This is a genomic window from Gammaproteobacteria bacterium (genome assembly GCA_016705365.1).
Taxonomy (GTDB): domain Bacteria; phylum Pseudomonadota; class Gammaproteobacteria; order Pseudomonadales; family UBA5518; genus UBA5518.
This window is the reverse complement of record JADIYI010000008.1, coordinates 739,900-855,242: the sequence shown is the minus strand read 5'-3', so window position 1 is coordinate 855,242 and position 115,343 is coordinate 739,900. Positions and strand designations below refer to the sequence as shown.

Annotated in this window: 99 protein-coding genes and 1 pseudogene (2 of these 100 only partly in view); 42 read left to right on the top strand and 58 right to left on the bottom strand. The window is 63.8% G+C overall.

Translation table 11 applies throughout. From position 1 onward, the window contains the following. The 3 genes in view from IPF49_11480 to IPF49_11470 are tightly spaced (at most 31 nt apart) and all read right to left on the bottom strand, a layout consistent with a single transcriptional unit that may run on beyond the window. Positions 1 to 1,203, bottom strand: the 5' portion of a protein-coding gene (locus IPF49_11480) for an FAD-dependent oxidoreductase (protein MBK6288236.1). The gene continues 924 nt to the left of window position 1, outside the view; the window shows 1,203 of its 2,127 coding nt (coding positions 1-1,203); the start codon lies at positions 1,201 to 1,203; the stop codon falls past the left edge of the window. Between the two features lie 31 nt (positions 1,204 to 1,234). Then, positions 1,235 to 1,984 carry an SDR family oxidoreductase gene (locus IPF49_11475; protein ID MBK6288235.1) on the bottom strand — a complete coding sequence of 250 codons (750 nt, stop codon included), beginning with the start codon at positions 1,982 to 1,984 and terminating at the stop codon, positions 1,235 to 1,237. Between the two features lie 31 nt (positions 1,985 to 2,015). Further along, positions 2,016 to 2,774: an SDR family oxidoreductase gene (locus tag IPF49_11470; protein MBK6288234.1), complete on the bottom strand. Its 759-nt coding sequence runs from the start codon at positions 2,772 to 2,774 to the stop codon at positions 2,016 to 2,018. A gap of 224 nt (positions 2,775 to 2,998) precedes the next feature. On the opposite strand from IPF49_11470, the gene IPF49_11465 reads away from it, so the two are divergent. Both IPF49_11465 and IPF49_11460 read left to right on the top strand, forming a co-directional pair. Continuing rightward, on the top strand, positions 2,999 to 4,030 hold the full coding sequence (locus IPF49_11465) for a zinc-binding dehydrogenase (GenBank protein ID MBK6288233.1): 1,032 nt from the start codon (positions 2,999 to 3,001) through the stop codon (positions 4,028 to 4,030). Further along, positions 4,027 to 5,268 carry an MFS transporter gene (locus tag IPF49_11460; protein ID MBK6288232.1) on the top strand — a complete coding sequence of 414 codons (1,242 nt, stop codon included), beginning with the start codon at positions 4,027 to 4,029 and terminating at the stop codon, positions 5,266 to 5,268. Before IPF49_11465 ends, IPF49_11460 begins: the two co-directional genes overlap by 4 nt. A gap of 49 nt (positions 5,269 to 5,317) precedes the next feature. On the opposite strand, the gene IPF49_11455 is transcribed toward IPF49_11460, so the two are convergent. From IPF49_11455 to IPF49_11445, 3 genes are read right to left on the bottom strand one after another with little or no spacing between them, the layout of a single operon-like run. Then, positions 5,318 to 6,604: a 2-oxo acid dehydrogenase subunit E2 gene (locus IPF49_11455; protein MBK6288231.1), complete on the bottom strand. Its 1,287-nt coding sequence runs from the start codon at positions 6,602 to 6,604 to the stop codon at positions 5,318 to 5,320. A gap of 10 nt (positions 6,605 to 6,614) precedes the next feature. Continuing rightward, entirely contained in the window at positions 6,615 to 7,607 is a 993-nt protein-coding gene (locus tag IPF49_11450; GenBank protein MBK6288230.1) for an alpha-ketoacid dehydrogenase subunit beta, read from the bottom strand. Beyond that, positions 7,600 to 8,574 (bottom strand): thiamine pyrophosphate-dependent dehydrogenase E1 component subunit alpha, encoded by a 975-nt coding sequence (locus IPF49_11445; protein ID MBK6288229.1) that lies wholly within the window; start codon positions 8,572 to 8,574, stop codon positions 7,600 to 7,602. Before IPF49_11445 ends, IPF49_11450 begins: the two co-directional genes overlap by 8 nt. 271 nt (positions 8,575 to 8,845) lie before the next feature. On the opposite strand from IPF49_11445, the gene IPF49_11440 reads away from it, so the two are divergent. Beyond that, positions 8,846 to 9,322 carry a nuclear transport factor 2 family protein gene (locus IPF49_11440; protein ID MBK6288228.1) on the top strand — a complete coding sequence of 159 codons (477 nt, stop codon included), beginning with the start codon at positions 8,846 to 8,848 and terminating at the stop codon, positions 9,320 to 9,322. Positions 9,323 to 9,332: 10 nt separating this feature from the next. Here the strand turns inward: IPF49_11440 and IPF49_11435 are convergent, their stop codons facing one another. Continuing rightward, positions 9,333 to 10,469, bottom strand: a complete 1,137-nt coding sequence (locus tag IPF49_11435; protein ID MBK6288227.1) for a helix-turn-helix transcriptional regulator — start codon at positions 10,467 to 10,469, stop codon at positions 9,333 to 9,335. A 221-nt stretch (positions 10,470 to 10,690) separates the two neighbouring features. On the opposite strand from IPF49_11435, the gene IPF49_11430 reads away from it, so the two are divergent. The 7 genes from IPF49_11430 to IPF49_11400 all read left to right on the top strand — a co-directional run bounded on the left by IPF49_11430 (position 10,691) and on the right by IPF49_11400 (position 18,672). After that, entirely contained in the window at positions 10,691 to 11,146 is a 456-nt protein-coding gene (locus IPF49_11430; GenBank protein ID MBK6288226.1) for a nuclear transport factor 2 family protein, read from the top strand. A 1-nt stretch (position 11,147) separates the two neighbouring features. After that, positions 11,148 to 12,242 carry a DUF1214 domain-containing protein gene (locus IPF49_11425; protein ID MBK6288225.1) on the top strand — a complete coding sequence of 365 codons (1,095 nt, stop codon included), beginning with the start codon at positions 11,148 to 11,150 and terminating at the stop codon, positions 12,240 to 12,242. Next, the gene (locus IPF49_11420) at positions 12,239 to 13,399 is read left to right on the top strand and encodes a sulfotransferase (protein ID MBK6288224.1); all 1,161 of its coding nucleotides are present in this window, start codon (positions 12,239 to 12,241) and stop codon (positions 13,397 to 13,399) included. Before IPF49_11425 ends, IPF49_11420 begins: the two co-directional genes overlap by 4 nt. 213 nt (positions 13,400 to 13,612) lie before the next feature. Further along, positions 13,613 to 16,612: a molybdopterin-dependent oxidoreductase gene (locus IPF49_11415; GenBank protein MBK6288223.1), complete on the top strand. Its 3,000-nt coding sequence runs from the start codon at positions 13,613 to 13,615 to the stop codon at positions 16,610 to 16,612. Next, positions 16,602 to 17,633, top strand: coding sequence for a respiratory nitrate reductase subunit beta (locus tag IPF49_11410; GenBank protein ID MBK6288222.1), 1,032 nt, complete (start codon positions 16,602 to 16,604; stop codon positions 17,631 to 17,633). The genes IPF49_11415 and IPF49_11410 overlap by 11 nt, the downstream gene beginning before the upstream one ends. Before the next feature lie 2 nt (positions 17,634 to 17,635). Further along, the gene (locus IPF49_11405) at positions 17,636 to 18,184 is read left to right on the top strand and encodes a hypothetical protein (protein ID MBK6288221.1); all 549 of its coding nucleotides are present in this window, start codon (positions 17,636 to 17,638) and stop codon (positions 18,182 to 18,184) included. 8 nt (positions 18,185 to 18,192) lie between these two features. Continuing rightward, entirely contained in the window at positions 18,193 to 18,672 is a 480-nt protein-coding gene (locus tag IPF49_11400; GenBank protein ID MBK6288220.1) for a hypothetical protein, read from the top strand. Between the two features lie 39 nt (positions 18,673 to 18,711). On the opposite strand, the gene IPF49_11395 is transcribed toward IPF49_11400, so the two are convergent. Then, on the bottom strand, positions 18,712 to 21,087 hold the full coding sequence (locus IPF49_11395; GenBank protein ID MBK6288219.1) for a CoA transferase: 2,376 nt from the start codon (positions 21,085 to 21,087) through the stop codon (positions 18,712 to 18,714). Between the two features lie 492 nt (positions 21,088 to 21,579). On the opposite strand from IPF49_11395, the gene IPF49_11390 reads away from it, so the two are divergent. Then, positions 21,580 to 23,031, top strand: coding sequence for an MmgE/PrpD family protein (locus tag IPF49_11390; protein MBK6288218.1), 1,452 nt, complete (start codon positions 21,580 to 21,582; stop codon positions 23,029 to 23,031). Continuing rightward, positions 23,028 to 23,573: a nitroreductase family deazaflavin-dependent oxidoreductase gene (locus IPF49_11385; GenBank protein ID MBK6288217.1), complete on the top strand. Its 546-nt coding sequence runs from the start codon at positions 23,028 to 23,030 to the stop codon at positions 23,571 to 23,573. The genes IPF49_11390 and IPF49_11385 overlap by 4 nt, the downstream gene beginning before the upstream one ends. A 43-nt stretch (positions 23,574 to 23,616) precedes the next feature. Here IPF49_11385 and IPF49_11380 read toward each other — a convergent pair whose 3' ends face one another. Continuing rightward, positions 23,617 to 25,029, bottom strand: coding sequence for a hypothetical protein (locus IPF49_11380; GenBank protein MBK6288216.1), 1,413 nt, complete (start codon positions 25,027 to 25,029; stop codon positions 23,617 to 23,619). A 28-nt stretch (positions 25,030 to 25,057) separates the two neighbouring features. After that, positions 25,058 to 26,221: a sulfotransferase gene (locus tag IPF49_11375; GenBank protein ID MBK6288215.1), complete on the bottom strand. Its 1,164-nt coding sequence runs from the start codon at positions 26,219 to 26,221 to the stop codon at positions 25,058 to 25,060. Positions 26,222 to 26,696: 475 nt separating this feature from the next. Here IPF49_11375 and IPF49_11370 point away from each other — a divergent pair, with 475 nt between their 5' ends. Together IPF49_11370 and IPF49_11365 are read left to right on the top strand one after the other, a co-directional pair. After that, positions 26,697 to 27,575 (top strand): hypothetical protein, encoded by an 879-nt coding sequence (locus IPF49_11370; protein MBK6288214.1) that lies wholly within the window; start codon positions 26,697 to 26,699, stop codon positions 27,573 to 27,575. Continuing rightward, entirely contained in the window at positions 27,572 to 29,584 is a 2,013-nt protein-coding gene (locus IPF49_11365) for a non-ribosomal peptide synthetase (GenBank protein ID MBK6288213.1), read from the top strand. The genes IPF49_11370 and IPF49_11365 overlap by 4 nt, the downstream gene beginning before the upstream one ends. Positions 29,585 to 29,753: 169 nt before the next feature. Here the strand turns inward: IPF49_11365 and IPF49_11360 are convergent, their stop codons facing one another. From IPF49_11360 to IPF49_11340, 5 genes are all read right to left on the bottom strand, one after another. Continuing rightward, complete coding sequence (locus IPF49_11360; GenBank protein ID MBK6288212.1) at positions 29,754 to 33,821, bottom strand: AMP-binding protein; 4,068 nt, start codon at positions 33,819 to 33,821, stop codon at positions 29,754 to 29,756. A 223-nt stretch (positions 33,822 to 34,044) separates the two neighbouring features. After that, the gene (locus IPF49_11355) at positions 34,045 to 37,104 is read right to left on the bottom strand and encodes an efflux RND transporter permease subunit (protein ID MBK6288211.1); all 3,060 of its coding nucleotides are present in this window, start codon (positions 37,102 to 37,104) and stop codon (positions 34,045 to 34,047) included. Between the two features lie 9 nt (positions 37,105 to 37,113). Next, on the bottom strand, positions 37,114 to 38,184 hold the full coding sequence (locus IPF49_11350) for an efflux RND transporter periplasmic adaptor subunit (GenBank protein ID MBK6288210.1): 1,071 nt from the start codon (positions 38,182 to 38,184) through the stop codon (positions 37,114 to 37,116). Between the two features lie 102 nt (positions 38,185 to 38,286). Continuing rightward, a complete protein-coding gene (locus IPF49_11345) occupies positions 38,287 to 39,894 on the bottom strand; it encodes an AMP-binding protein (protein ID MBK6288209.1) in 1,608 nt (535 codons plus the stop codon). Between the two features lie 15 nt (positions 39,895 to 39,909). Then, a complete protein-coding gene (locus tag IPF49_11340; protein MBK6288208.1) occupies positions 39,910 to 40,677 on the bottom strand; it encodes a glucose 1-dehydrogenase in 768 nt (255 codons plus the stop codon). A gap of 334 nt (positions 40,678 to 41,011) precedes the next feature. Between IPF49_11340 and IPF49_11335 the strand changes: the two genes are divergently transcribed. Then, on the top strand, positions 41,012 to 42,283 hold the full coding sequence (locus tag IPF49_11335; protein ID MBK6288207.1) for a GGDEF domain-containing protein: 1,272 nt from the start codon (positions 41,012 to 41,014) through the stop codon (positions 42,281 to 42,283). Positions 42,284 to 42,446: 163 nt separating this feature from the next. Here the strand turns inward: IPF49_11335 and IPF49_11330 are convergent, their stop codons facing one another. Then, on the bottom strand, positions 42,447 to 43,646 hold the full coding sequence (locus IPF49_11330) for a cytochrome C peroxidase (protein ID MBK6288206.1): 1,200 nt from the start codon (positions 43,644 to 43,646) through the stop codon (positions 42,447 to 42,449). Between the two features lie 88 nt (positions 43,647 to 43,734). Here IPF49_11330 and IPF49_11325 point away from each other — a divergent pair, with 88 nt between their 5' ends. Next, positions 43,735 to 45,060 (top strand): selenium-binding protein, encoded by a 1,326-nt coding sequence (locus IPF49_11325; protein ID MBK6288205.1) that lies wholly within the window; start codon positions 43,735 to 43,737, stop codon positions 45,058 to 45,060. A gap of 165 nt (positions 45,061 to 45,225) precedes the next feature. After that, positions 45,226 to 45,759 (top strand): SCO family protein, encoded by a 534-nt coding sequence (locus IPF49_11320; protein MBK6288204.1) that lies wholly within the window; start codon positions 45,226 to 45,228, stop codon positions 45,757 to 45,759. Between the two features lie 21 nt (positions 45,760 to 45,780). Here IPF49_11320 and IPF49_11315 read toward each other — a convergent pair whose 3' ends face one another. The 5 genes from IPF49_11315 to IPF49_11295 all read right to left on the bottom strand — a co-directional run bounded on the left by IPF49_11315 (position 45,781) and on the right by IPF49_11295 (position 50,595). Next, positions 45,781 to 46,581: a sterol desaturase family protein gene (locus IPF49_11315; GenBank protein MBK6288203.1), complete on the bottom strand. Its 801-nt coding sequence runs from the start codon at positions 46,579 to 46,581 to the stop codon at positions 45,781 to 45,783. A 259-nt stretch (positions 46,582 to 46,840) separates the two neighbouring features. Next, positions 46,841 to 47,251 (bottom strand): hypothetical protein, encoded by a 411-nt coding sequence (locus IPF49_11310; protein MBK6288202.1) that lies wholly within the window; start codon positions 47,249 to 47,251, stop codon positions 46,841 to 46,843. 265 nt (positions 47,252 to 47,516) lie between these two features. Then, entirely contained in the window at positions 47,517 to 49,013 is a 1,497-nt protein-coding gene (locus IPF49_11305) for an amidohydrolase family protein (protein ID MBK6288201.1), read from the bottom strand. A gap of 7 nt (positions 49,014 to 49,020) precedes the next feature. Beyond that, positions 49,021 to 50,328 (bottom strand): CoA transferase, encoded by a 1,308-nt coding sequence (locus IPF49_11300; GenBank protein MBK6288200.1) that lies wholly within the window; start codon positions 50,326 to 50,328, stop codon positions 49,021 to 49,023. A gap of 24 nt (positions 50,329 to 50,352) precedes the next feature. Beyond that, a complete protein-coding gene (locus IPF49_11295) occupies positions 50,353 to 50,595 on the bottom strand; it encodes a DUF3297 family protein (protein ID MBK6288199.1) in 243 nt (80 codons plus the stop codon). Positions 50,596 to 50,801: 206 nt separating this feature from the next. On the opposite strand from IPF49_11295, the gene IPF49_11290 reads away from it, so the two are divergent. From IPF49_11290 to IPF49_11275, 4 genes are all read left to right on the top strand, one after another. Continuing rightward, positions 50,802 to 51,656 carry a serine protein kinase RIO gene (locus IPF49_11290; protein MBK6288198.1) on the top strand — a complete coding sequence of 285 codons (855 nt, stop codon included), beginning with the start codon at positions 50,802 to 50,804 and terminating at the stop codon, positions 51,654 to 51,656. A 202-nt stretch (positions 51,657 to 51,858) separates the two neighbouring features. Beyond that, entirely contained in the window at positions 51,859 to 52,737 is an 879-nt protein-coding gene (locus tag IPF49_11285) for a phytanoyl-CoA dioxygenase family protein (GenBank protein ID MBK6288197.1), read from the top strand. A gap of 51 nt (positions 52,738 to 52,788) precedes the next feature. Beyond that, complete coding sequence (locus IPF49_11280; protein ID MBK6288196.1) at positions 52,789 to 53,061, top strand: DUF2164 domain-containing protein; 273 nt, start codon at positions 52,789 to 52,791, stop codon at positions 53,059 to 53,061. 18 nt (positions 53,062 to 53,079) lie between these two features. Further along, the gene (locus IPF49_11275; protein MBK6288195.1) at positions 53,080 to 54,240 is read left to right on the top strand and encodes an NnrS family protein; all 1,161 of its coding nucleotides are present in this window, start codon (positions 53,080 to 53,082) and stop codon (positions 54,238 to 54,240) included. Positions 54,241 to 54,249: 9 nt separating this feature from the next. On the opposite strand, the gene IPF49_11270 is transcribed toward IPF49_11275, so the two are convergent. From IPF49_11270 to IPF49_11215, 12 genes are all read right to left on the bottom strand, one after another. After that, entirely contained in the window at positions 54,250 to 55,122 is an 873-nt protein-coding gene (locus IPF49_11270; protein ID MBK6288194.1) for a F0F1 ATP synthase subunit gamma, read from the bottom strand. Beyond that, on the bottom strand, positions 55,095 to 56,594 hold the full coding sequence (locus IPF49_11265) for a F0F1 ATP synthase subunit alpha (GenBank protein MBK6288193.1): 1,500 nt from the start codon (positions 56,592 to 56,594) through the stop codon (positions 55,095 to 55,097). The genes IPF49_11270 and IPF49_11265 overlap by 28 nt, the downstream gene beginning before the upstream one ends. Continuing rightward, positions 56,584 to 57,330, bottom strand: coding sequence for a F0F1 ATP synthase subunit delta (locus IPF49_11260; GenBank protein ID MBK6288192.1), 747 nt, complete (start codon positions 57,328 to 57,330; stop codon positions 56,584 to 56,586). The genes IPF49_11265 and IPF49_11260 overlap by 11 nt, the downstream gene beginning before the upstream one ends. A gap of 28 nt (positions 57,331 to 57,358) precedes the next feature. After that, positions 57,359 to 57,637 (bottom strand): ATP synthase F0 subunit C, encoded by a 279-nt coding sequence (atpE, locus tag IPF49_11255; protein ID MBK6288191.1) that lies wholly within the window; start codon positions 57,635 to 57,637, stop codon positions 57,359 to 57,361. Next, the gene (locus IPF49_11250; GenBank protein ID MBK6288190.1) at positions 57,630 to 58,328 is read right to left on the bottom strand and encodes a F0F1 ATP synthase subunit A; all 699 of its coding nucleotides are present in this window, start codon (positions 58,326 to 58,328) and stop codon (positions 57,630 to 57,632) included. Before IPF49_11250 ends, atpE begins: the two co-directional genes overlap by 8 nt. Positions 58,329 to 58,332: 4 nt before the next feature. Beyond that, positions 58,333 to 58,620: an AtpZ/AtpI family protein gene (locus IPF49_11245; GenBank protein ID MBK6288189.1), complete on the bottom strand. Its 288-nt coding sequence runs from the start codon at positions 58,618 to 58,620 to the stop codon at positions 58,333 to 58,335. After that, positions 58,617 to 59,033 carry a F0F1 ATP synthase subunit epsilon gene (locus IPF49_11240; GenBank protein ID MBK6288188.1) on the bottom strand — a complete coding sequence of 139 codons (417 nt, stop codon included), beginning with the start codon at positions 59,031 to 59,033 and terminating at the stop codon, positions 58,617 to 58,619. The genes IPF49_11245 and IPF49_11240 overlap by 4 nt, the downstream gene beginning before the upstream one ends. A 1-nt stretch (position 59,034) precedes the next feature. After that, on the bottom strand, positions 59,035 to 60,444 hold the full coding sequence (locus IPF49_11235) for a F0F1 ATP synthase subunit beta (GenBank protein MBK6288187.1): 1,410 nt from the start codon (positions 60,442 to 60,444) through the stop codon (positions 59,035 to 59,037). A 64-nt stretch (positions 60,445 to 60,508) separates the two neighbouring features. Continuing rightward, complete coding sequence (locus tag IPF49_11230; protein ID MBK6288186.1) at positions 60,509 to 61,306, bottom strand: TIGR03084 family protein; 798 nt, start codon at positions 61,304 to 61,306, stop codon at positions 60,509 to 60,511. 38 nt (positions 61,307 to 61,344) lie between these two features. Beyond that, positions 61,345 to 63,339 carry an acetyl-CoA carboxylase biotin carboxylase subunit gene (locus IPF49_11225; protein MBK6288185.1) on the bottom strand — a complete coding sequence of 665 codons (1,995 nt, stop codon included), beginning with the start codon at positions 63,337 to 63,339 and terminating at the stop codon, positions 61,345 to 61,347. Positions 63,340 to 63,365: 26 nt separating this feature from the next. Further along, positions 63,366 to 64,988: an acyl-CoA carboxylase subunit beta gene (locus IPF49_11220; protein ID MBK6288184.1), complete on the bottom strand. Its 1,623-nt coding sequence runs from the start codon at positions 64,986 to 64,988 to the stop codon at positions 63,366 to 63,368. Then, positions 64,988 to 66,778, bottom strand: a complete 1,791-nt coding sequence (locus IPF49_11215; GenBank protein ID MBK6288183.1) for a DUF1446 domain-containing protein — start codon at positions 66,776 to 66,778, stop codon at positions 64,988 to 64,990. Before IPF49_11215 ends, IPF49_11220 begins: the two co-directional genes overlap by 1 nt. A gap of 138 nt (positions 66,779 to 66,916) precedes the next feature. On the opposite strand from IPF49_11215, the gene IPF49_11210 reads away from it, so the two are divergent. Beyond that, entirely contained in the window at positions 66,917 to 67,567 is a 651-nt protein-coding gene (locus IPF49_11210; protein ID MBK6288182.1) for a TetR/AcrR family transcriptional regulator, read from the top strand. A 13-nt stretch (positions 67,568 to 67,580) separates the two neighbouring features. Here IPF49_11210 and IPF49_11205 read toward each other — a convergent pair whose 3' ends face one another. Next, positions 67,581 to 68,240, bottom strand: coding sequence for a sel1 repeat family protein (locus tag IPF49_11205; GenBank protein ID MBK6288181.1), 660 nt, complete (start codon positions 68,238 to 68,240; stop codon positions 67,581 to 67,583). 167 nt (positions 68,241 to 68,407) lie between these two features. Continuing rightward, on the bottom strand, positions 68,408 to 68,728 hold the full coding sequence (locus IPF49_11200; protein MBK6288180.1) for a hypothetical protein: 321 nt from the start codon (positions 68,726 to 68,728) through the stop codon (positions 68,408 to 68,410). 490 nt (positions 68,729 to 69,218) lie between these two features. On the opposite strand from IPF49_11200, the gene xrtE reads away from it, so the two are divergent. Beyond that, positions 69,219 to 70,844: an exosortase E/protease, VPEID-CTERM system gene (gene xrtE, locus IPF49_11195; protein ID MBK6288179.1), complete on the top strand. Its 1,626-nt coding sequence runs from the start codon at positions 69,219 to 69,221 to the stop codon at positions 70,842 to 70,844. A 32-nt stretch (positions 70,845 to 70,876) separates the two neighbouring features. On the opposite strand, the gene IPF49_11190 is transcribed toward xrtE, so the two are convergent. Further along, positions 70,877 to 72,196, bottom strand: coding sequence for a mechanosensitive ion channel (locus IPF49_11190; protein MBK6288178.1), 1,320 nt, complete (start codon positions 72,194 to 72,196; stop codon positions 70,877 to 70,879). Positions 72,197 to 72,419: 223 nt separating this feature from the next. On the opposite strand from IPF49_11190, the gene IPF49_11185 reads away from it, so the two are divergent. Together IPF49_11185 and IPF49_11180 are read left to right on the top strand one after the other, a co-directional pair. After that, complete coding sequence (locus IPF49_11185; GenBank protein MBK6288177.1) at positions 72,420 to 73,052, top strand: PEP-CTERM sorting domain-containing protein; 633 nt, start codon at positions 72,420 to 72,422, stop codon at positions 73,050 to 73,052. A 64-nt stretch (positions 73,053 to 73,116) separates the two neighbouring features. Further along, on the top strand, positions 73,117 to 73,524 hold the full coding sequence (locus tag IPF49_11180) for a TIGR01244 family phosphatase (protein MBK6288176.1): 408 nt from the start codon (positions 73,117 to 73,119) through the stop codon (positions 73,522 to 73,524). Positions 73,525 to 73,527: 3 nt separating this feature from the next. Here IPF49_11180 and ggt read toward each other — a convergent pair whose 3' ends face one another. Beyond that, positions 73,528 to 75,255: a gamma-glutamyltransferase gene (gene ggt, locus IPF49_11175; protein ID MBK6288175.1), complete on the bottom strand. Its 1,728-nt coding sequence runs from the start codon at positions 75,253 to 75,255 to the stop codon at positions 73,528 to 73,530. Positions 75,256 to 75,394: 139 nt separating this feature from the next. On the opposite strand from ggt, the gene bfr reads away from it, so the two are divergent. The 3 genes from bfr to IPF49_11160 all read left to right on the top strand — a co-directional run bounded on the left by bfr (position 75,395) and on the right by IPF49_11160 (position 76,825). After that, entirely contained in the window at positions 75,395 to 75,859 is a 465-nt protein-coding gene (gene bfr, locus IPF49_11170; protein ID MBK6288174.1) for a bacterioferritin, read from the top strand. 136 nt (positions 75,860 to 75,995) lie between these two features. Beyond that, positions 75,996 to 76,190, top strand: a complete 195-nt coding sequence (locus IPF49_11165; protein ID MBK6288173.1) for a (2Fe-2S)-binding protein — start codon at positions 75,996 to 75,998, stop codon at positions 76,188 to 76,190. Beyond that, positions 76,136 to 76,825 carry a CoA pyrophosphatase gene (locus IPF49_11160; protein MBK6288172.1) on the top strand — a complete coding sequence of 230 codons (690 nt, stop codon included), beginning with the start codon at positions 76,136 to 76,138 and terminating at the stop codon, positions 76,823 to 76,825. Before IPF49_11165 ends, IPF49_11160 begins: the two co-directional genes overlap by 55 nt. 31 nt (positions 76,826 to 76,856) lie before the next feature. On the opposite strand, the gene gfa is transcribed toward IPF49_11160, so the two are convergent. Further along, positions 76,857 to 77,435: an S-(hydroxymethyl)glutathione synthase gene (gene gfa / locus IPF49_11155; GenBank protein ID MBK6288171.1), complete on the bottom strand. Its 579-nt coding sequence runs from the start codon at positions 77,433 to 77,435 to the stop codon at positions 76,857 to 76,859. A gap of 163 nt (positions 77,436 to 77,598) precedes the next feature. On the opposite strand from gfa, the gene IPF49_11150 reads away from it, so the two are divergent. Next, positions 77,599 to 78,699: an enterochelin esterase gene (locus IPF49_11150; GenBank protein MBK6288170.1), complete on the top strand. Its 1,101-nt coding sequence runs from the start codon at positions 77,599 to 77,601 to the stop codon at positions 78,697 to 78,699. Here the strand turns inward: IPF49_11150 and IPF49_11145 are convergent. Together IPF49_11145 and IPF49_11140 are read right to left on the bottom strand one after the other, a co-directional pair. Further along, a complete protein-coding gene (locus tag IPF49_11145) occupies positions 78,648 to 79,478 on the bottom strand; it encodes a class II glutamine amidotransferase (protein ID MBK6288169.1) in 831 nt (276 codons plus the stop codon). The two genes, IPF49_11150 and IPF49_11145, sit on opposite strands and share 52 nt — an antisense overlap. A gap of 5 nt (positions 79,479 to 79,483) precedes the next feature. Then, the gene (locus tag IPF49_11140) at positions 79,484 to 80,581 is read right to left on the bottom strand and encodes a PLP-dependent cysteine synthase family protein (protein ID MBK6288168.1); all 1,098 of its coding nucleotides are present in this window, start codon (positions 80,579 to 80,581) and stop codon (positions 79,484 to 79,486) included. A 155-nt stretch (positions 80,582 to 80,736) separates the two neighbouring features. On the opposite strand from IPF49_11140, the gene IPF49_11135 reads away from it, so the two are divergent. The 3 genes from IPF49_11135 (at position 80,737) to IPF49_11125 (ending at position 84,490) form a co-directional block, all read left to right on the top strand. Continuing rightward, positions 80,737 to 82,107, top strand: a complete 1,371-nt coding sequence (locus IPF49_11135; protein MBK6288167.1) for a DUF1800 domain-containing protein — start codon at positions 80,737 to 80,739, stop codon at positions 82,105 to 82,107. A 2-nt stretch (positions 82,108 to 82,109) separates the two neighbouring features. After that, positions 82,110 to 83,249, top strand: coding sequence for a DUF1501 domain-containing protein (locus IPF49_11130; GenBank protein MBK6288166.1), 1,140 nt, complete (start codon positions 82,110 to 82,112; stop codon positions 83,247 to 83,249). 281 nt (positions 83,250 to 83,530) lie between these two features. Further along, positions 83,531 to 84,490, top strand: a complete 960-nt coding sequence (locus tag IPF49_11125) for an aldo/keto reductase (GenBank protein ID MBK6288165.1) — start codon at positions 83,531 to 83,533, stop codon at positions 84,488 to 84,490. 176 nt (positions 84,491 to 84,666) lie between these two features. Here IPF49_11125 and IPF49_11120 read toward each other — a convergent pair whose 3' ends face one another. The 3 genes from IPF49_11120 to IPF49_11110 form a co-directional block, all read right to left on the bottom strand. After that, positions 84,667 to 86,088 carry an alkaline phosphatase gene (locus IPF49_11120; protein ID MBK6288164.1) on the bottom strand — a complete coding sequence of 474 codons (1,422 nt, stop codon included), beginning with the start codon at positions 86,086 to 86,088 and terminating at the stop codon, positions 84,667 to 84,669. Continuing rightward, positions 86,085 to 87,566, bottom strand: a complete 1,482-nt coding sequence (locus tag IPF49_11115; protein MBK6288163.1) for a wax ester/triacylglycerol synthase family O-acyltransferase — start codon at positions 87,564 to 87,566, stop codon at positions 86,085 to 86,087. Before IPF49_11115 ends, IPF49_11120 begins: the two co-directional genes overlap by 4 nt. 77 nt (positions 87,567 to 87,643) lie before the next feature. Then, a complete protein-coding gene (locus tag IPF49_11110; GenBank protein MBK6288162.1) occupies positions 87,644 to 88,903 on the bottom strand; it encodes a cysteine desulfurase-like protein in 1,260 nt (419 codons plus the stop codon). Positions 88,904 to 89,080: 177 nt separating this feature from the next. Between IPF49_11110 and IPF49_11105 the strand changes: the two genes are divergently transcribed. The 8 genes from IPF49_11105 (at position 89,081) to IPF49_11070 (ending at position 97,072) form a co-directional block, all read left to right on the top strand. Further along, positions 89,081 to 89,788 (top strand): corrinoid protein, encoded by a 708-nt coding sequence (locus tag IPF49_11105; protein MBK6288161.1) that lies wholly within the window; start codon positions 89,081 to 89,083, stop codon positions 89,786 to 89,788. An 11-nt stretch (positions 89,789 to 89,799) separates the two neighbouring features. Continuing rightward, positions 89,800 to 90,402 (top strand): DUF1638 domain-containing protein, encoded by a 603-nt coding sequence (locus IPF49_11100; protein MBK6288160.1) that lies wholly within the window; start codon positions 89,800 to 89,802, stop codon positions 90,400 to 90,402. Beyond that, positions 90,390 to 90,746 carry a virulence factor gene (locus IPF49_11095; protein ID MBK6288159.1) on the top strand — a complete coding sequence of 119 codons (357 nt, stop codon included), beginning with the start codon at positions 90,390 to 90,392 and terminating at the stop codon, positions 90,744 to 90,746. The genes IPF49_11100 and IPF49_11095 overlap by 13 nt, the downstream gene beginning before the upstream one ends. Next, positions 90,739 to 91,668 carry a dihydropteroate synthase gene (locus IPF49_11090; protein ID MBK6288158.1) on the top strand — a complete coding sequence of 310 codons (930 nt, stop codon included), beginning with the start codon at positions 90,739 to 90,741 and terminating at the stop codon, positions 91,666 to 91,668. Before IPF49_11095 ends, IPF49_11090 begins: the two co-directional genes overlap by 8 nt. Next, complete coding sequence (locus tag IPF49_11085; protein ID MBK6288157.1) at positions 91,665 to 93,671, top strand: DUF4445 domain-containing protein; 2,007 nt, start codon at positions 91,665 to 91,667, stop codon at positions 93,669 to 93,671. The genes IPF49_11090 and IPF49_11085 overlap by 4 nt, the downstream gene beginning before the upstream one ends. Further along, on the top strand, positions 93,668 to 93,826 hold the full coding sequence (locus IPF49_11080) for a hypothetical protein (protein MBK6288156.1): 159 nt from the start codon (positions 93,668 to 93,670) through the stop codon (positions 93,824 to 93,826). The genes IPF49_11085 and IPF49_11080 overlap by 4 nt, the downstream gene beginning before the upstream one ends. Beyond that, positions 93,813 to 95,324 (top strand): trimethylamine methyltransferase family protein, encoded by a 1,512-nt coding sequence (locus tag IPF49_11075; GenBank protein ID MBK6288155.1) that lies wholly within the window; start codon positions 93,813 to 93,815, stop codon positions 95,322 to 95,324. The genes IPF49_11080 and IPF49_11075 overlap by 14 nt, the downstream gene beginning before the upstream one ends. Positions 95,325 to 95,548: 224 nt before the next feature. Continuing rightward, complete coding sequence (locus IPF49_11070; protein MBK6288154.1) at positions 95,549 to 97,072, top strand: trimethylamine methyltransferase family protein; 1,524 nt, start codon at positions 95,549 to 95,551, stop codon at positions 97,070 to 97,072. Between the two features lie 12 nt (positions 97,073 to 97,084). On the opposite strand, the gene mmuM is transcribed toward IPF49_11070, so the two are convergent. The 4 genes from mmuM to IPF49_11050 all read right to left on the bottom strand — a co-directional run bounded on the left by mmuM (position 97,085) and on the right by IPF49_11050 (position 101,804). Beyond that, on the bottom strand, positions 97,085 to 98,002 hold the full coding sequence (mmuM, locus tag IPF49_11065) for a homocysteine S-methyltransferase (protein ID MBK6288153.1): 918 nt from the start codon (positions 98,000 to 98,002) through the stop codon (positions 97,085 to 97,087). Further along, a complete protein-coding gene (locus tag IPF49_11060; GenBank protein MBK6288152.1) occupies positions 98,002 to 99,582 on the bottom strand; it encodes an FMN-binding glutamate synthase family protein in 1,581 nt (526 codons plus the stop codon). The genes mmuM and IPF49_11060 overlap by 1 nt, the downstream gene beginning before the upstream one ends. Before the next feature lie 150 nt (positions 99,583 to 99,732). Next, positions 99,733 to 100,659, bottom strand: a complete 927-nt coding sequence (locus IPF49_11055; GenBank protein ID MBK6288151.1) for a hypothetical protein — start codon at positions 100,657 to 100,659, stop codon at positions 99,733 to 99,735. Then, the gene (locus IPF49_11050) at positions 100,656 to 101,804 is read right to left on the bottom strand and encodes an adenylyl-sulfate kinase (GenBank protein ID MBK6288150.1); all 1,149 of its coding nucleotides are present in this window, start codon (positions 101,802 to 101,804) and stop codon (positions 100,656 to 100,658) included. Before IPF49_11050 ends, IPF49_11055 begins: the two co-directional genes overlap by 4 nt. Positions 101,805 to 101,884: 80 nt before the next feature. On the opposite strand from IPF49_11050, the pseudogene IPF49_11045 reads away from it, so the two are divergent. Beyond that, a pseudogene (locus tag IPF49_11045) lies at positions 101,885 to 102,490 on the top strand (hypothetical protein). 90 nt (positions 102,491 to 102,580) lie between these two features. Here IPF49_11045 and IPF49_11040 read toward each other — a convergent pair. Both IPF49_11040 and IPF49_11035 read right to left on the bottom strand, forming a co-directional pair. Continuing rightward, positions 102,581 to 105,601 carry a calcium-binding protein gene (locus IPF49_11040; GenBank protein ID MBK6288149.1) on the bottom strand — a complete coding sequence of 1,007 codons (3,021 nt, stop codon included), beginning with the start codon at positions 105,599 to 105,601 and terminating at the stop codon, positions 102,581 to 102,583. A 116-nt stretch (positions 105,602 to 105,717) separates the two neighbouring features. Then, entirely contained in the window at positions 105,718 to 106,476 is a 759-nt protein-coding gene (locus IPF49_11035; protein MBK6288148.1) for an SDR family oxidoreductase, read from the bottom strand. A 141-nt stretch (positions 106,477 to 106,617) separates the two neighbouring features. Here IPF49_11035 and IPF49_11030 point away from each other — a divergent pair, with 141 nt between their 5' ends. Beyond that, on the top strand, positions 106,618 to 107,205 hold the full coding sequence (locus IPF49_11030; protein ID MBK6288147.1) for a DUF1993 domain-containing protein: 588 nt from the start codon (positions 106,618 to 106,620) through the stop codon (positions 107,203 to 107,205). A 9-nt stretch (positions 107,206 to 107,214) separates the two neighbouring features. On the opposite strand, the gene IPF49_11025 is transcribed toward IPF49_11030, so the two are convergent. The 9 genes from IPF49_11025 to IPF49_10985 form a co-directional block, all read right to left on the bottom strand. Then, a complete protein-coding gene (locus tag IPF49_11025; GenBank protein ID MBK6288146.1) occupies positions 107,215 to 108,270 on the bottom strand; it encodes a zinc-dependent alcohol dehydrogenase family protein in 1,056 nt (351 codons plus the stop codon). 3 nt (positions 108,271 to 108,273) lie between these two features. Next, on the bottom strand, positions 108,274 to 109,992 hold the full coding sequence (locus tag IPF49_11020) for a wax ester/triacylglycerol synthase family O-acyltransferase (GenBank protein ID MBK6288145.1): 1,719 nt from the start codon (positions 109,990 to 109,992) through the stop codon (positions 108,274 to 108,276). 47 nt (positions 109,993 to 110,039) lie between these two features. Beyond that, positions 110,040 to 111,842, bottom strand: coding sequence for a long-chain-acyl-CoA synthetase (locus tag IPF49_11015; protein MBK6288144.1), 1,803 nt, complete (start codon positions 111,840 to 111,842; stop codon positions 110,040 to 110,042). A 75-nt stretch (positions 111,843 to 111,917) separates the two neighbouring features. Then, entirely contained in the window at positions 111,918 to 112,988 is a 1,071-nt protein-coding gene (locus IPF49_11010) for a sensor domain-containing diguanylate cyclase (protein ID MBK6288143.1), read from the bottom strand. Between the two features lie 43 nt (positions 112,989 to 113,031). Further along, the gene (locus IPF49_11005; protein MBK6288142.1) at positions 113,032 to 113,619 is read right to left on the bottom strand and encodes a GNAT family N-acetyltransferase; all 588 of its coding nucleotides are present in this window, start codon (positions 113,617 to 113,619) and stop codon (positions 113,032 to 113,034) included. Positions 113,620 to 113,700: 81 nt separating this feature from the next. Next, entirely contained in the window at positions 113,701 to 114,063 is a 363-nt protein-coding gene (locus IPF49_11000; GenBank protein ID MBK6288141.1) for a cupin domain-containing protein, read from the bottom strand. Positions 114,064 to 114,128: 65 nt separating this feature from the next. Further along, positions 114,129 to 114,314, bottom strand: a complete 186-nt coding sequence (locus IPF49_10995; protein ID MBK6288140.1) for a hypothetical protein — start codon at positions 114,312 to 114,314, stop codon at positions 114,129 to 114,131. Positions 114,315 to 114,471: 157 nt separating this feature from the next. Continuing rightward, positions 114,472 to 114,693 carry a DUF1161 domain-containing protein gene (locus IPF49_10990; protein ID MBK6288139.1) on the bottom strand — a complete coding sequence of 74 codons (222 nt, stop codon included), beginning with the start codon at positions 114,691 to 114,693 and terminating at the stop codon, positions 114,472 to 114,474. A 166-nt stretch (positions 114,694 to 114,859) separates the two neighbouring features. After that, positions 114,860 to 115,343, bottom strand: the 3' portion of a protein-coding gene (locus IPF49_10985; protein MBK6288138.1) for an isoprenylcysteine carboxylmethyltransferase family protein. Its footprint extends 101 nt past the window's final position; only the last 484 of its 585 coding nucleotides appear in the window; its start codon lies beyond the right edge, outside the window — the gene reads right to left on this strand; the stop codon is at positions 114,860 to 114,862.

Below are 115,343 nucleotides of genomic sequence, written 5' to 3'. Positions count from 1 at the left end.
GATCACCGTTTCGTTCTCGCGTCCGGTGCGCGCATTCACCGCGCACTTGGTCGCCTCGTTGACGAAGATCTGGCTGATGCAGGTGTAACAGTAGATGCAGGGCCGGATCTCGGCGGCACGCCCCTCGCCGAGCTTTCTCGGCAATTCGGGGTCGGCAAGGAGCTTTCGTGCCATGGTGACGAAATCGAAGCTGCCGCGGCGGATGAAATCGTTCGCGGCCGCGGGCTCGATACGCCCCGCCGTTATCACCGGTATCTTCACGACCGATTTGATCCCTGCGGCAAAGGGGACGAAACCCGCCGGTTTGTGCACCGTATGGGCCAGCGTGAAGCTCTCGCCTTTCGATGCATCCGCATAGGCGCTGACATGAATCGCATCGGCGCCCGCGGCTTCGGCGAGACGCGCCGTCGCACAGGCATCCTCGTGCGTGATGCCACCCTCGGTCAGGAACTCGATGCCGTCGAGGCGACACCACACCGGGTAGTCGGCGCCGCAGCGGTCCTTGATCGCCCGGATCACCTCGACCAGCAGCCGCGCGCGGTTCTCCAGCGAGCCACCCCAGCGGTCCTCACGCGTGTTTACCGCCGGGTTGAGAAAACTGTGCACCAGGTAACCGTGACCGGCGTGTATTTCGACCGCGTCGATACCGGCCTCGCGCGCACGCGCGGCGGCAGTGGCGAACTCCGCCACGACCCACGCGAGATCTTCCTCGCTGGCCACGCGGTAATGCAGCTTCGCGGTGGGCGCACTGTAGGGCGTGGACATCCGCTGTGCCTCGTCCGGGAAGAGGTACGGCCCCATGTCGCCGTCCTTCATCACCGGAATCGACGGTGTGAGCAGCGGACGGCCATCGCGGATATCGTTCATCGCGGTGAGGCCGGCATGCTGCAGTTGCACCGCGAGCTTGGCACCGTGAACGTGCACCTCGTCCGCGACCGCTGCAAGACCGGGGATGAAGCGGTCATCGGAGATCGCGACCTGGCGGAAATTGGCCGAACCCACCGGCCAGCTGATCGCGACGGAACCCATGATCAGCAGCGCAGCGCCCCCCTCGGCCCGTGCCGCGTAGTACTTGCGCAGCCGTTCGCCACAGTATCCCTCCGGGTCTGCAGTGTTCGAGCCCATGGGACTCATGAATATCCGGTTGCGCAGTTCCAGCCGGCCTATGCAGCCCGGGGACAGCAGATGCTCGTAACTCGCCATTCCCTTTGATTCCCTTGCGTTTCGCGGCGACTCAGAGCAGCTGGCCGCCGTCAATGGAAAAGCTGATACCGGTCACGTAGCGTGCTTCGTCGGAAGCGAGGTAGGCAACCGCCGCCGCGATCTCCTCCGGTTCCGCGGCCGGGTGCAGCGGGAACAGCCGTTGCACCAGCGACTGGTCGAGATCGGCGGGAACGCTGTAGGTCGAAGCGAGCCCCGTATTCACGCCTCCTGGACAGATCGCATTGGCGCGGATTCCGGCGGAGGCGAACTCCACCGCCAGCGAGCGCATCAGTGAGGCCACCGCCGCCTTCGAGGCACCGTAGGCACTCCAGTACGCGGCGCCGGCAATCGCCGATGCGGACGAGATGCTGACAATGTTGCCGCGGCTCTCGCGCAGGTGCGGGATCGCCGCCTGGCAGAGCACGACGAGGCTGCTTACATTGATGCGGAACATCCGCTCCCAGTCCGCAAGACGAATCTCCAGGAAGTGATCGGCGCGACAGGCGCCGGCGATATTGCAGAGCGCGTCGATGCGCCCGCAGCGCTCTGCTGCGGCGGCAACCAACCCGCGACAGGAGGCTTCATCCATGGCGTCGAAACCGATCACCTCGCAGACGCCCCCGCTGGAGCGGATGGCGGCCGCCGTTTCCGCGAGGCCCGCCTCGTTTATGTCCGCTGCCGCAACCACGGCACCTTCCCCGGCAAGCCGCAGTGCACTCGCGCGGCCTATGCCCGCCGCCGCTCCCGTCACCACGCACACCTTGCCGTCGAAGCGCTTCATCCCGAAATCTCCTGTCAGCGCCCGATGCGCATCATTTGACGATCGAATACCCACCATCCACCACCAGTGTATGGCCCGAAACAAAACTCGCCGCCGGACTGGCGAGGAACAACACCGCGCTGGCGATCTCTTCCGGCTTGCCCCAGCGCGCGAGCGGCGTAGCGTCGCATACCAACCGGTGCACGGCAGGATCATCCGCGAACGCATTCGTCATCGGCGTGGGCACCGAGCCCGGCAGCACCGCGTTGACGCGAATACCCTTCGGCGCAAGCGCTACGCAGAAGCTCTTGGTCAGCTGCACGATGCCCGCCTTGGCCGCGCCATAGCCGAAAAAGTAGGGGCTGGCGAACAGTGACATCTCCGATGCGAGGTTGACCACCGCGGCACCGCCTTCCAGCGTGCTGCTTTCGAGCGCAGCGGAAAGTGCCGTGGTGAGGTGATAGACCGCGCCCAGGTTGACGTCCAGTGACGTGTCGAAGTCATGCGGCGTGACAGCACCACCGGTGCCACCCGCGTTGTTGACCAGCACATCGAGATGCCCGATCGAGCTGACCAGCGAACGGATGTCCGCGCGTTCGGCAAGCCGCAACTGAAGATAGCGGGTCGTTGGCGGCAGATCAGCATAAGCCGATGCATCGGCGGCACTGCCGGTTATCAGCACCTCGGCGCCTGCAGCCGCAAAAGCCTGCGAGATCGCGCGGCCGATACCGCGGGTGCCACCCGTCACCAGGACCCGGGCACCACTGAAGTCGAAGTTCACCCTGCTCCCGGGAATTGTCGGCTCGCCCATGCGCCCCGCCCTGCCTCAGCACCTGAATTCAGTAGCAGCGTAGCCGCAGCAGTGAGCTCAAATCCTCATCCGAACGGATGAAGGTGCCGCGCTCACCGGACAATCTCGCGCCTGAAAATCAAACCGCGCTGGCGGACCGGCAAGGTTCATCCTGGCGCATGATGCGATCGTCGGCAATCGGTGTCATGCTGCGCAGCAGGCAATCGGCGCGGAGAGTGTGAAGCATGTACGCAGCGAACTACATCGGAGCCGGCAAGATCGAGGCGCGCACCGATGCCACCCGCCCGCGGCCCGGGGCCGGCGAGGTGCTGGTGGCCGTGCATGCCTGCGGGATCTGCGGCTCGGACCTGCACATGTATCGCAACGACTCCTACCGCGGACAGCTGGTGCGCAAAACCCCGGAGGGATACGAAGTACCCGGGCATGAATTTGCCGGCACCATCGTCGAACTCGGCGAGGGCGTGACGGGCTGGAGCACAGGCGAGCGGGTGGTCGGTGTCACGGGGTTTGGCGGAGGCATGGCCGAGTATGTGACCGTGCCGGTGAACCCGTTCCAGCTGGTACGCATTCCAGCGGGCGTGAGTTTCGCGGAGGCAGCCACCACCGAGCCGATGGCCGATGCGCTGCAGATGGTACGCAAGGCCAATATCACCGCCGGCGAGAACGTGGTGGTGTTCGGGGTCGGCATCATCGGGCTTGGCGTGATCCAGGCCATCCGTGCGCGGGAGGTGCCGGTCGGGCAGATCATCGCGATCGACGTGCAGGACGCGCGCCTGGCGAAGGCCCGGGAAGTCGGCGCCACCGCGACCGTGAATCCGCGCGCTGGCGAGATATACAGCGCAGTGGCGGCAATCTGCGGGCGCGAGGATGATTATCGCGGCGAATCCGCGAATATCGCCGTGGTGTTCGACTGCGCCGGCTACATCAAGCACATGAGCGGGCCGCCGCCGCTCGAGACCGCACTGCACCTGGTCGCGAACCGGAACGGACGCATCGTGTGCTTCGGCGGCTTCGAGGACCGCATGCTGATCGACATGGGCTACATCATCCGCAAGGAGCCTCTGATCATGGGCTCCAACGGTTATGCGCCAGAAGAACTGGCCGAGGCGCTCGAACTGATGCAAGCGCGCCGCATCGATCGCGCCGGGCTGATTTCCCACCGCTTTGCACTTGCGGAGGTAGCTCGCGCTTTCACGACCCAGTGCCAGCCCGAGGCAGTGAAAGTCCTGCTCGAGTGCGCGAGCCCCGGCGCGTGAACAGGCAGCCAGCCAATCATCCCGATCAGGGGAGCCGTGATTTTCTCGGCTGGCGCATGGTGGCGCTCGGCTTTCTCGCGGTGAATCTTGCGATCGGCAGCACGTTCGGCAGCTTCGGCGTGCTGATCAAGCCGGTCGCCGCGGATTTCGGTGCGAGTCGGGGTCTTGCCTCGCTCGGCATTGCGATCATCCTCCTGCTGATGGGTCTGTCAGGACCCCTGCTGGGCGTCGCGCTGCGCCATTTGCGCATCCGCACCGTGATGATCGCGGGCGCGCTGCTGATGGCCGCGGGTTTCCTGCTCGCGTCGCGCGCGCCGGACTTTCCGACCTATCTGTTCGCCTACAGCCTGGTGGCAGGCTCGGGCTGCGCCCTGCTCGGGATCATCCCGTCGTCGACACTCGTTACAAACTGGTTCGTTGCGCGGCGCGGACTCGCCATGGGGCTGATCAGCGTGCCACTGATCGTGGCGCTGGCACCGCCGGCGGTCGCGTGGCTGATCGAATGGCGCGACTGGCGATTTGCCCTGGTCATGCAGGCGGTGGCGGTGCTGCTGTTGCTGCCTTTTCTGCTGCTGGTCGTGGACCGACCGGAAGACATCGGGCAGCGATCATTGGGTGCGCTACCCGCGAGCGCCGGCACCGAGTCATCCGCTCCCCTGAGCGGATCGCAAGCTCGGCTGCTGCGCGACCGCTTTTTCTGGGGAATCCTGCTCGGTGCCGGACTCATTACCTGCGGTGGTATCGTGATAGTGAGCCACCTGGTCCCTTACGCCACCGACCTCGGGATAGAGCCAACGGCCGCTGCAATGCTGATGAGCGTGAACGGCACTGCGTCCATGGTCGGTGCCCTGTTCTGCGGCTGGGTTGCGGATCGCATCGGCGCGCGCCTGACGGTGGGCCTGCTCGGCGTGGTCCTCGCGGTTCTGTGGAGCCTGCTGCTGATGTTCCCGGTATTCCCGGTCATCGCCACCCTGCTGCTGGGCATCGGTCTGTGCGCCGGCGGATTGCACCCGGCTTTTGCCGCGCTCCTGGGCAACGCATTCGGGCGGGAAGCGTTCGCGAGCGCGTTGGGGCTGGCGACGCTGCTGATGCTGCCCTTCACCTTTGCGGCTGCCCCTCTCGCCGGCGCGATCTTCGATGCGACAGGCTCCTACAACGTCGCGTTCACGCTGCAGATCGCGTGCTTTGTGGTAGCCGCAGCGATCCTGCTCGGTATCTTTCGTGCCCGACCGCACTGAGAACGGCGCATGCCCCTCCTGGCAACGCCGCAGCCCGGGAAATCGAAGCTCACCCCGGCCGGCATTCGAGTTCCTCTTTCAACGCATTCAGGAATCGGATCACCTGGCCTCCGTCCAGCGCGCGGTGATCGAAGGTGAGCGACGGGCACAGCAGCGGTCGCACCTCGACGCAGTAACCACCGGAACCGTCGTCGATCGCAACAGGGGCGCGGCGCATGCCCGGCAAGCCGAGCAACGCGACCTGGGGCGGGTTGAGAATCGCTTGCGCGCGCAGCACCGGCCCGAGCGAGCCGGGGTTCGAAATCGTGAACGTACCGCCCTCCAGTTCCTCCGCCCGCAGCTCGCCTGCCCGGGCACGCGAGGCGAGCGCGGTAATCGCCGCATTCAGTTCCGGCAGTGACAATCGGCCCGCATCGCGCAGCACCGGAACCACCAGACCCTCGGGCGTATCCACGGCCACGCCGAGATTGACCACCCGCCACAGCAGCATGTGCGTGTCCGCATAGGTCGCGTTGAGCTCCGCGTGTTGCGGCAGCAGCCTGCACACCGCGGCCGCAACGAAACTCAGCACCGATACCGATGCGCGACCGGCCGCCTGCTCCGCCGCATTGAGGCGCGAGCGCGCCGCCAGGAGATTGCCGAGATCGACCTGCATGTCCGCAGTGAGCTGGGGCATCGTGCGCGCGGATTCAGCGAGACGCCGCGCGATGGTGCGCCGGCGCAGGCTGTTGGGGCGTGCCTCGCATGGCAAGGTCTCGTAACCGGCCGGGCGCGCGGGTTCGCCACTCGCCGCGGACACCGGCGTCGCGCGGTGTTGCGCGGCCGCCTGCAGCACGTCCTCGCCGGTGATGCGTCCTCCGGGGCCGCTCCCGCGCAGCGTCGTCAGCTCAACGCCGTTCTCGCGCGCCAGTTGCCGCACGCGCGGAGAAAGCCCGGCACCGGGCTTACCGTCTGGCATCTCCTGGCCGTCCCTCGACTCCAGCCCCAGGTGCGGCTTTGACCCGGCACCGGACTGCTCCCGGACCGATGCTCGTGCTGCGGAAGATGGCTCTGCGATCAGGGTCAATGCGGCCGCAATTGCTTCCTGGCCCGTTCCCGGCTGCACCCACCAGCCGACCAGGTCACCGACTTTGAGTTCCTCACCCTCGCCCGCCGCGCGACGCACCAGCACGCCAGCATCGATTGCAGAGACATCGGTGAGCGTCTTGTCGGTCTCCACCTCGTAGAGCAGCTGGCCAACCGCAAACTCCGCACCCTCATCCACATGCCATGCGACCAGGCGCGCATTCTCGACCGATCCCATGTGCGGAATGCGCAGCTCCTGCAGATCAGACATCGTGCAGCCCTCAGATTGCGCAAAGGTGGCGTGCGGCCGCGGCGATCTCGTCGACTGACGGAATGCACAACTGCTCCAGCTCGCCGTGCTGCGGCAGTGGCACGTCCTTCGCGGCAACCCGCAGGATCGGTGCCTCCAGTTCGAAGAAGACGCGCTCCTGGATCTGTGCCGCGATCTCGGCTCCGGGGCCGGCGGTCTTTGCGGCTTCATGCACGATCAGCGCGCGGTGGGTGCGCCGTACCGAGTCGAGCACGAGCTCCCAGTCCAGCGGCACCAGCGAGCGCAGGTCGATCACCTCGGCCTCGATGCCTTGCGCGGCGAGGCGCTCCGCGGCCGCGAGCGAGCGCTCGACCATGGAGCCATAGGTGACGAGCGTGAACGCCGAACCCGTGCGGCGCACCACGCCCTTGCCGATCGGCACCACGAAGTCGGGATCGAGCGGTACCTCCCCGCGCTGGAATCCGAGGCTGTTGACGCTGTGGAACAGCACCGGGTTCGGCTCGCGCAGGGCTGCGCTCATCAGACCCTTGGCATCGGCCGCGGTCGCGGGCACCACGACCTTGAGCCCGGGAAAATGCATGCCGAGCACCTCCGGACAACTGGAGTGCTCCGGACCCGCACCGCCCATCACGCCGATCGGGAAGATGATGACCGCGCTCATCGGCACATCGAGCCCGTGCATGTAGCGCCACTTGCCGAGTTTCTGGAAAATCTCGTCACCGGCGATCAGCGCGAAATCGCCAAACCCCATGTTGATGACCGGCTTCATCCCGGCAATGGCGGCACCCGCGGCAAGACCCGCCTCGAAGGCCTCGGCGATATTGCTGTCGATCACCCGTTCGTGGCCGAACTCATCGGCGAGCCCTTTCTCGGCGCCGAACCAGCCACCGGTCGCGACCCCCTGCCCGAGCACGAAGATCCGTTCGTCGCGGTGCATCTCCTCGATCAACGCGAGGCCCATGGCCGCGTTGTAGGCCATCGTCACGGTGCCTTGCTCAGCCATGGTAGAGGTCCCGGTAAATGACAGAGGGGTCTGGATCCGCGGCGGCCATGGCGGCCTCGTACGCGGTCTGTACCTGCGCTTCGGCCGCGGCCCGCAGCCTGGCCGCGGCCTGTGGTGCAAGGCGGGCCCCGAGCAGTTCCAGCGGATCGCGATAATCTTGCGCATAGTCACCAGGGCGGTACTTTTGCGGGTCACCCGCATAGTGTCCACGGCGCCGGAACACCTTGGCCTCGATCAGCGTCGGACCCTCTCCGGCGCGAGCGCGTGCGATCGCGACCGCCGTTGCCTCGTACACCGCCACCGCATCCTGGCCATCGACGATCACGCCGGGGATGCCATAGCCGGACGCGTAATCGGCAATGTTCTCGGTAGGACTCACGCTGCGCAAAGTGGTACCGACAAGCAGGCCGTTGTTCTCGCAGAAATAGATCAGTGGCAACTTCCACGCCGCCGCGTGGACGAGTGTCTCGTGGAAGGTGCCACGCGCGGCCGTGCCATCGCCGAAATTCGCCAGTGCGACCTGGCCGGTACGGCGCAGCTTCGCCGCGAGCGCCGCACCGGCAGCCAGCGGGTACACGCTGCCGAGTGTCGCACCCTCGCCCATCACGCCGATCGAGTAATCCGCCCAATGCGGCACGCCGCCACCCTTGCCGCGAGTGGCGCCCGTGACCTTGCCGAGCAGGTCGCCGAAAATCGGGTCCGGTGCCATGCCCTTGCCGATCGCCCAGGCCGTGCCACGGCCCTGGTAGAACAGGTAATCGTCGCGACGCATCGCGGCGCTGGCACCGATGCCCGCTGCCTCCTGCCCCTCGCCCGGGTGCCACCAGCCGGAAAAGCGCTGTTCGCGGGTGTGGCGCTCCATACGTATCTCGATGGCGCGCGCCACGGCCATGCGATGAAACAGCGCATCGAGAAAATCGGCATCGGCCGGTGACCGGGGTCCCGGGCCGGGGATCGGAAGTTCCATTTACACTTTCTCAAGCGGGCTTGCGATAGGTGGCACCATCGCGCGAATCACGCGCCCTGTCCTCATCCGATCAGACGAAGACCTCGATCGTCGATGGAGCCCGAGAGGAGTGCCGACGCGACCGCCACCGGGTGTGTGTTCCGATCGAGGACGGTGGCAACGCCATTGTGCGCACACCGTTGCCCGTCTCATTCCGGCAGATGAATCGAACGGGGGCGGGTGACTTGATAATCGTGGCGGCCTGCAAACCCACTGCTGAAGGACCTCCGTGATGACCGACTCCGAAGCGATTGCCCGCCTCCTGGACCTGGAAGCCATCAAGACCCTCAAGCACCGCTATATCCGCTACATGACGCAATCGCGATGGGACGAGTTGGAGGGCCTGATGACCGAGGACGTGAGCACCTCGTACTCGGACGGCAAGTACGCTTTTTCCAACCGCGCGGACCTGCTGCGCTTCCTGCGCGATTCGCACGATGCGGCGCAGACACACATCCTCGGCTACTGGCATGTCACGATGCCCGAAATCGAGTTCAGCACCCGGGACGAGGCAACCGGCATCTGGGCGATGTACCACTTCTTCCTCGACAAGCACTCGCAGCAGCAACTCGAGATGTTCGCGTATTACGAGGACGGCTACCGCCGGACGAACGGCCGCTGGCTCATCGCGCGCACCGGTTACCGCAGGGTCATGGAGCAGAGCTTCAACCGTCGCGAATTGCCGGGCCTCGAACTGCTGGTGGGCTGAGGCGCAGGCCCTACAGCAAGCGCGCGCTGGAATGGTTCAGGCGGGCGACGATCTGTGCCTGCTTGTTGGTGCCAAGTTTTTCGTAGATGCCGCGCAGGTGGGTCTTGACGGTATTGATGCTGACCTTGAGACGCATCGACGCTTCGTCGAGACTGATGCCCTTGGCAAGCAGTGCGCTCAACTGGCTCTCGCAGGGGGTGAGTCCGTACATGCCGGCCAGTACCGCGGGATCGAGTTCGATGCCGGGGTGACGGCAATCGTTGAGGTAGACGACCACGGCGGGCGTATCGCGCGCCTCCAGCAACGGATCGCAGATCAGGGGTTTCACCACCACGTCGAGAAGTGCCATGCCCGGCCTCGCTTCGAGACGCAGGCCCACCCCGCGCTGGCAGCGCAAGTTGTTGTGGTGCGCTGCCAGCGCCAGGTCGATCGCCTTGTTGAGCGCCCGTCCGTCCACGCTGTCGATCGCGCGCAGACGGCCGTTGCGCATCACCAGCACCTCGTTCTGTTCGATCAACTGCCGCGCCCAGGCGTTCATCGACAGCACGCGCCCGCGCGCATCCAGCATCAGGCTGCCGATGGCGAGCTTGGCCATCGCCTCCTCGAAGAAATAGCGCATGTGGGCGCCGTTGGCGTGTTGCTCCCGCAGGTGGATCGCGCGCTGCAGGTGCGGCGCAATCAGATCGATCAACTCGCGCTCGCGCAGGCTGAACGGCGGCTGATCCGCGGTGCGCTCGACCGAGAGCTTCACGTGCAGTATGTCATCGCGCATCACGTCGAGTCCGAGCAGGTAGCGGATGTTGGCCGGCTTGAGGAAGTTCTGGTACAGGGGCGTGCGCAGGAACGCCCCTTCGGACATGAGTTCGTCGGGAGTGCTCGCTGCGGGCTGCGGCAAGTCGAGCAACACGTTCACCGACATCACGCCGTTGACGTGCTCGCTGCCGGTCAACTTCGGATCGTCATTATCGGTAATCAGGCAATAGATTCCCGGCGCGGAGGCCGAGCAAATGACCATCGAGGCATCGTGCGATGCGGTAAGCTCGCTCAACTGACTCATCAGGGTCTTCCAGGACGCCGAATCCTCAACGCCCTGGTAGGCAAGACCCACGAGATCGCTGAACCCGCGCAGCCTGGTTGCCGCTCCCATAGCCGTTCCTCCCGCAGCATATCGATTTTTGTTTATATGCCTGATCGCACGCCCGCCCGGTGCATACTACCCCTCGCCCGGGGTCGTGGCGAGGGTCTCGCGGTTGCCGGCGAATTGGCCTTGCGTCGACATCGACCCGGCCTCACCCTTTCGGATGAAGCCACGCTATGCCGGACGCCGGCAGACTCCTTTCCATGGACCAGGCCCGAGGATCCGCAGCGATGAACCAGGAAATGCCGAGGGAGCAAAACAAGGCGCTGTTCCTGCGCATGATGGGCGCGCTGGGTCGCAAGGACTGGAATACGGCCTTCGCCTGCATGACCGAGGATGTCTGCTGCGACTGGCCCTACCTGCCCATACCGGACATGCCGCACCGCATGGTAGGTCGGGATGCAGTGCGGCACTTCTTCGATGCCGGACAGGCCCCGTTCGCTGGTCTGAACTACCAGATCGACCAGGTCTTCGAGCTGCTCGACCCGCAGACACTGATCGCGGAGTACCGCTCCGATTCCCGCCACCTCGCCAGCGGATTGCCATATCGCAACAGCTATCTCGGCATTCTGCGCTTCCGGGACGGGCAAGTATGCTACTGGCGGGAGTACATCAACCCGCAGACCATCACGGAGCTGCAGAAGGCCGTAGAGGCCAGCACAAGTCACGAGCACGATGAGGCATGAACTGATGGACGAAGCGGACACACGACTGCTCGATGGCTCGGCCTGGCGCGGATTCTGCGAGCGGCTCGGAGAGGCTGGCGCCCTGATCCTGAGCGAAAAGGCGCCCAGGGATGAACTGACTGTCGCGGAGGGCTATCGTTACCTCAGCCGCCTGCTGCGCGGCGGACTGGAAAGTTTCATCGAATTCGGCGATCCGCTCTTTCCCCGGTTTCGCTGCCCGGCGCACGAAACCATCAAGCTCGGGGCGGACAACCCTGACAACCGCTACGAGAGCTGCACGGTCGATCCCGCACACGATTACCTGATCACGGGGACCCGCGGGACCGTCGACTATCTCGGCTTTGGCGCGGTGATCAACCGCTATGCCTCCGGCGGCACCATGGAGACGACCGGCTACATCGATGCACGTGACATGAGCATCGGCTCCGACGGACGTTTCGAGCTCGTCGTGAGTCAGCATGAGCATGCAGGGAACTGGCTGCGCATGAACCCCGAAACCAATTCGATCAATGTACGCCAGACATTTCAGGACCGGCGCAACGAACGAGCTGCCGAGTTGAGCATCGAGCGACTCGGGGCAGCAGGAGAATACCCGCAGCCTCTCGGCCTCGAGCAGCTGCGCCGGGCACTGCAGGGCGCGAGCAATTTCGTATCCGGCAGCGCGGCCCTGTTCGAGAACTGGGCCGAGAGCTTCCTGCCGGCACTGAACCAGCTCCCGCCGGCCGACCAGGCCTATTGCCGCGCCATTGGCGGCGACCCGAACATCTTCTACTTTCACGGCGCGTGGCGCCTGGCCGATGACGAAATGCTGGTGATCACCGCGCCGACCATTCCGCGGTGCCAGAGCTGGAACGTCCAGTTGAACAACTGGTGGATGGAGTCGCTCGATTACCGCTATCACAGAATCCACGTCAACAGGCACACGGCCCACTACGAGCCCGACGGCAGTGTACGGATTCACGTGGCGCATCGCGATCCGGGTCGGCCGAACTGGATCCAGACCGCGGGACATCGCACCGGCACCATGTGCTGGCGCTGGATCGGGGCGCAGGAACACCCGCTGCTCGAGACCGAGGTACGGCGCTGGGGAGCATGATGATGACGCTGCAAGCGGAAGCACTGTTGCGCGAGGCCAGCGCAGCGAGCGGACTCGAAGACTTCGGCCCGGACACGTTTCGCGAACCACTGAGGCGCCTGGTCCATGCCCTGAACACCGAGGCACGGCTGAGCGCTGACGGCCTGCGGGCGCAGCATGCCCGGCTGGTCGGACTGCTGGTCAACCGGCTGCGTGTCGAGGAGGTCTATCGGCTGCACCCCGAAATCGACTCCGAGGAGATCGCGGTCGCGGTGTGCATCGTGGGTCTTCCGCGGACCGGCACCACGATGCTGCACAAGGTGCTGTCCAGCGACACCCGTTTTCTGTTTCCGCGCTTCCACGAGGTCCGCCACCCGGTCGCGCCCGACAGCCTGCGGGCCGGCGCCCCCGATGATCGCATCGCGCAGGTGGAGGCGGAGCTGAAATGGATCGTCGCGACGAGCCCGGAGCTGGCCGCGATCCACCCGCTGAGTTCCACCGGTGCCGAGGAGGAGATAGGGCTGATCGAGCACAGCTTCTACAGCACCTCCCCGGAGGCATTCAATTACGTGCCGGAATTCGGACGCTGGCTCGGGGCGCAGGACAATCGCCCGGGTTACAGCTACCTGCTGCGCCTGCTGCGCCTGCTGCAGTGGCAGAAACGCCGGGCGGGCGAGCAGGTGGGTCCGTGGCTGCTGAAATCACCCCATCACCTGCATTACCTGGATCTGCTGCTCGAGTGCTTCCGCGACGCACGCATCGTTCTCACCCACCGCGATCCGGTACAGACCCTGCCATCGTACGCCAGCATGATCGTTGCACTGAACCACCTGGGCTGCGAGACGGTCGACCCGGTGGCGGTCGGTGCGTATGTCCTGGAGCGCTTCGCCGCTTCGCTCGAGCGCGCCACGGCGATCCGGGACCAATTCCCGGAGCGCTTCATGGACGTGGCCTATCGCGATTGCGTCAACCAGCCGCTGGAGGTGCTGCGCCGGCTGTACGCCGCCATCGGCATGCCGTTCACCGCGGCGGTCGAGGTGGCGATGGAGAGCTGGCTGGAGGAGAACCGGCGCGACAAGCGTGCGGCACATCACTACGCGGCCGCCGACTATGGCTATACGGACGCCGGGCTGGCGCAAAGCTTTGCCGCCTACAGGCAGCGGTTTCTCCAGAACTGAGCCAGGATCATCCGCCCTGCCGCCACATGGAATGCGAACCGCCGCAGCCATGTGGTTTCATCGCTTCGATATATACAGGATCGTAATATTGCCGGCGACAAACACGGACCCGGCCTTGTCCCATGTCATGAAAAGCGCGCGATTCACACGCAATAATGACCGCGCCCTGTCCGCCGTGCGGGTAGCTTTCAGGCTCGTCGAGGAGGTCCGCGAATGCCGGTATCCGAGAATGCTCCGCGCGTGAACCGCAGGCGCTTCCTGCAGTTCTCCGCAATGGCCGCGACGGCGCTCGTTGGCCAGTCCCTGCCACTGTTCCACCTGCGCGCGAATGCCGCCACACACCAGGCCCGGCGCACGGTACCGAAAATCGGCAACTGGGAGGATCTCTACCGCGAGCGCTGGACCTGGGACCGCGTTGCCAAGGGCTCTCACGGGTGGGCCAACTGCCGCAGCGCCTGCGAGTGGAATCTCTACGTCAAGAACGGCGTGGTGATGCGCGAAGAGCAAACCGCGATGTACACGCAGTCCGAACCCGGGGTGCCGGATTTCAATCCGCGCGGCTGCCAGAAAGGCGCCAGTTATTCGGAAGTGATGTACGGTCCGAGCCGCCTGACGGTGCCGCTGAAACGCGTCGGGCCGCGTGGTTCCGGCAAATGGGAGAAGGTGTCCTGGGAACAGGCAATCGACGAGATAGCCGTGAAGTGCATCGAAGCGGCGCAAAAGTACGGCCCCGAATCGATGATGCAGGACCTGGGTCCCAATTTCGACCAGGGCGCCTCCACTGCAGGCCGATTCAAGTTCCTGATGAAGTCCGGCGGCACTTTTTCCGACATGTGGGCGGAGATCGGCGACCTGAACCTGGGGCTCGCGCTCACGCTCGGATTCGCGCACGCCGGTGGCTCTTCCGACGAATGGTTCCTGTCGGACTATCTCGTGGTGTGGATGCACAACCCCGCCGTCACGCAGATGCCGGACGTGCACTTTCTCTACGAGGCACGATACAACGGTGCCGAGCTCGTGGTGATCGATCCGCAATACACCGCCACCGCCATGCGCGCCGACCAGTGGCTGCCGATCGGCACGGGTGCCGATGCGGCGCTCGGCATGTACACCGCGCGCCATATCATTGAAAGCGGCAAGGCCGACTGGGCCTATGTGAAGGAACAGACCGATCTGCCGCTGCTGGTGCGGATCGACACCGGCCAGTTTCTGCGCGAATCGGACCTGGTCGATGACGGCAATCACAAGCTGATGTATTTCTGGGACGCGCACACCGGACAGCCGGTACTGGCGCCGGGAACCGAGGGGCATCCCACTCCGACATTGTCGCTGGGCGAGCTGGACCCGGTGCTCGAGGGCAGTTTCGCCGTGCAGCTGCAAGGTGGGCAGGAAGTGCGTGTCGCACCGGTGATGGCACTGCTCAGGGAACAGCTCGATACCTGGACGATCGAACGCACCGCGGAAGTCACCGGCTTGCATCCCGAGCAGATACGCGTATTCGCCGCCGGTTTTGCCGCGGCCGAGCGGCCTTTGATCCTCTCGAGCTGGGGCTCGAACCGCTTCGTTCATTCCGACCTGATGAACCGTACCAAGCTGCTGTGTCTCGCGCTCAAAGGTGCCATCGGCAAGAAGGGTGCGGGCATCCATTCCACCGGCTGGTTCGACCTGGCCGGCTTCGGCTCGGCATTGCAGCTCGAGCACGAGGGCTTGCGCGGCAAGATCGCGATGATGGCGGGCGTGCTGTCGCCAACTGATCTCTACAATCTGACCGTCGACCTGGTGACCAAACGCAAGTCGCCGCACCTGATTCCGTTCGAGATGGCGCGCGCAGGTGAAGGGAAAATCCTTTGCCGCACCACGATCACCTCCCAGATGTACGACCGCCAGGGCATCGCGGACGACCTGGAAAGGGAGGCGCAGCGTTACTACGACCGTTCACTGGCGGATTATCACCGCGAAGCGCGCGAGAAGGGGTGGGAGCCGGTCACGGCGCCGCAAAGCGGCCCCAAGATGATGTTCACCGGCGGAGCCAACCTGCTGCGCCGAACCAATCGCGGCGGCAAGATGCTGGAGGATTTCTGGCCCGGGCTCGATCTCGTGGTCTGCACCGATGTGAAATGGTGCTTCACCGCGATGCACTCCGACTATGTACTGCCCGCCGCAGGCTGGTACGAGAAGGTCGGCATCAAGTACACGATTTCCTATATACCCTACCTGCATTACTGCGATGCGGCCGTGCCGCCGGTCGGGGAGTCGAAGGATGAGTGGGAAATCTTTTGGCTGCTCTCGAAACGCATCGAGGAAATCTGCCGCGAGCGCGACATCCCGGCCTTCGACTCCTGTGGCAAGCGCACGGTGGACTGGAAGGAACTGCACCAGGCCTACTCGAACCACGGTGCCTACGGTCCCAAGGACGCGAAAAAAGTGACGCAGGCGATCCTCGACGACAGCCCGAGCGCGGGAGGAGTGCAGATCAGCGAGCTGGAAAAGAACGGCACGAGCAAGTTCGTCAGCACCGGTGACAACACGCTGCCGACGGCAACCTTCAACCCCGACTGGAAAGGCGAGGGGGTACTGAACACGCTGACGCTGTTCACCGAACACAAGTCGCGCTGGCCCACCTACACCGGACGCATCCAGTTCTATATCGATCACCCCTGGTTCGTCGACGCGGGCGAAGCGCTGCCCACCCACAAGCCGAGCCCGAAGGCGGGCGGCGACCACCCATTCCAGATGGTGTCCTGTCACGCACGCTGGTCGATTCACGCGCAATGGCGCGACAACCCGATGCTGCTGCGTCTGCAGCGTGGCGAGCCGTGCATGCTGCTCAACCCGCGTGACTGCGTCGATCTCGGTATTGCCGACGGTGATTTCGCGCTGCTGTACAACGATTACGGCCATGTATTCATGCGTATCAAGTACAGCACGATGGTGCGCCCGAAGGTTGCTTATTACTTCCATGCCTGGGAGCCGCACCAGTTCCCGCGCCACGAGAGTTTCAAGTGGATCATTCCCGGCATCCAGAATCCGCTGCACATGGCGGGCGGTGACTCGCAACTGCGTTTCGGGATAAACCATCTGCAGGTGGGAACTTTCGTGCAGGACACGCGGATCGGAATTCGTGCGCTGACGCCGCAGGAGCTGCAGGAGCTCGAGGCCGGTTCGGCGCAAACAGACGCAGTGGCGATAACGGGAGCCGGTCATGAAGTATGAAGTGCCGACACCGCAGGTGCAGGTCGCGATGGTGCTGGATCTGAACAAGTGTCTGGGTTGCCACACCTGCACCATCGCCTGCAAGAAGCTGTGGAACAGCGACCAGGGTACGGATTACGCGTACTGGAACAACGTGGAAACCCTGCCCGGCAAGGGCTATCCGGCGAATTACCCCGACAGCGGCGGGCGCACGGAAACAGGCGAGGTGAAGCGCGGACGCATTCCGAACCTGGATGCCGAATATGGCCGCGCGTGGACATTCAATCACCGCGATGTGTTGGCGACCGACGCCGCGTCGCCAAACAAGGAATGGTTGCGACCCGCCGGAAAGCCCGCATGGGGACCGAACTGGGACGAGGACGAAGGCAAGGGCGCTTACCCGCAGGAAAACCACCATTTCTACCTGCCGCGCCTGTGCAACCACTGCACCCATCCGGCGTGCCTCGACGCCTGTCCGCGCCGCTCGATCTACAAGCGTCCGCAGGACGGCATCGTGCTGGTGGACCAGGACCGCTGCCACGGCTACCGTTTTTGCGTCGAGGCCTGCCCGTACAAGAAGGTCTATTTCGATTACCAGCGCCAGGTTGCGGCGAAATGCATTTTCTGTCTGCCACGTGTCGAGGAGGGTGTCGCCCCGGCGTGCGCACGCCAGTGCCCCGGACGGCTGCGCTACGTCGGTTTCCGTCACGACCGCAACGGTCCGATCTGGAAGCTGGTGGACGAATGGAAAGTCGCCTTGCCGCTGCATCCCGAATACGGCCTGGGCCCGAACGTATTCTACGTGCCGCCGATCAGTCCGCCGAAGCTCGCGCCAGACGGCAGCCCCACGACCGAGATGCGCATTCCGCTGGAATATCTGCGCGGGTTGTTCGGGCCCGGTGTGGATGCGGCAATGGCGACGCTGGTCGCCGAGCGCGAGAAGCGCAAGCGCGGCGAGCCCAGCGAATTGATGGATACGCTGATCGCCTACGTGTGGGAAGACAACTTCAAACTCGACGCGAATGCGCGCCAGGTGTTCTGAACATGATCCGGAAAAAACTTGCGCTCATCGTGGCACCTCCGGCGATGCAGCCGGGCGGCTACATCATGAAGGCCTATGCGGACCGCACCGAACCACGGGTGCCCGAGCTCAATGTCAGCGTAGTGCGCAGTGCGCGCGGCTTCCTGATCGAGGTGGACTGGGCCTGCGAGGTCGCGCACCGGCTGACGGCCGGCGAGACGGACCTGTTCACCGATGCCTGCGCCCTGATGGCACCCGAGACCGGCGAGGCCCAGTGGCTCACCATGGGCGCGCCGGGCCACGCGGTCGAGGCGGCTTACTGGCGCGCCGACCGCGAACGGCCATGGCGCATGCGTGCCGAAGGCCTGGGCACGATGCAGCGCAGCGAGGCTCCCGCGGCCTGGAGTGCCCGCGGCGAGTGGGCCGGGGGACGCTGGCAGGTGCGCTTCGAGCTGGACGACTGGGCGCCGCTGGTCACACAGAAAAAACTGGCGATCGCGGTCTGGAGCGGACAGGCTGGCGAGCGCGCCGGGCTGAAGTCGGTCACCGCGGACTGGCTGGCGCTCGAATAGGGCGGCGCATGGAACACGAACACGCGCTCGCACTGCTGGCCTGGGCACGCATCTGGAGCCCCCTGGCGGAGGCCGCAGCACGCGAGGAGGCGTGGGCTGCGCTCGGCCTGCCAGACACGTTCAGTGCGGTGAGCGTGGAATACTGGACCGGCTGTCATGGCCCGCAAGCGCCCCTGTCCCTGCTGCTGCACGCGGCGCTCGGGCTCGATGGCAGCGCCACGCGCGAAGACTGGCTGCGTGTCATGGATCATCTGGACCTGGCCTGGGACGGTGTGCACCTGCCCCCCGATCAGCTGGGTGTCGCCTGCGAAGTGTTCGCCTGCGCGATCGATGCCGCGGAGCCGGTGCTGGTGCGCGAATTATGCGCGCGCTACCTGTTGCCCTGGTGCGATACCGCGCTCGCGCGCTTGCCGGCGGGGTCCGCGATGGGGCCGGTGCTCGATCAATTTCGTGCCGATGTGACATTGGCGTCGGCGCACCCGCATTGATTATTCGTCGATTCGCAAGGGAGGAAGGCCGCGTCTGCGCTAGCAAAACGACGGACGCTCTCCAATCACGCCGTCGCTGCGAAGCTGCGCGATCTCATCATCGCTCAGCCCAAGCACACCACCCAGAATTTCCTGGTTATGTTCGCCGAGACAGGGAGCCGCCCTCGAGACAGGCAGATACTCGCCGTTGAACTTGAAGGGGAAACTCGGGTAATGAATCGGGCCTACAGCCCGGTGCCCCAGCTTGGCAAAAAAGCTCCGGCGGGCCAATCGTGGATGAAAAAGCAGTTCCCGGGCATTGTAAAGCAGTGCCACTGCAAACTGATTTTCCTGCAGGACCGTCAGGACGGTTTCTGCCTCGCAATTCGCAAAGTACTCCTGCAGCATGGCGACGATATCGGACTCATGCTGCAGCCAATCGGCTGCGCGATAGCGCCTGAATGAGCGCGGTTGCGCAATGGCCAACAGTTCCATGAGCCGGATCAACTGCGGGTGATCCTCGATTGCGAGCGCGATCAATCGACCATCGTTACAGGCCAGGATCGCCTGCAGGCTGTTGGCAGCCCTGTTGCCCATTCGACCCAGACGCGCACCATAGGCACTGTATTCAACGATGGGTTCGGCCGCGACGCCCAAGCCAGTCTCCAGTAGCGGTACTTCGATCAGCTGACCTTTCCCGGACTCCTGTCGAGCGTGCAAGGCACACAGTGTCGCAAAGGCTGCCTGCATCCCTCCCAAAGGGTCCACGCAGCCGCGCGGAACCAGCGGAGCCCTGTCGGCATAACCCGTGAATGCCGCCATGCCTGACACCTGCTCGATATTCATCGCAAAACCCGTTCGGTCCCGCCAGGGACCGTCGAGACCGAAGGCCGGCATGCGCACCATGATCGCCCTGGAATTCAAGGCCTGAACCTGTTCCCAGCCCAAACCGTACTTGTCCATCACGCGGGGAGAGAAATTTTCGATAACGATGTCAGCCGTCTTGATCAGTTCCTTCAGCAAATCCAGTCCTGCGGCGGTGCTCATATCCAGGGTCAGCCCGTACTTGCCACTGTTGGCGCCATGCACAACGCCTGAGGACTCCCACAGGGGCGTATCTTTCGGAAAAAAGCCGCTGGCAAAGCGCATGCCATCAGGCCGCGCGACGGATTCAACCTTGATGACTTCTGCCCCGAGGCCGGCGAGGTAAGCGGTGACAATCGGCCCCGCCCAGAACGCGGTCAGATCCACCACTCGAACAGCGTCGAAGCGCAGTGGTTCGCCGTTGTTTTCCCGGGTTTTCCGCGGCTCGAAATCCGCACCGCCGCACTGTCCGAGCTTGGGCGCCGCACCCGCTGACCGGGTCAGCGAATCACTGAAGTGATACGGAACCCGCGGTTGCTGAAAGCCGGCGGGGTTGGTTTCAAAAACCTGGCGCTGCTGCAAGTGAGACATGCCAAACACCGACTCCCCGTCGCCGACTGGCACAGCGGGGACCCGATATTGTTCCGCGACCTGGAGAATTTCTTCCGTCGTTCTCTCCCGAGTCCAGCGATGAACCGCCTCGAGTACCCGGTCAATTTGTTCGAATCGCTGCTTTTGGCTGCTCAGCCCGGCGAGTTCGGGACTCTCTATCATTGCCGAAAGGGCTTGCCACTGCTGCGCTGTAATCGTGCAGAAACCGACCCAGCCATCTTTGCTGGGCTCCACCGAGGGCACCTCGACCTCGCGGGGAAAGGGTACGCCAGGCTCCAGTTGCTGGTGAACGTACTGGTAGGTCTGGAAGCTCAGCAGTATCGACTCGAACATGGAAAGATCAACATCCTGGCCTTTATCCTGTTCGCGCGCTCGCAGCCATGCGGTCAAGGCAGCCACGGCCGTGAAACTGGCAACGAGATACTCGCCCAGCTGCCCCCCCGCGGCGACCGGCAATCGATCGGCATAACCACGAGAATCAGTACTGCCGACCTCGGCCTGAAGGGTGAACTCCGTGGCAACTCCCGGCTCATCGCGCCCGTAAGCGCTTATTTCGACAATCGACAGCCTCGGGTTATTGGCTCTTAATCGCTCGCTATCCAAATGGTATGAGGCCAGCAGCCCGGAGCGTGAATCGCAGATAACCAGGTCGGCGCCAGCACACAAATCCGCCAGACGCTGTTGGTCAATTTCACTGCTCTTGTCGATCACGACGCTTTTCTTGTTGCCATGCAAGTAGTGAAACAGCGCGCCATCTTCCCCGGGTGACAGCGGGTCGGACAAACCCAGCAAGGCGGATTTTTTCCAATGTCGCAAGTGATCGCCCCCGGGGGGCTCCACGATAATCACTTCGCCACCCACATCACTGAGCATCTTGCTTGCATAGGCGCCGGCCAGCGTCTGGCTCAAATCAAGCACGCACAGACCTTGCACCGGATACTGCTTTTCAGACGAACTCACATTCGTTTACCTGCTATTGCCACGATCATTTCACCACAACGGCCTGGGAGCGATCCGGATGCCGGATCGCGGGCAGCAGCAGGAGTGACATCGCCAGCAGGACCATAAACAGCAAGAACGCGGAGTTGTAGCTCCCGGTCTGGTCGCGAATGGCGCCCGCCAGGGGAACGCCTGCCCCCACCGGCCACGAAACGAAGGTATGCCATTGGCGGTACACATAAAGCGGCAATGACCCTATTGGCTCGATACCTGACTTTTGCCAACGCTATCATGATGACGATGTTCGCGTCGTGCTTATCACGGACAGCGGTCGGGGCTTTGGTTCAGGCGCGCACACGGAATTGCGCATTGCTCTCGCACGGGGGAAACAGGAACAGGCAATCGCCATCCTCGAAAGGTCACGATTGATTCCTGGAATCATGCAAGAAAAGCAAGTGTGCCGCGGCAATCTCGGGGATACTTGCTCCACAATTGACGAGGAGCAGCGAGGCCATGGGACAGCTGGAGAAATTTGCCGAATACGCTTTGGCCATCAGGCTTGCCGACCTGCCTGTCGAGGTTCTCGACTACGCGAAAATCGTGTTTCTGGACACCTTGGTCTGCGGGCTCGCGGCATGCCGCCTGGAGCGGAGCGCGATCACCCGGCGCGTCGCCGCCCGACTTGCGGGACCGGCTGATGCCACCGTTTTCGGTTTGGAACAGAAGGTGGCATCGGCGAATGCAGCCTATGCAAACGCGGAGATGATGAATGCGCTCGATGCCGATGAAACATTCTACAACGCAGCCCACTTTGCCGCGATTGTGCTCGCCGCCTCGCTGGCGGAAGCGGAAAGACTGTGCAGTTCGGGAGCCGATATTCTCAAGGCGTTTATCGCGGGCTTCGAGATCAATGCCCGCTTGAATCTGGCATCAAAACTGATGGAGTACGATGGTGAACAGTTTCGCTGGTCGCCCCTGGTGGGAACTGGCACTGACGCATTTGGTGCCGCCGTGGCGGCGAGCAGTCTCGCCGGGCAAAGCCGTGAGCAAATGGTGAATGCGATGGGATTGGCAGGATGGACGGCCCCTACGCCAAAGGCGGCGAACATGTCCAGTCGCTCGGAGTTCAATTCTTTCAAGTATGCGCCGTATGGCAGTGTGGCCCAAGCTGGCCTGATGGCCTCACTGCTGGCGCAGGAAGGATACATCGGTGAACACGAGGTACTGGATTCAATTCCGGGCTTCTTCGAAGCCCAGGGGTACATGGGTGCCTACCGTGAATTGCTCGATTGCGCATCGGAGAAGTGGTGGATCATGGATACGGCGCTCAAGCCCTATCCATCATGCCGGTTTACCCATGCGGCGATAGACGCGGTGCTGGATTTCCAGAAAAAACATGAAGTGAGCATCGAGGACATCGACAGCATCGTCATCAGACTCAATCCGATTGCCTACTCCACCCGTTTTTTCAGGGAACCCGCTACTTCGATCGCGCAGGATCATCGCGCTCCGCTGCACGGTGCCTTCAATATTCCCTATATCACGGCACTGGCGTTGCTGGGACATCGGCGGGGACCGGACTGGTATGACCCCTCGGTGTTGAACGATGCGTCCGTGTGGGCGCTCGCTCTGCGCATCAGTACCCTGCCGGATGAAGGCCTGGCAAGGCGATGGCGTGAGGATGTGTTGCATAGTCCGATTCATCGTCCCAGATTCAACAGGGTGGTCATGGCCATTACCGTGCGCGGGGAATGCCACGAAATCACATCCGATCACAACCAGGGGGATCCGTGGAGCAAGGAAACGCGGGCCGACTGGAGATGGGTGAAATGCAAAATGGCGGATTTCCTCGACGGCATCCTCTCGGAGCAGCAACAGGAAAAGTTGTATTCCCTGGTCAGAAACCTGGAATGCGTTGGCAATATCAAAACACAGCTTTCCCCGCTGCTGGAGGTGTCGGCATGAGCAACCCGGATCACCCGGAAGCCAGCACGGAAACCGTTGAAGACAAAATCCGGTTTGCATCTTATTTCAAGCCCTGGATGATCCTTCTGCGCGGCAAACGCGGCCTGGCCATCGATCTGTGGCTGGTTGAGAAGACAGGTTGGTCGTTGATGTCCTATCAGTACTCAAAAGCCGGGGGCAACCCCTATACGCCAGTGATGTCGATCACGATGATAGGTGCGAAGAGCGGCGATCTCAGAAAGGTTGCATTACCGTATGTCGAACATGGAGGAGACTACCTGGTGATCGGCTCCAATGCAGGTGGTCCCACGGATCCGAAATGGGTGAGTAATTTCAGAAAGGAGCCACGTTGCTGGCTGATGGTGAACCGCAAGCCTGTAACCGCAACGGCCCATATTGCCGGCGGAGAAGAACGGGAGCGTTTGTTCAAAATTGTTGTTGAACGAAAGCCGAATGTGGCACGTTATCAGGAGCGGGCCAGTACTTTTGGTCGAGACATTCCGATCGTGGTGATCCGGCCTCGATCCCAAGCCAGTGAGTGACACAAATTGCCGGAAAGCGGCCGGGAGGCCCAGCAAATAAAAATCAATGATGACGATAGCGACGCTGCACGTGTTCCTGACGGATCGCGATCGCGTGCCGGCGCTCTTGCGGCGTGACCATACGGGTGTCGGCCGGCAGGTGTTGCATCACCTCATTGAACGGCACTTTCTTGACCACGCTCCACGGCAGGTTCTCGGTGGGCATTTTCGAATAGGCCCAGCGTACGCCGATATAGCCTTCCGGTTGCCCGGTGGTGTCGACCCAGTTGTGCACGCCGGGGTCACGGTGAGCGATCACGTAGCGGATCACGTTATCGGCATCCCGGTGTGCCTGCACGCCGTTCAGGCTGCTCTGGTAGTTGCTGAAATCGAGCGATTCGCCCCACATATTGCCGAGACAGAAGCCGATATAGTCCGGCTCGATCGGCTGGTGCAGCTCGATGATCATCGTCTCATCTTCAGTCAGCTCGAAGATGCCGCCACCGTAGATATTGGTGCCCATGCCGCCGCCCGTCGCGAGTGACGCGGCATTGGGCTTGTTCAGCGCATTGCGCGGCATGAAGCACTCGCCGTCGCCGTTGACGTCGCCATAGGCCTCCAGCGTGATCCCGTAGAACTTGTTCCAGAAGTGCACCTGGTTGCGGGTGAAGCGCCCGGCCTGGCGCAGTTGGCGCGCGGCTTCCTCGGGCGTGTACACGGGCATCGGCTGACCGAGAAGGTCATTGCGGTAGATGAACAAATCCATCGCTTCCTCGTGCTCCCAGTCGCCAAACAGTTCGCGCAGCCCGACCATCTCGGCCACGTATTCGCGCGTGACTTCCACGCCCTCGGCGTTGCGCCGTATTTTCGTCTTGCGGGTGCTCATGAAATTCCCGCTGTAACCGGCAGGACATTCCGGAGCGAGCAGAATCTCGAAGCTGCCGTCGGCACTCACTTGCAATTGGCTGGAATCCAGTACCGCACAATTGGCGCGCGAGCCAGGCTTCATCTCGTCGAGTTCGCCGCTGTCGCCCGAATGACCGCTTGCGGTCTGGAGGAACACGTAGTGCGGCGCCTTGCGCCCGTTCGTGATGGCTGGTTCGCCGCGCCAGTGGCGCGTGTCGGCGGTGCGGCCCTTGATCGTGTAACTGTAGTTGCCGTCGATCGGGGCGTACAGGTAGATCGCATCGCTGTTGTCGATCGTCGAACGGTTGAGCGGCTGGATCATGCGGACGAAATACGGGAACTCCGCTGTCGGCCCGAAGCTGCGCGCGATCGAGCCGTACAGGAAGCCGGTCACATAGCGGTAGCCTTCCGCGAGGTTGCGCCGACTCGGATCCGGTGGCCACAGCGTCGGGTCGTCGATCGCGTTGCGGGCTTCGCCCACCATCACGAGCATCTCGTCCCAGGCGCGGCGCAGTTCGCTCGCGGCGGCCTGTGTTGCGGGATCGGCGGGGGGGAGTTTGCGTTGCGGCATGTTCGTTCTCCTGGTGATGGGCAAGGTGTTATCGGGGGTCGGCGTCGGACGCTGCGGTGTCTGCGTCCCAGCCGAAGCGTTCGAACAGCGGCGCCAGCCGGCGCCGGATTTCCTGGTCCTCGAGGCCGAACTCCGCGAGGCTGTATTGATGGCTGGTCTCGTGCTTGCGGGCACGCGCATCCTCGGCCGCCAGATACGCACTCATCCGGGGCGTCATATCGATACCGAGCGCCGCATAGGCTTTCTCGATCGTCGCGCGCGGCTGTGCGGTCAGTTCGCGATAGTCGATCTCGGCAACGCGCGTTGCGGGATGTCGCGCCAGGACCTGTTGCGGCAACAGGTAGTGTTCGTAGGCGAGATCCGTCATCACGCGCGTCGATTCACGGATCCGCGACTCCTCCATGCTGCCGCGGCGTTTCCAGCCCGTGTGCAGCAGCTTCAGCAGGCTGGGGATGGTCTCGTGGGGATTGCGATACAGCACCACGAATCGCGCGTCGGGGAAGACTTCGATCAATGTCTGCACGCGTCCGCACCAGGCCGGGTTCTTGCTGAGATGGATGCGCTCGCTGCCGTTCAGGTACAGCTGACGGCGGACGCAGTTGCGGTAGAAGCGCATCAGCCGCTGGCGGCTCCGCGCCGGGCGCTGGTCGATGTGGAAGAAATCGAGCTCACCCATATAAGGTAACTGGGTCATCCAGAAGCCCGAGGCACAGGAAGCCTGCAGGATCAGATCGTCTTCTTCGGGAATACTCAGGCCCATCTTGTGGATGTGCTGGGTGGGGCCGAATTTGCGCTTCTCCCACGCCTGCAGGCGCTGCTCGATCCGGCGGCCCAGCAGTGTCCTGTCCAGCCAGGCAACGGCGTGCACCAGCTTCTTCTCGGTCAGCGCGGGCAGCAGCAGCTCGTAATACTTGAATACCGAGAAGCGCTCATCGCCGCTCAGCAGGCGATGAGCCAGCGTGGTACCGCTGCGCGCGTGGCCGATCACGAACACGGGCGCGCGCACCTTCACCCGCCAAAGGCCGGGGAAGAGAATGCCATCGAGAAAGAAGAAAACCGTGTGCGTCAGCGCGCGCAGCGGCACGATCAGCAGCAGCAGCTTCATGAGCCCGCGGCGCTGGCGCACGTTGGACTCCCTGGACGCCAGGCGGATGAGCTTGAACCAGATGAGGAAGTCGAAATAGAAAATCATGCGGCAGCGACCTCGACGTGTGCCCGGGGATGCGGGGATTTCAGCTAACCGAGGACCAGCGCGCGCCGGCGACCTCGACGATGCGGTTGCTCGTCAGCCGCCTCGGGCCTTCGTCGCGCAGGATACGCAGGCTCGCCTCTCGAATTGCCCTGCGCGTGGCCTCGGCACGGGACTGGACCGCCCTGCGGCGTCGAGCGGGAGACTGGTTGCTCATGGACTCATTTGAACCCATCCGCAGGTGGCTTGACTACCCGGTTTCGCGCATTTCGAGGCGGATCGCCGCGCTCAGGAAACGGGAATAAAGTCATTGGGATAGCTCAATGTGACGCCAACGCCCACGGAGAACTCCGCTAAAGCTCGGTTTTTGCGAATGCGGTCCGGCCAAAACAAGGCTGCTGCCCGGGCGCTTGCGAACTCACGCAGTCAAAATTGTTGACTATGCTTGGGGCTGCGCCAATTCACCCGAGGTCAGTGCTTGATGGATTACATTGCTTGTGTGTTTCTCAAGGAAGGCATTGCCGACAAGCAGCCGTCGCCTTTGGCAGCCGTCAATTATCATTGCCTCGAGTCGGGGATCGAGTACCTGGCAACGCACCTCGATAAAGGCATAAGCAACTTCCTTGTTTTTGGATCAACCGATAACAAATCAATCGATTTCGCCTGCGAGCGCGGTTTGATCCGGAATTTCATCGAGACGGCAAAGAAGAACTTCCGCCAGGATCTGACGCTTCATGCCGACGTCGGGCTCTCGCCCTACGCCAGCGACGGGCACAGCACCATCATCGAGAATGGCGAAGTCAATTATGAGAAAAGCTATGCACACGCCGCGAAGCTCGCCTTGGCTTTTGCAGCGGCCGGCGCGGATTATGTGGCGCCCTGCCTCTCGTTGCACGAGCAGGTGCGCGTACTGAGATCCGCCCTGGATGGCGCCGGTCACACCGGGACCAGGATCCATGCGTACAGCTCGAAGTTTTCTTCCGCGCTGTATGGCCCTTACCGCAGTACCATCCAGTCCCCCCTGAAAGCCCAGCGCAAAGCGTACCAGTCGGACTATTCCGATCCTTCCGAAGCCCTGAACCAGATTGCGGCTGATGAATCACAGGGTGCATCGATCGTCATGGTGAAGCCTGCGATGATCTATCTCGACATCGTGTTCAGGGCGCGGCAGATGACCACGCTGCCGCTGTCTGTTTACCACGTGAGTGGCGAGTACATGATGATCAAACAGGCCGCCAAAGCCGGGATGGTCGATGAAAACGATTGCTTCGATGAAATCCATTCCGGATTTCGTCGCTGCGGTGCCGATTATGTGATCGGCTATGCACCCGATCATTTCCTGCGATGGAACTCATGAGTCAGCAATTGAAAATCGCGGATTCGCTGCGCGAGGAGCTTCTGCCCGGCCTGGCCTCCGAGGCATTGCAGCTGTTGCCCGAGACCACCCCGGGCGAGCAATCCGTTGCACAATGTTTCGAGGCAATCGCCGAGGCCTTCCCGGATCGACCCGCGATAAGAACCCTGGACGACTGTATCAGCTACCGCGTGCTGAACCGGCGGGCAAATCGCATTGCGCACGCGCTGGCGCGCGCTTCCGCCAATGCGCACCGTCCGGTCGCCACCCTGATCAGCGTTTCTCCCGCATATATTTCCGCGCTTGTCGGCGCACTCAAGGCGGGACGACTCTATGCGTCGCTCGCGCCGGATTTTCCGCTCGAGTCGAACCGCAAGGTACTCACGGTGGCCGAGCCCGATGTACTGCTAACGGACACGGAAAATCTGCATCTGGCGGAGGAGTTGAGCGGCGGTAGTTGCACGATCCTCAATATCGACGAGCTCGACGATTCGCTCGCGGACACCAATCCAGGACCGGGAGTCACGCCCGATTCGTTTGCCTACCTGGTGTTTACCAGCGGCTCCACCGGCGTGCCCAAGGGCGTGTACCAGAACCAGCGCAACCTGTTGCGCTATTGCCGCTCACAAGCCGAACTGATGCAGATCAGCGCAACGGACTGTATCAGCTGCTGTTCTGCACCCCCGGTTTTCGGCACGGTCACCAGTATCTTCGTCCCACTCCTGGCCGGCGCCGCGGTGTTTACCATCGATGTCACGAAGCGCGGTTTTCCCGGACTTCGGGATAGCCTCGAACAGGGACACGTCACCGTATTCACCCTGTACGTGACCTTGTTCCGCCGTTTTGCCGGAACCCTGTCCGGAAAGGAGAACTTCGCCGCGCTACGTTTGATCCGGCTGGTCGGAGAGGCCACGACCAGTCTCGACTTCCAGCACTTTCGCACACGTTTCCCGTCCGCCCGCCGCCTGCTGATCAGTTACGGCTCATCGGAAGCGATGAGCGTCTGTGCGCGATTCTATGATCGGGACACGCAGATCGAAGACGGCAGCCTGTCGCCCGGGCGACCGCTGCCTGATGTCGAGTTGGCGATTCTCGATGAACAAGGCAAAGCCTGCGCACCGGGCGAATCGGGTGAGATCGTGGTTTCCAGCCCGTTCCTGTCGCTCGGTTACTGGAAGCGCGAGGATCTGTCCCAAGGCATATTTGTCGGCGGTTCGGACGATAGCGGCAATCGCAGCTTCATGACCGGCGACCTCGGTTGCCTGCTGCCCGATGGATCGCTGATTCACCAGGGCCGCCGCGACTTTCAGGTGAAGATCCGTGGATTTCGGGTCGAACTTCCGGCCGTGGAGTTGGCGCTGAGCCGGATCGAGGGTATAGAGGAAGCGAGCGTGGTCGGAATCGACAACGCAATGAACGAAAAGGAGCTTCTGGCATTCTACGTACCGGCAAACAAGCAGCCCATACCGAACCTGCGCACGCTGCTCGGCGCCTCGCTGCCCGACCATATGGTGCCCTCACGTATCGTGGCACTTCGCGGTTTGCCGCTTACCGACAGCGGCAAAGTGAACACGGCATTGCTGAGCGACCGCGATTTTCTGCAATCCGCGGTGCTGCACGATCTGCGCCTGGAGGAGGCCGGGTCCCTCCGATCAGCCGGCGACATCGGCACTGTGCAGTTCACGGGAATGGACAGACGGGAACAGGCACTGGCCGATATCTGGACGCGAATCCTCAAGGAGGCGTCACTCGACCCCGACAGCCGTTTCTTCCAGGTTGGCGGTAGTTCCCTGGATGCGATGGAGATGCAGTCGCAGGTCGAGCAGGTTTTTGGCGTACCGGTATCGCTCGACTGCATTTTCGATGACCCGACACTCGCCGAGTTTGCCGCACAGCTGCCACCTCCGGCGATAGCCACCGCAGCGTCTGACGAGGCGCCCGCGGCCACGCACCAGGATGCGGCACCAAGTTCGCGTAATCCATGGTGGCGGCTGCGCTGGCGCGACGCGTGACGCGTGACGCGCATGCGTTCGATTCATCGCGCACCGACGTCGATGGAGCCGGGCGCGATTCCTGTGTCCCCGAGCCGGCCAGTTCCTGCGCGAATAGGACTTGATGGCTGGCAAGCAGCCGCAAGCGGCCGTATTTCAGGGCTGCGGAGCGAACCTGAACGGCCATCGCCTACACGGCTTCGATCCCTAACGGCTCGTCACGCTGCTTGCGCCAGATGTTCCCCAGGCGGCGCAGCTGATTCCAGCCAAACCAGGCAGCAACACCACCGGCCACGCTGAGCAGCGTCTCCAGGCCGTGGCTACCGAGGTCGATCCCGACCATATGCAGTGCCTTGACCCAGATGAACTGCGTCAGGTAGATGAACAGGGAAGCGGCCGCCAGCATGTAGGCCACGCGCTTTATCCAGTCGACCGTGGGGATCTCCCTGAAGAAAACCAGGATGCCGCCAAACAGCAGCATGATGGTCACCGGCGCGCCGAGGAAATGTTCCGACAGCAGCCAGTAGCCGAGCAGCAATCCGAGGGTCAGGACTTTGCGGGGAGTGGTATTGCTGAAATACATGCACATGCCGAGCGCCAGCGTGGCGAAATGGGTTGTCGGCAGGCGGTGCACGGGATGCCCCTGCGTTATCGACGCGGGATCCTGCAGCCACGCAAAAAAGAGCGGTGAACCGAGACGGACCGCCGTCGCGACCACAAAGACCAGCACGCAGAAGCGGAAAGCATCCTTTTCGAGCCAACTTCGCACCGCTGCAAATGAAAACAGCAGTGCATATATCAGCAGCATCTGCAGCAGCGCGTGCACGAACCAGATATGCGGCTCGATACCCCGCGCGGGCATCGCAAACAGGTTCGCCACCATCAGGAAATTGGAATAATGCGGCAGTGCGCCGACGCAGCTTGTCGCCGCGGTGTAGGCCATTACCGGCAGCACGATTTTGCCCACCAGGGACAGCAGCGGCCTGGCGCTGTCACGCTGCAGGACCTGCGGCAACTGCAGTTTTGCCAGCAGGAAGCCGGTCACCAGGAACAGTGCGCCGGTCGATCCCCGGGCAACGCTGAAGAAGTCGGCGTGCCCGGCAACGATGATCAGGATGGCAGCCGCCCGGATCGCGATGCAGGTGTCGAGCATGCGCACCTTGCTCGTGCTGACACCGCGGCCGGCGAGTTCGCGGACGCTCAGTTCACCCCAATCCTGCGGCAGCGCCCCGAGACGGCGCTCGAGTGACATCTGCATGCTGACGTAGGAAAGCGAGTCGCCACCGAGCGCGACAAAACTGTCCTCCGCTCCGATGCCGTTCAGTTGCAGCACCTCTTCGAGGTCCGCGATCAGCTCGCGTTCGAGTTGGGTCTTCGGCGCAATATAGCGCCGCTCGGCCACCAGGTCGCTTTTCTGCGGGGCCCGCAGCTGCTTGCGATCAACCTTGCCATTCGGCAGCATCGGCAGCTCATCCAGCACCACGTAATAATCGGGGACCATGTAGCGCGGCAGCGTCGCGCGCAGATGCCTCACCAGTTCGGCACGCTCGGGCATATGACCCGGCGCGCGCTCGATGTAGGCGACCAGCCGGGCTTCCTCGTGCGCTTCTCCAACGCCGAGCGCGACCGCGCGCGCCACCGGCTCCAGATCCTCGAGCGCCCGCGATATCTCCGCGAGCTCGACCCGGAAGCCGCGCACCTTGAGCTGGTCGTCACGGCGGCCCAGACAAACGATGTTGCCGTCGGGCAGCGTGTAGCCATAGTCCCCGAAATAGTAGGCGTCACCGGAAAATCCGCTCGCCTTGCGCTCGCGAGTCTGAATCATTTCACCGGTATCGAGATAACCCTTTGAAAGATACGGCGATCGCGCCACGATCTGGCCATACTCTCCGTACGCCGCTCGCTCCCCGAAACCGTTCTCGATATACAGCTCTACGCCCGGTATTGCCTGCCCGATGGGTACCAGGCGCCACGGCAGATCCTGTTCGATGGCAAAGTACGCAAAGGCCTGCGGCGTTTCCGTCGCGCCAAAGAAGTTCACCGACCGCGCCGCGGTCGCGGCTGCGGCAAACTGGGCCACGTGATGCCCGGTAAGGATGTCACCGCCCCAGAACAGATAACGCAACGTCGGCAGCGTTTGCTGCTTGCGCATGCCACCGAGAATCAGGTGACCGATCTGGGGAGTCAGGTGGCAGAGCGTCGGTCGCGACGCCGCCATCCAGTCAAACAGGGCCTTGGCATCACGATCGGCGGCGGGATCCGGCAACAGCAACGTCGCCCCGATCGAGAGCGGGAGAAAAATATCCCGCAGCACCGGGTCGTGACCGAGACCGGACAGCACCGTGACCCGGTCGTTGCGGTCCAGCTCGAAGCGCTCGGCCTGCCAGTGCAGGAAATGAACCAGCGGCCGATGGCTTACCGACACGCATTTGGGCACACCGGTGGTGCCCGAGGTGAACAGGTGATAGGCAACATCATCCGCGGTGGCGGCGCCGGCCGGAACGCCGGCGCTGGCGGCCCGCAATCCGTCCTGGTCCAGGTGCAGCAGGAAGCACTCGCTTTCTTGCGCAGCGCAGACCAGTTCGTCCGGGACCTCCTGCTCCTCGCAGACGATGATCCCGCCGGGGCGCAGCATATCGACGCACTGGCGCAGGCGCCGCGGCGGGTAGGCGGAATCCAGGATCGCGAATGCGCAACCCATGCGCAGCACCGCCAGCAGCGCGGCAACCAGCCCGGGTGTTCGCCGCGCCAGCACCGCCAGCGTCGCGCCCGGGGCGATACCGCGATCGTGAAGACCGGCCATGATCGTGTCACTGGCGCGCTCCAGTTCGCGATAGGACCAGCGTTGCTCCGCGCATTCGATCGCCGTTGCCTGCGGGTGCAGGCGAGCCTGGCGCAGAAACAGCTCATGGACGAGTTCCGCGGCGCTCTCCCGAACAGGCGGCAATACGGCCGGCGGCACCCGTCTGCTCCTCTGCGTGACGCCGAGAGCGGCAATCGCGCACTGGGGGTCGGTACAGGCATCGCCCAGCAGGGCCACGAACTGGTGCGCGAATTCCTCCACCCTGGAACGCAGGAACTGGCTGCGATTGAAAGCCAGGTACAGCAGCACGCCCTGCGCATCATCGACGATGCGGAAATTCAGGTCGTGATCGGACTGGGCAAAGACGAAATACTGGCGTGTGACCTGGCAGCCCTGGAGGTCGAAGTCCTGCCTGCCCGGCAGCCAGTTGATGCCAAAGCGGGCCTTGATCCCGCTGTCACTGACCACCTCCTGGTAAGGCACGGCCTCGTTCTGCAGACACAGGCCGATATTCTTGCGGGTGGCGCGCGCCAGCTCCGCAAATGGCATCTCCTCGCTCCAGCGGGTGATCAGAACCAGTGCCTTGGAAAACAGCCCGCAGGTCTGCTCCGAACCCGCGTAGCCACGCCGACCCGCGCTCTGTATCAGGGATATCACGCTGCTGGCGCCGGTATGCCGTCCCAGCAGCACGCTGTAGACCGTCGAATACAACGCAAAGGGCGAAACCCCAAGCTGCCTGGCAGCCTCTCGCGCGCGCGCGCTCAGCGAAGCATCCAGGCGAAACTCGAGGAAATCCATCTCGGACGACGGTTGTTCGGGCCTGAAATCGGCGGGCAGGCTTCCCTCGCCATCGAAATCCGCCAGGTAGTCCTGCCAGAACGCCTCGGCCTGGCGCCGATCGGCTGGCGGCTCCCGATTGCCCGCGAAGAAATCGCGATACGCCACCGGTGTCGTGTCCGGCTCCCTGCCCTCATAGAACATCGACAGCTCGCGCCGGAATATCCCGCCGGACAGGGCATCGGTCAGCGCGTGATGGAACAGGGTGGTGAACACGTGGCGCTGCGTGCCGATCCGGATCAGCTGGAAGCGTGCCAGCTCCGACTCAAGAAAATTGTGCGGCCGGTACGCGCAGGCCTCGATGGCCTTGCGAACGGCCACGGGGTCCCACTCCGGCAGCGCGAGCTGCTCGATCTCGATCCGCGGCGATTCGTGCACCCGGTTGAGATAACCTTGTCCGCGCTTCCTGACCAGCGAAACGCGCAACATCTCGTGACGTGCGACCACCTTGCCGATCGCGGCCTCGAACCTGGCGACATCCAGCGGCCCGTCGATCACCCAGGACGCGGGCTGCATATAGTTTGCCTGCGTGAGCGTTTCCGCCAGGATGTAGCGGAGCTGGTCCGGTGTCACCGGAAACTCGCTGGCCGAGGTCTCTGGTTGGCGCATGAGTCGCAACTGCAATTACTCCTGAAGACTGGCGGCGCACGAACACGGGTTCATGGCACGATTCGGCATCCCGGCGAAATGCGCCCTTGTCCGGGACGCTGTCGAAGCCGCCGATGACTGGCTGAGCATTGAGAAGATAGCCTACCGGGCGAAAGCCGTCATATCACCCGGGCTTCCCTGCGGGTCGAGCGCACCGCAAGCAGCACCGACCGGAGCTTCGAACCGGCTCACATCACTGCGTTGCGGGTTTCAGCTTCGGTAGTGCCGCGCCTGATCCCGCGGCCAAGCGGCGGGTGAACGGCAGATAGAACGTCGGCAGCACGAACAGCGTGAACAAGGTACCCACCAGCATGCCGGATGTGATCACCAGGCCGATCGCGAAACGGCTGTTGGCACCGGCACCGAAGGCCAGCAGCAGCGGCAATACACCGAGCACGGTAGCGAAGGTCGTCATCAGGATCGGGCGCAGCCGCAGCGCGGCAGCCTCGATCACCGCGCCCCGGCGATCCATGCCCTCGGCCAGCTGGCGGTTGGCGAAGTCCACGATCAGGATGCCGTGCTTGCTGATCAGCCCGATCAGCGTCAGCAGGCCGACCTGGGTGTAGATGTTCAATGTTCCCCAGCCGAGCGCAAGCGGCACGGTCGCGCCGAATATCGACAGCGGTACCGCTACCAGCACCACCAGCGGATCGCGAAAGCTGTTGAACTGCGCGGCCAGTACCAGGAAGATGAACGTCAGCGACACCGCGAACAGTGCCCCGAAACCAGTGGTCTCCTGCACAAAGCGACGTGATTCGCCCTCGTACCCGACCTGAAAACCCACCGGCGCCACTTCTTTCAGCGTGCGGTCGAGGAACTCGAGCCCCGTGCCAAGCGTGTTGGGCGGCATCATCATGCCCTGGATGGTGGTGCTGTTGAGCTGCTGGTACTGGCTGAGCGTGTTCGGCTCGACCCGCGAATCGAGCCGGATCACGGTCGCCAGCGGTACCAGGTCGCCACCGTCGGTGCGCACGTAGTAACGCTCCAGCGCCTCGCGCGTCAGGCGGAATCCGCGATGCGCCTGCGGGATCACCTTGTAGCTGCGCCCCTCCATGCTGAAGCGATTGACCTCCGACTCGCCAAGCATGGTCTGCAGCGTCTCGCCGATGGCTTCCATCGAAATGCCGAGACGCGCCGCGAGATCGCGCTCGATGGCCACCGTCACCTCGGGGCGCGAGTAACGCAGGGTCTTGTTGACGAACGCGAACAAGCCCGACTCGCGCGCCTTCGCGAGCACTTCATCCGAGACCCGGTCGAGTTCCTTGTAGTCCGCGGTGGAGGCAATCACGAAGTTCACGGGCAGTCCGGAATCCGCACCGGGCAGCGAGATCAGGCTGAAAGTGAAGATTTCCAGGCCGCTGATACGCGCGAAACCCGCCTGCAGATCGGTCTGTATTTCTTTCTGGCTGCGCTCGCGTTCGCTCCACGGCTTGAGTTCGATGCCGCCGAACACTGTCCCGGGGTTGTTCACCTGCCACGAGTGGCTGACTTCGGGTATCTGCTTCCAGGTACTGACCATCTGGTCGAGGAAATAATTCACGTAATCGACGCTGCTGTAATCGGGCGGTGTCGCGACGACAAACAGGCTGCCGTTGTCCTCCTCGGGTGCCAGTTCCCGTTGCGCCATCTGGAACAGCAGCGGCAAGCTGGCAAGAATCACGGCGGCGAACAACAGTACCGCGCCGCGGTTGTCCAGGCAGTGCCCGAGCAGACGCCGGTAGGCGTTGTGCAGCGCTTCGAAGCGCGCATCGAGCCAATGCGCCAGTGCCCCCTGGTGCGCCGTGTCCGTCAGCAGGTAGGCACACATCATCGGACTCAGCGTCAGTGCGATGATGCCCGATACCACCACCGCACCGGCGAGCGTCAGCGCGAATTCGCTGAACAGCACACCGGTCAGCCCGCCCAGAAAGGTGATCGGTGCGTAGACCGCCGCAAGAGTGAGCGTCATCGCAATCACCGGCAAGGCCACCTCGCGCGCACCACGGATCGCGGCGTCCACGGGTTGCATGCCGTTCTCGATATGGCGGTGCACGTTTTCCACCACCACGATCGCGTCGTCCACCACCAGTCCGATCGCGATCACCATCGCCAGCAGCGTGAGCAGATTGATGGAAAAGCCCGCCGCCCAGACCAGGAACAGCACCCCGACCAACGACAGCGGGATCGTGACCAGCGGGATCAGCACCACGCGCAGCGAGCCGAGGAACAGCAGGATCACCAGCATCACGATGAGCGATGCCTCCACCAGGGTCCGTACCACCTGCACCAGCGCTTCCTTGATGAATACGGAAGAGTCCGAGTCATAGAAAACCTTGAGATCCGCGGGCATCTGTGCGGTCAGGCGCGGCACGACTTCCTTGACCCGCCCGGCAACCTCCAGCGGATTGGCGCCGGGCGCCGGCGTCACCGCCAGAAACACCGTATCCCTGCCACTGGAGTAGTCTGCGGAATCGTAATCCGCGCTGGCCAGCTCCAGATCGGCCACATCACCGAGACGCACCCGCTGGTCACCGTCCTGGCGGACCACGATGCCGGCAAATTGATCCGGACTCTGGATGTCGGTCTCGGCATCGATGCTGGCACGCACCAGCATGCCGCGGGTGCTGCCTGCGGCGCTGATGTAATTCTGCTCACGGATCGCCCTGTTCACATCGGTGGCGGTTACTGCAAAGGCCGCCATTTTCGCCGGGTCCAGCCAGACCCGCATCGCAAAGCTGCGGCTGCTGTATATCTTGGCGTCACCGACACCTTCGAGGGTGCTCAGCTCGGGTTGTATATTGCGCGCCACGTAGTCGTATACCTGCTGTATCGACATCTGTTCGCTGAGGAACGCCATGTAGATCATCGCGTCATCACCAAGAGAGCTGGTAATGACCGGATCCTCCACCTCGCGCGGCAATTCGAACCTCGCCTCGCCAACCTTGGCGATGATCGCGGTCATGACTTTCTCGGTGTCCTCGCCGAGACGCACATGGACATCGATTTCGGACACACCAGGATCACTGCGGGACGTCATGTACTCGACGCCTTCGGCCGCCGCGATACGCCGCTGCAGGGGTTCGGTCACGAAACCCTGCACCGTGCGGGCGCTGGCGCCCGCGTAGACGGTACTCACCCTGACCAGGCTTTTTTCCACATCGGGAAACTGGCGGACCGAGAGCTGGCCGGCACCCTGCAGGCCCAGCATCAACAACAGGCAGCTCACCACGATCGCAAGCACCGGGCGCCTGATGAAGAGATCGGTGAACTTCATCGGTGAACCTCAGATATCGACCGTGTCATCGATCAGCACTTTCACGCCGCGATAGAGCTTGTTCTGCCCGACGGTCGCGACCCGCTCGCCCTCCTGCAACCCCGCCAGCAGCTCGGTGCGCCCGTTCCGGGTCTCTCCTGCCTTGACGATGCGCGAGACCGCGGCGAGACCTCCATCCGGGTGGTTCTCGATCACGAACACCGTGTCGCCCTGCAGCGAATAGGTGACCGCGGTTTCGGGCACGGTGACCACGCTCGTCTGCGCGCCGAGATCGAGCTGCAGCGTGGCGAACATGCCGGGCAACAACTCCCCGGGTTCGAGCACGCGCGCACGCAGCAGCAGGTTGCGCGTGCCCGGGTCGACACTGGTATCGAGCGCCTGGAGTTCGGCGGCGAACACGCGGTCCGGAAACGCATCCACCTGCAACGCGATCGCAAGACCGGGATGGAGCTGCGACGCATAGCGTGCGGGCAACGTGAAATCCACATCGAGCCGCGACAGATCCTGCAACGAGGCGATCATTGTGCCGGGGGCTATGTAATCACCGAGATCGACGCGGCGAATACCGATGCGGCCGGCAAACGGGGCAAAGATCCGCTTGTTGCGGATACGCGCCTCGGTTTCCGCAAGCTGCGCCCGCGCGCGCTCGAGGTCGGCCCGGCTGCGATCGAACTGGGTCTGGGCAATGGATTTCTGCGCAATGAGCTTGAGATCGCGCTCGTAGAGGATTTTCGCCAGGTTCAGCGTGGCAATCTCGTTCTGGCGGCTGGCCTGCTCCACATCGTCGTTGAGCACCAGCAACAGCTTGCCGGCCTCGACCGTGTCACCGGAATCGAAATTCAGCGCGGTAATCTGGCCGCTGGTTTCCGCACCAAGATTGACCCCGCGCACGGCCTTGATGGTGCCGACCGCATCCAGGTGATGGCCCCAGGTTTCGCGGGTTGCGAGCGCCGCCGCGATGGTCACCGGCGGCGGCGAAAAATCCGCATTGGCCAGCTTGCTGAAACGCACATACTGATAGCCCCCAATGGACCCGAATATCGCAAGCAGCAGAACAATGACGATCAAGTAGGCGCGCACGCTCGATATCCGGTTGCTCAACGGGATGGCAGTGTATTGCTTTCAGGCGGAATTTTCAGCGACGTGGCGCGGAAAATGCGGTTCGCGGCGGCCATCGATGACTCAGCGCTCGCTCTTGAACCCCGCCCTGCGCGCGTCCCAGGTGTTCGGACCGATGCCTGCTTCACGCAGCCGGTACTTCTGGATCTTCTGATTGGGCGTGTACGGCAGTTCCTCGACGAATTCGATATAGCGCGGCACGAAGAAATAAGGGGCGTTATCGTTGATGTACTGCGCGATATCGCGCGCCTCGACCACGGCATCGGGCCGCAGCACCACGTTCAGCTTGATCTCGTCCTCGTGCTGGAGTTCCTCCGAAGGTATGCCGAAAGCCGCGCAATCGGCAATTGCGGGGTGGCGGCGCGCAACCAGCTCGACTTCGTAGCTCGAGATGTTGCGGCCCTTGTAGCGTACCGCGTCTTTCTTGCGATCGACAAAGAAATAATTGTCCTCGGCATCCCGGCGCAGCATGTCACCGGTGTGATACCACGCGCCGGAGAATGCATTCGCGGTCGCCTCGGCGTCATCGAAATAGCCGTTGAAGATCATGAAAGGGCGCTGCGGCCTCACCCACAACTCGCCGGGATTGCCGACGCCGACCTCCTGGCCCGCCTCGTCGACCAGCTTCATGTCCATCCCCTCCACCGGGTTGCCGCAACTGCCGGGCGGCCAGGAGGAACGCAGCCGCTGATCCTGGCGCAGCATGATCATTGCTTCGCTCTGTGACATGCCCTGCCCGAGCACCCGCACCCCGAATCGCTTGCTGAACGGCTCCTTGATATCGGTCGGCATCGGCACCGCCTGCAGTTCGCGCAGGGGATTGTCGGCATCGTCAGCCCGTGGCGGGGCGTTCCACAAAAACATGTGCATGGCGCCGATCGTGAAAGATTGCGTCGCGCCGTAGAAGCGCACCCGATCCCAGAAGCTCGTTACCGAGAACGCCGGATCCACCGCCAGCGTGACGCCACAAAAAAGACTGCGGAACAGCGAGGTGGCCCAGGCGCCGGAGTTGTACATCGGCATCACGTTGTAGACCACGTCACCGGCGCGGGTGTGGTACATCACATCACCGTCGAGGGCGGCCTGAAACCACACATTGTGGCTCTGCATCACGCCCTTCGAGCGCCCGGTGGTGCCGGATGTCCACAACACCGCGCAGGTATCGCCATAGTCGAACCCACTCAGATCCGGCTCGCCCGGCGACGGCGCATAGAGCGCCTCGAAGGGCAGCGCGCCGGGAAGGCAGGCGGGATCACCGAGCACCGCGATATGCGCGACCTGAAGGCTCGCATGTACAGCGGCCACGCGCTCGGCATGACTGGTATCCGTGACCAGCAACTTCGCGCGCCCGCGGTTGATGGTGTCCTCGAGCCAGGCACCCTTGTAATCGCTGTTGACCGGGACCCAGATCGCACCGAGCTTGTTCACCGCGAGCACCAGGAACATCACTTCCGGCGCGCTCGACATGTAGAACACCACGCGGTCGCCCCGCTCGATACCGAGCTTGCGCAGGCCGGCGGCCAGTTCGTTGACCCTTGAATTGGCCTGGTCGAAGGTATACACGGTGCGGTCGAACACCAGAAATCGGGTGTCGCCGTTCTGCTCTGCCTGCATGCGGATCGCACGCCCGATATGACGGTCATGGATGTTGTCGAAAACCAGCTTGTTCATCGTTGCTCCATCCGTCTACAGATCGATCACATTGGAGCGAACCAGTACGCCACCATCCACCACCAGGTCATGGCCGGTGATGAAGCTCGCACGATCGGAACACAGGTAGACCACCGCGTCGGCGATCTCCTGCGGCTCGGCGAGACGGCCCATCGCATGGATATTCAGGGTCTTCTCGCGCAGCTCCGGCATGCTCTTCAGGAAGAAATCCATGCCCTTGCTGTTGATGCCCCCGGGACAAACGGTGTTGACGCGCACCCCGCGGCGAGCGTATTCGCTGGCCACCGATTTGCTGAGCGCCAGTACGCCGCCCTTGGCCGCCGCGTATGCCGCCTGGTGCGCATCGCCGCGCATCCCCGACAGCGAGGCCACATTCACGATCGCACCGCCTCCCGAGGCCTCGATCAGCGGCAACTGGTGTTTCATGCACAACCACACGCCACGCAGCGTCACGCTCATGCAACTATCCCATTCATCCTCGGCAAGCTCTGTTACCGACTTGTTGTCCGGGGCGCGTGCCGCATTGTTCGACACCCAGTGCAGCGCACCAAAGGTTTCGCGCGTGGCGGCGATCACGCCGCGGATATCGGCAGAGCGCGACATATCCGCCTGGATCGCGATGCCGTTGCCACCGGAGTCACGCACCAGCGCCAGGGTCTTCTGCGCACCCTTCTCGTTGATGTCCGCAACCACCACGCGCGCGCCTTCGCGCGCAAAGGCCAACGCCGTCGCGCGCCCGGTACCCGCGCCACCACCCATCACCAATGCCACCCTGTCACTCACCGCTTGCTGCTCCTCTCCCGATACCCAAAGCGCAATCAGCGCGAAGATACGGATATTAACCGAGTCAACCGGAACCGCGTATCGTTGAAACAAGGGGATTTGCGGCAGCTTCAGCCGACGATTCGCGCATCGCTGGGCGGAATCCGTGAGCCGGAGCACGGAAACCCGGCGCAGGCTGGCGTATAAACGAGGTCCGGCTGATTGAAAAGCGCGCCGCAAGGCGACCCTGCCCGACGCGCTCAAGAGAGGCAATGTGTACGCGGCCAACCGTGGACATTCATCTGCATCCACCCCTTCGGGACTGCTGCGCCGCGCCTCGCGGCTGGGTATCCTGATGGCGGCATTCAGCCTGTTTACAGGCATGACCGTGCTGGCATCCTGGTACTTCGAATTTCCCTCGATACTCGCCCCGATTGCCGGAAGGGTAACGCCACAACCCTGGGTGGCAGTCTGTGTCGTGTTGTTGTCGAGCTGCCAACTGCTCGGTGCCAACCGGCTGCGGATGCCGATCAACATTACCTTGCTCGGCGTACTCGCCATCGTTGCGGTCGGGCTCGGCTGGAGCGATGAAACCGGGGATATACCCGGACTGCTCGAACTGCTGCCAGGCGCTCCATCGGCAAGCGTGATGAATTCGGAGACCGTGCGGCTGTGCCTGCTGCTGGTTTCGCTGTCACTGTTGCTGCGCGATTTTCGCAACGCGCTGCAGTCACAGACCCTGGCAGTGATTGCGTTCGGGCTGCCTCTGACGGCCTTGGCCGCCAAGACGATCGGAGCTCCAGACAGCCAGGTGCAAATGTCATTCACGAACGTGTTCATGCTGCTGCCGCTGTGCGTGGCGGCAGGACTGGCCACGGTTTATCGCGGCTTCTTCCGCGCATTGCTGGGACCCACTCGGGCAAGCGCGATCGCGCGACGCTACCTGTACGCGATCCTGCTCGCTCCCTACCTGACCGGCATCGCAATCATGAAGCTCAGCCTCGGAGCGACCGATCTGCGCTCTGTGGTTCTCGTCGTATCGATCGCACAGATCGTGAGCCTGCTGATCGGATTCCTGGCGCTATCGTTCTCCAATTTCGAACGTCTCATCCGGGTGCAGCAACGCAAGGCCGAGCGGCTGATCCGCCGCGACACGCTCACCGGCGCATTGAATCGCAGGGCCTTCACCGAGCAGGCGGAACGCGAGATCGAGCGGCGAGGAGCGCCCGGCACCGGCCTGTCATTGCTGTTCGTCGACCTCGACCATTTCAAGAGCATCAATGACCGCCTTGGTCACAGCGTCGGCGACCGGGTCCTGAAACGCCTGATCCGCGTCACCCGCTCCTGCCTGCGCAGCCGGGACTGCGTGGCGCGATGGGGCGGCGAGGAGTTCCTGGTACTGCTTCCCGATACCGATCGCGCCGGCGCGCAACTCATCTCCGAAAAAATCCGGCAACGAATCGCTCGCGAGTGTTTCGCGGAACTCGAGGATGAGCTGCGGGTAACGGTATCGATCGGCTGTACCGAACTCGCGAGCGGCGACTCGCTCGAGGAGCTCGTCTGCCGCGCGGACAGCGCGCTCTATCGCGCCAAGCACAAGGGCCGCAATCGAACCGAGGTGGTTTGACGGGCGCCGATCAACGGTATTGCGCCGGTGTGCGCAGGGTCGATCCGGCTTTTCCCGGCGCACCCGGCAGCCGTTCATCCAGCGAGGCGCCGCGATTATCGCGGGCCCTGAGCGTGGCGCCGTGGACAGCTTACGCGCCTCGCGCGCAACCATGCGCCACGCCCTATCGCAGAACGCGGAAATCTCCGATCTCCACGCTGCGCGCATCCGCGGCGAGCGCTGCCACGTTGGAAGCGCTCAGCGCATCCAGGAATGCCAGCAGCTCGTCTATCTCGCCGGCGCGCAGTTGCAGCGGGCGAATCCTCGCATCCTGTCCGGCATGCGGCGCGCCTCCCGCCGCGTAATACTCGAGTACTGCGCGCAGATCCGGCAGCGATCCATTGTGCATGTAAGGCGCGGTCAGTGCGATGTTTCTCAGGGTGGGTGTGCGGTAGCGCCAGCGGTCAGCAACATCGGCGGTGACCTCCATCCGGCCGAGGTCGGAGGGGCGCGGGCGCAGCACATCGGTGTTCACATCGATCACCACTCCCGGCGCCAGCTGCAATCGCCGTATGGCATCGCCCTCGCGCGCTTCGCGATAGGCGATACCGGTATCGTGAAACAGCCCGTCGCTGAACAGCGCGGCATCCTTGCCAACCAGATGACAGTCGCTGCACCCGCGGTTCCTGAACACATCGAATCCGCGCTTCGCATCCGCGCCGAGCGCATCCTGCTCACCACCGAAAAACCAGCGATCGAAGGGCGAGTCCGCCGCCAGCAATACGCGCTGGTAACCGGCCAGCGCACGCCCGAGCGTGCGGCGCGAGATAGCGCCACCAAATGCCGCACGGAACTGCTGTTCATATACCGGTATCGACCCGATCCGCTCCAGCACCTGCTGTTCGCTGCGATTGCCCATTTCATTGGCCGCCAGCAGGGGAAACCAGATCTGCTCTTCGAGGCCGGTTTCGCGACCATCGTGAAACAGCTGTGCTCGGTAGGCCACGTTATAGAGCGAGGGCGCATTGCGTCGCACCATGCGCCCCTCGAAACCTACCGGGGTTGCCAGCTCATTCTGCGCAAAGCCCTGCTCGGGGATATGGCACATCGCACACGACAGCGTGCCATTGGCAGACAGGCGGCGATCGAAGAAAAGTCTGCGCCCGAGGTCGATCACCGCCGGGTCAGGCACCTCTGCGGGAAACGGCGGCAATCCCAGCGGGGGGTTCACGGCAAGCTGGTAAAGATCCACCGGGCGCACGCGCATCGTGTCGAGGCGCTGCGAACTGGTGACAAAATCCTCGCGTTCATAACCGGCACGGCTGTCACCGGCTCTCAATTCCTGCGCGATCAGCCCTTGCGACTGGATGCAGAGCAAGAGCACGACAAGCAATCCGGACAACATGTGTGGTCATAATCTCCGACAAGGGTGGTAGGATAATAACCCGCTATCGTTTGACCGGAGGTGTCTCATGTCCCGCAATCGACTGGTAGTTGTGCTCGCAGCACTCGTGATCGGCTTTGCCGGCGTCGCGCGTGGCGACGAAACCTGCATGTCTCCGTACATGGCAAAGATCGTCGGGCAGGAAGATTTCGTCTATGTCTGGACCCTTGGAATGGAGGGCGTCGGTGACGGGCAGGACAAGCTGGTCACGGTCTCGGTGAATCCCGCGGCAGCGGATTACGGCAAGATCGTCAATTCATTGTCCGTCGGTGGTCGCAACGAGGCACACCACTCCGGCCTTACCGATGATCGGCGTTTTCTGTGGGCCAGCACCCTCGATACCAGCAAGATATTCATTTTCGATATCGCCACCGACCCCGCCAAGCCACGTTTGCACAAGCAGATCGATGACTTTGTCAGCCGCTCCGGCGGCGTGGTCGGACCCCACACGAGTTATGCGCTTCCCGGGCGCATGATGCTGACCGGTCTTTCGAACAACCGGGATCATGGCGGGCGCACCGGGATGGTGGAATACACCAATGACGGCGAATACCTGCGCACGCTGTGGATGCCAACCGATGACAACCTGCTCGGCGCGACCAAGACCGGAAATTTCGCCGACGGCTACGGTTATGACCTGCGTGCGTTGCCACGGCGCAATGTCATGGTCACTTCGTCGTTCACCGGCTGGAACAATTACATGATGAACCTCGGACAGATGATGGGTGACGCCGAAGCCATGAAGCGCTTCGGCAACACCGTGGTTGTCTGGGATCTGCAGGCGCGCCAGCCGAAAACCATCCTCGACGTACCCGGCGCACCGCTCGAAATCCGCTGTGCGTGGGGCACGAGCAGCAATTTCTGCTTCACCTCCACCGCGTTGACCTCGAAGATCTGGCTGATCCACGAGGAAGACGACGGCTGGCATGCAACAGAAGTGGCCGATGTCGGAGATGCCGCGAAAATTCCGCTGCCGGTCGATATATCGATCAGCGCGAATGATCAGCAGTTGTGGGTCAACACCTGGAACGACGGTACCACACGGCTGTTCGATATCTCCGATCCGCATGCTCCCACCCAGATATTCGAGCAGCGCATCGGCGAGCAGCTCAACATGGTTTCCCAAAGCTGGGATGGCAAGCGGGTGTACTTCACCTCCTCCCTGCTGGCGAACTGGGACAAAAAGGAGCCGAGCGGTGCCGACCTGCAGTTCTTCAAACTGTTTTCCTGGGATGGCAGCACACTGAAGCCTGCCTTCAGCATCGACTTCATCAAGGAGGGGTATGGTGCTCCACACCAGATGCGCTTCGGTGCGTATGCACTGTACGGCAAGCACCCGCCCGCAAAGAGCTAGCCCGTGGGTCGACTGCCGGGTCTGACCGGCACTGTGCTTGCTGCGCTGCTGAGCACTCCGCTCGCAGCGCAGCATCAGCAACACGAAAAGCCGCCGCAACTGGCGCCGGGTTATTCCGCGCTCGGCTTCGCGCTTCCCGCCGCGGGCTCCTACACCCTGCCACCGATGGGCACCGCAGCCGATGCCGAAGTGCTGGACAGCCAGGGAAAGTCGCGCCGCATCCACGATTTTCTCGGCGACAGGATCGTGTTACTCAGCTTCATCTACACCAGTTGCAGCGATGTGAACGGCTGCCCACTCGCCAGCTCCGTCCTGCGAATCGTGCAGGAGCAGGTGCGCCACTCGGCGGACCTCGAGGACCGGGTGCGGCTGATCAGTTTCAGCTTCGATCCACAGTACGACACCCCGGCTCGTCTGCGTGAGTACAGCAGCCACTTCCTGAGCCCCGGATTCGACTGGCAGTTCCTGACCAGCCCCTCACCGCAGGCGTTGGCGCCGGTGCTCGCAGCCTACAACCAGTGGGTGATCCGCGACTACGACGCCGATGGCAACTATCTCGGCACCATGTCGCATCTGTTGCGGGTATATCTGATCGACCGCGATATGCGTATCCGCAACATCTACAGCACGTCGTTTTTGCACGCCGATACGGTGGCCAACGATATCCGTACCCTGCTTGCCGAAGAACACCGAGAATGACGCAGCGTGCGGACGCGGCATTCAGCGCGGCGCCTCATGCAAGGGCTGGGTCATCAGCGCCGCGAAAGTCTGCTGCCCGGGAGCTCGAAAACTCTCGAGCCCGATATCCATTCGCACGGGATCTCCGCGCGAGCGGGCCAGGTAGGATCCCAGCCACCGGTCCCAGCAGGAGAGCAGAAAGCCGAAATTGCGGTGATGCTCGTCGCTGCGCGCCGAATGATGTATCCGGTGCATGTCCGGCGTGACCAGCACCCTGCGCAACGCCGTCTCCAGGCCCGCGGGCAAGCGGGTATTGGCGTGACTGAACAACGACGCGCTACTCAGCAACACTTCAAAGCCGAGCGTTGCGGCCGGTGAGGCACCAATCGCAAGCACCAGCGCCGCCTTGACCGCCAGCGAAACGAGCGCCTCCAGCAGATGAAAGCGCAGCCCCGTACTGGCATCGAACCAGGTGTCCGAGTGATGCACCGCATGCAGACGCCACAACCAAACCACGCGATGAAACAACCGGTGCTGCGCATATACACCGAGGTCCAGCGCCACTATCGCGGGCAGGAAGCCGATCCACGATGAGGCGCCGAGCGAGCGCAGCAATCCGATATCGTTGGCGGAGCCATAAAGACTGACACCTAGCAGGGCATAGACGCTGACAATGCGGGTCACGACGGTATTGGTCAGAAACAGCAGGATGTTTGGCAGATAGGCGCGTGCGGGACGCGCAGTTCGCAGCCCGGCCCGGCGCTCCCATATGAGCAGCAAAGCGAGCACCGAGAAAAACACCGTCGCACGCCACAACGGCTCGAAGGACACAAGTGTATTCATGTCGTGCCTGGCAGCCTGGCACGTGCCGGGTAAGCGCAGGGAAGGGGCGTCAGGAATTCTGTACCGCCACCAGGCGGCGAGCTGTATTTCCCCGCGGGGTCTTGTATTCCAGCTGCGTTCCCGACACAAATCATCGGCACCAAGGCCTCGCACCATGCCTGCGGATCCACTCTCGGGGATGGATCAGAGCCAGGGTCAGGAGCTTGCGCCGTCCCCTGGAGCAGAACGCGGCGCTTGCCTCCAGAGCGATAGCCGTCCGTTACTTGGTCATATCCTTCATCGACTCGGCAGCGTTTTTCCTGGCCTCTTCGGCCGCAGCCTCGCCCGCATCGACTGCATCGTCGACAGCCTCGCCCGCTGCATCAACTGCATCGTCGGCAGCTTCGCCTGCCGCATCGGCGGCATCACTTGCCGCGTCGGACGCCTCATCCATCGCCTCGCCGGCCGCATCGCCCATCTCGTCCATGGCATCACTCGCGTCATCCATCGCGTCATCCATCGCATCGCCCGCTTTGTCCGCTGCATCGGATGCGGCATCCATTGCATGGTTTGCGGCATTGGTCACGGGAGCCGTCACGGCCGGTGCCGCGCCGCTGGACTCTTCCTTGCCGCAGCCTGCAAGGCCAAGGGCGAACAATGCACAAATAAATATTCCGGTCGACTTTTGCATACCTGTGATCCTCGTGAAATGAACATGCCCGGACGATCATAACATCACATACCAGCAGATGCAGATGCAGGTACAGATCGGACATCGTCAGATCCGCTCGCGCCCTCAGCGGCAACTGCGAGACGCATCGCCGGATTCGGCCAGGGCCGGACTGCGCTGTTGCTGCCCGACGCTGCGCCGGGCGCCGGTATCGGCCGCGCAATTGCCCGGGCCTGTTGCGTGCCTGGCGCCAGGGATCGGACAGCCGTCAAGGGCGCGGCAAAATCTACTGGCTGCGCAACGTCTCGCACGCCGAAGCAAGCGCGGGACTTGCAAAAAGTGCCTTGCCGGCGCAGAACGTCGCCGCCACATGGCCGCTGTCGAGATCCTCGCGCACCAGTTCCCACGGCGCATCGAGCAGGCAAAGATCGGCGGGGCTTCCCACCGCGATCAGCGGACGTGCCCGGCCAGGCCGCAGCGGATCGCCCGTGTAAAGATCCAATGCCTGCTCCGGCGTCAGCGCTTCATCGCAACCGATACGTACTCCTTCCGCGGTACCGCGGCCGACCGCCGCGCGCATCGCCGCCCATGGGTCGAGACCGCCGTAGGGCGCATCACTGCCGGCCGCGAGCGGCACGCCGTGGCGCAGGAAGCCGGCGCAGCGGTACAGCAGCTCGTGATCACCAGGGTCCACATCCGCCAGGTACTGCGCGCCGCGCTCGGCGATGAAGTGGGGCTGGGTCACAACCGTCACCCCCAGTTCGGCCATTGCTTCAAGTGCGTGATCGTCGGCGATGGCAGCGTGCTCGACACGATCGCCGTCGCTGGCGCCCGCGCCACGCAGCGCCGCCAGCGCATACACCAGCTCGGTGCGAGTGACGCAGTGAAATGCCACGTTGCGCCCCTGCCGATGCGTGCCGGCAATTCGGCGCTCCAGCGCCGCGAGCCCGGGCAGTTCCGCTTCACGCAAATAGATCTTGAGCGGCCCGATACGTTGCCACGAGTTGGCGTCGGCAACCTGCGTGAGCAACTGCTCGCTACCCATGACCAGCAGCCGTTGCATCAGTTCGCCGCGCGAACGCGAGGCGGCAAACGCGGCCCACTCCGCCGGGCCATTGCGCGCACCGGCATCCGTGACACCGGTGACGCCGCAACGGGCAAGCTCCGCCGACAAGCGATGCAGCCCGGGAAAAGACGATTGGATACGCTCGCGCAACCACGCATCGAGCGCGAAGATCCGGCCTGTAAGCTCGCCGTCGGCTCTGCGTTCGACGCCGTCGGGCAGCTCCCGGTGCCGATCGATTCCGAGCGCCGCGAGCGCGCGGCTATTCAGCACCCACATCATCCCGCTGCGATGCTGGATCCGTACCGCCGGCGCCGGACACACGGCGTCGAGCCAATCGCGGTCCAACCGCGACGATACGCTGTCATGGAATCCGACTCCGCGCAGCCACTGGCCGGCAGTGACAATCCCCGCCAGCAGTGCCGCCTCGAGCTCCTGCTCGTTGCCAACCTGCGGTGGCCCGCAAACCACCGATTGTTGCGCGGCGGCGGTCGCGAACAAGTGCAGATGATGATCGTGCAAGCCATGAATCAATGCTCCGCCGCGCGCAGCGATCAACCATTCTCCCGGCGCGGGCTCGAGATGCCGGTCAATCGCTGCAACCCGGCCATCACTGATACGCAGATCACACGGACCCGATCCCGCCAGCGCGACGTTGCGGATCAGGAACCGGCTTCCTGCAGTCGGCAGCGCGGGATTTGCGATCGGGCCAAGGTCCATGCGCCGCTCAGCAGAATTCGCGCAACACGCGTGCGGTATCACGGCCTGGCGTCGCCGCGCGTGCGCTCACGGCTCTTGCCTGCGGTGGCTGCGCCGCGTGCCCGGCTACTGCATGTGTCGTGTCGTGCAGCGCAGCGCCGTACGCGGCAACTCCATGCAGGGAGATATCGAGCAGCCGGCCACCACCATCGAGCCAGCTGGCATAAGCCAGCAGTGCCGCATGCAGGCCAGTGAGCGGATCGGCAATCGCATCGCCGCAAAAGACGCTCCGGGCACCGTCGCGACGCAGCAGCCAGCCAAGGCCGGCCGCGACTCCGGCGTCATCGCCGTAGGCAATCCAGTCGCGCATCGGCGCCTGGCGCCCGTAACCGGTGATCGACACCCAACTGATACCGGGCCGGGACGCAACGATTTCGGCCGCACGGATGCCAAGCTGTTCGAGGCCCCTGGGCCGCGCCGATTCGAGCACGATATCCGCTTTCAGCAGCAACGCGAGGAGCCGCGCACGATGGTCTGCCGAGCTCAAATCCACAACAACGCTTTCCTTGCCCGCATTCAGCAGATCGTAGAACTCCGGGGGGCCACCGCGGGCTCCATCGAGACGCGAAACACTCTCCACCTTGATGACGCGCGCACCGGCCTGCACCAGCAATTGCCCGCACAGCGGTCCGGCCCACAATGCGCAGAGATCGATGACCAGCGGCGCCTCACGGCGCAATCGCGGCGTTGCCGAGGCGGCAAGACGCTCGCTGTCGTACCATCGCCTGCGGTGCTGCGGCACCTCCTCGGCTGCCACCGCCAGGCCCAGCAACCGGGCACGCTGCACCAGGCTGGCAGTGCTGCGCGCATGCAGGATCCTCGCAACTGCGTCCCAATCCGCTGCCGGTTGCTCCAGCCAGGCCGGCACCAGTTGCCAGTCATCATCGCGCGCCAGATTGAGCGCGATACAGCCATCGGCGGTGTCGATCAGTCGACACGCGCCGCCGGCCGATATCCGTCCGCGTCGTTGGTAGCCGGCAATTGCCGCACGTTCCCCGAGCAACCGGTACGCGGGGAAATCCGCTGCAAATCGTTGCGGACAAAGACTCGCGAGCGCAAGCCAGGCGCCCTGCGCGCAGGCCGCCAACGGGGCAGCGCAGGGCAGCGGCGTACCGTCGGCCTGACCGGTGAGCGACATCGCGCCCGACAGCGCCCAGAGCAGCGATGGGGCACGATCATCGACGGAAAATACGGCAGGTATGCGACGCACCAGCGTGCCCAGCAGCAGGTGCGCGTAGCTGTCCGGTGTGGTTTCGAATGCGTGCCGGTCGCTCACGGTGGCGGCGCGTCAGGACCAGGATTATTCCGCTGCGCGGAAGTAGGCCTCGACCTGCCCTTTCATCTTGATGGTCATCGGGTTGCCGAAGCGGTCAAGCGCCTTTCCGGCGGGCATGCGCACCCAGCCTTCGCTGACGCAGTACTCCTCGACGTTGGTTTTTTCCTTGCCGTTGAAACGGATACCGATGCCACGGGCAAGCAAATCGGCATCATGGAACCTGCTTTTCGGGTTGACGGAGAGGCGATCGGGTGGCGTATCGGACATCGGGAATCGGAATCCTTGCACGGCGGTTGGTTCGGCAGCCATTTTGCGCCGAAACGGCGCCACCGCGATAGCTGCGGACAGGGAATGCCTGCGCACCGGGAAATCTTCCGCCGTATTTTGACCACTCCGGCTTACCGGATCCGGTCCATCACCTATAATCGCCACTCGATCCAGCAAGGCAGATCACGCTCATCGCCTCCACCCGAATTCCCGATCGGCTCAAGCCTCTGCTGGAGGATGGTCTCGTCGATGACGTGATCCGTCAGCTCAAGAGCGGCAAGGAAGCTGCCGTCTACCTGGTGCGCTGCGGCCGGGAGATCCGTTGCGCAAAAGTCTACAAGGAAGCCAACAAGCGCAGCTTCCGCCAGGCGGTCGAGTACCAGGAAGGCCGCAAGGTGAAGAACAGCCGCCGCCAGCGCGCCATGGAAAAAGGCTCACGCTACGGCCGCCAGGAAAAGGAATCCGCCTGGCAGAGCGCCGAGGTCGATGCGCTGTACCGGCTCGCTGCCGCCGGTGTACGCGTGCCCAGACCGTTCGGTTTCCATGACGGCGTGCTGCTGATGGAGATGGTGGCCGACGCCGATGGCGATGCGGCGCCACGGCTCTCGGACGTGGAACTCATGCCCGAGCAGGCCCTCGTCTACCACGAGATGCTGCTCAACCAGGCCGTGCGCATGCTGTGTGCGGGCCTGGTACACGGCGACCTCTCCGAATTCAATATCCTGCTGAGCGCCGACGGGCCGGTGATCATCGACCTGCCGCAAGCCGTCGACGCCGCCGGCAACAACCACGCCGCGCGCATGCTCGAGCGCGATATCGATAACCTCGCCAATTATTTCGGCCAGTTCGCGCCCGAGCTGATCGGTACCGACTATGGCAAGGAAATCTGGCAGTTCTTCGAAGCCGGCCAGCTGACGCCGGAGACGCCGCTCACCGGTCGCGTCGAACGGATTACCGTGGCAGCCGACGTGGACGCGGTGCTGAAGGAGATCGAAGACGTGCGCGCCGCGGCCCTGCGCCGCCAGGAATGGCGTGACGCGCTCGATGCACCGTCGTTCTGACGCGACATGGCTGCGTCGATACCCGCAAACACACCCTGAACGGCGTCATTCGGACTGCTTTGCGAATAGCATGTTCCCGTTCCGATCCAGTGTCTAAGCGGCCGACACCCGTCCGTGCACCTCGCCTGGAGTACACAAGCCCCCCTCGCAGCCCGTACCATTGTCCCTCACTTTCACCGCCAGCCTATGGAGCATATGCCGCATGAGTCACCCGGGACTGCGCCGTCTGCCCGACGCCGAGGAAATCGATGCTTTCTGGCGCGACGGCGTGGTGTGCCTGCGCAGCGTGCTCGACATCGATTACGTGATGTCGATGACTGGCGCCGTGGAGCGCCTGATCGCGGAATCCATCGGTACCACGATGTACGACATGACGGCCATGGGCGAGGATCTCGCGCGCGCCGGCGAGACCATTCTGGCGGACACGCGCACCGGTGGCGGCCGTTTCATCTCCGGCATCGATCATTGGCGCATCGATCCGCAATTCGCCGCCTTCGCCTGCACATCCGGCGTACCGGCAATCGTCGCGGCGCTGTTGCGCACCAACAGGCTGAACCTGTGGGAAGACAGTGTGCTGGTCAAGGAACCGGGCACCCGCGAGCGCACCGCATGGCACCAGGACCTGTCCTATTTTCATGTCAGCGGCGAACAGGTGTGCACTACGTGGATACCGCTCGATCCGGCCGACGCCGAGACCGGCGCGATGTGCTTTGCGCGCGGTTCGCACCGCTGGTCGGACCTGTACCGGCCAAACATGTTCGTCTCGAACATGCCGATGGTCGGCACCGTCGGCGAACAGGTTCCCGATATCGACCGGATGGCTGCCGAGGGCGAAGTCGAGCTGCTGCAGTTCGATCTGGGTCCCGGCGACATGACGGTGCATCATGCGCGCACACTGCATGCGGCCGGCGGCAACCTGAGCCGCGACCGGCGCCGGCGTGCGATCAGCGTGCGTTATTGCGGTGACGATGTGCGCTACCATATCCGGCCGGGAGCGCCACTCAAGCCGCATCACGAATTGGTCAACGAAGGCGATGTGCTCGATGGGCCGGACTGCCCGCTCGTGTGGCAGAGAGCCTGAGGGCGCACGCGCGCTGCGCAAGCCGAACCAGCCCGGACAAGCGGACCCGACATGAGCATCGAGATTTCCAGGGAAGCACGCAAGGCGGCGCTCGATTCGATCGAGCGTTACTTCGATGAAAACATGGACGAGAAAATCGGTCGCCTCGGCGCCGACGCGCTGCTCGACTATTTTATTGCGGAGCTGGGCCCGGTTATCTACAACAAGGCGGTCGCCGACGCCCAGGAACGGCTGCAGTTGCGCGTCATGGAGCTCGACGCGGAAATCTATGAAAGCGAGTTCCAGTACTGGCGCGACCTGGAGCGCAGGAAAAAAGGCAAATAGATGGATGGCAATGCGGACATGAATTTATCAATGCACCCCCTCTGGCTGGTCGGTTTCCGTCCTTTCTTTGCCCTGGCCTGTTTTTCCGGTCTCGCTCTGCCACTGCTCTGGGTGCTGATCTATCGCGGCCTGCTGCCGGCGCCCGACACCTCCTTTGCCGCCGTGCAGTGGCATGCCCACGAAATGTTTTTCGGCTTCGGCTGGGCCGTCCTCGGCGGCTTTCTGCTGACCGCGACCAAGAACTGGGTCCAGGTCCGCGGCTATCACGGCGTGGCGCTGATGTACCTGGTGGCGGCCTGGCTCTTTGAACGCATCGGGATGTGGTCCGGCGGGGGCTGGCCCAGCTGGCTGTTCGAGCTGTCGAACAATCTGTTCCTGGGTTCGATCACTGCCATGCTGGCATGGACGCTGCTGCGCTATCGCAAGCAGGACGACTACCGCGACAACTATTTCTTCCTGCTGATCTTTCCGGCTTTTCTGCTGGCCAAGCAGTTGCTGCTCGACCCCGGGCATTTCCAGGCGGGTGTCGTCATGGCAACGGGACTGTTTCGGATGGCCTTTCTGGTCATGCTGGAGCGCACCCTGACCCAGTTCATGAAGAACGTATTCCAGGCGAGCATCCTGCGCCACGAGATGCTGGACCGGACAATCAAGCTGCTCGCGCTGCTGCTGGTCGGAGCCGGCTTCCTGCCCGCAGCGCTGGCAGGCGGGATCTCCTTGCTGCTCGCGCTGCTGCTGACGGCAAGGTTCATCTTCTGGAAGCCGCAACTGGCCATGCGGCGCCTGGAACTCGGCATCATGTACCTGGGCTACATCGGCATCGTGCTGCAATTGCTGATCGAGGCGCTAGGCGCGTTCGCGGCGCCACACTGGGTCGGCGCGCTTTCGGTGCATGTGTTCGGGCTTGGCGTCATGGGGCTGATCATTCCCGCCATGCTGATCAGGATCGCCAGGGGGCACACCGGGCGCAAAGTGGCTTTCGACGGTGTGGACAAACTGGTGCTGTGGATCATGATCTTCGCATTCGTGCTGCGGGTCATTGCCCCGCAAATCGATGCCGCCGCCTATTCGCTGTGGATCCTGCTCGCCGCCTGTGGCTGGCTGTGTGGCTTCACGATCCTGGCCTTGCGCTTGATCCCGTTGCTGCTCAAGGCCAGGGTGGATGGCAAGGAGCATTGATCAAGCCGTTCAGCGGCGCACGAACTCACCCGTCGACTGATCGGCCACCAGGATGATTTCCAGCTCCGCGATGATGTCCTCCTGGTACAGGCGGTTGCGCTTGTGCTCGAGACGGTCGTGTTCCTCGTCGAGGTGCGTCACCGCATTTTCGAGATGCGCCACGCGCTTTCTGTTTTCGGCCAGCAGCGAGGAATAGCAGGCGTGCAGCAGCACCGTGTGCAGGTACTGCTGCAGCAGTCCGTGCACGAATACCTGCGGCTCGAGGTTCAGCAGCAGCGGCGCGCGCGGGGCCACCCGATCCGCTTCCAGAAAGGGCGAGAGCAACGGATCGAGCCGGATGCCCTCGTCGCCGGCACCGTGATACAGCAGGGCGAGAGAGGGCAGATGCTGCTCGCTCTGCAGCGCGGCGCAACGCTCGAGCAGCTGGCGAATCACGGCCGGCACATCGTCGGCGATCGTGGCACCCGACAATTGCGCCAGCAGGCCGGGGCGGCCTTCGAGCTTCTGCCCCAGACGCGTGCCGAGGCAAACGATCGCGCGCGGCGCGGCTGTCGCGGGCAAGTGTTCCAGCGCCTCCTGCATCTGCTTGTTGAAATCGCCGCACAGCCCGCGCTCGGCGCCGATCACGATCAGCAGCGGGTTTTCCGCGCGCCCGTTCAGTGCGGGCAGCGCGTGCTCGGACGCAAAATCCGCGGCCATTTGCCGCACCCGCTGCACGCACAGCTGCTGGACCGGCAGGACCGGCGCCAGGCGCTGGGTTTCCATGTGGGCCAGCGTCTTGATGCTGTCCATGATGCCGCGGATGTCGGCCAGCATCTGCAGGCGACGGTCGATCACGTGGCGGCGCGACACGGTCAGCCCGATCCCGGAATGCCGAGCCACGCCTCGAGCTGCTCGATCCACTCCTTGCGCGGGGAATCGAGCCCGAGTGCGCTGGCGGCAATCTGTTCCTGCAGTGCATCCATGCAACTCTGCAACTCCTCGAGCGGCTTGCCATCGAACAGGTCCTCGTTGAAGCCGATCAACCAGCCCAGGTTGAAACACTCGCTGACCGGTTTCAGCCGGTCCTGCTTCAGCAGCTCGCGCAGGATCCGGCCGCGCTGCAGTTTCTTCTGCAGGCCGGTTTCGGGGCGCGCACCAAAACGCGTGAACACCTCGAGTTCGAGGAATTGCAGGTAATCGAGCTTCATCCTGCTCGCCTCGTTCTTGATCGCCTCGGGTTGCGCCTTGCCGCCGATACGCGATACCGATTTGCTGATGTCGATCGATGGCCGGAAGCCACCTTGGAACAGGGCCTGGCTGAGATAGATCTGGCCATCGGTGATCGAGATCAGGTTGGTCGGGATATAGGAGGCAATCTCGCCGAGCTGGGTTTCCACGATCGGCAGAGCAGTGATGCTGCCCCCGCCGCAGCTCGCGTTGAGACAGGTGGCGCGCTCCAGCAGGCGCGAATGCAGGAAGAAAATGTCGCCGGGGTAGGCCTCGCGTCCGGGCGGGCGGCGCAACAGCAGCGACAGCTCGCGATAGGCATGTGCGTGGGTGCTGAGATCGTCGTAGACGATCAGTACGTCCTTGCCGCGATACATCCAGGCCTCGGCGATGGCGCAGCCCGCGAATGGCGCGATATAGGACAGCCCCGGCAGCGCGCTGGCCTCGCTGACCACCACGGTGGTGTAATCGATGGCGCCGAAATGCTTGAGGGCATTCAGGGTGCTGACCACGCTGGAGCGGCGCTGGCCGATCATAACGTAGACGCAGTACACATCGCGTCCGCGCTGGTTGATGATCGCATCCATCGCGAGCGAGCTTCGGCCGAGGCCATCGTCACCGATGATCAGCTGGCGCTGGCCGCGTCCGACGGGTATCAGCGTGTCGATGATCTTGCTGCCCATGTAGAGCGGATCGTGCACGAAATCGCGCTCGACGATGCCCGGCGAGCGTGTGTCGAGCGGGCGGTGCTGCGTGTCACGCGGCGCCTCGCCGCCGTCGAGCACCTCGCCGAGCGGATTGATCACGCGCCCGAGCAGCGTGTCTCCCGTGGCAATGCTCATCTGCCGCTTGCTGAGATGCACCTTGCAGCCGGCCGCGAGCTGCTGTGTCTGCTGCAGCATGATCGCGCCGACGCTGCTCTCGCCGAGGTGGTAGACCACGCCCCGGCTGCCGTCCTGGAACAACAGGATCTCGTCGATGGCGGCCGAGGGCAGCCCGCTGATCCAGGCAATGCCATCGCCAACCGAGCTCACCACACCCTGTTCGGTTGCGCGCAGGCGCAGCTCGTAGTGCTCGATCCACTGCTCGAGCTGCCCGAGTTGCCCGAGCGCCTCGCGCGCCAGCAGCAATGGCTCAGACGGCATCGCCGCTCGCCTCGAACAGCTTCAGTTCGGCGGCGAGGCTGGCGTCGAGCAGCAGCGCCTCGACGCGGATCGCGACGCCGGCGATCAACGCCGGATCCACGCTGTATTCAACCGGTGGCGGCGTGCCCGTGAGTGCCCCGAGCGCGGCTTCGAGTCGTTGCCGGATCGCATCGCCGAGCGGATGGGAGCTGCACACGCGAACAGGGGCGTGCTGCTGCTCGATGCTTGCCTCGAGCTGCACCCGGGTCGTCTCGGGCAGGGTTGCGAGCTGCTCGATCGCCAGCGCCACCAGTTGATCGCAGAGCGCCGGCGAAGCGAAGCGCTCCAGCAGCCTGCTGGCAAAGCGCGCAGCCAGGGTCACGGCCTGCTCCTCGCAGGCTCTCAGCATTTCACTCTTCTCGTGCTGGCGCAGCACCGCGCCCTTGTCGCGCTCGGCAGCGATTTCCGCCTCCAGCGCCTCGAGCTTCGCGATACGCAACGTTGCGATCTCCTGCCCCAGCTCCTCGCGGGCCCGGAGCCGCTCGCTGTCCATCTCCTTGCTGCGCGCCTCGAAGTCCGTGACCATCTGCGCCGCTGCCTGCCGGGCCTGCTCTGCCTTTGCGAGATCCTCCGCAATCAGAGCCTGGCGGCGGCCGATGATGTCCATGACCGGCTTGTAGAGAAAATGCTTGAGCAGCCAGACGAGCACCAGGAAGTTGATGATCTCCAGCGAGAAACTCGTCCAGTCGATGTTCACCTCGTTCCCCCCTCGGCTGCGCGCTTGCTCAGGAACCCAGCGCCGGAGTCAGCAACGACAGCAGCGGGTTGCGGAACAGCACGATCAGCACCACGACCAGCACATAGATCGCCAGTGACTCGATCATCGCCAGCCCGATGAACAGGATGCGCATGATGGACTTCTCGGCCTCGGGCTGGCGCGCCAGCGCCTCCAGCGCCTGGCTGATGGCCTTGCCCATCGCCAGCGCGGGGCCGATCACGCCGATGGCGATGGCCAGCAGCGCGGCAACGGTAAAACAGCTGACGAGCAGCACGCTGTCATTCATGGGTTTCTCCTTCGGGTTGTTCGAGACGCGACTGCTGGGATTGCAGCCCGCTCGCGATATAGATCAGCGCGAGGATGCCGAAAATATAGGCCTGTACCAGCGCCTCGACGATATGCAGCATCAGGATCGGAACCGGTGCCAGAAATCCCGCGACCATCAGCACCAGCAGCGCCGCCATGCTCAGACTCATCATGTTGCCGAACAGGCGCACCGCCAGTGCCAGCGTGCGGGTGATTTCGCTCAGCACGTGGAACGGCAGCATCAGCGGTGTCGGTGAAAGGTAGTGGCGCATGTAGGCACGAAAACCGCTGATGCGGATGCCGTACCAGTGCACCGACACAAACACGATGATCGCCAGCGCGGCGGTGAGCGAGAGATCCTCGGTGGGTGAATGCAGCCCCGGCACCAGCCCCATCAGGTTGGCGAAAACCAGGAAGATCCAGAGCGTGGTGATCAGCGGCATCAGTTCGCGGATGTGCCCCGGTTGCATGCCCTCGATGGCATTGCAGGCCACGCTCACCACGCCTTCGAGCACGGTCTGCCAGCGCCCCGGGTTGAACTGCAGGCGGCGCGTGACCAGCCACGAAACTCCCGTCAGCAGCAGCATGAGTCCCCAGGTGTCGAGCACGGTCTCGCTCAGCGTGAACAGGCCGAGATCAATGCCGCCCCTGTGCAAAAGATCGCTGTTCATGGCCTCAGTCCTTGTCCTTGATGAACAGGTATACATTACCGATGCCGATCGTGACACCGAGCAGGATCAGGCTGACGGTCCAGCTGGTCTGGAAACCCGTGTACCTGCCATCCAGCCAGCTGCCGAGATAGGCGCCGATCACCACCGGGATCACGAACAGAAAGCCCAGGCTGCCGAAGTGCGCGAGTTCCGCGAGCATCGTGTTGTGCTCGCGACGCGCGCGGTGGATACGCCGGGCCTGGTTGGCGATGCGCTTCTCCAGTTGCTGCTTCTCGCGCTCGTCGATGGTCATGCCTGGTGCTTCTTGAGTTCCCAGATACGCAACATCATGTTTTCCTCGATCTTTGCAAGGCTCAGGCGCAACTGCTGGCTGGCCTGCTGGTCGCGCAGCATCTGCTCCTCGAGGATGCGGCTGATCTGGTCAAAATCCGCGTGCCGCCAGAAGCGCCGTGCAATGATCCTCAGCACGTTGTCCTCGAACGACAGCAGCGCACCCGGAAAGGCCAGGTACTCCCAGTCGGCAACGGCATCGTCAAGGCCGTGGCGGAAGCGCGCGAGCCCGCTCTCCAGCACGGTCATGAAGCGCTGATGATGCGCCATCAGCCCGAAGCAACCGCTGGCGTCCTCGCCGACGAATTGCCAGACCTCCTCGACACACGCCAGTTGCCTGCTGTCATAGACCTCCATGCGGAACCGCGCGCTCATCTCAGATCTGCTCCATGGCGCCTTTCATGTAGCAATCGTCCTCGGGCAGCGCATCGTATTTTCCTTCGAGGAAGGCCTCGCAGTCGGCCAGCGTCTGCGCGAGCGGAACGCTGACTCCGGGAATCCCCGAGTGCTCCTGGGTCACGAAGAACGGCTGCGTGAGGTAGCGCTGCAGGCGCCGCGCGCGCTTTACCACGCGCTGGTCTTCCTCCGACAACTCCTCCATGCCGAGCATCGCGATCATGTCCTCGAGCTCCTGGTAGCGCGCGAGGTGTTCCTGCACCGCATGCGCAACACGGTAGTGACGCTCGCCGAGCACGCGACGGTCCATCAGCTTGGTCTTCGAGGCCAGCGGATCAACCGCCGGATAGATGCCCTGGCTGGCCTGGGCGCGCGAGAGAATCACGTTGGTGTCGAGGTGGCTGAGTATCTCGCTGACCGCCGGGTCGGTCATGTCATCGGCCGGCACGTAGACCGCCTGCACCGAGGTGATGGCGCCCTCGGCCGATGAATTGATGCGCTCCTCGAGTTCCGCGACCTCGGTCGAGAGCGTCGGCTGGTAGCCGACCGTGGCCGGCATGCGCCCGAGCAGGCTCGATATCTCGCTGCCGGCCTGCACGAAACGGAACACGTTGTCGACCACGAACAGCACTTCCTTCTGCTGCGAATCGCGCAGGTACTCCGCATAGGTCAGCGCGGCCAGTGCGACCCGAAACCGCACTCCCGGGCTCTCGTCCATTTCGCCGTAGACCAGCAGCGAATTCGGCAGGACGCCCGCGGCATGCATCTCGTGCCACAGTTCATGACCTTCGCGGATGCGCTCGCCGACACCGGCAAACACCGACAGGCCGTGGTGGATGTGGGTGATCGCGTGCATGAACTCCATGATCAGCATGGTCTTGCCCACACCGGCGCCGCCGAGCAGGCCGGTCTTGCCGCCGCGCACGAAGGGACACAGCAGATCGACCACCTTGATGCCAGTCTCGAGTATGGTCTCGCTGCTGGTGACCCGGTTCAGCGGCATTGGCGCGCTGTGGATGTTGCGGTAGTGATCGGGGTGCAACGGCGCCATGCCGTCGATGGGTTCGCCGAACACGTTCAGCACGCGTCCCAGGCAATCCGGCGACATCGGTACGTGCAGCGGGCTGCCGGTATCGAAGACCGGCGTGCCGCGCTGCAGGCCGGCCGAGCGGTGCAGAATGATCGCCCGCACATGATGTTCGTCGAGGTGCTGATGCACTTCGCACAGATAGCTGTGACCGTCGGTCCGCGCGTCGAGCGCCTGGCGCAGGGGTGGCAAGGTCTGGCAGCGTATCACCACCACCGGACCCTGCACCTCGGTCACATGGCCGATCGGAGTCAGCGCCGGTTGCGGCGTCGCTCTGCCGTCCGGGACGGTGACCAATGACATGGGCAAATCCTGTACGGTGACAAGGTAAATGAAACCACGGGCGCCAGTGTATACCAGTGCCCGATCACGAATCAGGGTGCCGCGTGCCGGTTGCGGGCGGCTGCTCCGGCGGGCCGGCAAAGCACTGCGCAATCGCCATCCACTGTTCGGCAACGGCGCCGCTCACCCGCAAGCCGGTGTCGCCGATATTGCGCGTCTGGGTCACGACCTGGCAGAACTCGGTGGCACTGCCCTGGACGTGGTCCGCGGTGTTGTCGCCATTCCATTCCCAGGTCGCACCCGATGGAGCCAGCAGCGTGACCCGTGGCGCGGCGCCGGGCGCTTTCATCCCGCGATTGCCGAAGGTCCAGCCAAAGGTGTTCACGCCGAGTTGCGCGATATTGCGGATGCGATCGGTGTCGATGCGACGCACCCCCAGATGATCAAATACCTCCTGGCCATGCGCCCAGGTTTCCATCAGGCGTGCGCTGATGCTCGAGCGTACGCTCATGTCGGGACCGAGCCATTTCACCCGCTGGCGGGGGTCCGCCTGTTCGATCCGCCGCGACATCGGCAGGTAGAACGCGCGCCACTCCTCCAGCAATGCCCTGCCGCGGCGGCCGGCGAGCCACTCGTTCTCGAATGCCCGCAGGCTGCCCTTCACGACGGCCTCGGTAACGCTGGCCGCGAAATGCTCGAACGCCGCGCTGTCGTTCAGCGCGATATCCGCCGCGCAGTTCCACAAATGGAGATGCCCCAGCACATGGGTCAACGTCCAGTTCTTGAACAGTGTTTTCTTCTCGAATTCCGCGTCAGCCAGCGGTTCGAGCAAACGGTACAGGAGTTCACTCTCCTCGCGGAAATCGGCCGCTTGTTCAACCATGTCGCTTCTCCCACTCGCTCAGGACACAACCCCCGCCATCAGGTTGCTTCATCCACCTCGATATCGATCAGCAGATCATCGGCCGTCACCTGCGTGCCAGCCGTGGCTGCGACCTCGCGCACTTCGCCATTCACCGAAGAGAGCAGTTCGTGCTGCATCTTCATCGCCTCGAGCACCGCCAGACGTGTGCCCCTGGCAACGCGCTCGCCGGGTTTCACGAACACCTCGAGCAGCACGCCATGCATCGGTGCGCTGACCCGCCCGCCCGCGGATGATTCCTCTGCCATACCGGCAAACATCAGCTCGTTGCGCAGCACCAGTGTGCGCCGCCCGCGCGCGAGATGCACGATACCGGGCTGCTCGCCGAAATAGCCGACCGACTCGCGCCGGCCATCGAGCAGCACGCTGAGCGTATCGGCGCTGTGCGAGAGCACCTCCAGCTGCATCTCGTCCTGCCCGTGGAGCACGCGGTAGCGTCCTCCACCCGAAGGCACCAGGCGCAGATCGAAAGGTGGTTGCGCGGCATAGCGATAGTGCGTGAATGACGTGCCCTGCGATGACCAATCGAGCAATTCCTCGGGGCAGCCGAGCGTCGCTGCCCGCGCCCGGTCACGCCCGGCCAGGAACTCCAGCAGCGCGGCAATGGCGGCATCCTCGCGGCCGGGCACCGCGGCATCGCCGATGTCGCCCGCGAATTCCTGATCGATGAATGCCGTGCTTGCCTGGCCCCTGCGGAAAGTTTCACGCTCCAGGATATCGACCAGAAAGCTCTTGTTGGTGGCGAGCCCGAACAGCCGCGAGGCGCTCAGCGCGCCGACCAGACGATCGATTGCCATATCCCGGCTCTCGCCCCAGGCAATGATCTTCGCGAGCATCGGATCGTAGAACGGCGAGATCAGCTGGCCGCTGGCGATACCCGCATCGACGCGCACGCCATCGCCGCTCGCCGGTTGCCACAGCGCCACCCGGCCGCTGACCGGGAGAAAATCCCTGGACGGGTCTTCGGCATAGAGCCGCGCCTCGATCGCATGCCCCGAGAACCGTACCTGCTCCTGGGTGATTCCCAGCGCCTTTCCCTCGGCGACGCGAATCTGCAGCGCCACCAGATCGAGTCCCGTGATCATCTCGGTCACCGGGTGTTCGACCTGTAGCCGGGTGTTCATCTCGAGGAAATAAAACGCGCCACTCTCGTCGAGCAGGAACTCCACCGTGCCGGCGCCGCGGTAATCGATGCTGCGCGCGGCCTCGACCGCCGCCGCACCCATGCGCGCACGCAGCGCATCGTCCAGCACCGGACACGGTGCTTCCTCGACCACCTTCTGATGACGACGCTGCACCGAGCAGTCCCGCTCGCCAACGTGCAGGATGTTGCCGTGGCTGTCGGCAAATACCTGGAACTCGACATGGCGCGGGCATTCGATGGCTTTTTCGAGAATCAGTTCCGCGGATCCGAAGGCGTTCAGCGCCTCGGATCGCGCGCTGGCGAGCGCGCCGGGAAGCGCGCCGGACTCAAGCACCAGGCGCATGCCACGGCCTCCGCCACCGGCAGCCGCCTTGACCATGACCGGGTAACCGATCGCGGCAGCCGCCGCTATCAGGGTCGCAGCGGACTGATCTTCTTCCTCATACCCTGGTACGCAGGGGACACCGGCCGCGATCATGCGGCGTTTGGCCGCCGCCTTGTTGCCCATCATGTCGATCGCTTCCGCGCTCGGGCCGATGAACACCAGGCCGGCGGCTTCGACCGCGCGCGCAAAACCGGCGTTCTCCGACAGGAAGCCATAGCCCGGGTGGATCGCATCGGCCCCGGTCTGCGCCGCCGCCCGCAGAATGCGTCCGCCATCGAGATAGGACTGTGCCGCCGGCGCCGGGCCGAGCAGCACCGCATCATCGGCCACGCGCACATGCGGCGCATCGGCGTCGGCCGTGGAATAAACGGCAATGGTGCGGTAACCGAGTGCCTTCGCGGTGCGCATCACGCGCAGTGCGATTTCGCCACGATTGGCAACCAATATGCTTCGAATCCGGCTCACCTGGGCATCTCCCTGAAACTTCCCGCTCACATCCGCGCCACGCCGAAGCTGTTCGGCTGCAGCCTGCGCTGGCGCGCCTCCCAGCAGGTATCCAGTGCGAAACCGAGTACCTTGCGGGTATCGCGCGGATCGATGATGCCGTGATCGAGGCAACGGCCCGAGGTGTAGAACGCGCCCGACTGGCGGTCGTAATGGGCGATCACCGCGGCACGCTGCTGCGCCAGCACCTGCTCGTCGAGCTCGATGCCACGGCGCCTGGCACCAACGCGCGCAACCTGCTCCATGGTGCCGGCCGCCTGCTCGCCGCCCATCACCCCGGTCATCGCGTTGGGCCACGCAAACAGGAAATCCGGCTTGTAGGCATAGCCGCACATGCCGTAGTTGCCAGCACCGAAGCTGGCTCCGATATACAGCGTGATGCGCGGCACATCGGCGTTGGAGATCGCCTGGATCATTTTCGAGCCGTGCTTGATCATGCCGGCGCGTTCGTACTCGGTGCCGACCATGTAGCCGGTGGTGTTGCTGAGAAAGACGAGCGGCAGCCGTGATTGCTCGCAGAGCTGCACGAACTGCGCGACCTTGGTCGCGCCCGCCGGATCGATCGGTCCGTTGTTGCCGATGATCCCGCAGGCATGCCCGAAGATCGCGGCCTGCAGACACACCGTCGCCGCACCGTAGCGCGGCTTGAAGTCGATGAAATCGGAGCCATCGACGAGGCGGGCCGCGAGTTCGCGCATATCGTAGGGCTTGCGGTAATCCACCGGCACCAGCCCGGCAATTTCATCCGGGTCATGCAACGGCGCCCTGAAATCGCGCGCGGGAAGCCGCGCGCAGCCCTTGTTCCAGTCGAGCCGCGCGAGCAGATCGCGCGCGAGCAGCAGAGCGTGCGCATCATCCTCGGCCAGGTATTCCACCAGCCCCGATACACTGGCGTGCATTTCCGATCCGCCCAGTTCGCGATCGTCGGCGACTTCGCCGGTCGCGGCGCGGAGCAACGCGGCACCGGCCAGCGCCGCCATGCCGTTGTTCCTTACACCGATCACGTAATCGCTCATGCCGGGCTGGTAGGCGCCACCCGCGGTGGACGGCCCATGCAACACCGCCAGGGTCGGAATACCCGCCGCGCTGAGCTTCGCCAAGCCGTAGAACATGCCTCCGCCATGGGCCCACAACTCCACGGTGTACTGCAGGAGGTTGGCGCCGGCACTCTCCACGAGGTGCACGAACGGCAGCTTGTGCCGCAGCGCAAGCTCCAGCACACCGAGTGATTTGGTGACCGAGGTGGTGGTCGCGGCACCAGCGTTGATGCCACTGTCATCGACATAGAGCACGCAACGCACACCGCTCACGAAACCGATGCCGCCGATCATGCTCGCGCCAGGCACACTGGTGTCGGGACTCGGGTCGTCGACCAGGAAGTTGGCCATGTTGTAGAGCTCGACGAACGGCATGCCGGGGTCGAGCAGGCGCGCGAGCCGCTCGCGCGGCGTGAGCTGGCCGCGCTGCTCGAAACGTGCGCGGCGCTTCTCCGACAGCGTGACGGCCCGCGCCTCGTATTCGCGCAGCCTCTGGACCAGCGCCAGCATATCGCGGCGATTGCCGGCGAAGCTGTCCGTGCCGGCAAGGATCCTGCTGTGGAAAACGGGCATCAGAGGGTCTCCGCAAGCGTGACGGGAATCGTGATCGGCTCATCCAGCAGCAACTGGGCGTAGCCCTTGCCCTGCGGATCGGTGCGCAGGCTCGCCATGCCGCCACCACCGAGCACATCGTGCAACAGAAAATTGATCGCCGGCAAACCCGGGAGATAAAAACGCTCCACCTCGCCCTGCAGGAAATGGGCAAAACGCTGTGCCACACGCTCGATGCTCAACGCGGCCCAGATATAGGGCAGGTATTCGGGCCGGCGGGCGATGATGCCGATATTCGCGTTGTTGCCCTTGTCGCCACTGCGCCCCCAGGCGAGTCGTTCCAGCGCCACCGCCACGTTCGCGCCACCGGGAGCCGGCGGCGACGGAACAGGTGCCGGCGCCGCGGGAAGCTCGGCCGCGGGCAGCGGGTCGTTGCAGGCATGCAGATCGCCCTCGACATCCACCAGTATTTCCACCTCGGTCTTTGGCAGCAGCAGCGAAAACAGGCGCACGACCGGTGACGGATGCGGGCGGCCGCCCGCGAACCCGGTGAGACCGGGCGGTGCCGCCAGCGCGGTTCCCACGAACTCCTTGAACAGCACGCCAATGCCGGCCGCGCTTTCATGACGCGCGGCGACCTTGAGATTCACCTCGCGCGCCCCGAATACACGCCGTGAGGCGCCGTAATGGGATTCGGCGCCGATGATCTCGACACTGGTCTCGGCGAAATCCGCCAAGCCCAGCAGGCGCAGCGTTTTGCGCGCACGCGCCAGCGCGTTATCCGCGATCTTGCGCGCCTTGCGCTCGGCGTCGCGCCCGTAGACCGTCCAGGTCTCGCCGCCACGAAAGCCATCGGTGAATGTTGCGCTGACCTTGTACGTCGCGGGCGCGCCACGCCCGCGGGCATTGCTGACCCGCACCCGGTCTTCGCCCACCTGTTCCATCCGCACGGCAGAAAAATCGCACACCACATCGGGCAGCACATAGGCGCACGGATCACCTATCTCGTAGAGCATTTGCTCGGCCACGGTTGCGACCGACACCATTCCTCCGGTATCAGCCGGCTTGGTGCAGATGAATTCGCCGTCCTGTGCGATCTCGACAATCGGATAGCCGGCGTCGGCCAGGGTATCGACCACCTGCTCCCAGTCGGTGAAATTGCCACCCGTTGCCTGGGTACCGCATTCGAGGATATGGCCGGCGAGACTGCCACCGGCGAGCCGGTCATGATCTTCACGCCCCCAGCTGAATTCGTGAATACAGGCCCCGAGCGTTACGGCGCTGTCCACGCAACGGCCGGTAATGACGATATCGGCCCCATGACCCAGGGCCACGGCAATCGGAAAGGCCCCCAGGTAGGCGTTGATGCTGGCGATCGTGTTCAGCGCCGGAAACGCCTCGCCCGAGAACATTTCCCGTGCGCCACGGGCGGCAATCTCCTGTTTGCGCCCGATCAGCTCATCGCCGCAAACCACCGCAACTTTCAGCTTCAACCCCGCGGCGGCAATCAGCGCCCGCAAGGCCTCGGCGCAGGCGCCTGGATTCACGCCGCCCGCGTTGGCAATCACCTTCACCCCCTGACGCGCGATCTCGGCAAGGTGCGGTTTCATCGCCGCACTGACAAAATCGCTCGCATAACCCGCCTGCGGATCCCTGGCGCGCGCGCGCGCCATGATCGACATGGTGATCTCGGCGAGATAATCGTATACGAGGTAATCGAGCTTGCCGTCACCGAGCAGCTGTGGCGTCGCCATCGCCGCATCGCCCCAGAAGCCACTGGCGCCACCGATGCGAACCGTTTTTCCGGCCATGCTCCACGCCTCCGCAAACTGCTGTCACCGAATTGCTTTTGTAGCACTCATTCAACACGCAAACAAGCCGTCCGTATTGTTTTTATATGCTATAGTCGCTACACTTCAGCCAACGCACCGGCACGCCCGGATCGCCTCATGTCCAAACCACCGCCGCACGGCGCGACAACTGGCAAACAGGAGCAAAAACGAGCCATCGCGCGCAACAGGATCTGCCGCGCGGTGACCGAATGCCTGGTCGAACACGGCTATGCCGACACCTCGATCAATCGGGTGGTCGAGCGTGCCGGCGTATCGAAGGGCGCGCTGCAGCATCATTTTCCGAGCAAGGAAGACCTGATGGCGGCCACCGCGAACTGGCTGCTGAACAATGCCACCTTCCTGCAGATCCGCAACACGCGCCGCCCCAGGGCGGCGCGCTCGAGCGCCCGCGAACTGATGAACACCTGGCAGAAAGGCGCCAACACCGACGAGTTTCGCGCGCTGCTCGAAATCCTCGTGCGCATGCGCACTGATCCGGCGCTGAAAATCCGCGTCGCTCCGGAGTTGCAGACATGGCACGAGCAGTCGGCCGCGTTGACACGCGCCGGCTACGAGGCCGCGAGCGGCCGCGAGGATGACGTGGATCTGCTGATGGTGATGAACGCGTGCCTGATCCGCGGCCTGGTGATACAGGAGCAGTACACCGCGGACCCGGCGTATATCGCGCGCGTCATCGAACGCTGGATCGAGATCGCCGCACCGCTTCTGCTGCCGCGCGAAGCAGATGCGTCGCCCGGGTCAATCTGAGGCCGGCGCCGCGCTATTCCTCCTCCTCCGCCTGCGCAATTCTGTCGCGTAGCGCTTTGGCTTCGAGCCGCGCTTCGTCCAGAACAGCGGGCGCCAGCTTGGTCGCGGCAAAATCACGGTATAGCGGCGCACCTTCATCACCGTTGTCCGCGGCAATGGAACACCAGATGAACGATTGGCGATAATCCTGCGCGACACCCGCACCCTTGGTATACATCACGCCAAGGTAATACTGGGCCGCGACGCTGCCCCCGTTGGCGGCCAGCGTGAACCAGTTGGCCGCCTGAGCATTGTCCTGGCGGATGCCGGCGCCCTCGCGGTACATCACGCCCAGATCGAACTGGGCGCGCACGCTGCCCTGATTTGCCGCCAGGGTGTACCAGTACACGGCCCGGGTGTAATCCTGCGCGACATGGTCGCCCTGTGCGTACATCACTCCCAGGTTGCGCTGGGCCAGGGCATCACCCTGATTCGCGGCCAGCGTCCACCAATGAAACGCTTGCCCGAACTCCTGCTCCACTCCGTCTCCCTCCGCGAATCGCAAACCCAATTCCGCCTGGGAAACCGCATCGCCCTGGTTTGCTCTTGCCTGCAACTCCTCGATTTCGCCGGCAGCAACCGGGTTGCCGAGCAAGGCAGCAGAGAGAAGAAGCAAAGCACGCATGCCGATCATGATTCACATCCGTTCACCACACGATTGGCAGTATAGGTGCCCACCGTTGTGAATCTAGCGCCCGGGGAACCAGTAACAGCCTGTCGCAGGCGAAAAAAACCCGCCCAGTGGGCGGGTTTCAATCCGGAATCGACTGGTCGCAAGACCAACTTCCCGAGCGCCAGGAATCAGCTGGTGCGACGACGCCCCCTCAGCAGGGCAATAAGGCCCGCGGTGAGGCCAAGGCCCAGCGTTCCGCTCGCGGCATCGATCTCGGGTACGCTTCCGCAATTCCCCTTGCCTTTGCCCCAGTCTTTGTCGCGCTTGTCCCAGTCTTTGAACTTGTCGAATTTCTTGCCCTGGTCAAAGCCTTTGAATTTCTCGAATTTGCTGAAGTTGTCTTTGCCTCCATTGTTGCCGTAGCCATGACCAAAGTTGCCGGCATATGTGTTCACACTGCCCAACGCCAGGGCGCACACTGCTGCCGATACCAAAAGCCTTGTTTTCATTTCCAACTCCTTCCTACAGTGAACTTTTGAAAAACCCCCGCATCTGAGCCCAAGTCCGTTGGTACACCGAGGTACAATCGGACTTGGTCCTGAAGAACCGCAAACTCGACGCTTGAAGGTTCGCCATCACTCAAGCAAAGGGTATGCCTGAAATTTTTATTCTATATTTATCATGTAGTTATTGAATTATATTAACCCCTACCGAAATTTCGCGTAAAGATATTCGACGGTATTGCGCCATTGGACTGCGTGACAGGATCCCGTTTCATGGTGCTGCGCTGCACGGGATCGGTCGCCGGCGCGAGCGATCCGTAATGCGCGAGGCGCAGAACACCGGAAACAACAGCCAACGCGGCAATATCTGCCACTGAAGCCAGAACATTTGGATTCCGGCACGCGCAAAAGGCGGCGCCACGACTACGCGATTTCCGATCTCGTGCTTTGAACTATACTCGCGCAGCTATCCCGCGAATCAGCTTCGGACACGATCATGAGCACGGCTCCCCCTGAAGAGTCTGCGGACAACACGCGCGCCGGCTGGCGCATCGTCTTGCTGGTGCTGCTGGCGTTTGCCGAGTTCGCCGCCATCGATGCGCACAACCTCAGGGTCAGCGAGGCGTGCAAACCGTATCTGTTCTATGCGGTGCAGGCCACGCATTTCGGCCTGTTGTTTGCCGCCGGTCTGATGGTGGCAATGCTGCCCAACCTGCGCGGTTTGTGGCAGGAACTGTGCGGGGCGGCGCTACGCCACCACTGGCAGCGGTACCTGTTCGCCCAACTGTCGGTGTTTGCTCTTTTCTACGTCTGCTCCGACGTGTTTTTTGCCAGCCTGGAGGCATGCGCGGTTTCCTCGGCCACGCTGATTGCCTGGGTTTTTCTCGCCGCCGCAACGCTGCTGCTGTTCATTGCGTGCCTGGCGCATTACCGCTTCTGGTTTTCTTTCCTGGGCCGGCTGCGACAGGCAATGCTGTTGTCGGCGCTGGTCGCCGCTGCGGTGACTGTCGTCGCGCGCCTCAGCCAGGGCTTGTGGGGTTCGCTCGCCGAACTGACTTTCCACGTCTCGGCACGATTGCTCGCCCTGATGTACCCGGACGAAATGATCTACGCCGAGCTCAACGACAAGATCCTCGGCACCAGCGAATTTCGCGTGAATATCGCGCCTGACTGCTCGGGCTACGAGGGTATCGGATTGATCATCGGCTTCCTGACCCTGTACCTGAGCCTGTTTCGCGCGGAGTTGCGCTTTCCCAGGGCCTTGCTGCTCTATCCGATAGGCATCGTTGCGATCTGGTTGTTCAATGCCCTGCGAATCACGGTGCTCATCGCCATCGGGGACAGTTGGTCACCGGAAATCGCGCTGGGTGGATTTCATTCCCAGGCGGGCTGGATCGCATTCATCGCGATCGCCCTGGGATTGATCGCGCTCATTCACAACGCACAATTTTTCGTGCGCAACAAACCACCCGTCGCGCAGGTGGCCCGCAGGCACGAACCGCTGTCCACCGCAATGCTGCTGCCGATCGTCGTGCTGCTGGCGGTGACACTTGTCAGCGGCGCCTTTTCAGCCGGCTTTGATTGGCTTTACCCACTGCGGGTATTGGCGACCGGCGCGGTCCTGCTCTGTTTCTGGCGCGCGCTCGAACTGCGTAGCTACCGGCCCGCATGGGAGCCGGTACTGGCGGGCATCGTGGTGTTCGGGTTGTGGTTGCTGACCGTGCCAAAGAATGCGGATGCGGATGCGGCATTTTCGCTCGCGCTGGCGCAGTCGATACCCGCCATCACCATTGGCTGGCTGCTGATGCGCAGCATCGGCTCGATCATCACCGTGCCACTGGCCGAGGAACTGGCGTTTCGCGGGTACATGTTGAGCAAGCTTTGCGGACGCGAAGCGGCAATGAGCGACAGGCTGCCGCTGAACTGGTTCGCGATAGCGGGTTCCTCGCTGGCCTTCGGCCTGCTCCACGGCGCCTGGATGGCGGGGACGCTGGCAGGACTCCTGTACGCATGGGCGCGCTATCGGCATGGCCGGGTACTCGACGCGGTGCTGGCGCACATGGTTACCAACGCCCTGGTGACCGCCTACGTGCTGCTGACTGCACAATGGGTTTACTGGTAGCCCTCCGCTCGCGTGCGAATGCCGCTATCTATCTATCCGCGCGAACTGCGCAACAGACCCTCGATATCGGACGGCGTGCGCAGGTGAAGATCACGCTGCGGGTAGGGAATCTCTATCCCATGCTCGTGAAACTTGTCCCAGATACGCAGCAGCACATCGCTGCATACGCTGGCACGGCCATTCTGAGGATCGTTGACCCAGAAACGCAGCTCGAGATCGACCGAGCTGTCGCCAAAGCCGCGCAGCAATCCTGCCGGGGCCGGTTCCTTCAGTACCCGCGGCACCTCGCCGGCAGCCTCCACACACAACGCGAGAGCACGGTGGATATCGGCTTTGTAGTGCACCCCGATCTGCACCTTCAACCGGATATTGCTGTCGCTGTATGACCAGTTCTCGACCCGGTTGGTGATCAGTTCCTCGTTCGGGATCAGGTGCTCGATGCCGTCGCGCGTGATCACCGAGACATAGCGCGCACCAAGCGAATTGACCACGCCATAATAGACGCCGACGGTGATCACATCACCGGGCTTGATCGACTTGTCGAGCAGCAGGATGATGCCGCTGATCAGGTTCGAGACGATTTTCTGCAGGCCGAAACCGATACCGACACCGATCGCACCGCCGAGTACCGCGAAGGCCGAGAGGTCGATACCCACCGTGCTCAGGGCCGCGATGAACGCAATGGCGATCAGTACGATCTGGAACAGCTTCGAAAACAGCACCTGCACCGATGGGGTGAGATCCTTCGAGCCCTTGATGCGGCGCTCGAACATTTCCGATACCACCGTGGCAACCCACAGCAATACCGCGAGCGACAGCACCGCCTTGATCACGACCAGAAGGGAGATGCGAAGATCGCCGAAGCTCATCGCAAAACCGTCGAGCAGCGCGATTGCCCGCTCGAGCCAGCCGAGTATATTGAGTGCAGCGATCACCCAGATCGCGATCGATATGAACTTGGCAAAGATCGGATCGCGCACGAAACCCGACAACAGGCGGATGATCACCCAGGCCGCGAGCAGGTTGACGGTGACCGTGAGCAAACCGCTCGGCCATTCCAGCGCACGGGCGCCGAGGAGGATCAGCCACTGGATGATCAGCCAGGTGCCGGCCAGTGCCAGCGCCTGGGCGCGAGCGATGACCTTGCGCATCCCGGCCGAATCGCGGGCACGATCGCCCAGCGCACCCAGCAGGCCGCGCAGGTGATTCGCCGCCAGCCCGGCAAACGCTCCGGCGAGCAGCACGGCGCCGAGCTGGATCAGCGTCGATTGCACCAGCACGGTTGTCTGCAGTAAATGTCCGGCTTGCGCGAGCCACTGCTGCCATTGCTGCGGGTCGGAAATGGTTTGCATCGTCCCTCACCGTCGAGGAATCCAATCTATGCGCTGGGTCGGCGCAGGTCAAATCATCGCACCGGCTTGCCACGCGCAGCGTCGATTCACCGCCCGCCCGCGCTCGCTTCAAACGCAACCCGGGCGCGGGCCATTCACGCCAACGATGACGTGGCGCGATCTGTAGTCCATACTCTCGGATGGGACGCCAACGTTCACCCGCAACCCAAGCAGGAGGCAGCCAATGCCTGCAGGAAAAATTGCACCATTGCTTCGATTGTCTTTGGCTTGCTGCCTGTTCGCGGGCACTGCGAGCGCCGCGCCGCTCTACGAGCAGCCGCTCGACTCGTGGGACGGCGGCTGGTGCTCGCCCTGCAATACCGATACCCTGAATTTCCGCATGTTTGCCTCGTTCACCTTGGCGCAGTCCTCGATGCTGCAGGGCGGCACATTCGCAGTGCTCGACCACACCGTGAGCGGCAGCAACGATCTCAACGTCTCGATCTGGGACGCCCCGCAGGGCAAGCGGCTGTTCAGCCGCAATTTTTCCGGGAGCGATTACCTTCAGCTGGGCTCGGAGTCGACCCATTACGCGATAGTGGATCTGCCCGAATGGACCCTCGATGCAGGCTCGTACTGGATCAGCCTGACCGGCATCAACGGCAATTTCATGAGCTGGGGCAGCGACAAGCGCGCCGGCGACGATAGCTACTTTCGCCCCAACGGCGAGCTGGCGGGCAATCAATACTACGTCGGCTTCGCGCTCGAGGGCCAATCGAGGCCACCGACGGCGGTTCCCGTTCCCGGGACCCTGAGCTTGCTGCTCGCGGGGCTCGGTGCGCTGGGCCTGATCGGCCGTCGACGCGGCCCTGCGTAGGCCCGCTATCCGCTCCGCGAGCGCGCATCGCTCAATCCTGCCGCCGCTTTCCGAGGACAATCCCGTGGATACACGCAAACTCAGCGACGCCCTGAGCGTCGCGCCGCAATTGACCGGCAACGATCTGGCCGAGGTCGCGCGACTGGGCTTCAGGACCGTGATAAACAACCGTCCCGATGGCGAGTCGCAGGGGCAGCCGAGCGCCGCCGAGCTCGCTGCAATAGCGAAGCAGCACGGCTTGGCCTACCATCATCAGCCGGTGATTTCGGGAGCGATGACCGAGCACGACGTGATCGCGTTTCGGCAACTGCTGGCCAGCGCGGCGCAACCGGTGCTGGCTTTTTGCCGCAGCGGGACGCGCTGCACGACCTTGTGGGCCTTTGCCAGCGCCGGCGAACTCGCTGCGGATGACATCATCGGTGCGGCCGCTCGCGCCGGCTATGACCTGAGCGGTTTGCGCGACCGCCTGTAGCTACTATTGCTGCAGGCCGCCCGCCTTGCCACCACCGCGCCGCGGATCGGCTGCACCCTGGTAAAGGCCATCCCAATACAGGATCGACTGGGTGGTGCCAATGGGCGAGGTGCTCCGCACATGGTGCCCGCGCCGACGCAGTACCGCGATCGTGTCCGGGCTGAAGATCTTCTCGACCAGCAGCTCGTCGGGCCACCACTGGTGATGGAAGCGCGGCGCGTTGGTTGCACCCTGGATATTGCTGCCGTGGTCGATCACGTTGACCAGCGTCTGCAGCACCGTGGTGATGATCTGGCTGCCACCGGGTGAGCCGGTCACCACGAACACCTGTCCGTCCTTCATGACCATGGTCGGCGTCATCGACGACAGCGGTCGCTTGCGCGGCGCTACCGCATTGGCTTCACCACCGATCAGCCCGTAGATATTCGGTTCGCCGGGCTTGGCGGAAAAATCGTCCATCTCGTTATTGAGGAGAATGCCGGTCCCGCGCGCCACGATGCCGCTGCCGAAGCTCCAGTTCAGCGTATAGGTATTCGCGACCGCATTGCCCCAGCGATCCATCACCGAGAAGTGTGTGGTCTGGGGGCTTTCGTAAGGCGCGAGCTCGCCCGGCTTCACCTCCTCCGACGGCGTGGCCCGCAGCGGATCGATCCCGGCACGCAGGCTCGCCGCATAGGCCTTGCTGGTCAGCTCGGCAACCGGCACCCGGACGAAATCCGGATCCCCGAGGTACCGGCTGCGGTCGGCATAGGCGCGGCGCATGGCCTCGCACATCAGGTGCACGCTGGCGGCGCTGTCGAGGCCCATCGCGCCGAGCGGGTAACCCTCGAGGATATTCAGCATCTGCACCAGGTGTACGCCGCCCGAGGACGGTGGCGGCATCGAGACGATGTGATAGCCGCGATATTCGCCCGTTACCGGCTCGCGCTCCACGACGCGGTAGGCACGCAGGTCCTCGCTGGCGAGCACCCCGCCGAGGCGCTGCACGTCCGCGACCACGCGCTCACCCAGCGCTCCCTGGTAGAACGCAGCCACGCCATCACGGCGCAGCGCCTTCAGGGTTCTGGCCAGGTCGGGAGACCGGCGCCGCGAACCCATGGCGGGGCTCTGCCCGTCCGGGCCCATGAATACCCTTCGCGCTTCCTCGTTGCGCAGCAGGCGTTCACGGCCCATCGCCAGCGAGGCGGCCTGGGTCGCGTTCAGTACGTAGCCATCATGCGCCAGCTCAATGGCCGGCTCGATGAGTTCCTTCCAGTCGAGCGTCCCGTATGCGCGCAATACGTGATCCAGACCGGCCAGCGTGCCGGGCACCCCGATGCTTTTGGCGCCATGGTCGAGTTCCGCATGATCCACGCTGCCGTCCGCGGCGAGGTACATATCGCGTTGCGCACCGAGCGGAGCGACCTCCCGGTAATCGATCGCTACCGTGCGCCCGCCGGCAGCCAGATGCACCAGCATGAAGCCCCCGCCGCCGATATTGCCGGCCTCGGGAAGCACCACCGCAAGCGCCAGCCCGACCGCCACCGCCGCATCCACCGCATTGCCTCCGCGGCGCAGGATCGCGACCCCGACATCGGTGGCAAGCTCCTCCTCGGTGACCACCATGCCGCGGGTCGCAACGACCGGCGCATAGACATCCTCGAGACTGAAACGCCCCGCGACCGGCGTCTCGCCGGCCACGGCCGCAAACGACACCAGGACGCTAAACAGCAAACCGGCAAAATGGCGCATGAGCGACGGGCTCCAGGAAAACGAGGTGCTATGCAAGCACCGTTTGCGCACCCGCGCAACGCAAACCGGGTAAAGCGGTTGCGACGCAACGGCGCGCCGTCTAGCATGCGAGCCGTAATCGAAGCAGCGGAGAGCGAGCATGAAAGGCGACAAACAGGTCATCCAGTTTCTGAACAGGGTATTGCGCCAGGAACTGAGCGCGATCAACCAGTATTTCCTGCATGCGCGAATGTACAAGAACTGGGGTCTGACCAAGCTCGACGAACACGAGTACCACGAGTCGCTCGACGAGATGAAGCACGCCGATCAGTTGATCGAGCGCATCCTCTTCCTCGAAGGGCTGCCCAATATGCAGGATATCGGCAGCTTGCGGATCGGCGAGAACACCCGCGAGATGATCGAGTGTGACCTGGCACTGGAACTCGAGGCGATACCGGTTCTGCGCGAGGCGATCGCACACTGCGAGTCGGTGCAGGATTACGTTTCGCGCGAGTTGTTCGAGCACATCCTTGGGTCCGAGGAAGAGCATGTCGACTGGCTGGAGACCCAACTCGAGTTGATCGGGCGGGTGGGACTCGAGAACTACCTTCAGTCGAAGATGTGAGGCAGGCGGTCCGGCTTGGGACTGGCCCTCGCGCTGATTCCGTCGGATCGCGGGCAAGGCGTGACAGATCGCGATTGCGAATCACTCGCATTTGCGATAGTCTGCTTCCGGCAACCCTGACTGGAAGGTGATCCGGATGTATGTGTGTATTTGCAATGCAGTTACCGAAAGCGATATCGCCGATGCGGTGAAGCACGGCGTGCGCACCATGGCCCAGCTCGAAGAAACCCTGCTCGTTTCGACCTGCTGTGGCAAATGCCGTGACGCAGCCATCGAATGCCTGGAAAGAAACCGCCCCGCGCCGTCGTTGGCGATCGCGACGAGCGCGTGAATCCGGCGCGTCGCTTCGACCAGGCGCTGCGTCGGAGCATCCATGCCAAGTTGTGCCGCTTCCATCCTCGCGAGCTCGATCCGCACCAGTTGCGCCACGCAGCGGTCGTGCTCGCGCTGGTATCCGCCGACGATTCCGCCGAAGCCTGCGTACTGCTGACCGAACGCCCGACAACGCTCAACCGCCACGCCGGACAGTTTGCCCTGCCGGGCGGTCGTGTGGACGCCGGTGAACTTGACGAAGACGCCGCGCTGCGCGAGCTTGCCGAAGAACTCGGTATCCGCGTCGATCACGGCGCGATCCTCGGCCGGCTCGACGACTTCCCGACCCGCTCGGGCTTTCGCATCCGTCCCTTCGTGCTGTGGCTGGAGGACGCCTCGGGTCTGAGGCCCGACCCGGCGGAAGTCGCCGCCTGCTACCGGGTACCTCTCGCCGAGCTGGAATCCCCCGACATCCCTATCCTGCGTCGCACGTCACACGGCGAGCATCCGGTGCTCTCGGCGCACCTGCCGAGCGTGGGGCACGAGATCTTCGCGCCGACCGCGGCGCTGCTGTACCAGTTCCGCGAAGTGGCACTGGCGGGTCGCGACACGCGCGTCAGTCACTTCGAGCAGCCCCGCTTCGCCTGGACCTGAACACCCCGCCACGGGCGCGATGGCCCGCGCCTCAGCCCACCAGCTTGCCGTTGGCGCGCGCCACATGGGTGGCGATCGCATCCATGAGCTCCGGCGACAGGCAGTCATAGGGTTCGAGACCCAGGCGGCGCAAGCGGTAGCGCACCCGCTTCATCTCGACCGGGTTGGTCCCCGACTCGATGATCGAAGACACGAACGCCGCAAAACGCGGCGGTGACCAGCCCTTTTCGGCCGACAGCTCGGTGTGTATGAAGTCGAGCCCGAAGAAGGGGTGTGTCTCGTTGTCGATCCGCCCGTACATATGCACGCCGCAGCGCTTGCAGGCATAGCGCTTGATCACCGCCTTGCGGTCCACGACCCCGAGCTGGCGCGCCTGCCTGGTGACCGTCACCTTGGCACGCGATACCACCGCCACCTGCGAGAACAAGGCCCCCGGCGGTTTCCAGCACTGGGTACAGCCGCAGACGTGGTTGTGCGCGCACTGGCTGGCAACCGCGACTTCAACCGGGCGCTCGGTGCAGTGGCAGCGCAACGTGCCACCGCCAAAACGCGCACTCGCGCGCCGGATGCCGTGATCCACGGCCGGATGAATGGGTAATGCGTAGGCCATGGCAACTCCTTGCGGCAGCAAACCGCGTATTATCAATGGTTGCAACATCTATCCAACGTTGCCCGCGCAGTATGCACTGGTTCGGGGCGCCGGAAAATCCACCCCCCGCCCCTGAACCGGACGCGCTACCATGCATGCTCCCCAGCCACGGAAGTCATGCGTCATGACACGCAAACGCCGCAGCTCGCTCGAAGGCCAGCTGGTCACGCTGGAGCACGTTTCGAAGGTACTCGAAGACAACGCGCTCGGCGATCCCCATGTACGCCCCCTGAACGTGTGGCTGCCACCGCAGTACCATCAGGGGCGCGGCAACAAACGCTTTCCCGTGCTGTTCGACCTGGTGGGTTATACCGGCTCCGGCCCCTCGCACATCGCCTGGCGCGCCTTCGACGAAAACGTGCCCGAACGCGTCGCGCGCCTGATCCATGAACGGCGCATGGCGCCGGCGATCGTGGTGTTCCCCGATTGTTTCACGGCGCTTGGCGGCAACCAGTACATCAACTCGAGCGCGATCGGACGCTATGCCGACTACCTCACCCGCGAGCTGATCCCCTTTGTCGACGGCGAGTTCCGTACCCGTGCCGAGCGCGGTGCACGCGCCTGCTTCGGCAAATCATCGGGCGGATACGGGGCGATCGTGCATGCGATGAAGTACCCCGGGTACTGGGGGGCGGTCGCCGATCATTCGGGTGATGCCTATTTCGATTTCGTGTACCGCGCCGACTGGCCCAACACCCTGGACGAACTCGCCAAATACCGCGAGCCCGCATTGCGGAGCGGTCGCTACAGCGCACCTCGCGGCAATGCAAAACGCCGCTCCGGTACCGATGATGGACGGGTGCGACGCTTCCTGAAACATGTCTGGGAGAAGGACCGGCCCGAGGGCAAGGAAATCATGTGCCTGATGAACCTCGCAATGGCCGCGAGTTACGACCCCGATCCGCGAGCGCCGAACGGCTTCCGCCTGCCCTTCGATCTCGATACCGGCGAATTGCTCGAGGCACGGTGGAAACGCTGGCTTGCCCATGATCCGGTCCACATGGTCAGGGCACATCGCGCCAACCTGAAAACGATGAAGGGAATTTTTGTGGATTGCGGCTGGCGTGACCAGTATCACATCCACTATGGCAGCCGGCTGCTGTCACGCGAACTGGGCCGCCACGGCATCAGCCACGTGTACGAGGAATTCGATGATACGCACTCCGGCATCGATTACCGGATGGAGCGCAGCCTGCCGTTCCTGAGCCGCGCCCTGGCGCGCTGAACTCCGGTCTCGGCGGCAAACGGCAGGATTTCGAGCTCGCCGCGACGCTCCGTGACCAGCACCTGGCCCGGTGGCACCTCCTGCCATTCGCCCTGATCGTCATCGAGCGGCTCGGATACCACCAGGCACTCCTTCCCGGTCTCGCGCCAGTACAGCGACGGCGGCTTGTCATCGGTGGCGAAACGCACCGCGTAGATATGGTGTCCATCGCTGAACACCGAGGTGAAGCGCAGCGGCTCGCCGATGTCGTTCTCCCGCATGATCGCGACGATGCGCCCGATGGTGCGACGCAGCGCACCGAGCGGATCGGTTTCGAGCCCTTCGGTGAACATCAGGTAGAAAATCAGTTCGCTGTCGGTGGTGCCGAGGCGGTGCGCATAGTAACGGTCATCGACCAGCGCCTCGATCTTGCGCCGCACCCGCTCGTAACCACCGATCTGGCCGTTGTGCATGAACAACCACTTGCCATGACTGAACGGATGGCAATTCGAACGCGAGGTCGCAGTGCCGGTGGAGGCGCGCACATGCGCGAAAAAAAGTCCGGAGCGGATCTGGTGCGCGATCGAGCGCAGGTTCGCATCGTTCCATGCGGGCAGGGTATCGCGATAGGTTCCGGGCGTATTGCGCTCGGCATACCAGCCCACCCCGAAACCATCGCCGTTGGTCGTGACGTGACTGAGACGCGCGTGCAGGCTCTGGTGTATCAGCGAATTCTTGGCTTCGAATATCATCCGGTCGAGGTAGATCGGATCGCCGCAATAAGTCAGCCATCGGCACATGCTCTTCAGCCTCCGCGTTCGAAGTGAATCTGGGTCAGCGCATCCGGCCAGCGACCGTACTGCAGGAACTCGCCGATGAGCTCGCGCCACGGCGCGACGTCCAGCCCCTGCGCGTGCAACCATTGGTCGTTGAAAAAGGAATGTTCGTAACGCTGGCCACTGTCACAGATCAGCGTGGCGACCGCGCCCTGCTCGCCGGCCAGCTGCATCTCGTGCAGCAGTTGCAGCGCACCGATCAGGTTGGTGCCGGTGGATCCGCCAACGGGTCGCCCGATCCGCTGCGACAATACGTGCGCCGCGGCGATACTCGCCACATCCGCGACCCGGACCATCCGGTCCACGAGCTCCGGGATGAAACTTGGCTCGACGCGTGCACGCCCGATCCCTTCGATGCGCGAAACCTGAGCGCCCGGCACGTCGCGCCGGCCGCTGCGATAGCAATCGAAAAACACCGAGCCCTCGGGATCGACCACGCACAGGCGCGTGTCGATCTGGCGATAGCGCAGGAAGCGGCCGATGGTCGCGGAGGTTCCGCCGGTGCCGGCACCGCAAACGATCCAGCGCGGGACCGGATGATCCTCGAGGCGCATCTGCGCAAACAGCGTTTCCGCGATATTGTTGTTGCCACGCCAGTCGGTGGCGCGTTCGGCATAGGTGAACTGGTCGAGATAGTGTCCACCGCTCTCGCGGGCGAGGCGCTGGCTCTCGGCATAGACGCTGCCGGGATCATCGACCAGGTGACAGCGCCCGCCGTAGAACTCGATCCGGTCGATTTTTTCCGGGCTGGTGGTGCGCGGCATCACGGCGCAGAACGGCAACCCGAGCAGGCGCGCGAAATAAGCCTCCGAAATGGCGGTCGAACCGGACGACGCGTCGACGACCAGCGAACCCTCGCGGATCCAGCCGTTGCAGATGCCGTAGAGAAACAGCGAGCGGGCCAGCCGATGCTTGAGACTGCCGGTCGGGTGCGTCGATTCGTCCTTGAGGAACAGCACCAGCCCCGGGCAACCCGGTATTTCCAGTCGCTCGAGATGCGTGTCGGCGGAGCGCGCGAAATCGGCGTCGATACGTCGTAGCGCTTGGCGGACCCAGGCTTGCGCCATCGGAATTCCCTGTTCGTGCCCGGCAGGCTGACGGGCCTGCAAAGTATAGATACAGCGGCACCGACTCGCGCGACGCAATTTTTCGCAATGCGCGAGGTCGAACCGGACAACGGTATATAGTTAGCGTATTGCCACCCGGCGCGGGACAACTGCACATGACGCAATTCGTCGCGGAAATCGCGACCAATCGTTTCGGCCTCGGCGCACGCGCCGGAGAGATCGCCCGCTCATCCGCCGCGCCGCAACGTTGGCTGCTGGATCAGTTGCGGCCACTGGGCTTCGACGCCGCAATCGGCAGTTCGGATACCGCGCAGCGGCTGTTCGCCCGCCACCAGCAGCAAATGAACCGCAACCGCAAGAGCAGCGAGAAGCAAACGGCGGCTGCCGGCAAGGCCCCGGACAAAGCGTTACCCGACACGCCTGCGCACGCGGATATCGGGCGCATGGCCAATGCGCTCGCGCTCGACACGCTCGGCACCGCCATCGGCAGCGACGCACCGTTCGCGATGCATCTGCTGGATTTTTTCTCGAACCATTTCAGCGTGAGCGACAGCAATCTGCGCATGCGAGCGCTGGCACCAACGCTGGAGCGGGAGGCGATAGCGCCGCATATCGCGGGAAAGTTCGCCAATCTGCTGCTTGCCGTCGAGCAGCACCCGGCGATGCTGGTCTATCTCAACAACGAGCAGTCTTTCGGTCCGGACTCGGCAATCGGCAAGCGACGTGAGCGGGGTCTCAACGAGAATCTCGCGCGCGAGATTCTCGAACTGCATACGCTCGGCGTGGACGGCGGCTACACCCAGGACGATGTGCGCGAACTCGCGATGGGCATCACCGGCTGGAGCGTGGGTGCAATCGCGCGCAATGAAGCGCCGGGTTTTCGCTTCCGCGAGCAGGCACACCAGCCAGGCACGCGCACGCTGCTCGGCAAACGTCATGCAGTCACCGGGCAGAAACAGGGCAAGGCGATGCTGCTCGATCTCGCACTGCACCCTTCGACCGCGCACCACCTCTCGTTCAAGCTCGCGCGCCACTTCGTTACCGACCAGCCACCGCTCGATCTGGTGCAGGCCATGAGCAGACGCTGGCTCGCCACCGGCGGCGAGCTGCGCGAAGTGCTCGCAACCATGCTCGGGCATCCGGCCTCCTGGGCGTTGCCACCGGCAAAACTCAAGACCCCCCGCGAATTCGTGATCTCGGCAGCGCGCGCCGCAGGCACACCCGGGCGACGCACGCGCGGCCTGATCGCGGTGCTCGGCACGCTCGGACAACAACCCTTCGGCGCGGGCTCCCCGGCCGGCTTTGGCGATATCACGAGCGCCTGGGATGGCTCCGAGGCGCTGATGCTGCGCATTGACTGGGCCGATGAGCTCGCCAGCCGGATTCGTGATGAGCCTCTCGATGTCGCGCGCAACGCGCTCGGCTCGCTGCTGTCCACAGATACCGCCGGACTGATGAAAGGCGCCGAGAGCCGCCAGCAGGCCTTGGCGATATTATTGATGAGCCCGGAATTCCAGCGGAGGTAGCGATGTACAGACGCCAGTTTCTGGGCCTCGGTTTGGCGGGGATGGTGTTGTTGCATCAGCGGCGGGTGCTCGGCGAGCCGGCCCCGGCAACACCAAGGAAATTCGTCTGGATAATCCTGCGTGGCGCTCTCGACCCGCTGCATACCGTGGTGCCGGCCTTCGATCGCGGTCTGGGCGCGGCGCGCGGCGTGCTGTTCGGAGCAATCGATGAGCGGTTGTTGCCACTGGACGACGGGTACGGTCTGCATCCTCAACTGAAGACCCTCCATTCGTGGTACCGCGAGCGCAGCTTCGCACCGGTGGTGGCAGTTGCCACGCAGTACCGTTCACGATCGCATTTCGACGCACAGGATGTACTGGAGTGCGGCCTGATGCCGGTGGAGCACGACAACGGCTGGCTGGCGCGCGCACTGGGCGCTTACCACGGCGAAAGCATCGCCATAGCGCGCTCGCTGCCGATCACCCTGCGCGGCACGGGGCATGCCCAGACATGGTATCCCTCGACGCTGCCGAGCGCCGACGAGGACCTCTACCAGCGCCTGCTACAGCTCTACCAGCACGACGATGCCCTGCGCACACGTCTGCAGGAGGGGCTCGCCACGCGCGAGGGCCTCGAGATCGAGGGAGCGCAGTCACGCCGCCCGCGTTTTGCCAACCTGACGCGCGCCTGCGGGCAACTGCTGGCGGATAACGCGGACGCGAGTTGCGCAGTGCTGGAGATGAGCGGCTGGGACACGCACACCGCGCAGATCAATCGCCTGGACAGACAGTTCAGGCAATTCGATGAGGGGCTGCAGGCGCTGCGCGAGGCACTTGGCGCGCAGTGGAGCAACACCCTGATCGCGATCGGCACCGAGTTCGGGCGCACCGTGGCCATCAATGGCACCGGCGGCACCGATCACGGCACCGCATCGGTGCTGCTGCTCGCGGGCGGCGCGCTGGGTGGTGGCAGGGTGTTCGGCGAGTGGCCCGGTCTCGCGAGCGCGGACTTGTTCGAGGGACGCGATCTCAGGCCGACCTCGGATATACGCTCATGGATCGGTGCGGCGCTCGCCGAACACTGGTCGCTCGACGGACAGCAGCAGTGGGCGATTTTTCCCGGCGCGGAGCCGGTGCCAATGCGCAGCGGCACGCTCGCCTGAGCAACCCCTGCTGCTGCACGAGGGTTTCGTCATTGAGTGTGATCGCCGGACCCATGCGGTACCGCCGGCAATCCGATCCGGCGATCGAGATTGTCCGGCAACGAATACGCGGCATGCGCCCGGGTGCGGACAAGACGCGCCGCAATGATGCAGACCTAGTGCTCCTCGCGCATAATCCATCCCGGGAGCTTTATTGCGACCCGGAACCCGGGCCTGAAGTTGCCGAAACCCGCCATCCAAAACAGCGGCAATCACCTGCCCATCGACAGAGCGAATACACCATGCAGCGACTGACCCTCCCCGGCACCGACATGACAACGAGCCAACTGTGCCTGGGCACCAACCAGTTCGGTACCGTGCTGGACGACGAGCGCGTGGCCGATATTCTCGCGGCCTACACTGCGCTCGGTGGCAATTTCCTCGATACCGCGGCCGCCTACGGCGACTGGATGAGCACCGCGCCGCGAGGGGCCTCCGAGCTCGCGCTGGGCCGCTGGCTGGCGCGCCAGCGCCGCGAAGACTGGATCATTGCCACCAAGGGCTGCGAGTTCGACTATCGCGCGGACTTCACGCTGCGCGTGAGCCCGGAACATCTCGAGCGCGATATCGCGGGCAGCCTGGAACGCCTCGGCATCGGCCATATCGACCTCTACTGGTTGCACCGCGACGATCCCGGGCAGCCCGTGCAACCCATCATCGATGCGCTGATCGCCCAGCAGCAGGCCGGACGAATCCGCCATTTCGGCTGCTCCAACTGGAGTCCGGCGCGGATCCGCAAGGCGCAGGCCCACGCCGCCAGGATCGGTCACCAGGGCTTCGTGGCCTGCCAGCCGATGTGGGGGCTCGCGGAACCGGATCGCACGGCGATGCACAATTACGCGCCGGGCGGCTATTACGAGGACGGGTACCGCGAATTGCACGAGCAGGGACTCTCCATGATTCCCTACTCGGCACAGAGCCGCGGCGTATTCTCGAAGCTGGCCATCGGCGTGCCGCTGGCGGCCGATGTCGCGGCACTCTATGGCAACGATGCCAACCGCCGGAAACTGGTGGTGATCGAGATGGTGGCGGCGCGCCACGGTGTCTCGATCAACGAAGTGGTACTGGCCTACCTGCTGTGCCAACCGCACCCGACCATTCCGATCATCGGCTGCAGCAACACCCAGCAACTGCGCGACAGCGCGCTCGCCTGCGAGTTGCAGCTCGATGCGAGCGAGCTCGCCACCCTGCGCAATGCCTGAACCGTGGACGCCGTGAAACGCGCCGGTACCGCCGATGTCTGCATCGGCGGACTCTTCGCGATCGGCAAACAGCTCGCGATTGCGGACAATCGCATCGACCTCGATCCGACGCGGTCAGCGACGAGCAGATTGCGGGAACCGACTGCGCCGATCGTGGCAACACCCGAGCGCGGACCTCAGGGCGTGGCGGCGCTGTCTGCCATCGGCAAGCCGAGATGCGCGTGCATCAGGGTATACAACTCACGCTGTGCGATCAGGATCGGCACCCTGGCGCTACCGGGTCCCTCGATATAGGCCGGCACATTGCCGCCGGTATGCAGCTCCTCTTGGGTGCCCGCGGCATTGGTTGCGTAACTCACGCCGAGCAGTTCTCCGCGCGGCGTGCGCAGCACCGCGTAGAAGCCGGGGTTGTATTCCGCGCGGCCCGACCACTCGCCATACTCGCGGTAGAGCGCCGGCGCTCCGACCACCTGCCCGGCCTGGGCGTGGTCGGCCGTCACGATCAGCAAGGTATCGGGATTCGCGGCGACGAACTCGCGCGCCGTCTTCACCGCACGGTCGAAGGCCTGCAACTCGCCGATTTCGCCACAGGGATCACGGTCATGCGCGGCCTTGTCGATGGATGCGCCCTCCACGACCAGCAGGAAACCGCGTGGATTGTCCGTCTCGAGCAGCCGCAGCGCCTGGCGCGTCATCGCCTCGAGTGTCACGGGTGGCTGGTCGGCGATGTTGGGGACGCAGCCAAAAGGCTGCGGAAACCGCGGCTTGCCCTGCGCATCGAGCGCAATCGTCTCCGCCACGCGGGCGTTTTCACCGCTCCATTCGCGCGCGAGGTTGCCGCGCGCAAACAAGCCCAGCGCCCGCGCACCCGGCTGCAACTCCGTCATCTGCCGCGCATCGTGCAGCACCCGGAAGCCGTTGCGCTGCGCGATCCCGGCGACGGTGCCTGCGCCCGGAGCCGGCTCGGCGAAATACTGCGCGCCGCCACCAAACAGCAGATCGAGCTTCGAGGCCGCCAGCTGTTCCGCGATCGAACCCCTGCCACCGGCGCTTTGCAGATCGGCAGGGCACCCAGACACTCCGGCGGCGGGCGCAGTGCTCCGCGGTCCCTCGCATTCGCGCGAACTGACATGGGCCACGAATGCGGCCGGCGTGGCATCGGTCACCCTTGCCGTGGTCACGATGCCCGTACGCAAGCCGCCCGCCCAGGCCTGTTCGACGATGGTCGGGAGCTCACGGTCGTCGCCGGCGCTGGTCGCGAGGCGCCCCTGGCTGGTCAATTCACCGGTTGCGATCGAGGTCGCGGTGTTGGCGCTGTCGGCAATGAAATCGGTGCCATGCGGCGGAGCTTCCATCACGGTCTGTACTTTCACCGATACCCTGCGCGGCATCTGTTCCATCGCAAAACCGCCCTCGGCTCCATGGACGTAATCACGTGCCAGCGTGATCTGCTGTTCATCCATGCCGTCGCCGATCATCAGTATCACGTTGCGCGCCTGGCCCGGCGCGGTTGCCGTTGCGGCGCAGGAACCGAGCACCGCAACATACACGATGGCGGCGGCGCCCCTGCGGACTGCAGTACCCGGCGGGCAATTCATGGCCGCACCCGCGTTGCGGTTCTTGTCCTGCCACGGCGCGTAGCTCCGGTTTTTCGCGGCGCCTTGCGCAGGCCCGCTGTCACCTCGAGCTCGACCAGTGCTTCCTCCATGTAATCGATCAGCCGTTGCACCCGCGGCACCGAGCGACGACAGGCCGCGATCCCGAAATCCAGATTCCCGCCGTAGCTGACCAGCGTGATATTGAGCGCGAATCCGTGAAACGGAATCGACGCCGGATAGATGCCGTCGAGACGCGCGCCGTTCCAGTACATGGTTTCGCGCGGCCCCGGCACGTTGGACACCACGGTGCTGAACGCGGGGAAACGGCTGGCGAGTCCCAGCACGGTGCTGAGCAGCATCGGCCCCTGGGTCACGACGGTATACAGTTCGATCTCGCGCGGCGTCATCCCGGCCAACTGTTGCTTGCCTGCCTGCATGGAATGCCTGATGGCGGCAAAGCGTTTGTCCGGATCGGCAATGTTGGTGGCCAGATCGGCGGTAAGAAAGCCCACGGCGTTGGCCGAATCGAGATCGCCCTCGGCCCGCAGCGATATCGGCGCCATGGCCTTCAGCGAATGCGCGGGAAGATCGCCCTCGGCGATCAGGTGACGCCGCAACGCACCCGCGCAGACCGCCAGCACCGCATCGTTCAGGGTGCCATCGAATGCCTTGCCCACCGCGCGCACCCGCGCAAACGGCCACGATTGCGCCACGAACCGGCGCGAGCCGCTCACCGCGGTATTGAAATGGGTGTGCGGCACGTTGCGCCACGGCACCGCCAGGTCGCCGCCTCGTCCGAACCATACCCCGGCGTAGCGTCCAAGCGCGCTCGCTACATTGACCGAAGTGCCGAGTTGCTCCTTTATCGCATCCGCCACCACTCGCAGATCGCGCGTGTCGGGAGTCGGCCTGGGGCGTGCCCTGGTCCGGCCAAGTCGTTTGCGATAGGCCTCGTAGGCCTCTATCGAGAACGGCGACTGGCGAATCCGGGTCCGCGGACTGCTCGAGAGCATGCTGTTGGTGAGATGCATTGCCCCGACACCGTCGATCGCGCAGTGATGCGCTTTCATGTAGGTCGCGAACTGGCGCTTCTGCAGCCCTTCGATCAGGTGCATTTCCCACATCGGGCGATTGCGATCGAGCAGGGTGCTGTGCAGCCGCGAGACCAGTGCGAACAGCTCGCGGTAACGGCCGGGCTTCGGCAGCGCCGAGTGCCGCACGTGGTATTCCATGTCGAGCTGATCGTCACGCTCCCAATGGATCGGGCCGGCGACACCGAGGGGCCCCAGTTTCAGGCGCTCGCCCAGGGGCCGGCGCAATTCCCCGTCGTAGCGCAGTACCTCGCCCAGATGCTGCAGAAACTCCTGCTCGTCGGTGCCTTCCGGCAGGGTAAAGAGATTGATACCGCCCACATGCATCGGTGTCTGGCGGGTTTCGTTCATCAGGAAAAAGGCATCGGTAATCGCCATTCTGCGCATCGTTTTACTTCCGATCCATTGGCCCGGGCCACTTCTCGTCGCCTCTCGAGCGGGTTATCAGGATTGTAAAAAGCCTCTTATACCATCGCGCCAAGCACCTCGAGCAGTTGCTCGACCTCGGCCAGGGTGTTGTATTGGGCAAAACCGATGCGCACGCCGCCGCTGCGCTCCATGCCCAGCTGCCGATACAGTTCGAGCGCGTAATTGTGCCCGTTCCAGGCAAAGATATTGTGCCGCGCCAGCTCGCGCACGATTGCCTCCGGCGTGTGCTGCTCACGGACAAACGACACCGTCGGTACCCGCCACGCCATGCGCGCCGGGTCGGTGATGCCGAGCACCCGCAGCCCCGGCAACTTCGCGAGCCCCGCGAGCAGCGCCCGGACCAGCTCGTTTTCGTGTCCCTGCAACAGCTCGAAAGCGCGCCGCAGCTGAGTCCGGCGCCCGCTGTCCGCGGCAAGCCCGCCCATGGCCTGGCCGACCCAGGCGATATGCTCCACCGCGCCCAGCGTGCCGGCCATGCCCTCGTGACTGAGCGTACCGGTCTCGAACTTGTGCGGCAGCACGTCACCCGCCGGGCGCACACGATAAGCCGTCAGCCCTTCGAGCAATTCGCGGCGCCCCCACAACACGCCCTGGTGCGGACCGTAGAACTTGTAGGGTGAACAGACCAGGAAATCACAGCCGAGTGCACGCACATCGATCAGGGCATGCGGGGCGTATTGCACCGAATCGACGAACACCAGCGCATTGTGCGCATGGGCGCGCTCCACCACGGCCGCCACATCGGTGACGGTACCGAGCGCATTGCTCGCATGATTCACCGCCACCAGCCGGGTGCGCTCGCCGAGCAGGGGTTCGAGGGCGTTGATATCGAGCTCGAACGTTGCGGTATCGACCTCCCACCAGCGCACTTTCAGCCCGAGGTCCTCCGCCAGCATCAGCCACGGTCCGATATTGGCGTCGTGGTCCATGCGCGTCAGCACGATCTCGTCGCCCGGGCTCAGGGTGCGCCCGATCGAGCGCGATATATGAAAAATCAGCGAGGTGGTGTTCTGGCCGAACACGATCTCTTCGGCCGAGCCCGCGCCGAGAAAATCCGCCATCGCCTGGTGTGCGGCGTCCACCAGCTCGCAGGCCATGCGGCTGCTGGCGAAATGTCCACCAAGGTTGGCATTGGCCCGCACCAGGCAATCACTGATCTGCTCGATCACGCGGCGCGGCACCTGGGTACCGGCCGGGTTGTCGAAATAGATCCGCGGCAAACCCCCGTCGCACAGGTTGATCGAGGGAAATTCATTGCGGATGGCAGCGCTGTCGAATGGCATCGGTTGTTCCATGCGGCTACCCGGACGCGGGGCCGTCCCGTCGGGGGGCCGGAGATAGTAGCCGTTACGACCGGAGTGGTGTAGTGGCGGAGCATTTACCCCGGGAATAGCGCTTTTATTGAACAGTTGTTTAGAATAGGTGGCAACGACTCTCGCCCCCTGACACCTGACTCGAAAGGGATAAGCACCATGACAACACCGGCCGACGACAACCAGGACATCATTCTCGCGGACCTTTCCGATGCGGAGCTCGTCGAACAGATGTTCGATGACCTCTACGACGGTCTCGCCGACGAGATCAGCGAAGGCACCCACATCCTGCTCGGACGTGGCTGGGCGGCAAAAAAGGTACTCGACGAGGCGCTGGTCGCGGGCATGACCATCGTGGGTGTCGATTTCCGCGACGGCATCCTGTTCGTGCCCGAGGTATTGCTCGCCGCCAACGCGATGAAGGCCGGCATGGCCATCCTGAAACCGATCCTGGCCAGTACCGGCGCGGAGCCGGTCGGCAAGATGGTGATCGGGACCGTGAAAGGCGATATTCACGACATCGGCAAGAACCTGGTCGGGATGATGATGGAGGGCGCCGGATTCGAGGTGATCGACCTCGGCATCAATACCGATGCCGACGCCTACATCGCGGCGCTCGAGCAACACCGCCCCGAGATCCTCGGCATGTCGGCATTGCTCACCACCACCATGCCGTACATGAAAGTCGTGATCGACACCATGACCCGGAAGGGACTGCGCGAGGACTACATCGTGATGGTCGGGGGCGCGCCGCTCAACGAGGAGTTCGGCAAGGCAGTGGGCGCCAACGCCTACTGTCGCGACGCTGCCACCGCGGTGGAAGTGGCCAAGCGCCTGGTGCAGGAGCGACGCGCGGCACGCGCGTAGCGGGCAGCGAGATGGGCGGCCCGGTGTTGCTGATCGCCTGTGGCGCAATCGCGCGCGAACTCGCGCAGCTGTGCCGGCAGCCGGGCTGGTCGCACCTCAGCCTGCGTTGTCTCGATGCGGCGCTGCACAACCACCCCGAACGCATCGTGCCGGCGCTGGAGCAGATGATCCTCGCCCAGCGCGCACATTTCGACCGCATCTTCGTGGCCTATGCCGATTGCGGAACCGGCGGCGCCATCGACCGCCTGCTGGAGCGCCACCGCATCGCACGCCTGCCGGGCGCGCATTGCTATGAGTTCCTGGCGGGTTCCACGAGCTTTCATGCGCTCGCCGATGCCGAGCCGGGGAGCTTCTATCTCACGGATTTCCTGGCGCGACATTTCGATCGCCTGGTGCGCGAAGGGCTCGGACTGGACCGGTACCCGCAATTGTTGCCGCAGTACTTCGGCAACTATCGCCGCCTGGTGTACCTGGCGCAAACCGAGGACCCGGCACTCGATCGCCTCGCCGAGCAGCATGCCAGCTTTCTCGGCCTGGCCTACGAGCGGCATTTCACCGGGCTCGCGCACCTTCGGCACGCCGTCGGCGAACAGGTCATGCAATGGCAAAACTGATCAGCATCTTCTGGCGCGACATTCCGGCACAGGTGATCGGCCGGGTCGGGCGCAGCAACCACAAGCAGGTGCTGGCACCACGGTTCGCCAAGGCCATCGACCGCGCGGCGATGCGCGCCGGTCGGGGCTCGAGCGATGCCTACCTTGCCGACTGGCGTCGCGAATCGGAGGAAGTCACGGGCGATATCGAACAGTTGGTCAGCGCGCGCGTGGCGGAACTCGAGAGCCACTTTCCCGAGCCCCTTCTCGAGGCCGTGATCAAGACAGGAGGGCTCGTATCCGGATTGAAAGCGCCCGCCAACGCAGCCACCCTCACCGCGGCAAAGGAACCCTCCGATGACTGACACCGTGCTCAGCTCTCGCACCCGCGAGGTCGTGATCGGCTTTGATCGCCCCTTCGTGGTGATCGGCGAACGCATCAATCCGACCGGCCGCAAGCTGCTCGCCGAGGAGATGAAAGCCGGTGACTTCAGCCGGGTGCAGGCCGACGCGCTGGCCCAGGTCGCCGCCGGCGCGCGGATTCTCGACGTGAACGCGGGCATACCCCTGGCGGACGAACCGCGCATGCTCGCCGAGTGCATCCGCCTGCTGCAGTCGATCACCGATGTCCCGCTCAGCATCGATTCCTCGATCGTCGAGGCGCTGGAAGCAGGACTTGCCGCCTACCAGGGCAAGGCGCTGCTCAATTCCGTCACCGGCGAGGAGGAACGCCTGCAACGGGTGCTGCCGCTGGTGAAAAAATATGGCTGCGCGGTGGTCGCGATATCCAATGACGACAGCGGCATCTCGGAAAACATCGACGTGCGCTTCGCGGTGGCGAAAAAGATCGTCGAGCGCGCCGCCGACCATGGCATACCGGCCAGCGACGTGATCGTCGATCCGCTGGTGATGCCGATCGGTGCCATCAACAGCGCCGGACGCCAGGTGATGTACCTCGTGCAGCGCCTGCGCAATGAACTCGGCGTGAATACCACGTGCGGGGCCTCCAACCTGAGCTTCGGTATGCCCAACCGCAACGGTCTGAACGCCTCGTTCATCAGCATGGCGATCGCCAGCGGCATGACCTCGGCGATCACCAATCCACTGCATCCCGAGCTGATGCAGGCGGTGCGCGGCGCCGATACCGTGATGGGTCACGATCCGCAGTGCGCGAACTGGATCCGCAATTACCGCAATCCGCTGCCCGATGGTGTCGAAGCGCGCGGAGGGCGCCGCGGTGGACGCCGCGGAATCGCTGCAGAACCCGTTCCCGGAGACGCAAGATGACGACGGGATCGGATTCCGCCCTGGTCGTGTTCTCGCCATCGGGGCGCCGTGGTCATGTCGCCCGCGGCACCAGCGTGCTGACCGCGGCGCGCAAGCTGGGCGTCGATCTCGATTCGGTCTGCGGAGGCCGCGCGATCTGCGGTCGCTGCCAGGTACAGGTCGCCGCAGGCGAACTGCCCAAGCACGGTATCGTGTCACGCGCCGCCAGCCTGTCGCCGGCCACCGCCAGCGAGCTCGACTACGGTGCGCGCCGCCGCCTGGACCCGGAATGCCGGCTCGGCTGCCAGGCGCTGGTGCTCGAAGATGTCGCGATCGACGTGCCTGCGGGCAGCCAGGTGCATCACCAGGTGGTGCGCAAACCGCACGAAGCCCACGACATCGCGATCGCACCGGTGGTGCATGCCCATTTCGTGGTGGTTGCCGAACCCGATATGCACGATCCGAGCGGCGATCTCGAACGCTTGCTCGATGCGCTGCACCGCGAGTGGGGCCTCGAGGGGCTGAGCTGCGCGCTGCCCGCGATCCAGGCACTGCAACGCACGCTCCGCGAGGGTAACTGGCAGGTCACCGTCGCGGTTCGTGAGCAGCGCGAAATCATCGCCGTGTGGCCGGGCCTGCAGACCCGGCTTTACGGCATCGCACTCGACGTGGGCTCCACCACCATCGCAGCCCATCTGTGCGAACTGGCGAGCGGCGAGGTGCTGGCAAGCGCCGGGCGCATGAACCCGCAGATCCGTTTCGGCGAGGACCTGATGAGCCGCGTCTCCTACATCATGATGAACCCGGGCGGCGAAGCAGAGCTGACACGGGTGGTGCGTGCCGCGATCAGCGAGCTCGCCGCCGAACTCGCCCTCGAGGCCGGCATCGCGCTCACCGAGATCGTCGAGCTGACCCTGGTCGGCAACCCGATCATGCAGCACCTGGTGCTGGGCCTGAACCCGGTCGCACTCGGCACCGCGCCGTTTGCGCTCGCCAGCGACGGGGCGTTCAGCATACCGGCCGCACAGCTCGGCATCGCCCTCAACCCCGGTGCTTATCTGTATGCGCTGCCCTGCATCGCCGGCCATGTCGGCGCCGATGCCGCCGGCGTGTTGCTGGCCGAAGCACCGTGGGAGCGCGAGGAGCTGAGCCTGATCGTCGATGTCGGGACCAATGCCGAGATCATCCTCGGCAACCGCGAGCGCCTGCTCGCCGCATCGAGCCCCACGGGACCCGCCTTCGAGGGCGCACAGATCAACTCCGGACAGCGTGCCGCACCCGGGGCGATCGAGCGCGTGCGCATAGATCCCGACACGCTGGAGCCGCGCTTCAAGGTGATCGGTTGCGAGCTGTGGTCCGACGATCCGGGCTTCGCCACCGCGATGCCCGCCTGCGGCGTTACCGGGATCTGCGGTTCGGGCATCATCGAGGCGATCGCCGGGCTGTTCCTGGCCGGCGTGATCGCCGAGGACGGCACCGTGCTCGGCAAGATGGCGGAGCGCTCGGCGCGCGTGCTCGGTGACGGGCGCACTTATTCCTACGTGCTGCACGAAGGCGAACCGGGAGTACGGATCCTGCAGAACGATGTGCGCGCGATCCAGCTCGCCAAGGCGGCGCTCTATGCCGGCGCCCGCCTGCTGATGGAGCGCTTCGGTGTCGAGCGAGTCGAGCGCATCCGCCTCGCCGGCGCATTCGGCGCCCATATCGACGTGAAGTACGCGATGGTGCTGGGCATGATTCCCGACTGCCGCCTCGAGAACGTCTCCTCGGCCGGCAATGCCGCCGGGACCGGCGCCCGCATTGCCTTGCTCGACCGGCATTCGCGCACCCTGATCGAGCAGCGGGTGCGCGCGGTCGAGAAGATCGAGACCGCGATAGCGGCCAACTTTCAGCAGCACTTCGTCGCCGCGATGACACTGCCGAACCGCAGCGACGCCTTTCCCGAGCTCGCCAGGGTGGTTGCGCTGCCGGCACCCCGGGAAAAACAGGCCGCGGGCGGCCCACGCCGCAGGCGGGCACGATGAGCCAGGTGCCGCATACCCCGCCACCCGGAGCTCCCGAACGCGAGGCGCTGGTGCGCACCCTGCGCGAGGCATACATGGAAGTCTTTCCGACCGCCAGTATCATCGAACGTCGCGCGGTGTTGCCGGCGGAATCAGATCGCGATGGCCCGGCGTAGCGGTCGCGAAAAGCGCGTGGTATCGGCGGTCACCCAACTGCCGTGGCGCGCGGTGAGCAACCCGTATGCACCGATCGAGGTGCTGGGCGCGGACCAGGTCGAGCAGATCATCGATGGCGCCCTGCGCGTGCTCGAAACGCGCGGCATGCGTTTCCTGGAGGGCGAGAGCCGCCGCCTGCTGCGCGCGGCGGGCGCCGTCCGCGACGAGGCCACGCAGATGGTGCGCTTCGACCGCGCCCTGGTGCTCGAGAAACTGGCACTGGCACCGCGCGAGTTCGGCTTGCGCGCCCGCAACCGGGCGCACGATCTGCACCTCGGAGGCAACCGTATCGCCTTCTGCGCAATCGGCGGCCCGGCCTTCGTCAGCGATCTCGATCGGGGGCGGCGCCCCGGAACCTACGCCGAGCAATGCGATTACATTCGCCTGGTCCAGAGCCTGGAGATCATCCACCAGGAAGGCGGGGGACCGTTCGAGGCGATGGATCTGCCGCCCGAGAGCCGCCATCTCGATCTGTATCTGGCGCAGCTGCGGCTCACCGACAAGAATTGCCAGGGCTATGTGCTGGGGCGCGAACGCACCCTGGACTGCATCGAGATGCACTGCATCGCGCTCGGGGTCGATCGCGAGGAGCTGGCGCGCGATCCCGCGATTCTCGCCATCGTCAACACCAATTCACCGTTGCAGCTCGATATCCCGATGACCGAAGCGGTACTGGAACTCGCCGCCAGCGGGCAGGTCACCTGCATCACGCCCTTCACGCTGGCCGGTTCGATGAGCCCCGCGACCATTGCCGGCACACTGGTGCAGCAGACCGCGGAAGTCCTCGCGGTGATGACGCTGGCACAGATCGTGAAGCCGGGCGCGCCGGTGATGTACGGCTCCTTCGCCTCGAATGTCGATATGCGCAGCGGTGCCCCCGCGCTCGGCACTCCCGAGTACACCAAGTCGGCGCTGGCCAGCGGGCAGATCGCGCGCCGTCTCGGGTTGCCGCTGCGTTCGAGCAACACCACCTCCTCGAACTGCGTGGACGCGCAGGCCGCCTACGAAAGCGGTATGTCGCTGTGGGGCGCGATCATGGGCCACGCCAACCTGGTCAACCACGCCGGTGGCTGGCTGGAAGGCGGACTCACCGCCTCTTTCGAAAAGCTGATCGTCGATGCCGAGATGCTGCAGATGATGGCCGAGACCCTGCGACCGATCGAAGTCAACGACGATCAGCTCGCGCTCGATGCGATCGCCGAGGTCGGTCCCGGCGGGCACCATTTCGGCACCGCGCACACCCTGGCGCGCTACGAAACCGCGTTCTATACCCCGATGCTCTCGAGCCGCGACAATTTCGAGAGCTGGCAGGAGGCGGGCAGTCTCGATGCCGCCCGGCGCGCGAACGCGATCTGGAAAAAGCTCCTGGCCGAGTACCAGCAGCCAACAATGGATGTGGCGGTCGAGGAAGAACTTCTTGCCTACGTCGCAAAGCGCAAGCTCGAGATCCCTGGATGAGCGGGTGTGGCATGCGGCAAGCGTCGCGCGGCGAGGATTGCACGACGTGGCGCCGGGGGCTGCGCGGAGACACGCTGTGAATACATCCCTGTACGCTCTCTGCCGCCATCCCTGGCGGCAGAAGGTCTCCGCGCAGCCCCCGGCGCCACGTCGCGCTGGAGATGCCGTGGACGCCGCCGACGTCCAGGCTCATTTACTTTCTTTTTGACAGGAACTTCAGAACCATGCGTCCGACACTGAATATCCTCGGCGACGAGATGATCAACCGGATCCTCGACGAAGCCATGCGCATCATGGCCGAGGACGGGATGGAGATCCGCGGGCCCGGATTGCGCCAGCGCCTGCTCGACAGCGGGCTGAAGACCGATACCAGCGGCAAGCGCATCCTGTTTCCGGCGGAAGTGGTCAAACGCGCCATTGCGAGCGCCCCGAAATCGTTCACGCTCTACACCCGTGACGGCCTGCCGCACGCCGAGATCGGCGGCAACAACGTGCACTACGTACCGGGTTCCAGCGGACTGAAAATCCTCGATCACCGCACCCAGCAGACACGGCTCAGCGACTCCACCGATTTCATCGAGTACGCGCGCCTGTGCGACGGACTCGAGCACATCGCCTATCTCGCGACCGCCTTCTCGACCAACAAGGATATCGAGTCGCAGGTCTCGGACGCGTGGCGGCTGTACATGACGCTCACCACCTCGAGGAAACCGGTGGTTTCGGGCGCTTTCGGCGAGCACGGCGTCACTCGCATGAGCGAGATGATGCAGTTGTTCCGCCATGATCGCGCCGAACTGATCGCCAAGCCGATGTCGATCTTCACGATCACCGCGACCGGCAATTTCCGCTATGGCGAGGATTCCTGCCAGAATCTGCTCGACTGCGTCGAGGCCGGCATCCCGGTCGAGATCGTGCCGGTGACGCTGATGGGACTGATCGCCCCGGTCACGCTGGTCGGTGCGCTGGTGTTCCACATGGTCGATACCCTGACCGGGCTGACCATGAGCCAGATCGTGCGCCCCGGAGCGCCGGTGCTGATTGGCGGTGCGCCCGCGACCTTCCACATGAAGTCCGCCAGCTCGCCGATGGCGGCGATCGAGGCCCAGCATCTGAATGTCGCCTACGTGGCGATTGCAAAAAAACTCGGGCTGCCGACACAGGCGTACATGGCGCTGTCCGACGGCAAGTTTCTCGATGCGCAGGCCGGCGGCGAGACCTTCAGCAGCGCACTGCTCGCGGCGCTCGCCGGGGTGAATTCGGTGTCGGGCCCCGGCATGCTCGATTTCGTGCTGACGTTCAGCCTGCCCAAGCTGGTGTTCGACAACGAGGTCTGTGGCCAGTGTCTGCATTTCGTGCGCGAGATCCAGGTGCTCGATGACCTGCCGGCCACGGAACTGGTCAACGATCTGCGCGCGCACGATCACCTGATCACATCCCCGCATACGTTGAAGCACTGGCCGCGGGAGCTGTACCTGACGAATCCGGTGATCGATCGCGAGAACCGCGAGACCTGGCAAAAAGCCGGTTCGAAGGAGCTCTACCAGCGCGCCTGCGAGGAGGTCGAAAAGCGTCTTGCGGCGTATCAGCCGCTGGAGACCGATGCGGCCACCGACGCCGAGTTGCGCCGCATCGTCAGGGACGGATTGATCGATCAGACCGAGTTGCCGGTACTGCCACCGCCTCCCGCGCCGCGCGCGCCGGAGGCCGCGGCTGGACGGCGCGGTCGCCCGGGTCGGCGGCGCGCCTGATATCGTCTGCGCTCAGGGGTTTCGCATCGCCTGCGCGAGTTCGCGGATATCCTGCGGCGTGGTACGGCAGCAACCACCAATCAACGTGGCACCGGCATCGAGCCAGCGGTGCGCGAGCCCGGCCAGCGAGGCATGCGCTCCGTGCTCCAGCCAGCAGTTGTCCGCGGCTCGCCAGGTTTCGCCGCTGTTCGGGTAGGCAAACAACGCTTTCGCAGTAACACCCCGCGCCTGCACCAGCAGCGATTCGACAAATTCCGGCGCGCTGCAGTTGATGCCGGTGGCGATGATGCCGGGGTGTTCGTTGGCCAGCGCCGCGCAATCGGCGAAGCGCTCGCCATGGCAGACATGCAGTTCGTCACGGCAGGAAAAGCTGATCCACGCCCGCAGTTCGGGAAATTCCTCGAGCAGGCGCACGATCGCTTCGCCCTCGGCCAGGCAGGGTACGGTTTCGAAGGCGATGAAATCGGCACGGCTGAGCGCCAGCACCTCGAGCTGGCGCCGATGAAAATCGCGTATCTGTTGCGTGCCGACCCCGTAGTCGCCACGGTATTCCGAGCCATCGTGACGGTGCGCGCCGTAGGGGCCGATCGAGGCGCCGACCAGCGCCGCGGGTCGCGTGCCGTCTCGGTGCTGCTCACCGAAGCGCTCGCGTGCGGTGCAGGCAAGCGTCACGCTTTTCAGCAACAGGCGACGCGCCTCCTCGTCCGCCAGTCCGCGCGCGGAAAAGCCGGCAAACGTCGCCTGGTAGCTGGCGCTCAGCGCGATATCCGCGCCGGCGACAAAATAATCGTAATGCACGTCCTCGATCAGCTGCGGCGACTGCAGCAGAATCCTTGCCGACCACAAGCGGTCGTTGAGATCGGCGCCGCGGCGCTCGAGCTCGGTGGCCATTGCACCGTCGATGACATGGCGCCGCGTCGACCCGAACATCAGCGCATCTTCGTGGTGCGGGCGGCGAGCACGCTCGGCGGCGCCGCGAAACTGTCGGCGCGCGCGAGACGCCAGAACATGCGAAATACCGGGTGCTCGGGCACCAGCTCATCGCGCAGCTCATTGGGCCGTACCCAATGGTGCAGAGCCGCCAGCGAGCGCACCTTGGTCGAGCTGACGCGCCGTATGATGTGTTCGGGACCGATCTGTTCGGGGTGCGTGAGCCCCGCCGCGCTCAGCAGTTCCTTCAGTGCATGAAGGGTGTTCTGATGAAAGTTGTAGACCCGGGTGGCCTTGTCCTCGGGCACCAGCGCGCGGTAGCGGTCCGGGTCCTGCGAACTGACGCCGGTCGGACAGCGCCCGGTATGACAGGTCTGCGACTGTATGCAACCGAGTGCGAACATGAAGCCGCGCGCCGCGTTGCACCAGTCGGCGCCGAGCGCACAGGTACGCGCAATATCGAAGGCCGTGACGATCTTGCCGGCCGCGCCGATATGCACCTCACCACGCAGACCAAGTCCGACCATCGTGTTGTGCACCAGCATCAGCCCCTCGCGCAACGGCGCGCCCACGTGGTCGCAGAACTCGAGCGGTGCGGCGCCGGTCCCGCCCTCGGCGCCGTCGACCACGATGAAATCGGGCGTGATGCCCGTTTCGAGCATGGCCTTGGCTATCCCGAACCACTCCCAGGGGTGGCCAATGGCGAGCTTGAAGCCGGTCGGCTTGCCGCCCGAGAGCTCCCGCAATTGCGCCACGAATTCGAGCAGCCCGATCGGGGTCGTGAAGCTGCTGTGGAATGCCGGGGACACGCAGTCCTCCCCTATCGCCACGCCGCGTGCCTCGGCAATCGCCGCGTTGACCTTGGAGCCCGGCAGCACACCACCGTGACCCGGCTTGGCGCCTTGCGAGAGTTTCAGCTCGATCATCTTGACCTGCTCGGAAGCCGCGTTGGCCGCGAACATCTCGGCATTGAAACTGCCATCCGGATGGCGACAGCCGAAGTAACCGGAACCGATCTCCCAGACCAGGTCACCGCCATGGCGGCGATGATAGGTCGAGATCGAACCCTCGCCGGTATCGTGATAAAAGCCGCCACGACGCGCGCCTTCGTTCAGAGCCAGGATCGCGTTCGGTGACAGGGCGCCGTAACTCATCGCCGAAATGTTGAAAACCGATGCCGCATAGGGCGTCTTGCACTGCGACGAGCCGATCTTCATGCGGAAATCATGGCTTGCGATGGGCTGCGGCGCGACCGAGTGGTTGAACCACTCGTAATCGGTCCTGTAGACATCGTTCTGGGTACCGAACGGGCGCTTGTTGAGCTCGTTCTTGGCGCGCTCGTAGATGATGGTGCGCTGCTGGCGCGAATAGGGAATCTGTTCGGTGTCGGTCTCGAGGAAGTACTGGCGTATCTCGGGCCGGATCGATTCGAGCAGGAAACGGATATGCGCCAGAATCGGGTAGTTGCGCCGCACCGCCTGCTTTTTCTGGAGCACGTCGATGAGTCCGATCAGGCTGAGCGCGCCGCTCACCACCGCTATCAACCACCACGGAATGCTGCTGCCGTTGAGCACAGCCATGGCGAACGCGACGGCAAACACCGCCACGCAGGCAGCAAAAAAATAAAACCGCGACGGAAGGATCCTGTTGAACATATGCCCACTCCGTTAACTGGCGGCAACAGTATAGGTTCTGCATCCGGCGCCGGACCGGGCAATAGTGCTGCCCGGTCAGCGCGGATCCATTCCAAGCGCCTGCTTCACGCGCGCCATCCAGCCCGTCGCCAGGCGCGGATCGCGTTCGATCAGCCGATCCTTGTACTGTGGCTCGCAATCGCGTTTGTAGGCCTCGATGTCACCGGCTATCGAGGCGCGCCGCAGCTGCGCGAAAAAGCGCTCGACGGCCCACTCGTAGAGCTCGAAATCGGCGTGCATCAGCTCGCGGATCAGGGCCTGGGTGGCTGGCGGAAGGTCCCACACCAGCGGCCGGTTCCTGTTGCGGTTATCGCGCTTCCAGGCCCGCACCCGCTCGAGCCCGCAGAGGTGCGCAAACAGGAAAATGCTCTCCTCGAAATACTCCGCGATGCCGATACAGGCAATGTCGCGCTCGATATTTTCCTTCGCCATCGCGAGCATCCGCGCGGTGCTCATTGCCGCGAGTATCCTGGCGCGATCCGGCATATGGGGCAGCGCAAACTGTCCGATCTGGCTGTGGGCGCGGCCTCCGTTCCTGCGCACCCAGTCTTCGAGCACGGGAAACGCTTTTCCGTCGGCATCGGCCTTGCGCTTCAGCCACTGGTAAACCGAGACGGTGCGCGGCAGCGGATGGCGGAACTGCGTGACCAGAAGATGGCTGGCACGCGGAATGAAGAACGCGCCATAGAGATAGTGTCCGACATAGAATCCCGGCCCCGGCGTTTGCTCGATCAGGCGCCGGAACTCGTCCTCGCTCCTTGCCGCACCGCGGTAATGGGAGTGAAACTCGGTGCCGCGTCCCGCGTCCTCGTAGGCCGCACCGAGCACCTTTGCCATCGCGCTCGATCCGCTCTTGTTGACGCCGTGAAACACGATCTTGCGCTCGCCGGAAGGCGAAAACGCGCGCGGGTTGCGCAACTGCACGCGATAGCGGGTGGCCGGGGCCGCGCTGCTGTCGTTCATGTGGGGGTCTCACGCCTGGCGGTTACCCGGATCACTACCGGGTCATCGTCGCCAAGGCGCGCGAGCCCGTTCGATTCGAGCATGTCGACAATCCCGAATCCACTGTCGAGCAGGCGCCGCTCGAGCTCGTCGGCCACGATGAAACGGCGGTAGTGGCCGTGGATGCGTTCGGTGGGGCTGATCACTTCACCCTGGCGTGCGAGCGGGTCATTGATCGAGCGGCACTCGATGAAGAACAGGCCCTGATCGCACAACGCATGTTGCGCCGCACGGAGCATGTCATGCTCTTCGCCACCGGTCATCGCATGCAGACAGAAGCGGCTGTAGGCGCAATCGAACTCCCCGGGCAGATCGAGCGCAAGTTGCGGCAGCGCTCCGCACAGAAAACGCAGACCCTCGCGGGCATGGTTTCGCGTGCACAGCTCGATGGCTTCCGCCGAGACGTCGAGGGCGGTCACATCGCGTCCGGCGTTGGCGAAAAACACCGCGTCGCGGCCGTTGCCACAGCCAATTTCGAGCACGCGTGCATTCGTTGCGATGCGCCCAAGCACGACCTCGGCGAAGCTGGAGGGCCGCAGGGGCACCGCGGCATTGCGATAGTAATCGGCCCAGTGGCGGCGGCGCCCGCGATCGCTTTCGCCACCACTTTCGAAAGTTTCGCAATAATCGACGATGCGCGCCGCAGCCTCGTCGGCGCTGATTTCGGCAAAATTGTCGATCACCAGGTCGGCGTCTCGCGGTTCGTCGTAGAGATCCCGGCTACTGCCGATCTGCGCGTACACGCGCTTCGAGCCCGCGTCACGCAGGCGACGCTCGCTCTCGGGCACCCGCAGGTATACCTGTATCGCGCCAGGGATATTGCTGCGCATCCATTCTCGTACGTCGTCGTACATCGCAACCGCCGAGATGATCACGGTGTGCTGCTGTGCGGCAAGATGGCTGCTCAGGCGAAAATAACTGCGCGCGAGCTCCATGCGGTCCTCGCGCTCATAGCCCCATTTGCCGGCAAGGATAGAGCGCAGATCGTCACCGTCGAGATGTACCGTGGAAACACCTGCGGCGCGCAGCGCCGCCTCCACCTTGCGCGCGACCGTGGTCTTGCCCGAACCCGAATACCCGGTAATCCATACCACCCTTACCGACACAGCAGACCTCGTTGCAAATTCGCGAACACTATACTTTCAGTTACCCGGCTGCACGACAGCCATCACATGGGCGGACCCCGATGATGCCGATACGGCCATTGCTGCTCGTTGCGCTGCTTGCAATCGGCGGCTGCAGTGCATCGACGCCGCGCAACACCGACGATATCTGTGCGCTGTTTTCCGAAAAGCGCGGCTGGCACACGGCGGCTCGCGAGGCTTCCGGGCGCTGGGGAGCGCCGCTGCAGGTGCCGATGGCCATTATCTACCAGGAGTCGCGCTTTCGTGCCACGGCACGCCCGCCGATGCGCTATTTTCTTGGCTTCATTCCTCTCGGCCGCGACAGTTCCGCGTTCGGCTACGCGCAGGCACAAACACCCGCCTGGAAGGATTATCAACGCGAAACCGGCAACGGCTGGTCGGACCGCGATGATTTCTCCGACTCGATCGACTTCGTGCAGTGGTACATCGACAAGAGCTACCGGGTGAATGGCGTTGCCAAGACCGATACCTACGCGCAATACCTCAACTACCACGAGGGCTGGGGCGGGTACCGTCGCGGAAGTTACCGCAACAAAGCCTGGCTGGGCCCGGTCGCGCGCAAGGTCGAGGCGCGTGCCGCGCGCTACGGCGCCCAATACGCGGGCTGCCACAATGAACTCGAACGCGGTTGGTTGCGCCGATTGTTCTCCTCCGCCGAAACACTGCCGGGAGTGGCGCCCGACGGAGAGACACCCCGCCCCGAGAGGCAGGGCGCCTGATCCGGGGCCGAAGCAGGCTCAGATAATGGCGAAATCCGCGACCGTCAACGCAAGCCCTGTGCCGAGCAATGCAAACTGCGTCTGCGCCTGCGCCCCGTTGCCGTCCTGATCGTAGTAGAGCGCACCGGTCACGCTGTTGTAGATGATACGATCGTCGGCATCGGTGGCCGCCGCGCCGATTTGCAGATGCGCCGCGCCAAGAACGCCGCTGGCAACAACCGGCAGCGCGGTGAAGATATCGTCGTCGAGCTGGATCTTGTCGGCGCCGATGGTGAAATCCGTGATCGTATCGTAGCCGGTTGTCGTGGCGAGGGAATCCGCGTTGTAAAGTGGTGCATCGAACACGAAAACATCGTTGCCGGCACCGCCAGTCAGATTATCGTAACCGGCGCCCCCGATGAGCGTGTCATTGCCCGCATCGCCAATTAGCGTGTTGTTGCTGGCATTTCCGATCATCCGGTTGTTCAGCGCGTTACCGGTGGCACTGATCGCGTAGTACGAATAATAAGAGGACAGGTCGATGTTCTCGATTCCGGTCGGCATCAGATAGTTCGTATAGATGGAATAGCCTTCCACGATAATGGTGTCGATGCCACCGCTGTCGATGATCACGTCGGTGGCGGTGTCGATCCTGTAGGTATCGTTACCCAGCCCGCCGTTCAGCGTGTCGATTCCCAGACCACCGCTCAGGGTGTCATTGCCGCCGGCTCCGATGAGTTCGTTGTTGGCAGTGTTGCCGATGATGGTGTTGGCGGCGGCATTGCCGGTGCCGTTGATCGTCGCCGTGCCGGTCAACGTCAGGTTTTCGACATTCACTGCCAGCGTGAAGGTGACCGCGGCCAGAACCTGGTCGACGCCGCTGGAGGCTGCCTCGATGATCACATCGCTGGTCGAATTGACGATGTAGGTATCGTCACCCTTGCCCCCCGCCATGGTGTCGTTGCCGGCGCCCCCGTCGAGCACATTGCCCAGTGAAGAGCCGGTCAGCGAATCGTTGCCGCTGCCGCCCGTAAGATTTTCGAAATTGCGCAGCGCGTCATTGCCACTGCCGCCGGTTGCCTGCGCCCCGGCAAGCGCGAGGCTCACCGTCACGGCCCCGGTGGTACCGGCATAGGAAAGGGTGTCGATCCCGCGCCCGCCATTCAACACGTTGTTGTTGCCGTTCGCCGTGATGACATTGTCCTGGTAATTTCCCGCGCCGCGAGTGGCGGCGTCGGTCAGCACCAGGTTGTCGATGTTGGCACCCAGGGTGTAATCGATGGTCGTGATGACCGTGTTGGTTTCGCTGCCGTAATCCGCCACGTCGAAGACCAGGTCCCCGGCGTTGTTCACATAGAACGTGTCGTTCCCGCCACCGCCGCTCATGCTGTCGGCACCGAGGCCGCCATCCAGGATATCGTCACCGTAACCGCCGTCGAGGGTGTCGATACCGTCGCCGCCGAGCAGACTGTCATTGCCATAGCCGCCGTCGAGGCTGTCGTTGCCGGCACCACCGTTCAGCGTGTCGTTATCGTAATTGTAGCCACCGCGCAGCGTGTCGTTGCCGGCTGCGCCGATGAGCAGATTGGCAGCGGAATTGCCGATGATGAGGTTATCGAGCGCATTGCCCGTACCGTTGATAACCGCGGAACCGGTGAGCGTGAGATTTTCGAGGTTGTTGCCCAGCGTGTAACTGATCGCGCTTTCCACCGTGTCCAGGCCGGCACCTGCCGCTTCCACGACCTTGTCTCCGGCCACGTCGACCACATAGGTATCGTTCCCGCCCAGGCCCGTCATGGTGTCGGCCCCCAGGCCCCCATCGATACGGTTGGCGGCGGCACTGCCCTTCAGATTGTCGCCGGCGGATCCCCCGACGAGGTTCTCGAATCCGCTGATCGCGTCAGTACCACTGCCACCGGTTATCTGTGCCGCCGCCGTGTTCAGGCTTGCCGTTACCTTGGTGGTTGCCGTCTCGTAGGACAGCGTATCGATACCGTCCAGCCCCTTCAGCACGTTGTTGCCGCTGTTGGCGATGATCCGGTTGTCGAGCGCGTTTCCGGTCCCTTTCAGGTTGGCGGTTCCAGCAAGCTGGAGATTCTCGACGTGCGCACCCAGCGTGTAACTGATGCTGCTGATCACCAGGTCGATTGCGCTATTGACCGGGTATTCGAATACCTTGTCGCCAACGGCGTCCACATAATAGGTATCGTTGCCATGGCCACCGCTCATGATGTCGTTGCCGGTGCCACCATCCAGCGTGTCGTTGCCATCACCGCCGAACAGGCGGTCATTGCCTGCCATGCCCTTGAAGTAATCGCTGCCGGTACCCCCGCGCATGATATTGCCGAGTTCATTGCCGGTTATCGTGACCGGGTAGTAGTAGTAATAGCTGTTCGTACCAACCGCCCAGGCCGGATTGATTTCGGCGTTCTCGACATTGTTGGTGAGCGTATAGGTGAAGGCTGCGTACCCGTTGACACCCAAGGCAACCGTATCGTTGCCGGCGCCCGCGCCTTCGACCACCACGTCCAGCGCATTGTCGAGTATGTAAACGTCGTCGCCGGCACCGCCCGCCAGGCTGTCGTTGCCGGCGCCACCATCGAGGGTGTCATCGCCACCGGCACCGCTCATGGTGTCATTGCCGCTGCGCCCGTGCATCCAGTCCGCAGCCGCGGTACCGTTGACCGTGTCGGCCTGGATGAACAGCGATTCCGCATTGAACGCGATACCGTAACCGTAGTAGGTAGGATTCAATACGCTGGTGACGGCGAGGGGCGAGGCACCATAGGCAAAGCTCGCAAAATTTGCCAGCGTGCCGGCCGCCGAATAGACCTGGACGCTGACGCTCTCGATATTGCCGCTGACGGGATACTCGCCATAGCTGCCGTAGGCAAACTGGTTCGGAACAAGCGCCGCATTCAGCGTGATCTTGCCGAAGGCATTTTCCAGTACCACGGCGCTCGCGTTGCTGCTGGTCACGACCAGCCCGTTGAATACCTCGGCGAGGTCACCGATGCTGGGAAGGATGGTGATGCCATTCTGATAGGTGATGGTGGCCATGTTCTTGTCTCCGATCGAAGGGGAATTTGTTGGCTATTGTTTGTTGCGCACGCCAATGTATGCCGCTCCAAATACGTTGTAAATAGGCGGCCGGCAGGGTGTATGTCTGTGCAATGTCATCCCAACACGGCTCCGCCGTTGACCCCCAGCACCTGCCCGGTGATCCATTGGGCTTCATCGGAACACAGGAACGCGACCATCGAGGCGATATCCGCCGGCTCGCCCAGGCGCCAGCTACGCGCGCCCTTCAGTGCAAACTGCTGAAATTCCGCGGGCATGTCGGCGACAATGGCCGGCGTCAGCACCAGTCCCGGGGCAACCGCATTGGCGCGGATGCGCAGTTTGCCCCAATTCGAAGCGACGTGGCGCATCAGCGCCTCGATGCCGGCCTTGCTGACGGCATAGGCCGGACGTACCGGCTCGCCCATGCAGGCCGCGCCCGAGGAGGTGTAGACCAGCGAGCCACCACCCCGGCGCAGCAATTCGGGCAGCACCGCGCGGGTACACAACCAGTGTCCACGCAGGTTTACCCGGATGGTCTGGTCGAACACGGCCAGCGGCTCGCCCAGCACGTCCGAGTCCTGGTGGATGATGCTCAGATCGGCGGCATTGGCATACAGCGCGTCGATGCCGCCGTGGCGCTCGACCGCGCATGCGACCAGCGTCGCCACCGAAGCCTCGTCCGCAATATCGAATTGCATGCCCATGCAGTCCGCGCCGCCCGCGCATATCCGGTCGGCCACCTCGGCGGCATGCGCACCGTCGAGATCACCGAGCACGATCCGGGCGCCTGCTTGTGCAAGCCGCTCCACCGTGGCGGTACCGATCGCACCACCACCCGCAATCACCACCACCTTGTCTTTCAATCCACGCATGCTTCTTCTCCCTGGCAAATTTCCGGATGAGCGGAGGCGAGTATATTCGATGGATTCGGGTCCACGCGCGTGATCGTGCTTCTCAATCCGGCAACACGAGGCTACCATCGCGCGGCATCCCAACCCTGCGGAGATACGCCCATGAGTCTGTCCATGTACCAGGCATCGATACCGGTGCTGATCCACAACCTCAAGACCCTGTCGGCCATTCTGAAAAAAGGCGCGGCTCACGCCAAGGCGAGGGGCATCGATCCGGTGGTGCTGTTCAACGCGCGGCTCTACCCGGACATGTTCGCGCTGTCGCGCCAGGTGCAGATTGCCGCCGACATGGCCAAGGGCGGCGCTGCGCGTCTGGCCGGTGTCGAAATCCCCTCGTTCGCGGATACGGAAACCACTTTCGCCGATTTGCAGGAGCGCCTGGCCCGCACCGTCGCGTTTCTGAAAAGCATCCGCCCGGCCCAGGTTGAGGGCAGCGAAAGGCGCGAGATCACGCTGCAGATGCGCATGGGCGCGGTGACGTTTCCGGGGCAGTACTACCTGCTGAGCTGGGTCCTGCCAAACGTGCTGTTCCACATCACCACGGCTTACAACATCCTGCGCCATAACGGCGTGGAACTGGGCAAATGGGATTTTCTCGGCAAGGCGCCGGGCGCCGTGATTGGCGGGAGCAAGCGCGCGAAAACCCGGCGCAAGGCCGCCAGCGGCAAGGTGTCCAGGACAAAGCGCTGAACCCGGAGCTCAGAACGCCAGCAGCACCTTGCCGCCACGACCGGGGCGGGTGCTCTGCGCGAGCGCTTCGCGGAACTGCTCCAGCGGGTAGGTCTGGCCCACCTCTGAACTCAGGATGCCATCGGCAATCAGGCGCCCGACCCGGCGCGTGGCGCGCAGACGCCCGAGCAGACTCTGGCCCGCGATCCACTGTGGCAACAGGAAGCCTTCGATACGTGCGGCCGGCGACATCAGGTCGCGTACCGGGAAATTCAGCGCATCTCCTCCGAGACTGCCATAACACACCAGGTGCGCACCCGGCGCCAGGCAACGCAGCATCAGCGCCAGCGTATCGGCCCCCACGCAATCGAGCGCATAGCGCACACCGCTGTTGGCGGTGATCGACGCCACCCGCGCGATCAGGTCCTCGCTGCCGGTGTCGATCACTTCGTCGGCACCCAGCGCACGCAGTTCCTCGGCAACCTCCGCCCGGCGCACCAGGTTGATGGTCCTGAAGCCCTGCCGCTTGCCGAGCCGGATGACCATGCGCGCCAACTGCGACGCACCGCCCGATTGCAGCAGCCAGGTGCCGGCAGGAACGCGCAGCACATGATTCACCATTGCCCAGGCGGTGAGCGGGTTGACCAGAAACATCGCGGCCTGCTCGTCGCTGACACCTGAAGGTACCGGCATGGCCTGCATCGCCGGCAACACCACCTGCTCGCGCCAGTTGCCCGAGGGCGCAGCCATCACGATCACCCGCTTGCCGAGCAGACGCCGCGCAAACCAGCCGCTTCCTGCCGCCTCGACCACACCCATGCCGTCGGCGCCCGGCGATACCGGCAATGACGCCAGCGCGCGCGCGCGGCCCGGGTCGAAGTGCAACTGCGTCGCGCCGTGATTCCAGATCACGCGTTCGAGACTGCGCTGATAACCACCACGGATAGTGTTGAAATCGGACGGGTTGACCGGCGACAGCCGCATGCGCACCCGCACCTCGCCCGGCCCCGGTTCCGGCATGGGGAGATCGACGAGCTGCAGAACCGCTTCGGGTTCGCCATGATGCTCGAGCAACAGCGCGCGCATGGCTCAGCGCGCCTTGCGCGCGGGTTTGCGTGCCCTCGTGGCCGCGCTTGCAGCGCGTTTTGCGACACTGCGCTTCGTGACACCTGCGCTCTTCGCCGCGCCGGCCGCACGCACGGATTTCGCGGTCCCGGTTGCAGCAGCGGATTTGCCCCTGCCGGACTTTTTTGTGCCGGCGGCAACTTTTGCCTTGCCGGCGGTCTTCGTCCCGACAGACCCCAGCGCTTCGATCCGGGCAGCGCGTGTCCTGGCTTTTGCGCCCTTGCGCTTGATGGTCTTCGCGCCGTCACTTCTGGTGGCAGCGGTACCGAGCTTCACGCTCGCATCCTTCAGCTCCGCGAAGGACTGCGCCAGGCAAGCCTCGTACTCGTCGGGGTCGGGCATCATGTCGCGGCAGGACTGGAACGAAATCGCAATCTGTCCCGCATAACTGGTGACCACCTGGAACAAGCCGTTGCCGTCCATGCACGGTCCCGCGCCGAAGCTGCGCACCAGGCGCGCGCCCGCCATGTAGAGCGGCACCTGCGGACCCGGTACATTGGTGATGATGGTATTGAATACCGGCTTGGTCGTGGACAGCAGCCCGGTTGCCGATGCCGCCCGGAAACCGAGCGCCGTGACCTGCGCCGGCAGCCGGTTGCTCCAATCGGTCAGGGTGCGCGCGCCCACCGCGTTCATATAGGCCTTCGATCCGACCGCTTCCTCGTGGACTGCCTGCAGGCGTGCGAGCGGAGCAGCCACATCGGTGCGCAACGCAATGCTCATCATCGACACGACGTTGCCGCCACTGGTCTTTTCCTCGTCGGTGCGCACATTGACCGGCGCACCGGTGACAAGGCTCTTCGCGGGCAACTCGTCCTTGCCCTTCAGGTAGGCGCGCATTGCGCCGGCAACGATCGTCATCATCACGTCGTTGACGGTGGCCCCCGGCACGCTGTTCTTGATCGCGATCACCGAGGGCAGATCGAAATTCACCGCACCGAATACCCGGTGCGGCGACACCCGCGCATTGAAACGGGTGCGCTCCTTGTCGCCGAGCGAACGGAAGCGCTTTTCCTTCTTGCCTTCCTGCACCCGCCTCCAGACCGGAACTGCCTCTCCGAGCATCCGCACCAGCCCGAAGGGTTGCCTCAGCACACTGCCCGCAACCTTGCGCAGCAACTGCAACTCACCGGGCGCCGCCGCGGCCCGCTTGCGCTTGCCCGAAGGGGGGTTGACGGTCGCGGTCGGGCTCAGATCGTGCAACGCACCCATGATCTCGACCCCGGTCGCGCCATCCATCGCCGCGTGATGGATCTTGAGGAACATCGCGAAACTGCCCTTCGGCAAATCCGGTATGTTGTCGAGCCCCTCGATGATATAGGCCTCCCACAACGGATGCGCACGGTCCAGGGCGCGCGCATGCAGACGTGCGATCTGGATGCAGAACTGGCGCCAGTCACCGGGCTTCGGCAGCGCGATATGGCGCACGTGGAATTCGACATCGGTGTTCGGGTCATCGACCCAGAACGGGTGATCGATCCCGAGCGGCACATTCATCAACTTGCGCGTGAACACCGGAGAGCGATGCAGGCGTTCCTGGAAAGTACGCAGGATATCCTTGAAACGCACGATTCCGTCGGGCGCGGTCGAAGGGTCATAGATCAGCACCGGACCGATATGCATCGGTGTGTTGTCCATTTCCCCGTAAAGGAACATCGCATCCTGTCCGCTGAGCTGCTCCATGACCGTCTCCTGTGATTGGCCGAAGAAAATCCCTGCGGCGCGCCGCCTCATGGCAGACGCAACCTCCCTGAACTGATACGCGTGAAAATGTCCGCCGTCAATGGCTGATAGCCCCTGTCGCGATCCAGCAGCACCCACAGCGGATCATCGATCGCGCGCGGATCGAAGCCCTGACGCTTCAGATCGACCTTGCGTATCTTGAATGTCGCGGTGGTTTCATGTTCAGGCACAATTCGCAGGAACCGCGGCACTGCATAGGCCGGCAGCTGTTTCTGCAGCGCGCGGGCGCAGGGTCCGGGCGCAAACGCGTCGGGACGATCGAGCACCAGCGCAGCCATCCCGGCGCGGCCATCGGCGTGCGGCACTTGTACCCCGTAAACACAAGCCTGCACCACACCCGGGCGTTGCCCGAGCACGCGCTCGACCTCGGTGCTCGCCACGTTCTCGCCTTTCCAGCGAAAGGTGTCGCCGACACGATCGACGAAAGCGATGTGACGAAAACCGAGCTCGCGCACCAGGTCGCCACTGTCGAACCAGGTATCGCCGCCGCGAAACACATCATGCAGCAGGCGCGCTTCGCTCGCCGCGCTGTCGGTGTAACCATCGAATGGTGTCAGCTCGCTGACCTTCATCAGCAACAGGCCCGCTTCCCCGGGCGCGACACGGCGCATGAAGCCCCGTGCATTGCGCAGCGGAAGCTCGGCTTCGGCATCGAAGGCCACGATCGCATAAGGCAACGGACAATACCCGGCGGTGCGCGGCAACCCGAGGGCGTTCACGAACACCAGGTTGCCCTCGCTGGATCCGTAGAACTCGCAGATATGGCGGATACCGAAGCGCTGCTGGAACGTATCCCATATCTCGGCCCGCAAGCCGTTGCCAATGACCACCCGCACCGCGTGATCGCGGTCGGCGGGATCCGGCGGACGGTTCAGCAGGTAACGGCACAGCTCGCCGATGTAGACAAAAGCGGTGGCACGGGTGCTGCGGATATCGCTCCAGAAACGCGTGGCGCTGAAACGCGGCGCCATCGCCAGGCTTGCGCCGGCTACCAGCACCGCACCCCAGGCCAGCGTCAGCGCATTGTTGTGATAGAACGGCAACGGACAATAGAGCACGTCCTCTGCCCGCAGCCGCATCGCGGTCTGCCCCATGCCCCAGGCGCTGCGCATCCACCGCAAGTGGGTCATCACCGCCGCTTTTGGCAGCCCGGTGGTGCCGGAGGTAAATATGAAAAAACAAGGGTCGCCAAGCCGCACCTCGCGAACTGCACGCGGCGCTGCAGCGGAGCGTCCACGCAGCAGGGTGCGCAGGTTTTTCATGCGCGGCGGCGCGGTTCCCTCGCCCTCCCACAGCAGCGTGAGCGCAGTTTTCTTGCGGGGTAGCGCGCCTTCGAGCGCCGTCACGCATTCCTCTCCGACGATGATCACTCGCGCCGCAATGATGTTCAGGCTGTGCTGCAACGCATCGTTGCGCTGGTTCGGGTTCAGCATGCCGGTGACCGCGCCAAGCTTTACGACTGCTGCGACGCAAGCCAGCACCGCCGGCCGGTTCTCGAACAGGATGCCGACCGCATCTCCACGGCGCACACCGCATTCGCGCAGAACCGAGGCAATCCGGTTGGCATGGGCATTCAGTTCGCGATAGCTCCAGCTTTCGCCCTCGAACAGCAGCGCGACCTTGTGCGGCATCTCGCGGGCGCGCTGCTCCAGCAGCAGCCCTATCGACTGCGCGCTGTCGGCGCCCATCCATGACATCGCCAGCGCGCCGCGCAACATGCGCGGAAAATCGGGCAGCACCCGCGCCGCGGCGCGAGCCACATCGGTGGCGCGAATACGCTGGCTATCCACGGGCCATCCCGGTACCAGGTACGGATGCAGGGCAAATCACCTTCCCGTACCCCCCATGCGCCTGAGCCTCGTGGCCTACAACGCGCAAACTATACAGTTGCGCCCACGATCCTTGGCCTCGTAGAGCGCCTCGTCGGCGGCGGCGACAAGACTCTGCTGATTCGAATCGGCTGCCTCGAGTGTGCTGATGCCGATGCTCACCGTCACCCTGCGTTGCGGCAGTTCGAGCGAGGCAACGGCGGTGCGCAAACGCTCCGCGATCACGCAGGCACCGTCACGTGCGGTAGCCGGCAGCAGCACCGCAAATTCCTCACCGCCATAGCGGGCAAGGAAATCGCCGGACCGATTGCCTTTCAATGCCTGCGCAATTTTTTGCAGTGCCGCATCACCCGCCAGATGCCCGAACGAGTCGTTGAAGCTTTTGAAGTAGTCCACGTCGATCAGCAGCAGTGACAGCTCCGAACCATGGCGCCGTGCACGCAGGGTTTCCTCGGCCAGCCGCAGATCGAAGGCAGCGCGGTTGCCCACGCCGGTGAGCTTGTCGGTAAGACTTTGCTCTTCGAGCAGCGCATTGGCCCGCTCCAGTTCGGATTGCTGGGCCTCGAGCCGCGCCAGGTGCCCGTCACGCTGCTCGATCAGGTGTTGCAGCTCCGCGCCCTGGCGCCGCAGCTCGAGCTGGTTGACGACCTGCCGCGACAGCGCAGTCAAAGCCTGCACCTGCTCGGCATTCAGCTCACGCGGCACGCGGTCGATCACGCACAGGGTGCCCAGCGCCTGGTTGTCGGGCGTCACCAGCGGTGCGCCGAGATAGAAACGGATATCGGGCACGCCGGTGACCAGCGGATTGTCTGAAAAGCGCTCATCCTGAAGTGCATCGGGCACGATCAACGGCGCATCGTGCTCGACGATTGCGTGGGCGCAGAATGCGAGTTCGCGGGGCGTTTCGACCGTCTCCAGCCCGATCCTGGACTTGAACCACTGTCGATCGCGATCGACCAGGCTGATCAACGCGATCGGCGTCTGTGCGATGTAGGCAGCGATTTTCGTGATGTCGTCATATGCCTGCTCAGCCGCGCTGTCGAGAATATGATAGCGATGCAACGCCTGCAGACGTGCTGCTTCATTCGCCGGTAACAGTGCCTTCATCGATGCATTTTCCTTCTCATTCGTGCGGATTGGCCGGCTCGCCCTACGGCTTTTTCCTGGTGCGCCAGTCATTGTGCAACAGCCCGTAAAAGCTGGTGTCGGAAATCTCGCCATCGACGATCCAGCGTTCACGCAAGTGCCCCTCCTTGCGAAAGCCGAGACGATCGAGGCAGCGCACGGAAGCGAGATTGCGCGGATCGACATCCGCCTCCACCCGGTGCAGATCGAGCTCCGCGAAGCCGTAATCGAGCAGCCTGAGCAGCGCCTCGTGCATATAGCCGCACCCCCAGTACACGCTCGACATCGCGTAACCGATTTCCGCCCGCCGGCATTGATTCATGAACGCGTACAACGTGCACATGCCGACCAGTTCGGTGGTAGCGCGAACTTCGATCCCCAGGCGAAGATGCTCGCCGCGGCGCAGCGCCTTAATGTCCTTCGCGATATAGTCCTCGGCGGTTGTCTGCGAATCCCACGCTGCACTGCTCCAGTAACGCGTGACCTGGCGGTCGGAGAATATCGCAAACAGCGCGCCTGCGTCGCTTGCCGCCAGAGGGCGGAGCAGCAGGCGTTCGGTTTGCAATACCAGCCGATGGAATGCCTGTATTTTTTTTGCTTCTGCTCGTGCCATGCCCCGGAATCACGCCCTGCCCGACTGATGTTTCACGGGTGGCGCCTGCCTCTGCCCGCATCGATGCTGCCCCTGCGGAATTCAGGCCTCGGGCTCGTAGATCACGTAGATCTTGCGGGTAGGTTCCACGACTTCCCAGGTGCCGGAAAATCCTCGCGGAATCACGAAGCTCTCGCCCGCCGACACCGTCACCGCAACGCCCTGCGCGTCGCTGATGATACTGGTGCCCCCGAGTATCCGGCAATATTCTTCTTCCGTGTAAGCGATGTGCCATTTCCCGACTTCGCTTTGCCAGACTCCCGTGGAAAACCTGCCACTGGCATCGGTGTAGTGATTCCACAGCGTCTGCTTCGGATTGCCCGCGATGCGCTTCTCATCGGGCAGGTAGTACTCCTCTCCCGTCACCCCGGATGTCTTGAATTCGTGAACCTGTACCGGCTTCATTGTTGCTCCTCCCGGGGGCGATGTTCCAGACAAGGCTTGCGGGCCACCAGCGTGGCCCGGCGCGCTCACGCAGAATCGATGGACAACTCGACAATCCTGGCATCGGGCGCCGCACCCAGGCTGACCAGGAAAGTGTCGCCACCATAAACCGCGCGATACAGGTGTACCCAGTCATCCCCGGTCTGACGCCGCTCGAGCAGTTCGATGCGCGAGCGCGGACCCGTGCCGCGCGGCAGCTTGCGCAGTATCAAGCCCGCGTTCTGCCATCATTATCTAGCACCTGGAAAACCGCGGGCACAGCGCCCGAATACATTGCACGGCCGCTGCCCTCGCACTCGAGGGCATGCAGGACCGCTTCGTTCACGCCCGCGCAGGGTTCACCGATCACGCAGGCTCGGGCGTTGCGGATCAGTTCCTGACGTAGACGATCTTTTTTGTCCCGCCATCGCAGGTACCAACCACCTTGCGCGGGTCATCCTGGTCAGCGTCAATGATTTCCAGCGTGTACGCGGCCACACCATTGGCGGCAATTTTCTCGGAAATCTCGCTTTTCAGCTCTTCGCAAGGCTTGATTGCATGCGCCTCGGCGGCAAGCACGAGCGCAGCGGAAAGCAGTAGCAATCGTTTCATCTGGACCTCCATGGAACTCTAGAAGTGCAACTCCGCCCCCGGAACGGGCGCACCGGACGCAAACCCGCGATCAGCATACCCCCGATCGCAGCCGCAACCAAACCCCGCGCCACGCGTGCCGCGCCCGCTTGTTCACCGTGCGCATCGAGCCCGGCTGTGGCACTCATCAGAGCCAGCGACGCACCCGTTTCCGGTACTGCGCGTACTGCTCCGCGTGCAGACCGGCGAGGTGGGTTTCTTCGAGGCGAACCTGGACCTGCATCAGCATTTCGCCGGCAATCAGGGTCAAGAGAGTCAATGCGTTGGGCAGGACCGCGAACAAGCCGAGCAGGTTGATCCGCATGGCCAGGAATATGGGATTCCTGCTGATCGCAAACAGCCCGCTGGTGACCAGCGCAGTGCTGTTCGCCGAATCTATACCGATGCGCCAGGAGTCGCCCATCTGCGCCTGCGCAACAAGGGTCCACGCCAGCGCTGCCAGCAGCAGCGCCCAGCCAAACACGCGCAGTGAAGGAATCTGCAAGACTGGACAAGCACCCAGCGGTGGCAGCAAGCCGGGAGCGGTGGCATTGACCGCGACGATGAACGCGACGGCGGCAATGACAAATTTGAATGCGCGCCCGACATAGCCATATGCATCATCTCCGGAG

Bases quoted from the DNA above. Each gene is read 5' to 3' on its own strand.
- IPF49_11060 (MBK6288152.1), bottom strand. From the start codon at position 99,582: ATGGCTGTGCTCAACGGCAGCAGCATTCCGTGGTGGTTGATAGCGGTG.
- IPF49_11405 (MBK6288221.1), top strand. From the start codon at position 17,636: ATGATCCGGAAAAAACTTGCGCTCATCGTGGCACCTCCGGCGATGCAG.
- ggt (MBK6288175.1), bottom strand. From the start codon at position 75,255: ATGCGCCATTTTGCCGGTTTGCTGTTTAGCGTCCTGGTGTCGTTTGCG.
- IPF49_11385 (MBK6288217.1), top strand. From the start codon at position 23,028: ATGAGCAACCCGGATCACCCGGAAGCCAGCACGGAAACCGTTGAAGAC.
- IPF49_11285 (MBK6288197.1), top strand. From the start codon at position 51,859: ATGAGTCACCCGGGACTGCGCCGTCTGCCCGACGCCGAGGAAATCGAT.
- IPF49_11160 (MBK6288172.1), top strand. From the start codon at position 76,136: ATGCCTGGAAAGAAACCGCCCCGCGCCGTCGTTGGCGATCGCGACGAG.
- IPF49_11390 (MBK6288218.1), top strand. From the start codon at position 21,580: ATGGGACAGCTGGAGAAATTTGCCGAATACGCTTTGGCCATCAGGCTT.
- IPF49_11000 (MBK6288141.1), bottom strand. From the start codon at position 114,063: ATGAAGCCGGTACAGGTTCACGAATTCAAGACATCCGGGGTGACGGGA.
- IPF49_11400 (MBK6288220.1), top strand. From the start codon at position 18,193: ATGGAACACGAACACGCGCTCGCACTGCTGGCCTGGGCACGCATCTGG.
- IPF49_11355 (MBK6288211.1), bottom strand. From the start codon at position 37,104: ATGAAGTTCACCGATCTCTTCATCAGGCGCCCGGTGCTTGCGATCGTG.
- IPF49_11455 (MBK6288231.1), bottom strand. From the start codon at position 6,604: ATGTCTGATCTGCAGGAGCTGCGCATTCCGCACATGGGATCGGTCGAG.
- IPF49_11100 (MBK6288160.1), top strand. From the start codon at position 89,800: ATGGGCGGCCCGGTGTTGCTGATCGCCTGTGGCGCAATCGCGCGCGAA.
- IPF49_11120 (MBK6288164.1), bottom strand. From the start codon at position 86,088: ATGAATTGCCCGCCGGGTACTGCAGTCCGCAGGGGCGCCGCCGCCATC.
- IPF49_11320 (MBK6288204.1), top strand. From the start codon at position 45,226: ATGGGCACCGCAGCCGATGCCGAAGTGCTGGACAGCCAGGGAAAGTCG.
- IPF49_11105 (MBK6288161.1), top strand. From the start codon at position 89,081: ATGACAACACCGGCCGACGACAACCAGGACATCATTCTCGCGGACCTT.
- IPF49_11185 (MBK6288177.1), top strand. From the start codon at position 72,420: ATGCCTGCAGGAAAAATTGCACCATTGCTTCGATTGTCTTTGGCTTGC.
- gfa (MBK6288171.1), bottom strand. From the start codon at position 77,435: ATGGCCTACGCATTACCCATTCATCCGGCCGTGGATCACGGCATCCGG.
- IPF49_11035 (MBK6288148.1), bottom strand. From the start codon at position 106,476: ATGCGTGGATTGAAAGACAAGGTGGTGGTGATTGCGGGTGGTGGTGCG.
- IPF49_11380 (MBK6288216.1), bottom strand. From the start codon at position 25,029: ATGCCGCAACGCAAACTCCCCCCCGCCGATCCCGCAACACAGGCCGCC.
- IPF49_11410 (MBK6288222.1), top strand. From the start codon at position 16,602: ATGAAGTATGAAGTGCCGACACCGCAGGTGCAGGTCGCGATGGTGCTG.
- IPF49_11315 (MBK6288203.1), bottom strand. From the start codon at position 46,581: ATGAATACACTTGTGTCCTTCGAGCCGTTGTGGCGTGCGACGGTGTTT.
- IPF49_11130 (MBK6288166.1), top strand. From the start codon at position 82,110: ATGTACAGACGCCAGTTTCTGGGCCTCGGTTTGGCGGGGATGGTGTTG.
- IPF49_11010 (MBK6288143.1), bottom strand. From the start codon at position 112,988: ATGAAGGCACTGTTACCGGCGAATGAAGCAGCACGTCTGCAGGCGTTG.
- IPF49_11365 (MBK6288213.1), top strand. From the start codon at position 27,572: ATGAGTCAGCAATTGAAAATCGCGGATTCGCTGCGCGAGGAGCTTCTG.
- IPF49_11075 (MBK6288155.1), top strand. From the start codon at position 93,813: ATGGCCCGGCGTAGCGGTCGCGAAAAGCGCGTGGTATCGGCGGTCACC.
- IPF49_11095 (MBK6288159.1), top strand. From the start codon at position 90,390: ATGGCAAAACTGATCAGCATCTTCTGGCGCGACATTCCGGCACAGGTG.
- IPF49_11145 (MBK6288169.1), bottom strand. From the start codon at position 79,478: ATGTGCCGATGGCTGACTTATTGCGGCGATCCGATCTACCTCGACCGG.
- IPF49_11115 (MBK6288163.1), bottom strand. From the start codon at position 87,566: ATGCGCAGAATGGCGATTACCGATGCCTTTTTCCTGATGAACGAAACC.
- IPF49_11475 (MBK6288235.1), bottom strand. From the start codon at position 1,984: ATGAAGCGCTTCGACGGCAAGGTGTGCGTGGTGACGGGAGCGGCGGCG.
- IPF49_11040 (MBK6288149.1), bottom strand. From the start codon at position 105,601: ATGGCCACCATCACCTATCAGAATGGCATCACCATCCTTCCCAGCATC.
- atpE (MBK6288191.1), bottom strand. From the start codon at position 57,637: ATGAATGACAGCGTGCTGCTCGTCAGCTGTTTTACCGTTGCCGCGCTG.
- IPF49_11470 (MBK6288234.1), bottom strand. From the start codon at position 2,774: ATGGGCGAGCCGACAATTCCCGGGAGCAGGGTGAACTTCGACTTCAGT.
- mmuM (MBK6288153.1), bottom strand. From the start codon at position 98,002: ATGTTCGGGTCGACGCGGCGCCATGTCATCGACGGTGCAATGGCCACC.
- IPF49_11025 (MBK6288146.1), bottom strand. From the start codon at position 108,270: ATGCGCGCGCTGTTGCTCGAGCATCATGGCGAACCCGAAGCGGTTCTG.
- IPF49_11080 (MBK6288156.1), top strand. From the start codon at position 93,668: ATGAGCCAGGTGCCGCATACCCCGCCACCCGGAGCTCCCGAACGCGAG.
- IPF49_11030 (MBK6288147.1), top strand. From the start codon at position 106,618: ATGAGTCTGTCCATGTACCAGGCATCGATACCGGTGCTGATCCACAAC.
- IPF49_11465 (MBK6288233.1), top strand. From the start codon at position 2,999: ATGTACGCAGCGAACTACATCGGAGCCGGCAAGATCGAGGCGCGCACC.
- IPF49_11265 (MBK6288193.1), bottom strand. From the start codon at position 56,594: ATGCCGTCTGAGCCATTGCTGCTGGCGCGCGAGGCGCTCGGGCAACTC.
- IPF49_11020 (MBK6288145.1), bottom strand. From the start codon at position 109,992: ATGGAGCAGCTCAGCGGACAGGATGCGATGTTCCTTTACGGGGAAATG.
- IPF49_11325 (MBK6288205.1), top strand. From the start codon at position 43,735: ATGTCCCGCAATCGACTGGTAGTTGTGCTCGCAGCACTCGTGATCGGC.
- IPF49_11235 (MBK6288187.1), bottom strand. From the start codon at position 60,444: ATGTCATTGGTCACCGTCCCGGACGGCAGAGCGACGCCGCAACCGGCG.
- IPF49_11230 (MBK6288186.1), bottom strand. From the start codon at position 61,306: ATGGTTGAACAAGCGGCCGATTTCCGCGAGGAGAGTGAACTCCTGTAC.
- IPF49_11070 (MBK6288154.1), top strand. From the start codon at position 95,549: ATGCGTCCGACACTGAATATCCTCGGCGACGAGATGATCAACCGGATC.
- IPF49_11135 (MBK6288167.1), top strand. From the start codon at position 80,737: ATGACGCAATTCGTCGCGGAAATCGCGACCAATCGTTTCGGCCTCGGC.
- IPF49_11250 (MBK6288190.1), bottom strand. From the start codon at position 58,328: ATGAACAGCGATCTTTTGCACAGGGGCGGCATTGATCTCGGCCTGTTC.
- IPF49_11280 (MBK6288196.1), top strand. From the start codon at position 52,789: ATGAGCATCGAGATTTCCAGGGAAGCACGCAAGGCGGCGCTCGATTCG.
- IPF49_11005 (MBK6288142.1), bottom strand. From the start codon at position 113,619: ATGGCACGAGCAGAAGCAAAAAAAATACAGGCATTCCATCGGCTGGTA.
- IPF49_11345 (MBK6288209.1), bottom strand. From the start codon at position 39,894: ATGAACAAGCTGGTTTTCGACAACATCCATGACCGTCATATCGGGCGT.
- IPF49_11200 (MBK6288180.1), bottom strand. From the start codon at position 68,728: ATGAAAACAAGGCTTTTGGTATCGGCAGCAGTGTGCGCCCTGGCGTTG.
- IPF49_11375 (MBK6288215.1), bottom strand. From the start codon at position 26,221: ATGATTTTCTATTTCGACTTCCTCATCTGGTTCAAGCTCATCCGCCTG.
- IPF49_11150 (MBK6288170.1), top strand. From the start codon at position 77,599: ATGACACGCAAACGCCGCAGCTCGCTCGAAGGCCAGCTGGTCACGCTG.
- IPF49_11190 (MBK6288178.1), bottom strand. From the start codon at position 72,196: ATGCAAACCATTTCCGACCCGCAGCAATGGCAGCAGTGGCTCGCGCAA.
- IPF49_11240 (MBK6288188.1), bottom strand. From the start codon at position 59,033: ATGAGCGCGCGGTTCCGCATGGAGGTCTATGACAGCAGGCAACTGGCG.
- IPF49_11295 (MBK6288199.1), bottom strand. From the start codon at position 50,595: ATGTCCGATACGCCACCCGATCGCCTCTCCGTCAACCCGAAAAGCAGG.
- IPF49_11110 (MBK6288162.1), bottom strand. From the start codon at position 88,903: ATGGAACAACCGATGCCATTCGACAGCGCTGCCATCCGCAATGAATTT.
- xrtE (MBK6288179.1), top strand. From the start codon at position 69,219: ATGAGCACGGCTCCCCCTGAAGAGTCTGCGGACAACACGCGCGCCGGC.
- IPF49_11435 (MBK6288227.1), bottom strand. From the start codon at position 10,469: ATGGGAGCGGCAACCAGGCTGCGCGGGTTCAGCGATCTCGTGGGTCTT.
- IPF49_11430 (MBK6288226.1), top strand. From the start codon at position 10,691: ATGAACCAGGAAATGCCGAGGGAGCAAAACAAGGCGCTGTTCCTGCGC.
- IPF49_11215 (MBK6288183.1), bottom strand. From the start codon at position 66,778: ATGGCCGGAAAAACGGTTCGCATCGGTGGCGCCAGTGGCTTCTGGGGC.
- IPF49_11140 (MBK6288168.1), bottom strand. From the start codon at position 80,581: ATGGCGCAAGCCTGGGTCCGCCAAGCGCTACGACGTATCGACGCCGAT.
- IPF49_11310 (MBK6288202.1), bottom strand. From the start codon at position 47,251: ATGCAAAAGTCGACCGGAATATTTATTTGTGCATTGTTCGCCCTTGGC.
- IPF49_11055 (MBK6288151.1), bottom strand. From the start codon at position 100,659: ATGAACGACAGCAGCGCGGCCCCGGCCACCCGCTATCGCGTGCAGTTG.
- IPF49_11205 (MBK6288181.1), bottom strand. From the start codon at position 68,240: ATGATCGGCATGCGTGCTTTGCTTCTTCTCTCTGCTGCCTTGCTCGGC.
- IPF49_10990 (MBK6288139.1), bottom strand. From the start codon at position 114,693: ATGAAACGATTGCTACTGCTTTCCGCTGCGCTCGTGCTTGCCGCCGAG.
- IPF49_11275 (MBK6288195.1), top strand. From the start codon at position 53,080: ATGAATTTATCAATGCACCCCCTCTGGCTGGTCGGTTTCCGTCCTTTC.
- IPF49_11420 (MBK6288224.1), top strand. From the start codon at position 12,239: ATGATGATGACGCTGCAAGCGGAAGCACTGTTGCGCGAGGCCAGCGCA.
- IPF49_11415 (MBK6288223.1), top strand. From the start codon at position 13,613: ATGCCGGTATCCGAGAATGCTCCGCGCGTGAACCGCAGGCGCTTCCTG.
- IPF49_11165 (MBK6288173.1), top strand. From the start codon at position 75,996: ATGTATGTGTGTATTTGCAATGCAGTTACCGAAAGCGATATCGCCGAT.
- IPF49_11450 (MBK6288230.1), bottom strand. From the start codon at position 7,607: ATGGCTGAGCAAGGCACCGTGACGATGGCCTACAACGCGGCCATGGGC.
- IPF49_11090 (MBK6288158.1), top strand. From the start codon at position 90,739: ATGACTGACACCGTGCTCAGCTCTCGCACCCGCGAGGTCGTGATCGGC.
- IPF49_11245 (MBK6288189.1), bottom strand. From the start codon at position 58,620: ATGACCATCGACGAGCGCGAGAAGCAGCAACTGGAGAAGCGCATCGCC.
- IPF49_11220 (MBK6288184.1), bottom strand. From the start codon at position 64,988: ATGCCCGTTTTCCACAGCAGGATCCTTGCCGGCACGGACAGCTTCGCC.
- IPF49_11335 (MBK6288207.1), top strand. From the start codon at position 41,012: ATGGCGGCATTCAGCCTGTTTACAGGCATGACCGTGCTGGCATCCTGG.
- IPF49_11125 (MBK6288165.1), top strand. From the start codon at position 83,531: ATGCAGCGACTGACCCTCCCCGGCACCGACATGACAACGAGCCAACTG.
- IPF49_11085 (MBK6288157.1), top strand. From the start codon at position 91,665: ATGACGACGGGATCGGATTCCGCCCTGGTCGTGTTCTCGCCATCGGGG.
- bfr (MBK6288174.1), top strand. From the start codon at position 75,395: ATGAAAGGCGACAAACAGGTCATCCAGTTTCTGAACAGGGTATTGCGC.
- IPF49_11445 (MBK6288229.1), bottom strand. From the start codon at position 8,574: ATGGAACTTCCGATCCCCGGCCCGGGACCCCGGTCACCGGCCGATGCC.
- IPF49_11440 (MBK6288228.1), top strand. From the start codon at position 8,846: ATGACCGACTCCGAAGCGATTGCCCGCCTCCTGGACCTGGAAGCCATC.
- IPF49_11305 (MBK6288201.1), bottom strand. From the start codon at position 49,013: ATGGACCTTGGCCCGATCGCAAATCCCGCGCTGCCGACTGCAGGAAGC.
- IPF49_11210 (MBK6288182.1), top strand. From the start codon at position 66,917: ATGTCCAAACCACCGCCGCACGGCGCGACAACTGGCAAACAGGAGCAA.